This window comes from Nocardioides flavescens, assembly GCF_009823805.1.
Classification (GTDB): Bacteria; Actinomycetota; Actinomycetes; order Propionibacteriales; family Nocardioidaceae; genus Nocardioides; species Nocardioides flavescens.
This window is the reverse complement of record NZ_WUEK01000004.1, coordinates 1-114,470: the sequence shown is the minus strand read 5'-3', so window position 1 is coordinate 114,470 and position 114,470 is coordinate 1. Positions and strand designations below refer to the sequence as shown.

Genomic DNA, 114,470 nt, shown 5'->3' with positions numbered 1-114,470 from the left:
GGGCCGAAGGCACGGGTGCAGGCACCGCCCAACCTCGTCGACTCCTCCGAGGGCTCAGCCGAGTGCCGCGCCCTGCTCGACGCCGGCATCGACGACTGGGGCGGTGTCTCGCCGCTCACCCCCGACCACGTCAACCCCGAGCGCCCCTGGCCCTCCCTCGACCGGCTGCGCGAGATCACCGCCGACGCCGGCTTCGAGCTCACTCCCCGGCTCACCGTGCACCCGGAGTACGTCCGTCAGGGCGAGCCGTGGCTCGACCCCCGGGTCTCGGGTCACGTCGCCGCGCTCGCGACTCCCGACGGGCTCGCGCGGCCCGGCGTACGCCCCGAGGGCCGGCCGTGGCAGGAGCCCGACGGCGGCTTCGCCAGCGTGGGTCGCACCGACCTGTTCGAGGCGGTCGACAGCGAGGGCAGGTCGGAGGACCGGCGCTCGGACTTCAGCGAGGTCTACGGCGACTGGGACGCCGTGCGCGACGCGGCCAGGGACACCGCTGGTGGTTTCGAGACAGGCGCTGGCGCGCCTTCCTCAACCAGCGAACACGCTGGTTCGGTGGTTGAGGAGGTTGCGCAGCAACCGTCTCGAAACCACGCCCCGACCGTCCTGCACAGCGAGGGCCGCGAGGCACTGGCCGCGGCCGAGCGCGACCCCGGCGGGCTGTCGGATGAGCACGCCCTGACGCTGATGACCGCCGAGGGCCCGCTGCTCGAGCAGGTCTGCCGCCTCGCCGACGACCTGCGCCGCGAGGTGGTGGGCGAGGAGGTCACCTACGTCGTCAACCGCAACATCAACTTCACCAACGTCTGCTATGTCGGCTGCCGGTTCTGCGCCTTCGCCCAGCGCCGCACCGACGCCGACGCCTACTCCCTCTCCCTCGACGAGGTCGCCGACCGCGCCGAGGAGGCATGGGGACTCGGCGCCACCGAGGTCTGCATGCAGGGCGGCATCGACCCCGAGCTGCCCTCCTCGGCGTACTTCGACCTGGTCACCGCGGTCACGCAGCGCGTCCCCGAGATGCACGTGCACGCCTTCTCCCCCATGGAGGTCGTCAACGGCACCGCCCGCACCGGGCTCAGCATCGAGGACTTCCTCATCAAGGCGCGCGAGGCGGGCCTCGGCTCGCTGCCCGGCACGGCCGCGGAGATCCTCGACGACGAGGTCCGCTGGATCCTCACCAAGGGCAAGCTCCCGACCAGCACCTGGGTCGAGATCGTCTCCACCGCCCACCGCGTCGGCGTCCCCACGACGAGCACGATGATGTACGGCCACGTCGACAACCCGCGCCACTGGGTCAGCCACCTGCGCGTGCTCTCCGGCATCCAGGACCGGGCCCGCGAGGGCGGCTACGGCGGGTTCACCGAGTTCGTTCCCCTGCCGTTCGTGCACACCAGCGCCCCGATCTACCTCGCCGGGGTGGCCCGCCCCGGACCCACCCTGCGCGACAACCTCGCCGTCCACGCCATGGCGCGGATCCTGCTCCACGGCCGCATCGACCACATCCAGACGAGCTGGGTCAAGCTGGGCGTCGACGGCACCCGCGCCATGCTGCAGGCCGGGGCCGACGACCTCGGCGGCACCCTCATGGAGGAGACCATCTCCCGCATGGCCGGCTCCGAGCACGGCTCCGCCAAGACCGTCGCGGAGCTCGTCGAGATCGGCGCCGGCATCGGTCGGCCGGTCGTCGAGCGACTGACGACGTACGCCCGTCGCTGAGGTTCACGGGGCTGACGGCGGGTCGTTCGCATGGCCCGTTCGGGTCAGCCCGCCTGGCGTGAGCGTGGTCACGCCGGGTCATGCGCAGGCCACGGAACGGTAACGATCTCGAAATCTGTCCGAGACCTCTTTACGTGACCGCCCTCACTTCATATGTTGTGGCGCGCAACAAAAGCGTACGGCCGCCGAGGGGGCGGAAGGCGCATCTCACACAAGGACGGTTGCACGTGAGGCGAAAGCACAGCTTGCTCGTCGTCGGTGCGCTGGGCATGGCCCTGGCGCTGACGGCTTGCGGTGACGACTCGAGCGACAACACCGGCTCGAGCTCCAGCAGCGGCAGCTCCGAGGGCGGCAGCGCCGACGGCAAGATCGGCGTCATCCTCCCCGACACCGAGTCCTCGGTGCGCTGGGAGTCCGCGGACCGCCCGGCTCTCGAGGCCGCCTTCAAGGAGGCCGGCGTCCAGTACAGCATCCAGAACGCCGAGGGCGACGCCGAGAAGATGACGACCATCGCCGACGGCATGATCGCCGACGGCGTCACGGTCCTCGCGATCGTCAACCTCGACTCCGAGTCGGGTGCCGCGATCGAGGAGAAGGCCGCCTCGCAGGGCGTCAAGACCATCGACTACGACCGCCTCACCCTCGGTGGGTCGGCCGACTACTACGTCTCGTTCGACAACACCAAGGTCGGCGAGCTCCAGGGCGAGGGTCTCGCGACCTGCCTGGGCGACAAGGACGCCAACATCGTCTACCTCAACGGTTCGCCCACCGACAACAACGCGACCCTGTTCTCCGAGGGCGCGCACTCGGTCCTCGACGAGATGTCGAACTACAAGGTCGTCGGCGAGCAGGCCGTCCCCGACTGGGACAACGAGCAGGCCGTCACCATCTTCGAGCAGCTCTACACCGCCGCCGACGGCGCCGTGGACGGCGTCCTCGCCGCCAACGACGGTCTCGGTGGCTCGGCCATCTCGGTCCTGCAGAAGAACGGCAAGGCCGGCTCCGTCCCGGTCACCGGTCAGGACGCCACCGTCGAGGGTCTGCAGAACATCCTCGCCGGCACCCAGTGCATGACGGTCTACAAGTCCGCCAAGCTCGAGGCCGGCGCGCTGGCCGACACCGCCATCGCCCTGGTCAACGGCGAGGAGGCCGACACCACCGGCACCACCGAGGACTCCGAGGGCGGCCGCGACGTCCCCTCGATCCTCCTCGACCCGGTGTCGATCACCAAGGACAACGTCGGCGACGTGATCAGCGACGGCGGCCAGTCCTACGCCGACGTCTGCACCGGCGAGTTCGAGCAGCTCTGCACCGACGCCGGCATCACCGGCTGACGCAGCATCACAGCACCACCTCCGCGGGAGCGCCCGGGCCGTCGGCCCGGGCGCTTCCGCAGGCCCCGGTCCGGACGGGTCGCGTCGCGGACTGGTCGATCCAGACAACAAACTCCAGTTCCACTGATCCTGGGAGCCACAGATGAGCGAACCGCTGCTCGAGCTGCGCGGTGTCAACAAGAGCTTCGGTGTCGTCCACGTCCTCCACGACGTCGACTTCGCCGTGTACCCCGGCCAGGTCACCGCCCTGGTCGGCGACAACGGCGCGGGCAAGTCGACCCTCGTCAAGATCATCGCGGGCATCTACGGCCGCGACAACGGTGACTACCTCTTCGAAGGCAAGCCGGTCGACATCAACGGCCCGCGCGACGTCGCGGCCCTCGGCGTCGAGGTCGTCTACCAGGACCTCGCGCTGTGCGACAACCTCGACATCGTCCAGAACATGTACCTGGGCCGCGAGGAGATCAAGGGCGGCACGCTCGACGAGCCGACCATGGAGGCCCGCGCCCGCGACACCCTCGGCTCGCTCTCGGTGCGCACGGTGAAGTCGGTGCGCCAGAGCGTCGCCAGCCTCTCGGGCGGCCAGCGCCAGACGGTCGCGATCGCCAAGGCCGTGCTGTGGAACTCCAAGGTCGTGCTCCTCGACGAGCCGACCGCCGCCCTCGGTGTGGCCCAGACCCGCCAGGTGCTCGACCTCGTGCGTCGCCTCGCCGACCGTGGCCTCGGCGTCGTGCTGATCTCGCACAACATGGGCGACGTCTTCGAGGTCGCCGACCGCATCGTCCCGCTCTACCTCGGCCGCGTCGCCGCCGACGTCGCCACCAAGGACGTCACCAACCGCCAGATCGTCGAGCTCATCACCATGGGTCGCTCCGGCGACCTGGGCATCGCCGAGAACCCCACCACCGCCACGGTCTGAGAGGCACCGAGAACATGAGCGTCGACACCTCCAGCACCGCTCCGGGCGGGGCCCCCGAGCCGACCAACGCCGCCGACCGCGCCTTCGCGCGGGACGACGTCCACGCCACCACCCTGGGTGGCTCCTTCCAGGAGTACCTCAACCGGGTCCGGGGCGGTGACCTGGGCTCGCTTCCGGCACTGTCCGGCCTCGTCGTGCTGTTCGTCATCTTCAGCTTCGCCAGCGAGGCCTTCACGACCAAGCTGAACCTCGCCAACCTCGTCACCCAGGCCGGCCCGATCAGTGTCCTGGCCATGGGCCTGGTCCTCATCCTGCTGCTGGGTGAGATCGACCTCGGCGCCGGCGTCGCCGGCTCGACCGGCGCGGCCGTCACGGCGCTGCTGATCGTCGATCGGGGCTGGTACTGGCTCCTGGCTGCGCTGGCCGGTCTCGCGGTCGGGGCCTTCATCGGCGTGGTCGTCGGCTTGCTGGTGGCTCGCCTCGGCATCCCGTCGTTCGTGGTCACCCTGGCCACGTTCCTGGGCCTCCAGGGCGTCCTGCTGGTGCTGATCGGCGAGGGCGGCTCGGTCCGCTTCGCCGACGACTTCCTGCGCGGCCTGGCCATCAAGACCGTCGACCCGACCGTCGGCTGGATCGCGGCGGTCGTCATCATTGCGCTCTTCGCCGCTCTGTCGATCCGCAAGCACCGCACCCAGGTCAGCGAGGGCCTGGCCCACCCGCCGTTCAGCCTCGTCGTCGTCCGCATCGCCGCCCTGGCCGTCGTGCTGCTCGGCTTCGTCGCCTTCATGAACGCCGACCGCAGCCGCAACCCCAACTTCCCGATCGAGGGCGTGCCGCGCATGTTCGTGGTGGTCGTGGGCCTGCTGATCCTGTGGACCTTCGTGCTCAACCGCACGCGCTACGGCCGCCACCTCTACGCGGTCGGCGGCAATGCCGAGGCCGCACGCCGCGCTGGCATCAACGTGCTGAAGATCCGCGTCACCGCGTTCGTCTTCTCCACGATGATGGCGGTCGTCAGCGGGCTCCTGCTGGCCGCCAACACCGGCAAGGTCTCCCCCGGCTCGGGTGGCAGCAACACGTTGCTCTACGCCGTGGGGGCGGCCGTCATCGGTGGCACGAGCCTCTTCGGCGGCAAGGGCCGCGCGATCGACGCCGTGATCGGTGGCTTCGTGATCGCGACGATCATCAACGGCCTCGGGCTGCTCAACAACGCCAGCTGGATCAACTTCGTCGTGACCGGCGCGGTCCTGCTGCTCGCCGCCAGCGTCGACGCGATCTCCCGGCGCCGCCGGTCCGCCGCAGGGGTCTGACCCCGTGAGTCCGCAGCCGCGGACCGGCCTGGGCACCAACCAGGAGGCGGTCCGCCGCCACAACCTCGGCACGCTGCTGCGCCACGTCCACCGACGCGGGCAGAGCACGCGGGCCGACCTGACCCGCGGGATGGGGCTCAACCGCAGCACCATCGCGGGTCTGGTCACCGAGCTCGAGTCGCTCTGCGTGGTCGAGTCCACCGACACGGTGGGCTCGCCACGCGGGGCGGGTCGGCCCTCGGTCGTCGTCCGGCTCGCGCCGAGCGGCCCCTACGTCGTGGCCGTCGAGGTGGGCGTCGACCGCATGGTCGTCGCCCGGGTCGGTCTCGGCGGCGTCGTCCACCAGCGCGCCACGGCGATCTCCTCGGGCACCGAGGCCTGGCAGGTCGGCTCGACCGTCGCCAGCCTCGTGCGCGAGGTCGTCGACCAGGCGCCGTCCGACGCCGCGATGGTCGGCATCGGCATCGCCGTCCCCGGCCTCGTGCGTCGTTCTGACGGGCTCGTGCGCCTGGCTCCCAACCTCGAGTGGGCCGACGTCTCCTTCGGCAGCATCGTGCTCGCCGCCCTCGGCGTCGAGGTGCCGGTCTCGCTCGCCAACGACGCCGACCTCGGCGCGCTGGCCGAGCACGAGCGCGGGGTCGCCGTCGGGGTCGGCGACCTGATCTACGTCTCCGGCAACGTCGGCGTCGGTGCCGGCATCATCACGGGCGGGATCAGCCTGGCCGGTGCGGGCGGGTACGCCGGCGAGATCGGCCACCTCCAGTTCAAGCCCGGCGGCCGCCCCTGCCACTGCGGCAACCGGGGCTGCTGGGAGACCGAGGTCGGCGCCCACGCGATCGCCCAGGCGATCTCGCTGCCCACCGACCAGGTCCCACGCCTCGACGAGGTGCTCGCGGGCTACTCCCGCCCGACACGCGAGCTCCGCGCGATCGGCACGATGATCGGTCACGGCCTGGCCAGCGTCATCAACGCGGTCAACCCCGAGATGATCGTGCTCGGCGGCTACTTCAGCGCGCTGCACAGCCTGGTCCGCGACGAGATCGAGGCCGGGGTCTCCGACCGCACCCTCTCCTCGCCGTTCGAGACGGTCTCGCTCGAGCTCCCCGCCCTCGGCGCGGACTCGGTGCTGATGGGCGCCGCCGAGATGGCCTTCGAGCCGCTCTTCACCGACCCCGTCTCCGCCCTCGGCAGCGCGATCCAGGACGTCCGCACCCGCGTCGCCGGCTGAGGCCCGTCCGGCTCACGAACGCCGACCCGGCGCAGATTGCTGCTGCCCGTACGCCGACCCGGCGGGAAGTGTCGCTCGAGGAGTCTCGACCCGGCGCAAAGTGTCGCTCAAGGAACCTCGACCCGGCGCAGAGTGCTGAGGCTTGCTCAGCACTTCGCGCCGGCTCGGCGAACATCCGACAGCACTTCGCGCCGGTTCGGCGTACGTCTGAGTGCACTTCGCGCCGGGTCGGCGTACATCCGACAGCACTTCGCGCCGGTTCGGCGTACACCCGACAGCACTTCGCGCCGGGTCGGCGTACGTCTGAGTGCACTTCGCGCCGGGTCGGCGTACGTCTGAGTGCACTTCGCGCCGGGTCGGCGTACGTCTGAGTGCACTTCGCGCCGGGTCGGCGGTCAGACGGGGAGCTCGACCTCGCCGGCGAGGATCGGGGCGAAGGCACGCTCGGCGGCGCCGAGGGCGGCGGCCTCGATGCCGAGGGCGCCGACGCGGAGCTCGGGGCGGGTGAGCGGGTCGACGAGGCGCTCGTCGAGGACGGCCCGGGCGCGGTCGAGGACGAGCTCGCCGAGGGGCACGAAGTAGCCACCGAGCACCACGACCGACGGGTCGAGGACGGCGGCGAGCACCGCCAGGCCGAGGCCGACGTCGTGACCGAGGTGGTCGAGACCCGCCCGGACGTCCGCGTCGACGGCGGCCCGCTCGGCGACCGCCTGGGCGGTGGCGACGGGGGTGCCCAGCTCGGGCAGGCCGACGGCGCGCAGCATCGCGTGCAGGCCGATCGAGGCCTCCCAGCATCCCCGGCGTCCGCAGCCGCAGGGGGCCTGCGGCTCCCCGATCGGCACGTGGCCCACCTCGCCGGCGAAGCCGGTCCCGCCGCGCACCAGCTCCCCCGCGCTGACGATGCCGGCACCGATGCCGACGGTGCCGGTGAGGTAGAGCAGCGAGTCGGTGTCGGTGGCGGCCCCGTGGTGGGCCTCGGCGTACGCCGCGCAGTCGGCGTCGTTGGCGATCCGGACCGGGCAGTCCGGACCGAGCAGCGCGGCGATCCGCTCGGCGAGCCCGGCGCCGTCCACGTCGAGGTTGGGGGCCCACGCGACCGTGCGGTCGTCGCCACCGACGAGGCCCGGCACCGCCAGCACCGCCCCCACGAGACGCGGAGCGGCCTCGGGCGGCACGACCTCGGTCACGAGGGCGGACAGCACCTCGACCGGGTCGCCGCCGTCGACCGGGCGGGTCTCGTGGCGCAGCACGTCGCCGGACACGTCGAGCAGCACCGCAGCGACGTAGTCGACGTTGAGCTCGAGCCCGAGGCCGACCAGGCTGCCGCCCAGCAGGACGACGGGGCGCGACGGTCGCCCGCGAGCCGGCCGCTCGGGGGCCGGGGCGGAGTCGTCCTCGGAGACCACTCCCCCGGCGGTGAGGTCGGCGACGATCGCACCGACCGTGGCCTTGGCCAGGCCGGTGCGGCTCGCGAGCTCGGCCCGCGAACCGGCACCGCCCTGGCGCAGCTCTCGCAGCACCAGGGCGGTGTTGCGGCGTCGCACCCACTCGGTGCTGGCGCCGCCGGTCACGGTCATGCTCAGCGCACGCCGTACAGGTGCTCGAGCGCGAGCTGGTCGAGCTTCTCGGTGTGGGCACCGAGCTGGGCCAGCGCCTCGGGGTCGGGCAGCTGCCAGTCGAGCAGGCCGCTCCAGCCCTCGCCCTCGTCGAGGGTCGGCTGGGCGAGCTCGGGCAGACGGGCCGCCTCGAGCGCCTCCTGCACCTCCGGGTCGGCGCGGAACGCCTGGACCTTCTCGCGCAGGATGAGGTAGTTGCGCATGCACGCCTCGGCGCTCACCCACACGCCGCTCTCGTCCTCGATGCGCGAGGGCTTGTAGTCGAAGTGGACCGGGCCGTCGTAGCCGCCGGCCAGCAGGGTGTCGACGATCCAGAAGGCGCCGCGCACGTTGCCGGCGCCGAAGCGCAGGTCCTGGTCGTACTTCGGACCGTTCTGGCCGTTGAGGTCGATGTGGTAGAGCTTGCCGGACCACAGCGCCTGGGCGTAGCCCGCGGCGGCGTTCATGCCGGCCATCTCCTCGTGCCCGATCTCCGGGTTGACCCCGACCAGCTCGGGGCGCTCGAGCTCGTTGATGAAGGCGAGCGCGTGGCCGATGGTCGGGAGCAGGATGTCGCCGCGGGGCTCGTTGGGCTTGGGCTCGATGGCGAAGCGCATGTCGTAGCCCTTCTCGGTGACGTAGTCGCCGAGCAGGTCGAAGGCCTCCTTCATGCGGTCCAGCGCGACGGCGGTGTCCTGCGAGGCGCCGTACTCCGCGCCCTCACGACCGCCCCAGGCGACGTAGACCTTGGCGCCGAGCTCGGCGGCGAGGTCGATGTTGCGCATGACCTTGCGCAGCGCGAAGCGGCGGATCTCGCGGTTGTTGTTGGTGAAGCCGCCGGCCTTGAAGACGGGGTGGCTGAAGAGGTTGGTCGTCGAGGTGGTGACGACCAGGCCGGTGTCGTCCAGCCCCTTCTTGAACCGGTCGATGATCTGCTGACGGGTCGCGTCGTCGGAGCCGAACGGGATCACGTCGTCGTCGTGGAAGTTGACGCCATAGGCGCCGAGCTCGGCGAGCTTCTCCAGGGCGTGGACGGTGTCCATCGGCGGGCGGGTGGCCCCGCCGAACGGGTCGACGCCCTGCCAGCCGACGGTCCAGAGACCGAAGGAGAACTTGTCGGCGGGGGTCGGGGTGGGGACGTTCATCTCAGTTCCAATCACTGGTGCGGTCACGGAGCTCGGTGTAGCGCGCGCGGACGTCGGGAGTCGGGTCGGCCTCGAGGAGGTCGGTGGGCGGAGCGGGCCAGGCGGGCGGTGTCTCGGCCCCGGAGAGCGCCCAGGCGGCCTGGCGGGCGGCGCCGAGCGCGACGTACTCCGCGCTCGGCGGGACCTCGACCGGGCGGCCGAGGACAGCGGGGGCGAGCGCGCGGACGGCCGCGCTGCGGGCGGCGCCGCCGACCAGCAGGATGCGCCCGACCTGCTCCGGCACCGCCCCGCCGATCAGGTCGACCGCGTCGGCGAGCGAGCACAGGAGCGCCTCGTACGCCGCGCGCGCGAGGTCGGCGCGGGTGGTGGAGGGGCGCAGGCCGGTCCAGGTGCCGGTGGCGTCAGGCCGGTTGGGGGTGCGCTCGCCGCCGTAGTAGGGCAGCAAGGTCACCCCGTTGGCGCCGGCCGGAGCGGAGAGCGCGAGCTCGGCCAGCTCGTCGTGGTCGACGCCGAGCAGCGCGGCCTGCAGGTCGAGGATGCGCGCGGCGTTCATCGTCGTGGCCATGGGGAGGTAGCCGCCCGTCGCGTCGGCGAAGCCGGTGACCGCGCCGGTGCCGTCGACGACCGCGGAGCGGCTGACGGTCGAGGCGACCCCGGAGGTGCCGATCGAGACGAGCACGTCGCCGGGGCGCAGGTCCATGCCGAGGGCGGCGGCCATGTTGTCCCCGGTGCCGGCGCCGAGCACCTGGCCGGCCACGGTGCGGCCGGCGACCGCGCCCGGGTCGACGACCTCGGGCAGCGCGACCTCGCGGCCCAGCGCGGCGGCGGCGAGGTCGGGGCGCCACCGGCCCTCGTGGGCGGCGTAGTAGCCGGTGCCGGAGGCGTCACCACGGTCGGTGAACGGCGCGGTGCCGGGCGCGGCGAGGTGGGCCGAGACGTAGTCGTGGGGCAGCAGGACCCGCTCGACCCGGGCAGCCGCCTCGGGCTCGTGGTCGCGCAGCCAGCGCAGCTTGGTCACGGTGAACGACGCGACGAGGACGCTGCCGACGGCCTCGGCGCAGGCCTGCGGGCCGCCGTGCTCCTCGATCAGGTCGCGGGCGGCACCGGCGGAGCGGGTGTCGTTCCACAGCAGGGCGTCGCGGACCGGCTCACCGTCGGCGTCGAGCGCGACCATGCCGTGCTGCTGCCCGCCGACCGCGACCGCCTCGGCCCGCTCGAGCAGGCCCGGGGTCACGGTGTCGAGGGCGGCCGTCCAGGCGCGCGGGTCGACCTCGGTGCCGTCGGGGTGCTTGGCGGAGGCCTGGTCGACGACCGTGCCGTCGTCGCCGTCGACGAGCAGGGCCTTCACGGACTGGGTGGAGGAGTCGATCCCCATGACGAGCGTCACAGGGTCTATTTAGTACGACAGTCGAACTAAAGTCAACTCCCCCGCCGCATGCACGGGGGTGGAGGCGGGTACCCGCTCACCCGTGACAGAGCGAGACTTCGAAGGCGGAGACCAGGAGATCTACAACGGCTCCAGCATCGACGACGAGGACCAGCCCTCGAACGTCGACAGCCTGGGCGACCCCGACGTCGAGGACGAGCTCGACCGCGGCTACTCGCCGCCCGAGAAGTGGTCGGCGGCGCAGGGGTTCGGCAACACGCCGTACGAGGAGGCCACCGGCGAGTCGCTCGACCAGCGGGTCGCGCAGGAGGAGCCCGAGCCCGATCCCTACGAGGAGGCCGAGAAGGCCGGCACGCCCGGCGACTCGGAGGACCTCGAGGACGGTGAGGTCGGCGGCGAGCGCGCCGGTCGTCTGGTCGACCCCGACGAGGGGTTCGGCACCGACACCGAGAAGGACCTCGTCGGCGACGACGTCGGCATCGACGGCGCGGCCGCCTCGGCCGAGGAGGCCGCCGTGCACATCGTGGAGGACGTCCCGGACGACAGCCTCTGAGGACGCGCACAGCTTCAGCTTGGCCCGGACGATCCGGGTCCGTCGGGGGACGGTTCACCTGCTGCGGCGGGTGGGGAGAGAGGGAGTCAGATGGAGTTCATCCTGTGGATCCTGGCGGTGATCCTGGTCGTGTCCGGGATCGTGCAGCTGTTCCGGGGCGCGATCCTGTGGGGCGTCGTGCTGATCGTCGTGGGGCTGCTCGTCGGCCCCGGCGGCGTCAGCATCTTCACCTGATGCGCTGACCCACCACTGGTCCGAGGCCGGCACCCCCTCCCGGGGAGGTGCCGGCCTCGTCTGTCTTCTGCTTCGCGGACCCCTCAGGCGGCGAGCGCCTGCGCGGCGATGCGCAGGTCCGCCACCAGCCCGTCGTACGCCGCGTCGCGGTCGTCGGCGCGCAGCACCGCCGACGGGTGCAGCGTCGGCAGCACCCACTGCGGCGGCGCCGGCACCGGCATCCGCTCGCCGGGCCAGGCGGTCATGGTGCCGCGCGACTCCCCCACCCGGAACGACGTGCCGTAGAGCGCCTTGCCGGCCGTGCCGCCGAGCAGCACGACACCGACCGGGCGCAGCAGCGCCATCTCGGCGGCCAGCCACGGCGTGCACGCCGCGACGTGGGCCTGCGCCGGGCTCTGGTGGATGCGCTGCTTGCCGCGCGCCTGCCAGCGGAAGTGCTTGACGACGTTGGTGCGGTAGACGCCGCCCCGGTCGATGCCTGCGTCGTCGAGGGCGCTCACCAGCACCCGCCCCGCCGGGCCGACGAACGGCTCGCCGCGCTTGTCCTCCTGGTCGCCCGGCTGCTCGCCGAGGAGGACGAGCCGGGCGTCCGGCGCGCCGCGGCCCATCACGGTCTGCGTCGCGTCGGCGTACAGCTCGCACCCGTGGCAGCCCTGCGCCGCCTCCTGGAGCGTCTCGAGGCTGGGGTGCTCGGGCACCCACTGCTGCGCGCCGGGGCGATCGGGGGTGGCGGCGGGACTCGTCATGCCGGTCGGGTACCCGCCCGGACGCGACCGGACCCGCACCTGCCGAGGCGGGCGCGGGTCCGGTGGAGAGCCCTGGTGCAGCGGCGGCTCAGAGCGCGCCGGGCAGGAACCGCCCGATCGTCGGGTACGACGCCACGGTCGGCGGGGTCTTCTTGTAGGAGGCGTAGATCGAGTCGAACTCGGCCTGGCTGATGAAGACCGGCGGCGGGCAGTAGTTGACGTGGTCGAGCTTGGCGAACTTCGGGTTGGTGGCCGGCAGGTCCAAGTCGGTCGTGCCGTCCGCCCGCTTGACGAAGACGAGCTTGTCGCCGGGGTCGCCCTGGTTGGGGGGCATGTTGTTGTCGGCGCAGTAGATCTCGTCCTGCTGGCCGTCGGGGATGACGTAGATGGTGTCGGCACCGGGCTCGCCGTAGACGTCCTCCTTGCCCTCCAGCACGAACAGCACGTCGTCGCCCTCGTCGGCAGAGAGGTGGTCGTCGCCGGGGCCGTCCATGAGGACGTCGTTGCCGGAGCCGCCGTCGAGGTCGTCGCGGCCCTCGCCGCCCTCGACGTAGTCGTTGCCGTCGCCGCCCTGCAGCTGCCTGTCGTCGCCGGCACCACCGAAGATCACGTCGTTGCCGCCGATCGCCTTGAGCACGTCGTTGCCGTCGCCGCCGACGATCAGGTCGTCACCCACGCCGGAGTTGACGTTGTCGTCGCCGGGCCCGGCGTCGATCTGGTCGTTGCCGTCGCCGGTGCTGATCGTGTCGTTGCCGTCGCCGCCGAGGGCGACGTCGTCACCGGCGTTGAGGACAATCGTGTCGTTGCCGGTGCCGCCGTCGGCGAAGTCGTTGCCGCCGCCTCCGGCGATCTGGTCGTCGCCGTCGTCACCCCAGGCCTTGTCGTTGCCGGGACCCATGACGAGCTTGTCCTTGCCGCCGCCGCCGGACGCCTTGTCGTTGCCGGCGAGGCCGTGGAAGGTGTCGTTGCCACCCTTGCCCTTGAACTTGTCGTTCTTGGTGGTGCCCTGGACCTTGTCGGCCTTGTTGGTGCCCGGGTAGTTCTTCGCCTCGGCGGCGACCGGCGGCACGAGCGCGAGCGCCACGAGGGACGCGAAGACAGGGAGGGAGCGCTGGAGTCGGATCACCGCGCGACCGTAACTCTGGAGTGGCCCCGGGTGTCAGCGAACGGCCCGCACGGAGGTCCATACCACCCTTCGGGGCGGTACGCCGGGCGATCGGCACCCCCCCGGAGGGGCCATGTCGGTCTGGTCCGGACCAGTCCAGTCAGTCTTGACGTTTCGCTCAGGCAGGCCAGGCGAACGAGTCGAGCCCGGCGAGGAGGCGGTCGACGTCGGCGTCGTCGTTGTAGGGCGCCAGCCCGATCCGCAGGCCCCCCTCGTCGCCCAGCCCGAGGTGGCGGACGGTCTCGTAGGCGTAGAAGCTGCCCGCCGGGGCGTTGACCCCGCTCTCGGCGAGGTGGCCGCGCAGCTGCTGAGGGTCGACGCCCGAGAACGTCGCCAGCAGGGTCGGCGTGCGCCGCGCGGCGCGGGACCACAGCGTCACCCCGGGCAGCCCGGCGAGGTGCTCCTCGATGCGGGTGCGCAGCCGCTCCTCGTGCTCGTGCACCGCGTCCCAGGAGGCGGCGAGCCGTTCGCGCCGGGTCCCGGGCGCCTGGGCCAGCCCGGCCAGGAACTCGACGGCGGCGGTGGTGCCGGCCATCAGCTCGTAGGGCAGGGTGCCGAGCTCGAAGCGCTCGGGCACGGCGTCGGTGCTGGGTGCGAGCTTGTCGGGGTGCAGCCCCTCCCACAGCTCGGGTCGCGCGTGCAGCACGCCGCAGTGCGGGCCGAGGAACTTGTAGGGCGAGCAGGCCCAGACGTCGACGCCCAGCGCCGCCACGTCGACCAGGGCGTGCGCCGTGTGGTGCACCCCGTCGACGAACAGCAGCGCGCCGGCCGCGTGGACCACCTCGGCGATGGCCGCGATGTCGGGCTGGGTGCCGATCAGGTTGGAGGCGGCGGTCACCGCGACGAGTCGCGTGCGCTCGCTCAGCACGGCCGCGATCGCGGCCACGGGCAGCTCGCCGGTCTCGGGGTCGAACTCCGCGAACCGCACGCTCGCCCCCGCCCGCTCCGCCGCGATCACCCACGGCCGCACGTCGGCGTCGTGGTCGAGTCTGGTCACCACGACCTCGTCGCCGGGGCCCCAGCCCTGCGCCATCGTGCGGGCGAGGTCCATCGTCAGCTGGGTCATGCTCCGGCCGAACACCACACCGCCGGGCTCGCCGCCGAGCAGGTCGGCCATCGCCCGACGGCACTCGCCCACGACCGCCTCGGCGTTGCGCTCGGCGAGCGTCACCGTGCCGCGGTTGGCCAGCGGGCCCGTGAGCACGTCGTAGACCGCCTGCCCGACGACGTCGGGCGTCTGCGTGCCGCCGGGGGCGTCGAAGTGCGCCGCGGCGTCGGGACCCTGCAGGGACGGGAAGTGCGCGCGGACCCGCGCGACGTCGTACGTCGTCACGTCGGCGAGCGTAGCCACCAGCGGGGGTGCCGCGGCCGGCGCGCCCGGGCCTACGGTCGGAGCATGCGCATCGACCTCACCGGCAGGACCGCCCTCGTCACGGGCTCCACCCAGGGCATCGGGCTCGCGATCGCCCGTGACCTCGCCGGGGCAGGCGCGCGCGTCGGCGTCAACGGACGGTCGGTGGAGTCGGTCGGCCGCGCCGTGGCCGAGCTCCGCGCCGACCTGCCCGACGCCGAGCTGGCCGAGGTCGTGGCCGACGTCGCCACGGAGGGGGGCGCCGACGCAGCGCTCGCCGCCCTCCCCGACGTCGACGTGCTGGTCAACAATCTCGGCATCTTCGAGTCGCGCCCGCCGCTCGAGATCACCGACGAGGAGTGGCGCCGCTTCTTCGAGGTCAACGTGCTGGCCGGGGTGCGCCTGACCCGCGCGCTGCTGCCGCGGATGACCGCGCAGGGGTGGGGCCGGGTGCTGTTCGTGGCGAGCGACTCGGCCGTGGTGGTGCCGGCCGAGATGATCCACTACGGGATGTCCAAGACGGCCCTGCTCGCCGTCTCCCGCGGCTTCGCGAAGGCGGCCGCCGGCACCGGGGTCACGGTCAACTCCGTCATCGCCGGGCCGACGCACACCGGCGGGGTCGAGGAGTTCGTGCACAGCCTGGTCGGTGACGAACTGCCGTGGGACGAGGCGCAGCGTGCCTTCATGCGCGAGCACCGCCCGCAGTCGCTGCTCCAGCGGCTCATCGAGCCCGAGGAGATCGCCCACATGGTGGCCTATCTCAGCTCGCCCCTCGCCTCGGCGACCACCGGCGGGGCCGTGCGCGTCGACGGCGGGTACGTCGACGCGATCCTGCCCTGATCCGGACCGTCGCCGACGGGTACCCCGCCTCCGTGTACGACGACGTGAGGCCCTGTGCCGTCTGCGGATCGCCCGTCCGCCTCGAGCCGCGCGAGGTCGATGAGGCCCCCACCGATGCCCCGGTGGGCCCGACCGACGGCGTGATCGGCACCGCCGACCCGACCGTCGACGCGCGGGTGTGCACGAACCCCGACTGCCCCTCGCACCGCGACGGCGGCGCCTGAGACCGGTGTCGTACGCCGGGCACCGGTTACCCGAGGGGCGTGACCACCACCCCGGACGACCCCGGCCAGCAGCCCGAGCACGACCAGGACTCCGAGCCGCCGACGCCGTTCGGCGAGGAGCCTGATCCCACCCAGCTCGAGCCCGGCTCCGAGCCGGCGAGCGACCCCGACCCGGAGCCGGGCACCGCGGACTGAGCGGAGCCGGGAGCCGCTGTCGGCGGGGTCGGCCATGATGGGCGGACCATGCCCCGCTGGAACGTCGCCTCGGTCGAGAAGGCCGCTCCAGACGCCGCCTCGCTCGCCGCGGCCCGGCGGCTCGCGACACCGGGGCCGTGGTCGGAGACCGGCAGCACCGAGACCCTGGTGTGGGGCAAGTGCCAGGGCTCGGGCCGCACGCCCTACCAGGTCAGCATCGACCTCAGCGGTCCGTCGTACCGGTGCAGCTGCCCGAGCCGGAAGTTCCCCTGCAAGCACGCGCTCGCGCTGCTGCTGCGCTGGGTGCAGGGCTCGGGCGAGATCACCGAGGTCTCAGCGCCGGTCGACGAGGTGCAGGAGTGGGCGGCACGCCGCGACGAGCGCCGCGCGGCCACGCGGGCGCCGGTCGACCCCGAGACCCGGGCGAGGCGACAGGCCGAGCGCCGCGAGGTGATGTCGGCGGGGCTCGTCGACTTCGACCTGTGGCTGGGCGACCTGGTGCGCGCCGGGACCGCCCAGGCCCGTCGGCAGCCGTGGGGCTGGTGGGACACCGCCGCCGCGCGCCTGGTCGACGCCCAGCTCCCCGGCCTGGCCGAGCGGCTGCGCGCGATGGGCTCGGAGGTCAGCCGCCGCGACGACTGGGCCGACCACCTGCTCACCGAGCTCGGCACCTGGTGGTCGGTGTCGCGCGCCTGGTCGGCCTGGGACGCCCTCGACGAGCGCACCCGGGCCGACGTGCGCGCCTACCTCGGCTGGCCCGTCCCGACCGGCGAGGTGCGCGCCGGCGAGACCGTCGACGACACCTGGCTCGTCCTGGGCGCTCACCGCACCGAGGACGGCCGGCTGCACCAGCAGCGCACCTGGCTGCACGGCGAGGCCACCGGGCACGTCGTCCAGCTGCTCGACTTCGCCGCCGGCGGGGCACCGCTGCCCCTCGCCCACCTTGCCGGCTCCCGACTGACGGCGACCCTCGGGCTCTACCCCGGCAGCGCGCCGCGCCGGGCCCTGGTCGTCGACGACCCCGAGGTCTCCCCCGACCCCGGCACCCCGCCGGCCCCCGTCTCGCTCACCACCGCCTCCGCCGCGCTGGTGCGGGCGTGGGCCGACAACCCGTGGACGGTGCGGGTGCCGGTCGTCGTGCGGGCCGCCCTGCGCCCGGCCGCGGGTCGGGAGGCCGCGAGCGTCGTGGACGCCGACGGGCTCGCCGTGCCGCTGCTCGACGGCGACGAGCTGTGGACCGCGCTCGCCCTCACCGGCGGTGGCCTGACCAGCCTGGTGGGCGAGCTGGAGAGCGGCGGGTTCCGGCTGCTGAGCGTGCTGGGCGACCGGGGACTGGTGACCGCGTGAGCAGCCCCTCTCCCTCGCTCCCCTCGGCGCCCTCGACCTCGTCCTGGTGGGCCGAGCTGCGGGCCGCCGCGCTCGTCGGCACCGCCCGCCGGCCGGCACCCGCTCCGCCGGACCGCCTCGGGTCCCTGCTCGCCACAGCCGACCGCGAGACGGCCCTGCTCGACGCGGCCGCCCTGGTCGCGGCCGTGCGCCGGTGCGCGCCACCGCGCCCGGGTGACGCGGCCTCGGGCCCCGCCGGCCCCGACCACCGACCGGTCGCTCCCGACCGGGCCGTCCAGCTGGTCGACCTGCTCCTGCACCAGCCGCCCGCCGGTCCCCGCCTGACCACGGTGCTGCTGACCCACTGGCTGCGCACCGCCGACGAGCGGGGCGCGCGGGCGCCGCACCACCTCCTGCCCGACCTGCTCGCCCTCGCCACCCGCGACGCCTCGCTGCGCCCCCTCGTGGCGCGGGTCGGCGACGCCCGGGGGCGCTGGCTCGCCGCCGCCAACCCGGCCTGGGCGTGGATGGACGCCGACGCCGCGCCGGTCGACGTCGACCCGGCCCGGTGGGGCCTGATGACCACCGACGAGCGCGAGCTCGCCCTGCTCGCCCTTCGTGCGAGCGATCCGGAGACGGCGCGGGAGCTCCTCGAGTCGACCTGGTCCACCGACCCCGCGGCGGCGCGGGCGACCCTGCTGGCGACCCTGCGCCGCGGGCTCGGTCCCGACGACGTGGCGCTGCTCGAGCGGGCACTGGACGACCGGTCCGCCAAGGTGCGCGAGACCGCCCTGGGGCTGCTCGACCGGCTCCCGACCTCCGCCCGCGGTGATCGGATGGCGGCCCGGCTGCGCGGCCTCCTGAGCACGAGCGGGCGCGTGCGCCGCACCCTGCAGGTCGAGCTGCCGCTCGAGCCGGACCCCGCCGGGGTGCGCGACGGGCTCGGCGCGCCCCGGGCCGGCGGCTCGCAGCGCGACCACTGGCTGGCCACGATCATCCGGGCGGCTCCCCTCGACGTCTGGACCGAGGTGAGCGGCACCGACCCCGCCGGCACCTGGCGGATGCTGCGCGACGATCGGGTGCGCAGCCTGCTCGTCGACACGGTGGTGCTGCGGCGCGACGCCCGCTGGGCGGCCGCCGTGCTGGCCGACACCTGGGCGCCCCGGCTGCTGGCCCTGCTCCCACCCGGCGAGGTCGCCCCGCTCGTCGCCCCGCGCGTGGCGCGCGCCCAGCTCCACGAGCTCCCCGCCCTGCTCGGCCACCTGGCCACCCCCTGGGACCCCGCGACCAGCCGCGCCGTCTCCCGCCGGCTCACCGGCGATCCAGACCACGAGCGCACGAGCCTGGCGGCGGCCTCGCTGGCCGAGCAGCTGGCCCGCGGCCTGCACCCCGACGTGCGCGGCGAGCTGCGGGCGTGGGGCGAGCGGCTCGCCCCCGAGCAGCGGCGCCGGATCGCGCCCGTGCTGTCCTACCTCACCCTCGTCCCCGACATCACGGAGGCCTTCTCGTGACCGCCACACCGCTGCGCGCCCATGCCGAGGAGGCCTGCGCCGACGAGCTCGCCGCCCTGGCCGCCGTCGACGACCGACCGCGTCCGCCCCGGTGGCGGCTCTCCCCGTGGGCGGTCGCGACGTACCTCCTCGGCGGCGAGCTCGACGACGGCACGACGATCTCGGCCAAGTACGTCGGCTCGCGGCGGCTCGTCGAGATCGCGGTCGCCTCGCTGGCCACCGACCGGGCGCTGCTGCTGCTGGGGGTGCCGGGCACGGCCAAGACCTGGGTGAGCGAGCACCTCGCCGCGGCGATCAGCGGTGACTCCACCCTGGTCGTCCAGGGCACGGCCGGCACGCCGGAGGAGTCGCTGCGCTACGGCTGGAACTACGCCCGTCTGCTCGCCGAGGGACCCTCCCGCGACGCCGTGGTGCCGAGCCCGGTGATGCGGGCCATGGAGCGCGGCTCGATCGCACGGATCGAAGAGCTCACCCGCATCCCGGCCGACGTCCAGGACGCGCTCATCTCGATCCTGTCCGAGAAGGCGATGGGCGTGCCCGAGCTCGACGACGAGGTGCAGGCCCAGCAGGGGTTCAACGTCATCGCGACCGCCAACAACCGCGACAAGGGCGTCAACGAGCTGTCTTCCGCGCTGCGCCGCCGGTTCAACACCGTGGTGCTGCCGCTGCCCGACACGCTGGAGCAGGAGGTCGAGATCGTCCACAGCCGCGTCTCGGCGACCGGCCGCTCCCTGGAGCTGCCCGCGGAGATCGAGGCGCTCTCGCAGATCGAGCGGGTCGTGACGATCTTCCGCGAGCTGCGCTCGGGCACGACCCTCGACCGGCGTACGACGATCAAGTCGCCCAGCGCGACGCTGTCGACGGCCGAGGCCATCTCGGTGATGACCAACGGGGTCGCGCTCGCCGCCCACTTCGGCGACGGCGTGCTCCGCGCCGACGACGTCGCGGCCTCGCTCACCGGCGCGGTCGTGAAGGACCCGGTGCAGGACCGGATCGTGTGGCAGGAATACCTCGAGACCGTCGTCAAGGACCGGCCCGAGTGGGCCGACCTCTACCGCGCCTGCCGCGAGCTGGGCTGACCCGGGTGGCATCCGTCGGCGCGCTGGTCGAGGTGCTGGGCGTGCGCCACCACGGCCCGGGCTCGGCGCGCTCGGTCGCCGAGGCGCTCGACGAGCTCGACCCCGACCTGGTCGTCATCGAGGGCCCGCCCGAGCTCGACGGGCTGCTCGAGCTCGGCGGTCGCCGCGACCTGGTGCCTCCGGTGGCGGGGCTGGTCTACGCCGTCGACGCTCCGCGGCGCGCGTCGTTCTACCCGCTCGCGGAGTTCTCCCCCGAGTGGGTCGCGATGCGCTGGGCGCTGCGGCGCGGGGTGGCGGTGCGGTTCGCCGACCTGCCGGCGGTGCACGCGCTCGCTGAGACCCCTGCGTCGCCCGACGACTCCGAGGACGTCGAGCACACGGGCGACGCCGAGCACGGTCCTCCCGACGCGATCGGCACGCTCGCCCGCGTCGCGGGCTACGACGACCCGGAGCGCTGGTGGGAGGACGCTGTCGAGCAGCGGGCGAGCTCCGCCCTGGCGCGGTTCGCCGCGATCCGCGAGGCGATGTCCGCCGTACGCGCGGCCGACGGGTGGGGCGACCGCGACCCGGAGAACCAGCGCCGCGAGGCCGCCATGCGACGGGTGCTGCGCGCGGCGGTCAAGGAGGGCCGGGAGCGCATCGCGGTGGTGTGCGGGGCCTACCACGCCCCGGCGCTCGACCCCGCCGCCTGGCCTGCCGCCGCCCACGACACCCGCCTGCTGACCCGGCTGCCGCGCACCAAGGTCGCGGTGACGTGGGCGCCGTGGACCGCCGACCGGCTGGCCGTGGCCAGCGGCTACGGCGCGGGCGTGACGGCCCCGGGGTGGTACCAGCACCTGTTCGTCTCCTGGTCGCGCAACCAGGACGACGAGGTGGTCTCGCGCTGGCTCACCCGGGTCGCGCGGGCGCTGCGCGAGGAGGGGCTGCCCGCCGCGCCCGCGACCGTCGTCGAGGCCGCCCGGCTCGCCGAGGCGCTCGCCACGGTCCGCGGCCGGCCGTCGGTCGGGCTGCCCGAGCTCGACGACGCCACCGAGGCGGTCCTCTGCGAGGGCTCGCCCCTGCCGCTCGGGCTGATCCACCGGCGCATCACGGTCGGTGAGTCGCTCGGGCGGGTCCCGGCCGGGACGCCGATGGTGCCGCTCGCTCGCGACGTCGACCGCACCCAGCGCGCGCTGCGCATGCGCCCCTCGGCGACGGAGACGACGCTCGTGCTCGACCTGCGCAAGCCGAGCCAGCGCGAACGCTCCGTGCTGCTGCACCGGTTGCGTCTCCTCGGTGTGCCGTGGGGCCAGCCCGCGGACGCCGGTCGCACCACCGGCACCTTCAAGGAGGCCTGGACGCTGCAGTGGCACCCGGAGTACGCCGTCTCGCTCGTCGAGGCCGGCCTGCACGGCACCACCGTGGTCGGCGCCGCGAGCTCGCTGGTCGCCGAACGCTCCGCGCAGGCCGACCTCGACGCCCTCGCCGCCCTGGTCGAGCAGTGCCTGATCTGCGAGCTCCCCGACGCCCTCGACGACGTCGTCCGCGCGCTCGCCGCCCGCACCGCGACGCAGGCCGACGTCGTCTCGCTGCTCCTGGCCATCGAGCCGCTGGCCCGCACCCGCCGCTACGGCGACGTCCGCGAGGCCGACACCACGCTGGTCGCCGAGGTGCTCGACACCGTCGTGGCCCGCGCCTCGGTCGACCTGCGGCCCGGCTGCGCCTCCCTCGACGACGACGCGGCGGCCCGGATGCGGGACGCGGTCGACGCCGCCCAGCGTGGCGTCAGCCTGGTCGCCGGCGACGGCCCGCCGGCCGTGTGGCGCGCCGCCCTGCTCGCCGTGGCGTCGGACCGCCAGGTGCACGGTCTCGTGTCGGGACGGGTCCACCGCATCCTGCTCGACGGCGGCGTCCTCGACACGAGCGCGATCGCCGAGCGGCTGAGCCAGCGGCTCTCGGTCGGCTCGTCCGCCCTGGCCGGGGCCGCGTGGCTCGACGGCTTCCTCGACGGCGACGCCGTCCTCCTGCTGCACGACCCCGCCCTGCTCGGCATCGTGGACGACTGGGTCAGCGGCGTCGCCGAGGAGACCTTCGACGACCTGGTGCCGCTGCTGCGCCGCACCTTCGCGCGCTACCAGCCCGCCGAGCGGCGCCAGATCGGCACGCGTCTGCAGCACCGCGACACCTCCGGGCCGTCGTACGACGGGAGCGAGGGCGGCCCCACCGACGACGAGCTGTGGGAACGCGCCGCACCCGTCGTGAGCCGGGTCGCCGAGCTGCTCGGCCTCGGCCCGGTCGGGAGCAGCCGGTGAGCGGCGAGACCACCCCCGGGGCCACCCCCGAGGCCCCCCGCGACCGGCTGACCCGCTGGCGGCTCGTGCTCGGCGGCGAGGAGGCCGACGGCACGGACGTCGAGCTCTCCGGCGACGACGTCCAGCGCGACCAGGCGCTGAGCGAGCTCTACGACGCCCGGCGCGGGTCGGGGTCGGGGCGCTCCGCGCCGCGGGTAGCGCGCTGGCTCGGCGACATCCGCACCTACTTCCCGTCCTCGGTCGTGCAGGTCATGCAGGCCGACGCGATGCAGCGCCTCGGGCTGCACGAGCTGCTGCTCGAGCCCGAGCTGATGGAGGCCGTGCAGCCCGACGTCGGTCTGGTCTCGACCCTCGTCGGCCTCAACCGGGTGATCCCCGAGCGGAGCCGCGCGACGGCGCGTGCCGTCGTGCGCACGGTCACCGACCAGCTCGAGGAGCGGCTGCGCGCCGAGACCGTCCAGGCCGTCACGGGCGCCCTCGACCGCGCCGCCCGCACCCGCCGTCCGAGACCCAGCGACATCGACTGGGGCCGCACGATCGCCGCCAACCTCGAGCACTACCTGCCCGAGCACCGCACCGTCATCCCCGAGCGCCTCGTCGGCCACGCCCGCCGCACGACCCGGGTGCAGCGCCACGTGGTGCTCTGCATCGACCAGTCGGGCTCGATGGCCGAGTCGATCGTCTACTCCAGCGTCTTCGGCGCCGTCCTCGCCTCGCTGCGCTCGGTGGCCACGAGCCTGGTCGTCTTCGACACCGAGGTCGTCGACCTCACCGCGGAGATGACCGACCCGGTCGACGTGCTCTTCGGGGTGCAGCTCGGCGGCGGCACCGACATCAACCGGGCCATCGCCTACTGTCAGGGCCTGATCGCCACCCCGGCCGAGACGATCTTCGTGCTGATCAGCGACCTCTACGAGGGCGGCATCGCCGAGGAGATGCTACGCCGCTCCGCCGAGATCGTCGGCTCGGGCGCCACCATGGTCGCCCTCCTGGCCCTCAGCGACTCCGGCGCGCCGTCGTACGACGCCGAGCACGCCGCGGCGCTGGCCGAGATCGGGGTGCCGGCGTTCGCGTGCACGCCTGACCTGTTCCCCGACCTGATGGCCGCGGCGATCGACCGCCGCGACCTGTCGCAGTGGGCCGCCTCCCACGACATCGTGACGGCGCACAGCACCGCCACCGACTGAGGAGCGGACGCACCGGATGATCCGACGGTGGCCCGTTGTGACCATGGCGCCTTGACCTCGGCCGGTGTCGGATGGTCGACAACCCTCGACCCACGAGGGCGTCTCCACGGAGGTCTCGTATGCGTCCCACATGCTCCGCACTGGCAGCAGCCTGCCTGCTAGCCGTCGGACTGTCCGTCCCCGTCCTGGTCCCGTCCACCGCCAACGCGGCTGTGACTCGATGCAGCGGGACGCCTGACTACCTCGGTGTCCAGAACGTGACATGCAAGCAGGCTCAGAAGATCGTCAACGAGTTCCTGGACGAGTACGACGAGAACCGCACCTACCGCATTCGCGGCTTCCGTTGCCATTCCGATGGCCCCGACCTCAGCTACGGGTTCACCTGCCTCAAGACGAGCCAGGGCAAGAAGCGCATCGTCAAGTGGGCGGGCGACTGAGAAGCGACGCTCGTCGCCGAGATCGGCCTACTCCCACTCGATGGTGCCCGGCGGCTTGCTGGTGACGTCGAGGGTGACCCGGTTGACCTCGGCGACCTCGTTGGTGATGCGGGTCGAGATGCGCTCGAGCACGTCGTAGGGCAGCCGCGCCCAGTCGGCGGTCATGGCGTCCTCGGAGGTGACGGGGCGGATCACGACGGGGTGGCCGTAGGTGCGGCCGTCGCCCTGCACGCCGACCGAGCGGACGTCGGCGAGCAGCACCACCGGCATCTGCCAGATGTCGCGGTCGAGACCGGCGCGGGTGAGCTCCTCGCGGGCGATGGCATCGGCCTGGCGCAGGATGTCGAGGCGCTCGCGGGTGACCTCGCCGATGATGCGGATGCCGAGCCCGGGCCCGGGAAACGGCTGGCGCCACACCATCGTGCTCGGCAGCCCGAGCTGCTCGCCGACGAGGCGCACCTCGTCCTTGAACAGCGTGCGCAGGGGCTCGACGAGCTCGAAGGCCAGGTCGTCGGGCAGGCCACCGACGTTGTGGTGCGACTTGATGTTGGAGGTGCCGGCGCCGCCGCCCGACTCGACGACATCGGGGTAGAGCGTGCCCTGGACGAGGTACGCCGTGGCTTGAGCACCCGAGTCGAGGTCGCCGAAGACGCGCACCTCGGCGGCCTCGAAGGTGCGGATGAACTCGCGGCCGATGACCTTGCGCTTCTCCTCGGGGTCGACGACCCCCTCCAGCGCACCGAGGAACTGATCGGCGGCGTCGACGACGTCGAGCGTGTCGAAGACGGCCTCGAAGTCGGAGCGCACCTGCTCGGTCTCGCCGAGGCGCATCATCCCGTGGTCGACGTAGACGCAGGTCAGCCGGTCGCCGATCGCACGCTGCACGATCGCGGCGGCGACGGCGGAGTCCACACCGCCGGACAGCGCGCAGATCGCGCGGCCCTCACCGATCTGCTCGCGGATCGCCTCGACCTGCTCCTCGACGATGTTGAGCATCGTCCAGGTCTGGCGGCAGCCCGCGATGTCGTGGAGGAAGTGCTCGAGCACCTGCTGGCCGTGCTCGCTGTGCAGCACCTCGGGGTGCCACTGCACGCCGGCGAGCCCGCGGTCGACGTCCTCGAACGCCGCCACCGGGGTCGTGGCGGTCGACGCCAGCACCGTGAAGCCGTCCGGCGCCTGCGAGACGGAGTCGCCGTGCGACATCCAGACGTTGTGCTGCGCCGGGAGGTCGGCGAGCAGGGTGCCGGGCTCGGAGACCTCGACCGGGGTGCGGCCGTACTCTCGCGCGCCCGTGTGGGCGACCGTGCCGCCGAGGCCCTGCGCCATCAGCTGGAAGCCGTAGCACATGCCGAACACCGCGGTGCCCTGCGTGAACAGCGACGGGTCGATCGAGGGCGCACCGTCGGCGTAGACCGAGGACGGCCCGCCGGACAGGATGATCGCCTTGGGCTCGCGGGCGAGCATCTCGGCGACCGGCATCGTGTGCGGGACGATCTCGGAGTAGACCCGCGCCTCGCGGACGCGTCGAGCGATCAGCTGCGCGTACTGCGCGCCGAAGTCGACGACGAGGACCAGGTCGTGGTCGGAGTGCGGACCGGCAGCCGTCATGGGGCCGAGCCTAGAGCGTGTCGCTCAGGTCTCCAGAACTGCGAGGGAGGTGTTGATCAATGGGGGTGGATGTCGGCGTCGTCCCGGTGCGTGCACGAGTGGTGCCGACGAGGGAGCCGTGCCGGAGGCACGGCGACCGAGGAGAAGCCGCTCGGGTGCGTGCTGGGGCGGGGCTGACGCCGCCCTTGCCATTGATCAACGCCTCCCCAGGTCCCGCACCGCGTAGCGGTGGTGCTCCCACTCCTCCTCGAGGATCGTCTGCAGGCACGACAGCACGGTCTCGGCGTGGCCGGGCGCCCACGGGTTCTCCCTGGTCTCGGCGAGGAGCTCCGGGGTGACCGTCCCGATGAACCCCCGCACGATCGACATCCGGTCGGCGCGCGCCGCCAGCACGTCGGCGTACGCCGGCACGCCGGGCGCGAAGACCGAGACGTCGAAGCCGTCGGTGACGTACTCCGCGTGCGGCTGCCCGAGCGGGTGGAACGGCTCCTCGACGCCCAGCACGGCCCGGCGGAGCCAGACGTCGGTGGCCATGACCAGGTGGCGCAGCGTCTGGCTGAACGACCACTCCCCCGCGACCGACTCGTCCACCGCGCCGGGCGGGAGCGCCGCCGCCCGCTCGCACGTCGCCCGCCAGGCGCGCTCCACGGCCGTCCACGCCTCGCGCAACGCATCCGGATCGGCGGCCCGGCGCAGCGCTCGGCCGGGGAAGCGCCGGTCGAGCTCGGCGTCGACGTAGGCCACGACGTCGACGCCGTTGACGACCAGGGTGCCGCCGGGCTCGGTGAGCCACGGGGAGTCGATCTCCATCCCGCCGACGTCGACCCCGCGCAGCACCGCCCCGGAGAGCAGGCAACGGTCGAACCGCGCGCCACGCAGGTCCTCGTCGACGAACCGTCGTCCGCTCACCGTCGCTTCTTCCGCTTCACCTCGAACCTCACCGTCGCGGGCGTGGGGTCGGCGACGCCGGCGAGGACCGCTCGCACCGCGAAGGTGTGTCGCCCCTTGCCGACCTTCAGCTTCGTCGGCGAGGTGCAGGAGGCGAACGCCTTCGCATCGAGGCTGCACTCGTACGTCGCGCCGGGGCTCGGCGAGGAGAAGGTGACCTTGACCTTGGTCTTCTTCCGCACCGTCCGGACCTTGGCGCCCGGTGCCTTGCCGATGGTCGTCTCAGGTGGGGCGGGAGCGTCCGGCGGGGTCCAGGTGATGGTCACCGAGGCTGGTCCGACGGCCGTCCCGATCGAGAGACCGGTGGCGCCGACGGCGAACCCGCTCGAGCCACCGCCGCCGCCGGCAGCCGCGAGGCCGCCACCGCCCCCGCCACCGCCGCCGAACAGACCGCCGCCGCCTCCACCGCCGGTGTCGGCCGCTCCGGCCGTGCCCGAGCCGTCGCCGCCCAGACCCAGCTGACCGGCCGTCCCGGGCACACCGTTGTTGATACTCGCGCCACCCGTGCCGCCCGCGGTCTGACTCGCACCCCCGCCGGCGCCGACGCCCGCGCGGACGGTGGAGCCGTCGGCTCCCGCGCCGTCGCCGTTCCGGTTGCCGCTACCTCCTGCACCCCCGGCCGCACCTTCACTGTTGCCACCGGCACCGCCACCGCCACCAGCGGTCACCAGGCGCGAGGGCAACGAGGCCCCACCTTGCAGCCGCGGTACGGTCCGGACGTCGGAGGCGCCACCTCCGCCACCGCCCTGCGCATAGTTGGTGAACAGCGCCCGGCCGCCGCCGTTGAAGCCCCCGGCCGCGGGCGACGGGCCCGGCCGGGTGCCGTCCGCCCCGCGACCCCCCACCTCGACGTAGAGGACCTGACCGGGGGTCACCGGCACGGTCCCCGTCGCTATAGCCCCGGCGCCGCCGTAAGCGCCGCCGTTGCCCCCTCCCCCGCTGGCCCCGGTCGCGGTGATCCGGATCGAGGTGACGCCGGCGGGCACCACCCACTGCTGCTCCGCGCCGGTGTAGGCGAAGCTCACCGTCTGCGGGGTCGCGGCCACGGTCTGGGAGGGCAGTGCGACGACGCCTGCGACGACCAGCGCCCCCGCCCCGACGGCCCCCAGCACTCCCGCCCTCATCGACGCTTCTTCCGCTTCACCTCGAACCGCACCGCCGCGGGCGTCGGGTCGACGACGCCGGCGAGCCCCGCTCGCACCGCGAAGGTGTGCCGGCCCCTGCCCACCTTCAGCTTCGCCGGCGACGTGCACGGTGCGAACGCCTTCGCGTCCAGGCTGCACTCGTACGTCGCGCCGGGGCTCGGCGAGGAGAACGTGACCTTGACCTTCGTCTTCTTGCGCGCGGCCCGGACCTTGGCGGCGGGCGCCTTGCCGATCACGGTCTCGGGCGCGGTCGCCGGGGCTGCCGGGGCCGTCGCCGGGTCCGCGGGGGTCCAGGTGATCGTCACCGAGGCGGGTCCGGTCGCCGTGGCGATGGACAGGTTCGTCGCACCGACCGCGAAGCCGCTCGATCCGCCACCGCCGCCGGCGGTCGAGCCGCCGCCTCCGCCGCCGTAGAGTCCGCCGCCGCCTCCACCGCCGCTGTCACCGCGAGGCGCTCCGCCGCCGGATCCACCGAGCCCGAGCTGGCCGGCCCGCCCGGGACTCGACGCCGTGCCTCCCGCTCCCGGTGCGGTCTGAGTGGCACCGGCACCACCGGCTCCGTAGGGACCCGCTCCGCCGGCCGCCCCGGGTCCGGTGCCGTCGAGGTTGCCGGACCCACCGCCGCCGGGACTGCCCTGGGCGACGCTCTGGCCGGTGCCGCCACCGCCTCCCGCCACCACCAGACGCGACGGGAGCGAGGCCCCGCCCTGCAGCCGGGGGACGGTGCGGACGTCGCTGGCCCCGCCGCCGGAGCCGCCCTGGCCGTAGGCCGGCGGCACCGAGCCGCCGCCGTTGAACCCGCCCGGGAGCGTCTCGGTGTTGCTGAACTTCCCGTTCAACCCGTCGCCGCCCACCTCGACGTAGAGCACCGCACCCGGCGTGACCGGAACGGTCGCCGAGGCCCGGGCGCCGGGGGCGCGGCCGATGCCGCCGCGGGCACCGTTCGCCACGATCTGCACGGAGGTGACACCAGCCGGCACCACCCACTGCTGCTCACCACCGGTGAAGGCGAAGCTCACCGTCTGCGGCGGGGCGGCGGGCGCCGAGGGAGCCAGCCCCACCGTCCCCGCGACCACCAGGGCCGCGACCGCGGCCGACCCGACTCTGCGCACGACTCGTCCTCCCGAGGGTTGGGCTCTCACTGAACCCCGGGACGGCGAACGCCGGAATGGCCCGGACGGGCCATTGCCCGCAGGCTCACGTGGTTCCAGACAGGACTTCGTCCTTCCTCAACCACCGACCCGGTGGTTGATGAAGCCGGCTACGGCCGTCTCGAAACCACTCACCGCGAGACGTGGTTTCGAGACAGGACTTCGTCCTTCCTCAACCACCGAGAAAAACCTCGACACACAGCAGAGCCCGGCCGGGGAGGGAGGGTGGCCGGGCTCTGCGTCGTGTGTCCACTCGCCTGTTGGACCAGCAATTGGACGGTGGGCGCCGGCCGGGAGGGAGGGAGCGTGGTGGCCGGTGTCCGACCCTTCAACGACGGCTGCGGAAGGGGGTTACGCACCCGTCGGAGAAGTTTTCAGGAGACCCCGACGATGGGCAGCCGCAGGGCGCCGTAGGCGCCCGCGGGCACGACCGGATGCTGCGGCTCGACCGGCGCGATCCGCTCGTACGCCGCGTCGAGGGGCGGGCGCGGGTCCTCCTCGCCCTTGTTGGGCCAGAAGGCCATGGCGCGCTCGGCCTGAGCGGTGATCGTCAGCGACGGGTTGACCCCGAGGTTGGCGGTGATCGCCGAGCCGTCGGCCACGTGCAGACCGGGGTGGCCGTAGACGCGCTGGTAGGGGTCGACGACGCCGGTCTCCGCCGAGTCGCCGATGGGGCAACCGCCGATGAAGTGGGCGGTCAGCGGCATCCCGAAGGGCTCGCCGATGTTGCCACCGGCGATGCCGCCGAGCAGCTCGGCGATGCGGCGCACGGCCTGGTTGGCCAGCGGGATCCAGGTCGGGTTGGGGGCGCCGTGGCCCTGGCGCGAGGTCATCCGCCACACGCCGAGGGTCTTGGTGCCGTAGGTCGTGATCGAGTTGTCGAGGCTCTGCATCACCAGCGCGATGACCGTGCGCTCCGACCAGTGCTGGAAGTCGTAGAGCTCGCGGATGGAGCGCCGCTGATTCCACATCTCCTTGGCCCAGGTCTTGACCCGGTGCTCCTCGCCGTCGCCGTCGGTCAGCACGGTCTGGAGCATCGCCATCGTGTTGAACCCCTTGCCGTAGCGGCAGGGCTCGATGTGGGTGTTGTCGTCGGGGTGGAACGACGAGGTGATGGCCACGCCGTAGCTGTAGTCGGTCGTGTCACCGGCGGGCGCGATCGCGCCCAGGATCGACTCGGAGTTGGTGCGCGAGAGGTAGCCGAGCCGCTTCGACAGGCGCGGCAGGAAGCCCTCGTCCTTCATCCGGTGCAGCAGCTTCTGGGTGCCGAGCGACGCGGCCGCCATGACGACGTGCTCGGCGGTCAGCACCTTCTCGTGGCGCCGGGTGCGGGCCTTGGTGAACTTCACGCGCACGTCGTAGCCGCGCTCCACTCCGCCCCGGCGGCGCGGGGAGATGCGGGTGACCGTGGTCAGCGGGAGCACCTCGGCGCCGTTCTGCTCGGCGAGGTAGAGGTAGTTCTTGACCAGGGTGTTCTTGGCGTTGTGGCGGCACCCGCTCATGCACTCGCCGCAGTTGAGGCAGGCGTTGCGCGCCGGCCCGGCGCCGCCGAAGAACGGGTCCTCGACCCGCTCGCCGGGCCGCGCGTCCGGGCCGCCGAAGAAGACGCCGACCGGCGTGGGGTGGAAGGTCTCGGCCACGCCCATGTCGGTCGCGACCTTCTCCATGACGTCGTCGGCGGGGGTGCGGACGGGGTTCTCGACGACGCCCAGCATCCGCTTGGCCTGGTCGTAGAACGGCGCGAGCTCGCTGCGCCAGTCGGTGATGTGGGCCCACTGCGGGTCGTTGAAGAACGGCGAGAGCGGCTCGTAGAGCGTGTTGGCGTAGACCAGCGACCCGCCGCCGACGCCCGCACCCGCCACGATCATCGTGTCGCGGACGGCGTCGATGCGCTGGATGCCGTACATGCCGAGCGCCGGCGCCCACAGGTAGCGCTTGAGGTCGAACGTGCCGGTGGCGAAGTCGTCGTCCTCGAAGCGCGGGCCGGCCTCGATGACGCCGACGCGGTAGCCCTTCTCGGTCAGGCGGAGCGCAGTGACGGAGCCGCCGAAGCCGGAGCCGATCACCAGCACGTCGAAGTCGAACTCCGGGCGCTCCTCGCCCTGCTCCGCAGGGGTGTCGGTGCGTGCGTGTCGTCCGGGCATCAGGCCCTCCCCAGCTTCTTCATCAGGCGCAGGTTGGCGGTCATGACCTTGGCGTAGGTGTCGTCGGACATCCCCAGCACCGGCCCGAACCGCAGCAGCCGCTGCGTCGCGACCGACTGGGTCTCGGTGAAGCGGGCGATGCCCTCGGCGCCCTGGCGGCGACCGAGCCCGGAGGCCCGCATGCCGCCCATCGGGGCGTCGAGGGAGGCGAACGTCGCGGCGAAGGCCTCGTTGACGTTGACGGTGCCGCACTTCACCTGGCGGGCGAGGTCGCGCGCGCGGGCGGTGTCGCGGCTGTAGATCGAGGCGTTGAGGCCGTAGTCGCCGGCGTTGGCGCGGGCGACCGCGTCGGCCTCGTCGTGGAAGCGGTAGAGGCTGACGACCGGTCCGAAGGTCTCCTCGCCGAAGCAGGTCATCTCGGGCGTGACGTCCTCGAGGACCGTCGGCTCGTAGAAAAACGGCCCGAGGTCCGGTCGGGCGCGCCCGCCGGTGAGCACCCGGGCGCCCTTGGCCACCGCGTCGTCCACGTGGGCGGTCACGGTGTCGAGCTGCTGCTGGGAGATCAGCGAGCCCATGTCGTTGCCCCAGTCGAGCGTGGCCCCGAGGGTCATCGACTCGGTGCGCGAGACGAACCGCTCGACGAACCGGTCGTAGACCTGGTCGGCCACGAACATCCGCTCCGAGGAGACGCACAGCTGGCCGGCGTTGGAGAACACCGCACGGACGGCGCCCTCCGCGGCGCGCTCGACGTCGGCGTCGCGCAGCACGAGGAAGGGGTTCTTGCCGCCGAGCTCGAGCGAGCAGCCGATCAGCCGATCGGCGCAGCCCTGGGCGACTCGGCGACCGGTCGCGGTCGAGCCGGTGAAGCAGACGTAGTCGGCGCGCGCGACCAGCTCGGGACCGATCTCGGAGCCGGGGCCGGCGACGACGCTCCACAGGTCGGCCGGGAAGCCGGCCTCCTCGAGCAGCTGCGCGGCGTACAGCGCCGAGAGCATGGTTTGGGCGTCGGGCTTGGCGACGACCGCGTTGCCGGCGAGCAGGGCGGGGAGGCCGTCGCACAGGGCCATCGTGAAGGGGTAGTTCCACGGCGAGATGACGCCGACGACTCCCTTGGGCACGCGGTTGACGTCGATGCGCGTCAGCCCGGGGACGACGCCCTGGCCGCGGCGGGTGTCGAGGTGCTGGTGGGCCGTGCGGGCGTAGTAGCGCGCGGTGAGCGCCACGTGCAGGGGCTCGTCGAAGGCGTGCTTGCGGGCCTTGCCGGACTCCCAGACGATCAGGTCGATGATCTCGTCCTGCCGGTCGAGGATCAGGTCGTGCAGGCGCAGCAGCGCGGCGGCCCGCTCGCCGACGCTGGTGCGGGCCCAGGCCTCCTGGGCGCGTCGGGCGCGGGCGAAGGCCTGCTCGACGTCCTCGGCGCTCGACTGCGGGACGTGGGCCAGCGGGGCGCCGGTCAGCGGGGTGCGCACCTCGACGGTGCGACCCGTCGTCGCCACGAGGCGGCGCGTCAGGCTCGCGACGTGCTCCGGCTCGAGGGCGTACGACGCGGCCACGTCGTGCTCAGGGTCGAGGGGACCGTCGACGAGCGGACCGCCGGCAGAGGTCGGGTTCCGGTCACTGTTCCGGTCGCTCATGCCTCGAGCCTAGGTCGGTCTCGGCCCGTTCGCTACCGGTGAGTATCGAACTGTGCCGATTTACACACTGCTCCCAGGTGTCAAGCGCGCCCATTGCCGATCCAGCCCGGTCCGCCGTTGTCAGGCCGGTCCGGACCCGCCCTGGTTACCGTGGGCGGATGCTGGCCTCCCTCCGCGTCTTCGTGGGCGCGCTGCTCGCCGCCCCGGTGTTCATCGTGATCGCGATGGGGTTCGTCCTCGCGCCGACCGACGGGGCGCTGGACGCCACCCCGCTGCTCGCCGTACCGCTGGTCGCCGGGCTCGTGGCGTTCGGGATCTGCGAGGCCGTGGGCTACCGCGCGCCCGCGATCACTCCCGGCACCGACCCCGAGCAGGCCCGGGCGCAGAGCGTGGCGGCCTACCGCGCCGGCACGACCACCCGCTTCGCCTTCAGCGAGGCGGTGCTGTTCGTCTGCCTCGCGCTCGGCTTCGTGGTCACCTCGGGAGGCTTCCTGCTCGTCGTGCTCGCCGCGGTCGTCGCCATGGCGCTCGTGTGGTTCGAGTGCTGGCCGCGCGAGCGTCCCGTCGCCCGCACCCAGGCCTCGCTGGAGCGCAACGGCGCGCCGTCGTACCTCCGCGAGGCGCTGGGCCTCCCGGGCACGGCAGGCGTGTCGGACGTCTCCGGCCCCGTGGTCCGCGAGCTCTGAGCGTGATCGGTCTCGAGCTCGCGCGGGCGCTGCAGGCCGCCGGGCTGCGCTGGGACCCGGCGCCGGGCGACGCCTTCGCCGTGCCCGACCGCGACCTCGACGAGCAGGTCTTCGTGCTCAGCGACATGGTCATCCAGACCGTCGACGTCCCCGACGGCCCACCGGTCCTGGCCTTCAACGGCACCACCGAGTGGGCCCTGGACAGCCTCGAGGCGCACGAGGCGGTCTGGCTGCCGCGCGAGGACCAGCTGCGCGCCGTCCTCGGGCGCTCGTTCGTCTCCCTCGAGCGCGTCCCCGGCCCGCCGGAGGGCTACGCCGTCACCGTCGAGACCTCCCGCTGGGTCGACGTCACCCCCGAGGCGGCGTACGCCCGGGCGGTGCTGGGAGTCCTGACGGCCGGTCTCCCGTAGTGGTTCTGAGACGGCCGTAGCCGGCCTCCTCGACCACCGGCGTCGGTGGTTGAGGAAGGACGAAGTCCTGTCTCGAAACCACCCGCTCCGACCAGCTCAGACGACGACGACCTCGACGCGCTGGAACTCCTTGAGCTCGGTGTAGCCGGTGGTGGCCATGGAGCGCTTGAGGGCGCCGATGAGGTTCATCGTGCCGTCGGCGGTGCGGGAGGGGCCGAAGAGGATCTCCTCCAGGGTGCCGACGGTCTCGAACTCCACCCGCTGGCCGCGCGGGAGCGAGCCGTGGTGGGCCTCGGCGCCCCAGTGGAAGCCGCGGCCGGGGGCGTCGGAGGCGCGGGCGAACGGCGAGCCGACCATGACGGCGTCGGCGCCGCAGGCGATGGCCTTGGCGATGTCGCCGGACTTGCCGATGGAGCCGTCGGCGATGACGTGGACGTAGCGCCCGCCCGACTCGTCGAGGTAGTCGCGGCGGGCCGCGGCGACGTCGGCGACGGCGCTGGCCATCGGCACGGCGACGCCCAGGACGGTGCGGGTGGTGTGGGCGGCGCCGCCGCCGAAGCCGACGAGGACGCCGGCGGCACCGGTGCGCATCAGGTGGAGCGCGGCCTGGTGGGTGGCGCAGCCGCCGACGACGACGGGCACGTCGAGCTCGTAGATGAACTCCTTGAGGTTCAGCGGCTCGGCCTGGCTCGAGACGTGCTCGGCGCTCACGGTGGTGCCGCGGATGACGAACATGTCGACGCCGGCGTCGACCACGGTCTTGGCGAACTCCCGGGTGCGCTGCGGCGAGAGCGAGCCGGCCACGGTCACGCCCGCGTCGCGGATCTCGCGCAGCCGCTCGGTGATGAGCTCGGCCTTGATCGGCTCGGCGTAGATCTCCTGCAGCCGCGCGGTGGCCCGCTCACCGCGGAGGCCGGCGACCTCCTCGAGCAGGGTCGAGGGGTCCTCGTAGCGGGTCCAGAGCCCCTCGAGGTTGAGCACCCCGAGCCCGCCCCAGCGGCCGAGCGCGATCGCGGTCGACGGCGACATCACCGAGTCCATCGGCGCCGCCAGCACCGGCAGCTCGAAGCGGTAGGCGTCGATCTGCCAGTCGACGCTGACCTCCTCGGGGTCGCGCGTGCGCCGCGAGGGCACGATCGCCACGTCGTCGAAGGAGTACGCGCGGCGCGCCCGCTTGGCCCGGCCGATCTCGATCTCGGTCACCGGGTCATCCTCGCATCCGGCGGGCACGGCACCATGGACAGGTGAGCCAGCCCGTCGACCAGGCCGCGAGCCGACCCGTGAGCCAGCCTGTGAGCCAGCCTGTGACCGTCTCCATCACGCGTCACCTCGCGCCGGGCCACGACGACGAGATGCTGGCGTGGATCCGCGCGGGGTCCGCGCTCGCGTCGCGCTTCGAGGGGTTCCTCGGCTCGGGCTGGGTCCGCCCCGCGGTCGGCTCGGACCAGTGGCACATGCTCTACCGCTTCGCCGACGCCGAGGCGCTCGAGCGCTGGGAGTCCTCCCCGCAGCGGGAGTGGTGGCTCGGCGCGGCCCAGGGGCTGGTGGGGCACGCCAAGGTGGAGCGGTTCACCGGCATCGAGGGCTGGTTCGACCCGCCGTCGTCGTACGACGCCGAGGACCTGCGCCCGGCGGCCGCTCCTCCGCCGCGGTGGAAGCAGATGGTGGTGATCTTCCTGGTCTTCGCGCCGCTCAGCCTGGTCGTCAACTACCTGTTCCACTGGCTGCTGCCCGACCTGGCGCTGCCGCTGCGGGTGCTCACCTCGGTGCTGGTGATGACCCCGACGATGACCTACCTCGCCCTGCCGTGGATGACCAGGCGGATGGAGTGGTTCCTCCAGGGCCAGCCGCCGCCGTGGCGCCGGCGCGTCAGCGCCTGAACGGCCCGCTGAGCGCGGCCCACTGCAGCAGGGCGACGGTCTTGCCGTCGGCGATCCGGCCGTCGCCCACCATCGCCAGCGCCTCGTCGAAGGCGAGCTCGAGGACCTCGATGTCCTCGCCCTCCTCCACCACTCCCCCGCCCGCGCCGATGCGGTCGCCGGCGGCGTACGCCGCGGCGTAGCAGTGCAGCCGCTCGGTCACCGAGCCCGGACTCATCCACAGGTCGAACACAGGGACGAGCTCGCGGACGCGCACCCCGAGCTCCTCGGCCGCCTCGCGCCGGATGGCGGTCTCGGGGTCGTCCTCGTCGAGCAGCCCCGCCGCGACCTCGACGAGCATCCCGTCGGGGTGGTCGTTGACGTAGACCGGGTAGCGGAACTGCCGGGTCAGCAGCACCGTGCCGCGCGCGGCGTCGTACGGCAGCAGGGCGGCGCCGTTGCCGCGGTCGTAGGTCTCGCGCTGCTCGGTGACCCACCCGCCGTCGCGGCGCCGGCGGTCGTACGTCGTGCGCCGCAGCACGTGCCAGCCCTGCGAGGTGAGCTCGACGTCGCGCACGACGACATCGGGGTTGCGGGCGAGTTCGCGGCCGACGAGGTCGAGACCGGTGCGCCCCCGGTGGTCGGGGACGTCCACCCCGGGCGTCACGACGTCGCCCCGGCGCCCACGACCGGCACGTCCTCGAGACGGAAGAAGACGGGCAGCCCGCGCTCGCGGGCCGTGGCGACGTCCTGGTCGGCGCCGACGGAGTCGCCGGGCAGCCGCAGCACTGCGTCGCAGCGGGCCAGCAGCCGCCGCGCGGTGGGGTAGAGCACCTCGTCGGCCAGCGGGTCGGTCTCGTCGGCCCCGGCGGAGTGCAGCACCGGCAGCGCCACCCACTCGCCGATCACCGGCAGGTGCCCGGCGGCGAAGAGCGGCCAGGCGGCCTCCTCGAGCCGGGCGAGGTTGGCGGCCATCGCGGCGGGGTCGCCGCCGGTGCCGGAGCGGTAGGGGCCGGCGATCAGGATGAGCATCGGGGTCGTCATGCGGCGTACACTACGACCAAACGTGCAACAACGTGCAACATCAGGAAGGAACGCCGTGCTGGCAGCCGAACGACGCGACTTGCTCCTCACCCGTCTGCGCACCGACGGCAAGGTCGTCGCCAAGGACCTCGCCGCCGAGCTCGGCCTGTCCGAGGACAGCATCCGGCGCGACCTGCGCGACCTCGCCGCCCAGGGCCTGTGCCAGAAGGTGTACGGCGGAGCCGTACCCGCCTCCCCCGCCGTCGTCGACTACGCCGGCCGCCGCGCCCTCGCCCCCGAGAGCAAGCAGGAGGTGGCCCGCCGCGCCGCACGCCTGGTCCACCCCGGCGCCGTCGTCGTGCTCGACGGCGGCACGACCGCGCTCGCGGTCGCCGGCGCCCTGCCCGCCGACCTGACCTGCACCGTCGTCACCCACAGCCCGACCGTGGCGGTCGCGCTGCTCGAGCACCCCGGTGTGGAGACCATCCTCATCGGCGGGCGGATCTTCAAGCACTCGGCGGTCGCCTGCGGCGCCGCCGCCGTCGAGGCGGCGGGATCCGTCTCGGCCGACCTGTTCTTGCTGGGGGTCACCGGTGTCCACCTCGAGCACGGGCTGACGACCGGCGACGCCGACGAGGCCGCGATGAAGCGGGCCCTGTCGCGTCGCGCCGCCGAGACCTGGGTGCTGGCGAGCGCCGAGAAGCTCGGCACTGCCTCCGCCTTCGACGTGCTCGGCCTCGACGACGTCGCCGGGATCGTCACCGACGGCGGCGACCACGAGGTCAGCCGCGGCCTGGCCGCCCGCGGCATCGCCGTGCTCTGAGGGCGTCAGTCGTCGTCGCGGATGCGGCCCGTCGCCGTGCCCGAGCCCTGCAGCACCGCGCCCGAGACTCCACTGACGACGACCCTGAACCGCTCGTCGCGCTCGGGCCGTCGGTCGCCACGCACCCTCACCACGAGCCGCACCGAGGTCGTGCCGGCCGGGACCGTCACCGTGCCGCGGCCGGCGCGGTAGTCGGACGGCGCCCTGGCCGTGCCGTTCCGCGTCCGCCACGCGAAGGTGACCGGCGACGACGAGGGAGCGCTGAGCGAGACCGTGAACGCCAACCTCCGCGTGCCGCGGTCGCCCTCCCTGACCTTGGCGCCGGCCACGGACAGGGACGGCTGGGTCGTCACGGGACTGGGTGTGTCGACAGGCGTCACGACCTGGGGCACGCCGACGTTGCCGGCGGTCAGCGCGAAGTCCTGGTCCAGCGGCGTCGCGTTGCCCGGGACACCGTCACCGGCGATGTTGGTGCCGCGCACCCGCAGCGTCACCGGCCCGGTGGTGCCGGGCGGGAGGAAGACGCTCTCGACGTTGTTGCGCGGGTCGGCACTGCCGCCGGTGACCGAGGTGGCGCCCGAGAAGACGTTGCCGCGGTAGGTCTGCCCGCCCGCCAGGACCTCCAGGTCGAGGTCGTTGACGTAGGCACTGCCCACCGTCGAGCCGGGAGCGTCGGTCCAGGCCAGCGTGACCCGCACTGGCTCCGTCGGGTCGGTGACCGCGAGGTCGCGGGTCCAGGTCTGTCCCGAGGCGGTCAGCAGCGTCTGCTGGTCGGTCGCGAACCGGGCCGTGGTGGGGTCGAACAGCTCACCCAGGTCCGGTACGCCGTAGCCCTGGGCGCTGCTCGGCAGGCTGCCGCCGGCGCCCGTGCCGTCGAGGTAGCGCGGGGTGCTCAGCAGCAGCGCCTTGAGCATCGCGGGGCTCGCCGTCGCGCCGGGAGCCAGCACGCGGCCGTACCAGCTCTGCACGAGCGAGGCGGCTCCGGCGATCGCCGGCGTCGAGTGCGAGGTGCCGGACGACCAGGTGTAGCGGGTCTGTCCGGCCGGGTAGTAGCGCTGGTCACCGCTCGCCGCGCCGCAGACCCCGTCCCCGACGTAGCCCGACACCTGCGACGCGGGCCCCTGGACGTGGGTGCCGGCCGCCACCAGGTCGGGCTTGACCCGCAGGTCGGCGGTCGGGCCGCGGCTGGAGAAGTCGGCGATGTCGGAGTCGCTGTCGCCGTTCACCTCCCCGCAGCCGTCGAGCGTGTCCTGGTCGCGGACGTTCTCGGTGGCGCCGACCGTGAGCACGTTCTTGGCGCTCGCGGGCGAGGAGATGGTGCCCGCGTCGGCCCCGGCGTTGCCCGCCGCGAAGACGTGCAGCATCTCCTGGTTGCCCGCGACGGCCGAGCTGGCGTCGCGGGTCAGGACGTCGTACGCGCGAGCCTGCGCATCGTAGGCGCCGTTCACCGCGCTGCCCCACGAGTTGGAGGTGAGACCGGCGCCGGCCAGGTAGGCCCGTCTCACCATCGCGGAGACCGTCCCGCCGCAGACGGTCAGGTCGAAGTCGCCGTTGTTGCGGAACACCTTGAGCGACCCCACCCGGCCCCACGGCGAGACCCCGAGGCCGTAGTGGAAGCCGTTCGCGTCGACGTTCGCCGCGCCCGTGCCGTCGTTGTAGCCGCCGACGATCCCGACGTTGATCGTCCCGTGGCCGGCGAGGCCGTCGGCCTGGGAGTCCCTGGTGCAGTTGACGTTGGACGCGACGCGCGAGGCGTTGGTGCGGCGGCCCTGCAGGTAGAGGTCGTCGACGCCGGTCGAGACCGACCCGTTGTCGAGGCCGTCGTCGACGACCACGACCTGGGGGTACGCCGACGGGTCGTGCGGGAACCCGAGCCGGTCGAGCCAGGCGAGGTAGCCGGGCCCGGAGGGGCGGGTCCGACCACCCACCCGGACGACCGCGTCGCCGGCGAGCAGCTGGCCCTGCACCTCGTCGAGGGGCTCGGGCGCGGCGACCGGCTCGACGTCGACGACCGGTGCGAGCGCGGCGAGGCCCTCGACGTCGGCCGCGGGCACCCGCACCGACACGGTGGTGAGCCCGGCCAGGTCGTAGGGCTCGCCGAGGACCGTCGCGCTCGCTTCGAGGGACGCGACCGCCGCGGCCCCGGCAGGGTTGTCGACGACCTGCAGGGTGATGTCGACGGTGCCGCTGGTGTCGTCCGGCGGGTCGCGCAGCTCGGGCGCCAGGCGGTACGCCGGGTCGAGGGGGCCCGACCAGACCACGGCGCCGTCGCCGTCGGCCGCCTCCGCGGCGAGCGCCTCGGCGTCCGCCTGCGTCACCCAGACGAGGTAGGCGTGGTCGGGGACGTAGGACACGACCCGGGCGCGAGCCTCGAGCGCGGCGTACCACCGCGGCTGGATCGGGCCGGCGTACTGCACGAGGCGCAGCTGTCGGCCCGGCACGGGGGCGGTGCCGTCGACCGCGGCGCGCGCCCGGGCCGCGAGCCCCTGGGGCGGGGCCGAGGTGTCGAGGTCGACCCCCCGCAGGTGGATCGACGTGCTGTCCGGCTGCACCGAGGCACGGGGGACGGCCTCGGCCGCCCGCCCGGGCACCGCGGCCCCGGCCGCCGCGAGCGCCAGGACGGCGACCACGGGGACCGCCGCCGGGTGAAGACGCGTGCGGGTCATGCGGCCTCCTGGTGCGAGCCGCGGGAGAGGGTGTCCGCCTGCGGCGGCGGCATCGTCGCACGCCCGGCTGTGTGCGGCGCCGGCTGACCGGACCAGCGCCCCCGGGTGGTCGGCGGAGGCTCAGCGCTCGCGGGCGAGGCGGCGCAGGTCGGTGCGGGTGGGCTCCTCGCGCACCCGCGCGACGACGGTGTCGACGTCGTCGTGGAGGAGGTACTCCAGGTGCGCGGTCAGCGGACGGCGTTCGGGCAGCAGGGAGGTCGCCGGGTCGGTCTCGACGAAGTCGCGCGGACCTTCACCGAGCACCGCCACGACCCGGCCCTCGACGCGCAGCGCCCACGTCGAGCCGCCGGCGACCGAGGCGATCGGGCGCGCGCTGCGCACCCAGCCGCAGAGGTCGCCGGTCGTGCTGGCGTCGGGCAGGTCGACGATCGACAGGTGCGGCGCACCGACGTCGTCGCCGGCGGCCACGCTGTCGCGGGTGAGTCGCAGGCGCATCGTCGCGCTCTCGTCCAGCCGGTCTCAGCCGGCGTAGTTGGGCGCCTCGACGGTCATCTGGACGTCGTGCGGGTGGCTCTCCTTCAGCGAGGCGGAGGTGATCCGCACGAAGCGACCCTTCTCCTGCAGCTCGGGCACGGTGCGCGCGCCGACGTAGAACATCGACTGGGTGAGCCCGCCGACCAGCTGGTGGGCCACGGCGGCGAGCGGGCCGCGGTAGGCCACCTGGCCCTCGATGCCCTCCGGCACGATCTTGTCGTCGCTGGCGACCTCGGCCTGGAAGTAGCGGTCCTTGGAGTAGGACTTCTTGCCGCGCGAGCTCATCGCGCCCAGCGAGCCCATGCCGCGGTAGGACTTGTACTGCTTGCCGTTGACGAACACCAGGTCGCCCGGCGACTCCTCGCACCCGGCGAGCAGGCTGCCGACCATGACCGACTCGGCGCCGGCGACGAGGGCCTTGGCGATCTCGCCGGAGTACTTCAGCCCGCCGTCGGCGATGACGGGCACGCCGGCCGGCTGGCAGGCGAGCGAGGCCTCGTAGACCGCGCTGACCTGCGGCACGCCGACGCCGGTGACGACGCGCGTGGTGCAGATCGAGCCCGGGCCGACGCCGACCTTGACCGCATCCGAGCCCGCGTCGACGAACGCCTGGGCGCCCTCGCGGGTGGCGACGTTGCCGCCGATGACCTGGACGTGGCGGGTGGCGGGGTCGGTCTTGAGCCGCTTCACCATGTCGAGCAGCAGGCGCACGTTGCCGTGGGCGGTGTCGGCCACGAGGACGTCGACCCCGGCCTCGACCAGCGTGGTCGCGCGCTCCCAGGCGTCGCCGAAGTAGCCGATGGCAGCACCGACGAGCAGGCGCCCGTGCGCGTCGTTGGAGGCGAGGGGGAACTGCTCGGACTTCACGAAGTCCTTGACCGTGATCAGTCCGGCGAGGCGGCCCTGGTCGTCGACGAGCGGCAGGCGCTCGCGCTTGTGCTTGCGGAGCAGGGTGGTGGCGTCCTCACGCGAGATGCCGACCGGTCCGGTCACCAGCGGCATCGGGGTCATCACCTCGTCGACCTTGGTGGTGGCCCACTCCGCGACCGGGGTGAAGCGCAGGTCGCGGTTGGTGCAGATGCCCAGCAGCCGGTTGTCGACGTCGACGACGGGCAGGCCCGAGACGCGGTACTCACCGCAGATCGCGTCGAGCTGCTCGAGCGTCGCGTCGGGACCGATGGTGACGGGGTTGGAGATGATGCCGGTCTGGGTGCGCTTCACGAGGTCGACCTGGTAGGCCTGGTCCTCGATCGACAGGTTGCGGTGCAGCACGCCGAGACCGCCCTGGCGGGCCATCGCGATGGCCATCCGCGACTCGGTCACGGTGTCCATCGCAGCGCTGACGAGCGGCACCTTCAGCGAGATCTCGCGGGTGAGGCGGGAGGTGGTGTCGATGTCGGACGGCGCGAGGTCCGAGTGCCCCGGGAGCAGCAGCACGTCGTCGTAGGTGAGGCCGAGGCTGGCGAACTTCTCCGGGATCTCCACCTGCCCGATCCTATCGCTCGGCCCGCCTCCTCCCGACCTCGGCGAGGGTGACGTCGGCGTCACCGACGGCTCCGCGGGGCCGCTCCGCGTCAGCGTGCGAGCGGCCGCAGCTCGCGCACGGGCACCCGGACGCTCAGCTCGTCGCCCGCGAGCCGGATGCGCCCGCGCAACCCGGCCGCGAGCACCATCGGCAGCACGGCCTGGTTGCCCGCCGAGGTGCGCAGCACGACCTCGCTCGCCCCGGCGCTCTGGGCCAGCCGGGACACCTCGACGAGCAGCCGGGTGCCGACCCCGCGCCGGCGCCACGCGGGCTCGACCCGCAACGAGATCGCGGGCACCCCCTCCTCGACCTCCTCACCGAGCATCGCGCGGCCGATCTCGGCACCGTCGACCACGGCGCGCACGACGGGCGGCTGGACGGCGTACGCCGGCATGGCCCCGACGTGCGCGGCCGGGGCCGCCGGCGCGGCGTGGGCCAGGGCGTCGGCGACGAGGTCGGCCAGGGCCGCGCCCCGGGCGAGCTCGGTGGCCGTGAACGGCATCGAGCGGTGCAGCAGCACCTGGACCTCGCCGATCGCGAGCTCCATGACCTGCGCGGGGTCGGCGACGCCGGTCTCCACCTCCGGGGGCTCCGCCGCGGCGTCGAAGAGCCGGGCCACCACCTCGGGGAAGCGGTGCGGCTCCTCCAGCACCTGCTGCGCCGCGCGCACGTAGCGCGTCGGCTGGTCGGCCAGCGCGGCCTCGGTGCACCGCAGCGCGCGGACGCCGAGCCCGCCCGCGCCCTCCACGAGCGCGACCAGGCGCGCGGCGTCCCACTCCTCCGGGGTGCGCAGCACGAGCTCGTCGGTCACCGCGCCGATGCCGGGGAAGATCTGCAGGCCGAGGATGTTGATGTCGGCCAGCCCGCACTGCTCGGCGAGCAGGGCCAGGGCACCGGGCCGGTCGGGCAGGGTCGTGCGGACGCGCCAGAGCATGGGGCCAGGGTGACCTCACGACGTTGCGGGACGGCGACACCCGTGTTTCGGCAGGGGTCCGCGACACTGACTGTCGTGCCGCGCCGTCCCCCGTCCCTGGTCGCCGGGCTCGCGGCGGCGGCGTTCGTGGTGCGGCTGGTGGGGCTGACCCGCCCGGTCCGCGCCGACGAGGCGGGCTTCACCCTCGTGGCGCGGGCATGGGACCCGTCTCCCGGCAGCGTCTTCGGCCCCTACTTCGTCGACCGACCGCCGTCCCTCGTCGCGCTCTTCGGCACCGCCGACGCCCTGGCCGGCCCGCTGGCCGTGCGGGTGCTGGGCGCCGTGGCGTGCGCGGTCGTCGTGCTCCTCGCCTGGCGGCTCGCGGTCGAGTTGGATCGCCCCGGCGCGGCGCCGTGGGTCGCCGCCGCGGCGGCCGCTCTCGTCGTCACGCCCGCGATCGACGTGGTCGCGGTCAAGGGCGAGGTGCTGGCCCTGCCGTTCGTGCTCGCTGCGGCGGTGCTGGCGGTCCGACTCGCTCGCGAGCGCACCCGCCACCCGTGGCCGGTCGCGGTGCTCACCGGGCTGCTCGCGGCCGCGCCGCTCGGGCTGAAGCAGAACCTCGCTGGGGCGCTCGTCCTCGTCGGCGTGCTGCTCCTCGCCACCCCCCGCACCCGGCGGCTGCTGCCCGCGGTCGCCCTCGGAGCCGCCGTGCCGGTGCTGGCGACGATCGCCTGGGCGCTCGTCGCCGGGGTGCGGCTGTCGGTGCTCTGGTACGCCGTCTACGGCTTCCGCGCCGACGCCTCCGCCGCGCTGGCAGAGGGCTCGGCCGCCGCACCCGCCCGCCGGGCCCTGGTGCTGCTGCTCATCGTCGTGGTCACCGGGCTCGGCGCCGCCCTCGCGGCGTACGCCGTCACGCTGCGCGGGCAGTGGCGTCACGACGCCCCGCTCACCGGGGCCGTCGTCGCCATGGTCATCTTCGACGTCGCCTCGCTGGTCGCGGGCGGGAGCTTCTGGCAGGACTACGCGTTCGGGCTGGTGCCCGGAGCGCTGCTGGCCCTCGTGCTGGTCGGCGCCCGGGCGCGCCGTGCGGTGGCGAGCCTGGCCGTCGCGTCGTCGCTGGTGTGCCTGGCCGGCTGGGGCGTCTGGAACCTCGCCGGGCGCCAGGAGTTCTCCGAGCGCGACACCGGCGTCGCCCTGGCGGCCGTCGCCGAGCCGGGCGACACCCTCGTCGTCTTCGGCGGCCGCGCCGACGTGCAGCTCGAGAGCGGCCTGGCCTCGCCCTACCCCTATCTCTGGAGCCTGCCGATGCGGGCCCTCGACCCCGACCTGGTCGAGCTGCGCACCCTCGTCGCTGGCCCCGACGCCCCGACCTGGCTCGTCGAGTGGTGGGACTTCGACACCTGGGACCACGCCGCCGGCGACGCCCTGCGCGCCGATGTCGAGCGCCGCTACGTCCGGGCCGGCACCGCCTGCGACGGCCGCCCCGTCTGGCTCCTGCGCGGCGAGGACCGCGCCACCCCCGAGCCGGCCTGCACGAGCTGACCACCGCTACTGGTGAGGGTGGTTCCGAGACAGGACTTCGTCCTTCCCGACCACCGGGCGCGGTGGTTGAGGAGGCCGGCTGCGGCCGTCTCGACACCACGCTGACCGACCGTGGTTTCGAGACAGGACTTCGTCCTTCCCCAACCACCGGGCGCGGTGGTTGAGGAGGCCGGCTACGGCCGTCTCGAAACCACCCCCCGGGACGCCGACGACCCCGGCAGCCAGGGGCTGCCGGGGTCGCGGGGTGGAGCAGGTGGTGCTGGGTCGAGCGGAGGAGGTCAGTGACCGTGCCCGTGGCCGTGACCGGCCGCGGCGGGCTCCTCCTCCTCGGGCTTGTCGACGATCAGCGTCTCGGTCGTGAGCAGCATGGCCGCGATCGAGGTGGCGTTGATCAGCGCGGAGCGGGTGACCTTGACCGGGTCGAGGACGCCCTGGGCGACCAGGTCGCCGTACTCCTCGGTGGCCGCGTTGTAGCCCTGGCCGATGCCGAGCTCGCGGACCTTGGAGGTGACGACGTAGCCGTTGACTCCGCCGTTCTCGGCGATCCAGCGCAGCGGCTCGTCGGCGGCCTTGCGCACGACGCGCACGCCGACGGCCTCGTCGCCCGACAGGCCGAGGTCCTTGTCGAGGACGGAGACCGCGTGGATCAGCGCCGAGCCACCGCCGGGGACGATGCCCTCCTCGATGGCCGCGCGGGTCGCCGAGACGGCGTCCTCGATGCGGTGCTTCTTCTCCTTGAGCTCGACCTCGGTGGCCGCGCCGACCTTGATGACGCAGACGCCGCCGGCCAGCTTGGCCAGGCGCTCCTGCAGCTTCTCGCGGTCCCAGTCGGAGTCGCTGGCCTCGATCTCGGCCTTGATCTGGTTGACGCGACCCTCGACCTCGGCGGCGTCACCGGCGCCGTCGACGATCGTGGTGTTGTCCTTGGTGATCACGACGCGACGGGCCTGACCGAGCACCTCGAGGCCGACCTGGTCGAGCTTGAGCCCGATCTCGGGGGCCACGACCTGACCGCCGGTCAGGGTCGCGATGTCCTGCATCATCGCCTTGCGGCGGTCGCCGAAGGCCGGGCTCTTGACCGCGGCGGCGTTGAAGGTGCCACGGATCTTGTTGACGACCAGGGTCGACAGCGCCTCGCCGTCGACGTCCTCGGCCAGGATGAACAGCGGCTTGCCGCTCTGCATGACCTTCTCGAGCAGCGGGAGCAGCTCGGAGACCGAGGAGATCTTGCCCTGGTGCAGGAGGATGTAGGGGTCGTCGAGGACCGTCTCCATGCGCTCGGTGTCGGTCACGAAGTACGCCGAGATGTAGCCCTTGTCGAACTGCATGCCCTCGGTGAACTCGAGCTCGGTGCCCATGGTGTTGGACTCCTCGACCGTGATCACGCCGTCCTTGCCGACCTTGTCGAAGGCCTCGGCGAGCAGCTCGCCGATGTGGGCGTCGCGGCTGGAGATCGTGGCGACAGAGGACATGTCCTCCTTCGACTCGACCTCGCGGGCCGACTCGAGCAGCGCGTCGGACACGGCCTGTGCGGCCTGGTCCATGCCGCGCTTGAGGCCCATCGGGTTCACGCCGGCGGCGACGGCCTTGAGGCCCTCGTGGACCATGGCCTGCGCCAGCACGGTCGCGGTGGTGGTGCCGTCACCCGCGACGTCGTTGGTCTTGGTGGCGACCTCCTTCGTCAGCTGGGCGCCGAGGTTCTCGAACGGGTCGTCGAGCTCGACCTCACGGGCGACGGTCACACCGTCGTTGGTGATGGTCGGCGCGCCCCACTTCTTGTCGAGGACGACGTAGCGGCCCTTGGGGCCGAGGGTCACCTTGACGGTGTTCGCGAGGACGTCGACCCCGCGCTCGAGCGCACGACGAGCGTTCTCGTCGAACTGGAGGATCTTGGGCATTGCTCTCCTTCAGGAAGGCACATCAGGTGTTGCACATGGGTCTTGCACAGACGAGGTCTTGCGCAGAAAAGACCGCGGGCCGCACAGCCGTGGCGTTCGCACGCCGTCCGGCCGCGCGACCCGCGGGAAGGATCTGGTCGATCAGGAGACGACGGCGAGCACGTCGCGCGCCGAGAGGATGAGGAACTCCTCGCCGGAGTACTTGACCTCGGTGCCGCCGTACTTGCTGTAGATCACCTTGTCGCCGACGGCGACGTCGAGGGGGACGCGGTTGCCGTTGTCGTCGATGCGACCCGGACCGATCGCCACGACCTCGCCCTCCTGGGGCTTCTCCTTGGCGGTGTCCGGGATGACCAGGCCGGAAGCCGTGGTCTGCTCGGCCTCGAGGGGCTTGACGACGAGGCGGTCCTCGAGGGGCTTGATGTTGACCGACACGATGTCGACCTCCACTTTCGTGCTGCGTAGTCAGCTGATCTGGCGGGTGGTGGAACTGAAGTCCATTGGCACACTCACACCGAGAGTGCCAACCACGAAACTAGCACTCCCCGGCGACGAGTGCCAGAGCGGGTGGCGGGCTGACAGGATCGGCGGGTGGACGTCGACGCGGTGCTCTGGCTGCAGACCGACGCGGGACGTCGGGTGCTCGCGGTCGCGACCGAGGTGGGCGCCGAGGAGCCCGACCCCCTGCGAGCGCACGCGCGGCTGTCCCGGGCGGCCGGGGACGTGTCCGCGGCCCACCTCTCGGCCGCGCTCACCCAGGCGACGCTGCGCGCCAGGGCGGTCGAGAAGTTCGGTGACGACGCGGCGCTGATGCTGTTCACGCCCGACGGTCTGGAGCAGGCGACGCGGGCGCCGGTGGCGGCCCACCGCGCGGCCCGCCTGGCGGCGTTCTCGGCGCAGACCGTGGTCGACCTCGGCTGCGGCGTCGGCGGCGACCTCGTGGCCTTCGCCCGTGCGGGACTGACCGCGGCCGGCGTCGACCTCGACCCGGTCCGCGTGGAGGTCGCCCGCGCCAACCTCGCCGCTCTCGGCCTGCCCGGCGCGGTCTCGGTGGCCGACGCGACCGCGGTGGACGCGTCGCCGTTCGACGTGGCGTTCGCCGACCCGGCCCGGCGTACGGCGCGCGGACGGACGTTCTCGCCCGACGACTGGACGCCGCCCTGGCCCTTCGTCCTCGGACTGCTCGCCCGCGACGCCTGCGTCAAGACCGCCCCCGGCATCCCGCACGACGTCGTGCCCGAGGGGGTCGAGGCCGAGTGGGTCAGCGACCGCGGCGACGTCAAGGAGGCCGTGCTGTGGGGCGGACGGCTCGCGACCACCGCGCGCCGCGCCACCGTCATCGGGGACGGTGGCCTCGCGACGCTGACCGACGAGGACGACCCCGGCGCTGACGCGGTCGGGGTGGTCCCGCTCGGACGCTGCCTCTACGAGCCCGACGGCGCGGTGATCCGCGCGGGCCTCGTGACCGCGGTGGCCGCCGGCGTCGCCGGCGGGCTGGTCGACCCCAAGATCGCCTACGTGACGAGCGACCAGGCGTTCCGCACTCCCTTCGCCCGCGGCTACGAGGTGCTCGAGGTGCTCCCCCACCGCGAGAAGCAGCTGCGCGCCGCACTCCACGAGCGCGGCGTCGGTCGCCTGACGATCAAGAAGCGCGGCGTCGACGTCGTCCCCGAGCAGCTGCGCAAGCGGCTCGCCCTGTCGGGTGACCAGGAGGCGACGATCGTGCTGACCCGCCTCGACGGCCGCGGCACCTGCCTGCTCGTCCGCCCGTTCTGACGCCGACCCGGCGCAGAGTGCTGCTGCCCGTACGCCGACCCGGCGCAGATTGCCGTTCGCACGCCGCCGACCCGGCGCACTCTGCTACTCGAACAACGCCGACCCAGCGCACTCTGCTACTCGAACAACGCCGGCCCAGCGCACTCTGCTACTCGAACGACGCCGACCCAGCGCGAGGTGACAGCCTTCGCGCCGGGTCGGCGTACCTCCGACAGCACTACGCGCCGGGTCGGCGTACCTCCGACAGCACTACGCGCCGGGTCGGCGTACCTCTGACAGCACTTCACGCCGGGTCGGCGTACATTTGACAGCACTTCGCGCCGGGTCGGCGGTCACCAGTCGGCGGAGGCCGCCTTCTCCGCGCCGATGGTGGTGTCGTCACCGTGGCCGGTGTGGACGACGGTCTCCTCGGGCAGCACGAACAGCCGCTCCCGGATCGACGCCTCGAGCAGCGGACGGTCGGAGTACGAGCGCCCGGTCGCCCCGGGCCCACCGTTGAACAACGTGTCGCCGGTGAAGACGCAGCCGAGCTCGGAGGAGTGGAAGCAGGTGCTGCCCGGCGCGTGGCCGGGGGTGTGCAGCGCGGTCAGCGAGACGGCCTCGTCCCCCTCCCCCACGGTGATCGACCAGCCGTCGGGCAGGTCGAGGTCCCAGAGGTTGCCGTCCTCGTCCTGCGGGTGGGCGTACTCCCACAGCGGCCGGTCGGCCGGGTTGAGGAAGATCGGCGCCACGACCGCCTCGCGCAGCGCCGGCGCGATCTTGCAGTGGTCGTCGTGGGCGTGGGTCAGGAGGATCGCCTTGACCTTCCGCTCGCCGACGACCGAGGAGATGGCCTCCACCGAGTGCGGCGCGTCGATGACGACGCACTCGGTGTCGTCGCCGACGACCCAGATGTTGTTCTCGACCTCGTGGACCTCGCCGTCGAGCGAGAACGTGCCCGACGCGGTCGCGTGGTCGACGCGTACGGCGCCGCTCACAGCACGACGACCGAGCGGAGCACGTCGCCCTGGTGCATCTTGTCGAACGCCGCCTCGACGTCCTCGATGCCGATCTCCTCGGTCACGAAGGCGTCGAGGTCGAGGCGACCCTGGCGGTAGAGGTCGACGAGCATCGGGAAGTCGCGGTCGGGCAGGCAGTCGCCGTACCAGCTGGACTTGAGCGCGCCGCCGCGGCCGAAGACGTCGATGAGCGGGAGCTCGGGGACCTTCATGTCCGGCGTCGGGACACCGACCAGGACGACGGTGCCGGCGAGGTCGCGGGCGTAGAACGCCTGCTTCCAGGTCTCGGGGCGACCGACGGCCTCGACCACCACGTCGGCGCCGTCGGCGCCCTCGTAGGTCTCGGCGCAGATGCGCTTGATCTCCTCGACCGGGTCGGCCTGCGAGGAGTCGACCGTGTGCGTCGCGCCGAGGGCCTTGGCGGCCTCGAGCTTCTTGGGGTCGATGTCCACGGCGATGATCGGCGAGGCGCCCGCCAGGGCCGAGCCCGCGACCGCGGCGACGCCGACACCCCCGCAGCCGATGACGGCGACGGACTTGCCGCGGCCGACGGCGCCGGTGTTGATCGCTGCGCCGATGCCGGCCATCACGCCGCAGCCGAGCAGGCCGACGGCGGCCGGGCGGGCCGCGGGGTCGACCTTGGTGCACTGGCCCGCGGCGACGAGGGTCTTCTCGGCGAAGGCGCCGATGCCGAGCGCCGGGGAGAGCTCGGTGCCGTCCTCGAGCGTCATCTTCTGCGTGGCGTTGTGGGTGTTGAAGCAGTACTGCAGGTCACCGCGCTTGCAGGCGCGGCACTCGCCGCACACGGCGCGCCAGTTGAGGATCACGAAGTCACCGGGGGCCACCGCGGTCACGTCGGGGCCGACTGCCTCGACGACGCCAGCGGCCTCGTGACCGAGCAGGAAGGGGAACTCGTCGTTGATCCCACCCTCGCGGTAGTGAAGGTCGGTGTGGCAGACCCCGCAGGCCTGCACCTGCACGACGGCCTCGCCCGGACCGGGGTCGGGCACGTTGATCGTGACGAGCTCGACGGGCTCGCCCTTGGCCTTCGCGACGACTGCTTTGACCTGCTGCACGGTGGATCCCTCTTCCTGGTGCGGTGCGGACTGCGGGGCGGACTGCTCACCCGAACCTACCGAGCGACGCCGACGCGCCTCAGACCAGGACGTCGGTGACCGGCAGGCTGCTGTCGGCGGGGATGTCGAGCCCCGAGGCGGGTCGCCCGCGGCGCACCATCTCGGAGCCGAGCGCGGCGACCATCGCGCCGTTGTCGGTGCACAGGCCGGGGCGCGGCACCCGCACCCGGATGCCCAGGTCGCCGGCCCGCTGCTCGGCCATCGCCCGCAGCCGGGAGTTGGCGGCGACGCCGCCGCCGATGAGCAGGTGGTCGATGCCCTCGCTGGCCGCCGCATCGAGCGCCTTGCGCACCAGGACGTCGCAGACCGCCTCCTGGAAGCTCGCCGCGACGTCGGCGACCGGCACCGGCTCACCGGCAGCCTCGCGCGCCTCGACCCAGCGGGCGACCGCGGTCTTGAGTCCGGAGAAGGAGAAGTCGAAGCGGTGGCGCTCGAGGTCGCGGCGGCTGGTGAGCCCGCGCGGGAAGTCGATGCTGACGCTGCTGCCGGACGCCGCCGCGCGGTCGATGTGGGGTCCGCCGGGGAACGGCAGCCCGAGCAGGCGCGCGACCTTGTCGAAGGCCTCGCCGGCGGCGTCGTCGATGGTGGCGCCGAGCGGCGTCACGTCGCCGGTGACGTCGCCGACCCGCAGCAGCGAGGAGTGGCCGCCCGAGACGAGCAGCGCCAGGCACGGGTCGGGCAGCGCGCCGTGCTCGAGCTGGTCGACCGCGACGTGGGCCGCGAGGTGGTTGACGCCGTAGAGCGGCTTGCCCAGGCCGATCGCGAGCGCCTTGGCCGCGGCGACGCCGACGAGCAGCGCCCCGGCCAGTCCGGGGCCGCTCGTGACCGCGATCGCGTCGACGTCGCGCAGCGCGATCCCGGCGGTGTCGCAGGCGCGCTCGACCGTCGGCACCATCGCCTCGAGGTGGGCCCGGCTGGCGACCTCCGGCACGACGCCGCCGAAGCGGGCGTGCTCCTCGACGCTGCTCGCGACGGCGTCCGCGAGCAGGGTGTGCCCGCGCACGATCCCGACGCCGGTCTCGTCGCAGGAGGTCTCGATGCCGAGCACGAGGGGCTCGTCGGTCACAGTCACGTCAGCTCCATCACGATCGCGGTCGATCCGTCACGGTAGTAGCGCGGCCGGCGCGCGAGCTCGACGAACCCGCGGGCGGCGTAGAAGGCTCGGGCGCCGTCGTTGTCCTCGCGCACCTCGAGCAGCACCCGCTCGCCCGGCAATGCCAGCACCGCCTCGAGCAGCGCGCTCGCGACGCCCGTACGCCGGTGCGAGGGCGCCACCGCGATCCGCTGCAGCTCCACCAGGTCGTCGACGACGCTGGCGACCGCGTGCCCGACGACCGTGGTCTCTCCACGGCTGTCTCCCTGGCTGTCGTCTTCGGCGACGAGGTAGTGCACGGTCGGCAGGGCGCCGCGCACCCCCTCGGCGACGAGGCCGGCCGACCACGCGTCGGCCCCGAGGTTGTGCAGCTCGGAGTCGGCGATCGCGTCGACGTCGGCCTCGGTCGCGGGGCGGACGACGGCGGAGCGGAGGGTCACGACACCTTCTTCGGCGTGCCGGGGGCCACCGCGTCGGGACGGCGGAGGTAGAGCGGCTCGGGATCGCGCAGCTCGGCGCGCTCCTCGGCGATCACCCGGGCGAGCCACCCTGCGCTCGGCCGGGTCGGCCCGACCGCGTCGGGGAACGCCTCGGGGTAGAGCACCGCCCCTTCCCCCACGACCGGCAGCCCGGCCGCGAGCCCGGCGGCCAGCTCGGCGGGCCGGTCGACCACGGGGCCGTCGAGGCGCACGCCGTCCGCGTCGTACGTCGCGAGGTAGACCTCCTTGCGCCGCGCGTCGGTCGCGACCGCGAACGGCCCGGCCACCGCACCGGAGTCGGCGGCCTCGACGGCGAGGACGTCGAGCGTGCAGACGCCGTAGACCGGGATCTCGAGCGCGTAGGCCAGGGTGCGGGCGGTGACCAGACCGACCCGCAGGCCGGTGAACGGCCCCGGGCCGACGCCGACACCGATCGCGGTGAGGTCCTGGCGCACCAGCCCCTGCTCGCGCAGCGCGGTGTCGACGAGCGGCGCGAGCTGCTCGCCGTGGCGCATGGGCAGCTCGGAGACCAGCTCGCGCACGACCTCGTCGCCGTCGTGCAGGGCCACGGTCACCAGCGGCGTGGCGGTGTCGAAGGTCAGCAGCACGGGTCCTCCATCTCGGCGTCCAACTCAGCCCAGCCCGTCGAACGAGAACGCGTGCCAGCGCGGCCCGACGGGGGTCAGCTCGACGCGGCGCGGGTCGAGCTCGTCGTCCTCGCCGACCTCCTCGGAGCGCACGATCCGCACCTCGAGGCGCGAGTCGGCGAGCCCCTCGGCCAGTCCTTCGCCCCACTCCACGACGGTGACGGCCTGGTCGAGGGAGGTGTCGAGATCGAGGTCGTCGAGCTCGGCGACGCCACCGATGCGGTAGGCGTCGACGTGCACGAGCGGCGGGCCGCCGATCTCGCTGGGGTGCACCCGAGCGATGACGAACGTCGGCGAGGTGACGGCACCGCGCACCCCGAGCCCGGCGCCGAGTCCCTGGGTGAACGTCGTCTTGCCGGCGCCCAGCGAGCCGGTCAGCACGAGCAGGTCGCCGGCCGCGAGCTGGCCGGCGATCGAGCGGCCGAGGCCGCGCATGGCCTCGGCGTCGGGGGCCTGGAAGACCGCGGTGCGCAGGGGCCGGCGCAGCTCGACGTGGGGGTGGCGCCGGTCGATCTCGCGGAACCCCTGGTGCTGCCAGAACCGCAGCGACCCGGGCAGCTCGGCGCGCGCCACGACCGTCAGGTCGTCGAACCCCTGCTCGGCGGTCCGGGTGACCTCGACGGCGGCGTCGATGAGCGCGGTGGAGATGCCGTGGCCCTGGTGGCCCGGCACGACCCCGAAGCGCCGCAGGTACATCGTGCTGCCGACCGGGTCGAGGACCAGGGCGCCGACGGGGGCGCCGTCGAGCCGCGCCAGCAGCCCGCCGTACGCCGCGAGCCGGGCGGCCAGGGCCTCGCGCGTCTCGCTGAGCGCGTCGGCCGGCGGGTCGAGCGGCGGGCGCGCCTCGAACGCCGCGTGCACGACGGCGTGGACCTCGTCGACGGCCTCCGGGCCGACCCGGGTGACCTCGACGCTGCGATCGGTGCTCATGCGACCACCCGCTCGCGGGCGGCGTCGAGCAGCGCCTCGAGCGCCGCGTCGACGTCGGCGTGGCGCTCGAGGAGCACCATGTGCCCGGCGCCTTCGCACTCGAGGAGCTCGGAGCCGTGGATGCGGGCGTGGAGCTTGCGGCTGTGACCGATCGAGGTGAGCCGGTCGTCGGTGCCGCAGATGATCGTGGTCGGCACCCGCGAGAGCACCTCGACGGCGTCGAACTTGTCGAGGCTCTCGAAGCTCGGGAAGAACGCCGCGACCGTCTCGAACGAGGTTGCAGAGAGCATCTCGTCGACGAACTCGACGTAGCCCGCGGGCACGTCGTCGCCGAAGGCGAAGAGGTCGGTGGCCACCATGGCGACGGACCGGCCGGCGCGGCGCACGCCGTCGACCACCCTGTGGCCGCGCGCCAGGGCGCGGATGGCACGTCCGGTCAGCTCGCCGCCGAGGCGTGCGGGCACGAGCGGCAGCAGCACCCGGCTGGGGTCGAGCCCGCCCGCCGTGGTCGAGAGCAGGCCGACGCCGACGATGCGCTCGCCGACCAGCTCGGGGTGCTGCTCGGTGAACGCGATGATCGTCATGCCGCCCATCGAGTGGCCGACCAGCACCACGGGGCCCTCGGGCACGACCGCGTCGAGCACGGCGAGCAGGTCGCGGCCGAGCTGGTCGATGGTGGCGTGCTCGGAGTCGGTGCGCCCGGAGCGGCCGTGGGAGCGCTGGTCCCAGAACACCGTGCGCACCCGGCCACGCAGGGCGGCCCGCTGGAAGTGCCAGCAGTCGAGGTCGAGCGCGTAGCCGTGGCAGAAGACGACGGTCAGGTCGCCGGGCTGCTGCGCGCGATCGGGCTCGTCGACCTCGACGTGCAGCGGCACCCCGTCGTCGGCGACGACCGTCAGGGGCTCGGCGCGCAGCGAGCCGAACGGCGTGCTGTCACCGGGGCGACCGCTGATCGCGCGGCGCTGGCGGCGCACGCCGACCACGGCGGCGCCGGCGGCCAGACCGGTCGCGCCTGCCGCGGCGCCGATGATGCGGCCTCGCAGGCTCATGCGGGGTCCTCCGTCTGCGAGCTGGTGGGCTTGTCGGGTGGGGCGTGGACGTCGGAGTCGACGTGGCGGCGCACCATGCGTCCGCCGATGCGGCTCACGATCTCGTAGCTGATCGTCTCGCACGCCTCGGCCCAGTCCTGCGCGGTGGGCTCGCCTCGGTCGCCCGGACCGAACAGCACCGCCTCGGCGCCAGCGCTGAGGTCGTCGTCGAGGTCTTCATCGAGGTCGCCGAGGTCGCCGAGGTCGACCACGAGCTGGTCCATGCAGACCCGGCCGCGCACGGGGCGTCGCGCGCCGGCGACCCACACCTCGGCCCGGTTGCCGGCGATCCGCGGCACTCCGTCGGCGTACCCCACCGGCACGAGGCCGAGGGTGGTGGCCCGCTCGGCGGTCCAGGTGTGGCCGTAGGAGACCGACGCGCCCGCCTCGACCCGCTTGGTGAGCGCGAGGGAGGCGCGTGCGGTCATGGCGGGGCGGAGCCCGAGCGGCGGGGTCACGCCGGGGGCGGGGTCGAGACCGTAGGACGCGATGCCGCAGCGGACGAGGTCGTAGCGCGCCTGCGGGCGCAGCAGCGCGGCCGCGGAGTTGGCGAGGTGGCGCACCTCGGGCCGCAGTCCGGCGGCCTCGACCACGGCGAGGGCCTCGTCGAAGACCCGCTGCTGCTCGTCGTTGGCCGCCTCGTCGGGCTCGTCGCTGCGTGCGAGGTGCGACCAGACCCCGGTGACGGTGAGCTCACCGGCCTCCTGCCCGCGACGCGCCCGCTCGACCAGTGCGGGCCAGTCGGCGGGCAGCGCGCCGCCGCGGGACAGACCGGTGTCGACCTTGAGCTGCACCCGGGCGCCGGGCACCCGGGCGGCGGCGATGCGGTCGAGCTCCTCGGTCGTGTACGCCGTCACGTCGACCCCCGCGGCCAGCGCCGGACCCGGATCGTCGGAGGGCACCGTGAGCCAGCAGAGCAGCGGACCCGTGTCACCGCCGGCGCGGAGGGCGAGCGCCTCGTCGAGGGTCGCGACGCCGAGCCACGCGGCCCCGCCCTCACGGGCGGCGCGGGCCGACTCGAGCAGACCGTGGCCGTAGCCGTCGGCCTTCACGACCGTCATGACCGGCGTGCCCGTGACCTCGCCGAGCCGGCGGACGTTGTGCCGGATGGCCGCGACGTCGACGACGATCTCGGCCCGCACGGAGGGTGATTCTTCCATCCGTCAGTGCGCGGCGAGCAGGCGCCGCACGACTCCCGGGACCGCGGGTCCGACCTGGCCCGCCACGAGCGGGCCCCCGCTGGACGCCTCGGTCGCCGCGGCGCCGTGGAGCCAGGCACCCACCGAGGCGGCGTCGTACGCCGGCAGCCCGGCCGCGAGCAACGACCCGATCAGCCCGCCGAGCACGTCGCCTGCGCCCGCGGTCGCGAGCCACGGCGTGCCGGTGGTGTTGACGCGCACGGCTCCGTCGGGGCGGGCCACCAGCGTGCGGCGGCCCTTGAGCAGCACGACGCAGTCGTAGCGGCGAGCGGCCAGGCGGGCGAAGTGCAGCGGCCGCGCCTCGACGTCCGCCCGCTCCTCGTCGAGCATCGCGGCGAGCTCGCCCGCGTGCGGGGTGAGCACGGCGAGCTCCTGCCCCTCGTGGACGTGCTTCAGCGCGTCGGCGTCGGCCAGCACCGGCACGCCGTCCTCGAGCGCGGCGGCGAGCTCGTCGCCGGCGCGTTCCCCGCCTCCGGAGCCGACGACCCACGCCTGGACGCGACCGGCGCCGACGACCTCGGGGTGCTGGGCCCGGACCGTCGTGGCGACCTCGTCCTCCCCGACGTAGCGCACCATCCCGGCCAGGCCGCTGCTCGCCCCGGAGACGGAGAGGAGGGCGGCGCCGGGGTACTCCGCGCTCCCGGCCCGCACCCCCACCACCCCGCGCGCGTACTTCTGGCTCTCCCCCGCCGGCCGTGGCAGCCGGGCCGCGACGTCGGCCGGCTGCAGCGCCTCGACCGCGGCGTCCGGGAGCTCGAGGCCGATGTCGACCAGGTGCACCGCGCCAGCCGCCGCGGCCACGGGGTCGACGAGGTGGCAGACCTTGTGGGCGCCGAAGGTGACCGTCAGGTCGGCCTCCACGTGCGGCTCGGAGGCCTCGCCGGTGTCGACGTCGACCCCGCTCGGGGTGTCGACCGCGACGAGCGGGATGCCGTGCAGCAGCGCGAGCGCCGCGCGCGCCTCGTCGCGCAGGCCGGGGCGGCCCCCGATGCCGACGATCGCGTCGAGCACCACCTCGGGTCGCCTCCGCGGTCCGTCGACGAACACGCCACCGGCCTCCCGCAGCGCCCGGGCTCCCGCCTCGTGCGCGTGCGTCCCCAGCACCCACGCCTCGACGTGCGCCCCGCGCCGCACGAGCCGCGCCCCGGCGTACAACGCGTCGCCGCCGTTGTCGCCCGAGCCGACGAGCAGCAGCACCCGGCGGCCGTACGTCGACCCGAGCAGCTCGGCCACCGCTCCCGCCAGCCCGGCCGCCGCCCGCTGCATCAGCGTCCCCTCCGGCAGCCGCGCCATCAGCGCCGCCTCCGCCGCTCGGACCTGCTCCACGCTGTGCGCTCGGATCACGCCCTCCACGCTAGGCCGTCGTCCTCGCTGCCCACGCCGACAGGCCCCACCGCGCGTCAACCCCACCCAGACCGTTCTCCACAGATCTCGGTACGCCGTTGCCGGGGCGGGACACCCGGACGAGGCTCGTGGCGCTCGACGCACACCACTCGGGAGGTCACGATGCGAGGACGGGTCCGCGCTGCTCTGGCGGCGCTCATCACGGCGGCGACACTGACGGCGACGGCGTGCGGTCAGGACGGCGAGCAGACCGTACGGGCGCCGAGCCCGACGGCCGAGGCGCCCGCGGCGGCGCGCGCGGTCGAGGCCGAGCAGCCGGCCGCGGCGCCACCCGTCGACGCCGACTACGACGACCTCGTCGCGGCCTTGCCCGACGTCGCAGAGCTCGCGCCCTGGCACCTCCACACCCGGTGCGTGGTCCGCACGTTCGACTGCGCACGAGGGCAGGACGAGAGGAGCGCCTCCGTGACCTTCGAGGGGCGCGACTCCGTCGACATCCCCGAGAGCGTGTGGATCCGCGCGCGGAGGTTCGAGTCCGAGCGTGCCGCGCGGCGGTGGCTGCACGAGTTCCAGAGCGACCTGACGAGCGATGTCCGGGGCCGCATCAGCTTCGAGCCGAGTGAGCCCGATGACCGCGGCGACTACCGCCCGGGCATCCGCGGGCGAGGAGGGATCGTCGAGAGCCGAGTCGACGGCTGGACCGGTCTCCGAGCCAGCGCCCGGATCCGGTACGAGCGCCGCGACCAACGGGTCACTGCGCCCGTCCGCTACGTCGAGATCGTGCTCCGGCGAGGCCGCTACGTCGCACAGGTCAACGTCAAGATGCTGACCCCACCGCTCGAGGAGCCGGCGTCGGCGCTCGCCCAGCGGCTGGTGACCGAGGTCGTCGACCACCTCGAAGGTCGCAGCACCACGTGAGCGCTCGAGGACACGGACTAGCCCTCGACGACCACCATCGCCGAGGCGATGCCGGCGTCGTGCGACAGCGACAGGTGCACGTGGGTGACCCCGAGCTCGTCGGCCCGGGCCCGCACGGTGCCGCGCAGCTCGAGCAGCGGGCGACCGGACGACTCGTTCACCACCTCGGCGTCGTGCCAGAGCAGGCCACCGGGGGCGCCGAGCGCCTTGGCGATCGCCTCCTTGGCCGCGAAGCGGGCCGCCAGCGACGCCAGAGGCCGCGAGGCCTCGGCCGCGGTGAAGAGCCGCGCCGACAGTCCGGGCGTCCGCTCGAGGGACACGCCGAAGCGGTCGATGTCGACCACGTCGATGCCGATGCCGAGGACGGGCACCTACTCGACCGTGACCGACTTGGCGAGGTTGCGCGGCTGGTCGACGTCGTGACCGAGCACGGTCGCGAGCTCGCAGGCGAACAGCTGCAGCGGCACCACCGCGAGCAGCGGCTGGAGCAGCACCGGCACCCGCGGCAGCCGCACCACGTGGTCGGCGTACGGCGCCACGCGCTCGTCGCCCTCCTCCGCGAGGCAGATCGCCTTGGCGCCGCGGGCGCGCACCTCCTGGATGCCGCTCAGCATCTTGTCGTGCAGCTGGTCGCGCCCCTGCGGAGGCACGACGCACAGCACCGGCAGGCCCTCCTCGATCAGCGCGATCGGACCGTGCTTGAGCTCGCCGGCGGCGAACCCCTCGGCGTGCAGGTAGGCGAGCTCCTTGAGCTTGAGCGCGCCCTCCAGCGCGACCGGGTAGCCCGCGTGGCGCCCGAGGAAGAGGATCGAGCGGGCCCCGGTGTGCTGACGGGCCAGCTCGTAGATCGCGGGCGCGTCGTCGAGCACCTGCTGCAGCTGGGCCGGGACCGCCTCGAGCTGGTTGACGATCTGGGTGATCTCGTCGCCGTAGCGGGTGCCCTTGACCTGGGCGAGGTAGAGCGCGAGGAGGTAGCAGGCCACCAGCTGCGTCACGAAGCCCTTGGTCGAGGCGACGGCGATCTCGGGACCGGCGTGGGTGTAGATGACGGCGTCGGACTCGCGCGGGATGGTCGAGCCGTTGGTGTTGCAGATCGCCAGCACCTTGGAGCGCTGCCCGCGGGCGTGGCGGATGGCCTGGAGGGTGTCGGCGGTCTCGCCGGACTGGCTGATCGCGACGACGAGGGTGGAGTAGTCGAGGATCGGGTCGCGGTAGCGGAACTCCGAGGCCAGCTCGACCTCGACGGGCACGCGCGTCCAGTGCTCGATGGCGTACTTCGCGACCATGCCGGCGTAGAACGACGTCCCGGCCGCGATGATGATGATCTTGTCGATGTCGCGCAGCTCCTGGTCCGAGAGGCGCATCTCGTCGAGCATCAGCCGGCCGGTCGCGTCGCGACGACCGAGCAGGGCGTCGGCGACGGCGCGGGGCTGCTCGAAGATCTCCTTGCGCATGAACCAGTCGTGGCCCTCCTTCTCCGCCGCGGAGAGGTCCCAGTCGACGTGGTAGGCCTTGCCCTCGGACGGCGCGCCGGAGAAGTCGGAGACCTCGACGGCGTCGCGGGTGATGGTCACGACCTGGTCTTGGCCGAGCTCGAGCGCGTCGCGGGTGTGCTCGATGAACGCCGCGACGTCGGAGCCGAGGAAGTTCTCACCGTCGCCCAGCCCGACGACCAGCGGGCTGTTGCGACGTGCCGCGACGACCCGCTCGGGGTCGTGCGCGTCGACGGCGACGAGAGTGAAGGCACCCTCGAGCTGACGACAGGTGCGCTGCATCGCCTCGGTGAGGGTGCCGGGACCGGCGGCGAGCTCGCGCTCGAGCACGTGGCTGACGACTTCGGTGTCGGTCTCGGAGGCGAGCACCAGCCCGTCGGCCTCGAGCACTGCGCGCAGCTCGGCGAAGTTCTCGATGATGCCGTTGTGCACGAGCGCGACCCGCCCCTCGGTGCCGAGGTGGGGGTGGGCGTTGACGTCGTTGGGCGCGCCGTGGGTGGCCCAGCGGGTGTGGCCGACCCCCGTGGTCGCTGGCGGCAGCGGGCTCTCGGCGAGCACCTTCTCGAGATTGGCGAGCTTGCCGGACTTCTTCGCCCAGGCGATCCGTCCGCTGTCACCCGCACCGCCCGCGGTGTCGACCAGGCCGATCCCGGCCGAGTCGTAGCCGCGGTACTCCATGCGCCGGAGCCCGGCGAGCACGACCTGCTCGGCCTGCTTCGGACCGACGTATCCCACGATGCCGCACATGGGGCCCGACTCTACCGACGCGCCGGCCCGTGACGGGGTCACGCGGCGCCCGGGTGAGGCGTCCGGCACAATCGCGCCCATGTCCAGCGGCCGGGTCGACGCTGCCCACTCGCACGACCACCCCGGGCAGCACGGCCACCAGACCCACGGCCACCACCCCCACGACCACCGCGAGAGCTCGCCCTACATCGAGCTCGACCGCAGCGCCTGGGCGGCTCTGGCCAGCGAGGTGGACGACGACCCGCTGACCGAGGGCGAGATCAGGGCCCTGCGCGGTCTGGGCGAGCAGCTGGACCTGCAGGAGGTGCGCGAGGTCTACCTCCCGCTCAGCCGCCTGCTCAGCCTGTACGTCGAGTCCGCGGGTCGCCTGCACCGCGACCAGGAGTCGTTCCTCCACCAGAGCACGCCGCCGCGCACGCCGTTCGTCATCGGCCTGGCCGGCTCCGTGGCGGTGGGCAAGTCGACCACGGCCCGCGTGCTGCAGCAGATGCTCGCCCACTGGCCCGAGCACCCCAACGTCGCGCTGGTCACCACGGACGGCTTCCTCTACCCCAACGCCGAGCTGCAGCGGCGCGGCCTGCTGCAGCGCAAGGGGTTCCCGGAGTCCTACGACCGCCGGGCGCTGCTGCGCTTCGTGGTCGACATCAAGTCCGGCAAGGACGAGGTCGAGGCGCCGGTCTACGACCACCTGACCTACGACGTCGTGCCTGACGAGAAGGTGCGCGTCGAGCACCCCGACATCGTCATCATCGAGGGCCTCAACGTGCTGCAGCCCGCGCGGACCCGCGAGGACGGGCGCACCGGCCTCGCGGTCAGCGACTTCTTCGACTTCTCGGTCTTCGTCGACGCCGGCACCAGCCACATCCGCGACTGGTACGTCTCGCGGTTCCTGCGGCTGCGCGAGACGGCGTTCCGCGACCCGCAGTCCTACTTCGCGCGCTACGCCTCGCTCTCGCGCGAGGAGGCCGTCGACGAGGCGGTGCGGATCTGGGACTCCATCAACGGCCCCAACCTCACCCAGAACGTCCTGCCCACCCGCTCGCGCGCCAACCTCGTGCTGCGCAAGGACCGCGACCACTCGGTGCGCTACGTCCGGCTCCGCAAGCTGTGACGGAGCGCTCGTGACGATCTGAGCGTTCCGGCCCGCGCAGGGCGCCCAGACGGGACGATGGCAGGTGTGTCCGGGCACCTCCACCACCCACCGGTCCGTGAGCCCGGGCCGCGGCACCCGCACTGGCTGGGCAGGCGGCTGCTGACCGTCGCGGTGGTGCTCGCGGTCGTGGGGACCGCCGCCGTGGCCACCGTGCGCCACTTCCAGGCCGGTCCGTTCGTGGACCCGCAGAGCGTCAACCAGCTCGAGCGGCACTCGCAGTTCAACGGCGACGACCCGGGCCTGGTCGCGGCGTCCAAGCAGGCCGCCGCCGACGGTGACACGAAGGCCAGCCAGGTGCTCGAGCGCATCGACGGTGTCGCCACCGGCCTGTGGCTGACCCCCGAGCGCTACCCGACCCCGGCCGACGTCCGCGCCTACGTCGTCTCGGTGGTCGCCGACGCCGACCCGGCCGGCACCGTGCCCGTCTTCGTGGTCTACGGCATCCCCGACCGCGACTGCACGGGCCAGCTCTCCGCCGGCGGCCTGAGCGCCGACGCCTACCTGCCGTGGGTGGACGCGATCGCCGACTCGGTGGCCCGCGCCGACCAGGCCGTCGTCGTGCTCGAGCCCGACGCCCTGCCGAGCGCCATCCAGTGCAACGTCGTCGACCAGCGCGTGCAGCTGATGGCCTCGGCCGTCGACGCGCTGCGCGACGCGGGCGTGACGACGTACGTCGACGCCGGTCACTCCGACTGGGTGTCGCCCGACCAGCTGGCACCGCTGCTCGAGCGGGTCGGCGTCGGCTCGGTGCGGGGCTTCACCACCAACGTCTCCAACTACCAGCCGACCTCCGCCGAGACGGCGTACGCCGAGCAGCTGAGCGGGCTGCTCGACGGAGCGCACTACCTCATCGACACCGGTCGCAACGGCGCGGGTGCCGGCGCGGTGACCGACTGGTGCAACCCGTCCGGCCAGGCGCTCGGCCGTGAGCCGGGCTATCTCGACGACGGCAGCGCGCTCGACGCCTACGTGTGGATCAAACCCGTCGGCGAGAGCGACGGCACCTGCAACGGCGGCCCGGCCGCCGGACAGCTGTGGGTCCAGCGGGCCGTCGAGCTGGCCGAGGCGGCGGGCTGGTGAACGGGCCGGTGAACACGTCGCCGAACGCCACCGCGCGTCGGCCAAAAGGCCTCCGGTGCCCCGCCCCGACACCTAGGCTGGAGCAGTGAGCGAGACGCGCGTAGCCGTGGTGATCGAGGACGACGTCGACGCCCGCGAACTGACCCAGCTCGTGCTGACGCAGTCCGGCTTCACGGTGCACACGGCCGCCGACGGGCCGAGCGGGATCGAGGCCGTGCGCCGCTACGAGCCGATCCTCACCACCCTCGACGTGCAGATGCCCGGGATGGACGGCTTCGCCGTCGCCAAGCAGCTGCGGGCCTTCTCGCTCACCTACCTGATCATGATCACGTCCATGGACTCCGAGATCGACCTGATCCAGGGGTTCGAGGCCGGCGCCGACGACTACCTCGTCAAGCCGTTCCGCCCCCGCGAGCTGCGGGCCCGTGCCGACTCGATGCTGCGCCGTCCGCGCGACCGCGCCGGGGTGCCCGACTCGGCGCCGGTCGAGCTCTCCTGGGCCGCCCAGCTCGCCCAGGAGATCACCCAGCACCCGCTGATGCCGCTGCCGACCGAGACTCCGCTCGGCAAGCGCGCAGCGCCCGTGCCGGTCGACTCCACCCCGACGGCGCCACAGCCGTCGTACGCCCCGCCCGTCCCGGTGTCGACTCCGCAGCCGACCCCCCAGCCCACCGCCCAGCCCACCGCCCAGCCCGAGCCCGAGCCCGCCGCTCAGCCGGCGCCGCGTCCCGCGCCGCAGCCCACCGTGGTGCCGACACTCGCCGAGCCGGCGGTCGCGACCGCCCCCACCGACCCGATCCCGGGCGGAGTGCTCACCCTCGGTGACATCACCCTCGACAGCACGACCGGTCGCGCGACCTACCAGGGCCAGCTGCTCGACCTGACGAGCGCGGAGTTCGACCTGCTCAGCACGCTGATGCGCACCGGCCGTCGGGTGCGCAGCAAGGCCGACCTGGTGCTCGCGCTCCGCGGGCACAGCACGTCGACGCACTTCGTCAACGAGGCCGACAAGCGCACCGTCGACCACCACGTCGCGGCGCTCAAGCTCAAGCTCCGAGACGAGGGACGGCTCATCGAGACCGTCCGCGGCGTCGGCTACCGCCTCGCGGGCTGACGTACGCCACGGCCCGACCCGCACCACACAGCAGAGCCCGGCACCTCCCGCGGGAGGTGCCGGGCTCTGCTCGTGCTGGCGGTCGTGCTGGCGGTCGTGCTGGTGCGGTGTCAGTTGGCGTTGACCGGGATCGACTGCGCCTGGGTGGGCGACTCCGAGGCGAAGATGGCGATCGGCACGTCCTGGACGACCTTGCCCTTCGTGAACCGACCGGAGCCGGCCTTCGTCTCGATGGCGACCACCGCGGTGAAGGTGAGCGTCAGACCGACGGTGTCGGCCGAGACGTCACCGATCTCCTGGTTGCGCAGCTCGAAGGCACCCTTGGGCGAGGTGATGAGCATGCCCTGCGCCGTGGTGACCGGCTGCGGGTCGAAGGTGATCTTGGCGGCCTTCGCGTTCAGCTTGTACGGCGACTGCGTGGCGCCGCCCGCGCTCGTGGTGGTCGCCGAGCGCACGGCGATCCGGCTGAGGTAGACCTTGCGCTTGGTCGCGAACGGGTCGCGCAGGTCGCGGTCGAGGTCGTAGGCCTGGAGCGTGAAGGAGAAGTACTTCCCGCCCGACGGGTACCACTCGTTGGTCCGCGGCGTCGACTTCGTCGGGTAGAGCGTGTACACGAAGTCGACACCCGGCGCGGTCGCGAGCTGGATGTGGGACTGGAACGTGCCGTCGCGGGTGAACTGCGAGTCGAACGTCGGCGCGGCGGAGGTCGCCGCCGACGGAGCCGGCGCGGGGTCGCCACCCTCGCCGTCGTCGAGCAGGCCGCACCCGGCCCCGGTGAGGACGAGCGCGGTCGCGACGGCCGTGGCGGCCAGGCGCCGACCCCGTCGTAGGGTCGAGCGAGGGCGGTCGAGCGGTGTGTGCGTGCGGCTCATGCCTTGTACCCCCGGTAGCGGCGCAGGCTCTTGAGAGCCATCCACGCCGTCTGGATCACCGTCAGCGCACCGAGGACCGGCCAGCAGGCCGCCAGGATGTCCGACTGCAGGTTGATGGGCAGCTGGACCCAGATGGCCGCGGCTGCGATGAAGAAGACGATGAGGCTCAGGAACGGGTAGAGGTACGCCGAGCCCTTGCCGCGCTCGGCCTTCGCCTGCGCCGCCCAGTTGTCGGTCTGGGCGCGGCTGAAGAACTTCAGCCACGCGCGCACGAAGTGCCCCATCCGGATCCACATGTAGAGCTCGGCCGGGAACATCAGCAGGGCGAAGAGGTAGTCGCGCCGGTTGGCGAAGGCCATCGACCGCGCGACCCGCAGGTTCAGCAGGACGGCGACCGCCGGTGGGATCAGCCACCAGGCGCGGAAGACGAACGCCGAGATCGACAGCGAGGCGCAGAGCAGCATGATGAACATCAGCCGGGTCGCGATGTTGAGCACCATCGAGAGGTGCTCGAACCACCGCAGCCGCAGGTTGGGGTGGAACGGTTGCCCTCGCGTGTCGCCGCGCTGGCCGGGCCACATCAGGTCGATGGCGCCGTAGTTCCACTTCACCTGCTGGCCGTCGAGGCCGCGCAGCGTGGTCATGCCGCCGACGTGGGCGTAGGCCCGCGCGCTGATCTTGGTGAGGTAGCCGGCGCTCTTGATCTGCAGCGAGAGCAGGGAGTCCTCCACCTCGCTGTCGTTGACCCAGGGCGTCCGCTGGTGGGTCTCGGCGATGACCTGCTTGAGCGCGCGCGTCGAGAAGATGGAGAACTGCCCGCCGAGGACGGCCATGTTGCGACCCTTGAGCAGGTTCTGCATGTTGAACGCCGAGAACTGAGCGCGCTGGCCCGCGATGAGGAACTTCGCCATCACCCCGTCGAGCGCACTGTCGTCGATCGAGTAGATCGCCGAGATGCCGCCGATGCGGTCGTCGCTGGCGATCTCCTCGACCAGCGCCTCGAGCGCGTTGGGCTCCGGGGTCGTGTCGCCGTCGACCCCCAGCAGGAAGTCCATGTCCTTGACGAGCGAGTAGCCGTAGTTGAGCGCCCCGACCTTCTTGTCGGGGTTCTTGCCGATGTCGTGGACGTAGACGACGGTGCTCTGCGGCCCGTGGATGGTCATCCGGGTGTGCGGACCGGCGTAGTGGCCGGCGACCTCCACCGAGTCGTCGGTGGAGTTGTTGACGATGACGTGGATGACGTCGGGCATCCGGGTCTGCATCAGCAGCGAGTCGAGGACCCCGGCGATGGTCTCGGCCTCGTTGTAGGCCGGGATGATGCACCCGATCGTCGGGCGTCGCTTCATCGTCGTGCCGCCCAGCTCGGGCGTCGGCTCGGGCTCGTCGGCATCGGGGACGCGCACGACGTAGGCGTCGCGGGGCAGCGTCGAAGGGGCGGACGCTCCCCCGTCCGGCCACGTGTCGAGCGTGTCGGACCTCGTCCCGTCGTAGGTCACGGCACCAGTCTGAGAGGTGCCGCTGCCCTTGGCAGGGCTTTGGCGAAACCTCGTCCGGTCGGCCAGGTGCGGTCGCTCACAGGGTGCCTGCGCGACTGGCGAAGACTCAGCAGCCGGCGTCGAGGCGGGGCAGCGCGATCGGGCCGAGCGTCGTCGTGGTGCCGGCCGTGACGGCCACACCGCCCACTGTCACGGCGCCGAAGCGGCAGTAGCCGCTCGACTGGAGGTACGGCGGGTTCACGCCGCCCGGCTGGGCCACCACGCTGAGCCCGGAGCCGCTGGGCAGCGCCCCACCCACGCGGAAGGTGCCGTCGGAGGCCGTGGTGGTCTGGGCCAGCTGCGCCCCCGTGCCGTCGTACAGCGTGACCGTGACGGGGCTCAGCGTCCGGCCGGGGTCGCTACCGTCGACGACGGAGCCGCCGACCGCGCCGCCGCGCTCGGTCAGTCGGGCGGTGCCGAAGCTGGCCCGACCAGCCTTCACCCGCCCCGTCACCGGCACGGTCGCGCCGAGGTAGTCACCGGCGTAGGGCAGCACGAGGTCGTAGGAGCCGGGGAAGAGCCCGCGGAAGGTGACGGTGCCGCCGGAGGCCTTCTCGGTCCAGAACTGGCCGGTCTTGCGGCTCACCGCGGTGACGAAGGCGGTGCCGGGGTAGGGGCTGGTCCCGGCGTACAGGTCGACGACGAAGCGGCCCGCCCGCACCGGGAGGTCGATGCGCACCGGGCGGTAGCGACCGGCCTTGAGGCGCGGGAGGAAGGAGGACTTGCCGACCCACGTCTTGCGGCGGTCGTAGGTGAAGACCGAGTAGTCGCCGGGCGGCAGCCCGCCGAGGGCGAAGGCGCCGGTCTTGTCGGCTGTGGTCTCGAAGGAGTTGCGGTCGGTGTTGGCCGCGACGATGCGCGCGCCCGGTGCGGGCCTGCCGCGCACCTTCGCGGTCCCACCGATCGAGGCTCCGGTGCGCATGCGCACGTTCTTCAGCGCCGTGGCGCCGTCGGTGACCGTGACCGTGACGTCGCTCGGGGAGTACTTGTCGGTGTCGTAGGCCGGACGCTGGTCGGTGAACTGCAGCCGGTAGGTGCCCGCCGGCAGCTCGATCGAGTAGGCGCCGCCCTTGAACTTCGTGGCGCCGAGGTAGGTCCAGTCCGTGGTGAACCAGGTGACCTGCATCTTCGGCGTCGTCCCCGGGCCGACGACCGTGCCGCGCACCCGCCCGGAGGCCGCGGCCGCCGGCCCCGCGACGAGGGCCGGGGCGAGCAGCCCGAGCAGAGCCGCGACCACGACGAGGAGACCCCAGGGACGACGAGCACGCATGGCTCCGAGCCTAGGGACTCGGCCCTCCGCGCACCGGCGTATCGGCGTACTCGACGCGGGAGGGCCGCCACCCCGGTGGTCGAGGAGGTCGCCGTCCCGGTGGTCGAGGTCGTGCAACGACCGTCTCGAGACCACGTCACCGCAGCAGTGGTTTCGAGACAGGACTCCGTCCTTCCTCAACCACCGTTGTCGATGGTCGAGGAGGTCGTGCAACGACCGTTTCGAAACCACCTCCGCGGAGCCCAGCCCTCAGTACGTGAGGATCTTGCCGTCGACCGCCTCGGCGATCTCGGGCGTGACCTCCTCGATGCCGTGGTCGGCGCGGGCGTGCGCGGCGACCTGCTGCATCAGCTCGTCCTTGCTGCTGGACTCGAACCGCATCGCGCAGCCGGGCATCACGTCTCCACAGGCGAGCGTGAACGTCATGGTGTCTCCAAGGGGGGTGGGGGTGGGGACGGGTCGGGGGTGGTGCGGACCGGCACGCGGACCCAGAGCGCGGCGCGGTGGTCGTCCTGCTCGAGACCGACGGAGCCGCCGTGGGCGACGCTGAGGGCGCGAGCGAGGTAGAGGCCCAGTGTGACCCCGGTGCCGTCGTCGTTGGCGTCGAACGGCTCGAAGAGGGCTCGCAGGACGTCGGGGTCGATCGGGTCGGCCTCGCGCACGACGCTCACCTCGACCCACGGAGCCACGACAGCGACCTCGACGCGACGCGACCGTGGCGCGGGCGACAGGCCGGCCGCCTCCCACAGGTCTCGTACGACGCGCCGCAGCTTCTCGACGTCGACGACCACCTCCACGTCGCCGCCGCTGACGCAGTCGGGCGGAACGACGCCGTCGAGCAGCTCACGAGCGGTGAGCAGCTCGGCGTCGATGGTCAGGCGGCCGAGGGAGGCCGCGGCCATCAGCTCCACGTCGCGCGAGCGCTCGGCGAGCCGGTCGAGGGCCTGGTCGAGACGACGCATCGAGTGCGCGACCTGGGCGGGCGGCACGTGCCCCTCGCTCAGCATGGTGACCCACCCCCGAGCCACCGTGAGCGGCGAGCGGACCTCGTGGGCGAAGGCCGCGAGGAACCGGTCGCGTTGCCGGGCGCTGTCGTCGGAGGGCCGGTTGGTCACCTGGGCGGTGCCGGCGCGGACGAAGTCGCGGACCCAGCGCCCGAGGACGTCGGGGTCGACCTGCGACGCTCGAGCGGCTTCGTCGAGGGAGGCCCCGCCGAGCACGGCGAGGACGGCGGCGACACGGGGGTCCTCGGCCGCGTCGTGCGGCGTCGTCGCCGCCTGATGGCCCCCTTCCACCGCCACGACGCTACCGGGGCCGGAGCCCCGTCGTGGGCGGACGCGGAACTTGTGCACACGCGTCCACCCGGGCGGGTGGAGCAGCGCTCCATCGAGGGTCAGGGGGCCCTTTCCGTGAGGTCAGGGCCATCCTTCCCTCAGGTCAGGGCGAGCCTTTCGCGGACCACCGTGGCCAGCCGGTCGGCGACCTCGCGGGCGGTCTCGTCGGTCGGCGCCTCGACCATGACCCGCACGAGCGGCTCGGTGCCGGACGGGCGCAGCAGGACGCGCCCCTCCCCCGCCAGCGCAGCGACCTCGCGGTCGACGGCGGCGGTGAGCTCGGCGTCGTCGGTGCGGTCCTTGTCGACGCCGGCGACGTTGACCAGCACCTGCGGCAGGCGGGTGACCACGGAGGCGAGGCTGCGCAGGTCCTGTCCGGTCTGCACCATGCGCTGCAGCAGGTGCAGGCCGGTGAGCAGGCCGTCGCCGGTGGTGGCGTGACGGCTCATGATGACGTGGCCGGACTGCTCACCGCCCAGCGTCCAGCCGCCGGTGCGCATCGCCTCGAGGACGTAGCGGTCCCCGACGGCGGTCTGCACGACCTTCAGCCCGGCGCGCTCCACGGCCTGGACGAAGCCGAGGTTGCTCATCACGGTGGCGACGACGGTGTCGTCGGCGAGCTCGCCCCGCTCGGCCAGGGCGATGGCGAGCACCGCGAGGATCTGGTCGCCGTCGACGTCGTGGCCGAGGTGGTCGACGGCGAGACAGCGGTCGGCGTCGCCGTCGAGGGCGAGCCCTGCGTCGGCCCCGTGCTCGACGACGGCGGCGCGCAGCGGGCCGAGGTGGGTCGAGCCGAAGCCGTCGTTGATGTTCAGCCCGTCGGGCTCGGCGCCGATCACCACGACCTCGGCGCCGGCCGCGCGCAGGGCGGCGGGAGCGGCCTCGGTGGCCGCGCCGTGGGCGCAGTCGACGACGACCTTCAGCCCACTGAGCGAGCCGGGCCCCGCCTCCAGGGTGGCGAGCAGGTGCTCGACGTACTCCTCGACGGGACGTTCGTAGGGCCGGACCCGGCCCACGTCGGCGCCGGTCGGTCGCTCCCACTCGCCGCCGAGCAGGTCCTCGATCTCCGCCTCGAGGGCGTCGTCGAGCTTGACCCCGCCGCGGGCGAGGAACTTGATGCCGTTGTCGGGCATCGGGTTGTGCGAGGCGCTGATGACGACGCCGAGGTCGGCGTCGAGCGCCTGGGTGAGGAAGGCGACGCCGGGCGTGGGGAGGACCCTCAGCCGCAGGACGTCGACGCCGGCGGCGGCGAGACCCGCCACCACCGCGTGCTCGAGGAACTGCCCCGAGATCCGCGGGTCTCGACCGACGACCGCGAGCGGACGCTCGCGGGTGCGGTCGTAGGCCCCGTGGGAGACGATGACGCGCGCCGCCGCCACCGACAGGTCCAGGGCCAGCTCCGCCGTGATGACACGGTTGGCCAGACCCCGGACCCCGTCGGTGCCGAAGACGCGCGGCATCGTTCTGCTGCTGTTCGCCGCTGCGATCAGCGCTTGCTGTACTGCGGAGCCTTGCGGGCCTTCTTGAGACCGGCCTTCTTGCGCTCGATGACGCGGGCGTCACGCGTGAGCAGCCCGGCCTTCTTGAGCGAGGGGCGGTTGGCCTCGACGTCGATGGCGTTGAGGCAGCGGGCCACGCCGAGGCGCAAGGCGCCGGCCTGACCGGTGATGCCACCACCGTGGATGCGGGCGATCACGTCGAAGCGGCCCTCGAGCTGCAGCTCGGCGAACGGCTCGTTGACGACCTGCTGGTGCAGCTTGTTGGGGAAGTAGGAGTCCAGGGTGCGGCCGTTGATGGTCCACACGCCGGTGCCCGGCACGATGCGCACGCGGGCGACGGCCTCCTTGCGGCGACCGGTGGCCGCGGCGGGAGCGATGGTCGCCGGACGCGCGGGGCTGTCGGCCGACGGGGAGCTCTCGGAGCTGTAGGCGATGCCCTGCTCGTCGGCGACGTAGGTCTCCTCGCCCTCGGTCTGCGAGTCCTCGGAAATCTGGGAAGTCACTGTTGTTCCTCTGCTGGCTCTGGGTCGACGACTACTGGGAGATCTGGGTGATCTCGAAGGGGGTGGCCTGCTGGGCCTGGTGCGGGTGCGTGGGACCCGTGTAGACCTTCAGCTTCTTCAGGATCTGCCGACCCAGCTTGTTCTTGGGCAGCATCCCCCACACGGCGTTCTCGATGACCTTGCGAGCGTCCTTCTCGAGGAGCTGGCCCACGGGGATCGAGCTGAGGCCGCCCGGGTAGCCGGAGTGGCGGTAGACCATCTTGGTGGTCTTCTTGTCGCCAGCGAGGGCGACCTTCTCGGCGTTGACGACGATGACGAAGTCACCAGTGTCGACGTGCGGCGCGTAGATCGGCTTGTGCTTGCCGCGCAGCAGGGTCGCGGCCTGCACCGCGAGACGGCCGAGGACGATGTCCTCTGCGTCGATCACGTGCCAGGCGCGCGTGATGTCGCCAGGCTTGGGGCTGTAGGTGCGCACGAGGGTTCTCTCTCGTTCGTCGGGACCGCCCCGGGGACCCGGGACGGCGGGTGTCACCGCGCCCTCTGACGAACACTGCCCGGCTCGGGATCGTCCGGGTCTGCACGGACCGTCGTGCGACGGCATCCGCGCGGCAGGGGGCGCGACGTTCCAGGGTAGGTGGCGGCGCGCGAGAGGGTCAAAACGACCGGGGCGACGACGGGGGCCGAGGTCCGAGCGGTCCCGTCGTACGGCACCCGGTGTCGGGCTCTCAGGCTAGCCGTCTAGGTTGGGAGCGTGACCCAGCAGTCAGCAGAGACCCTGACCGTCCGGGACAACCGGACCGGCAAGGAGTACGACGTACCCATCACCGACGGCACGATCAAGGCCGCGGACCTCGGTCAGATCAAGGCGGGTGACGACGCACCCGGCCTCGCCGTCTACGACCCCGGCTTCGTCAACACCGCCTCGTGCCGCAGTGCCGTCACCTACATCGACGGCGACAAGGGCATCCTCGAGTACCGCGGCTACCCGATCGAGCAGCTGGCGGAGAAGTCGAACTTCCTCGAGGTGGCGTACCTGCTGGTGCACGGCGCGCTGCCGACCAAGGCGGAGTACGACGCCTGGGTGCACGAGATCACCTTCCACACGTTCGTGCACGAGAACGTCAAGGAGTTCATGCAGGGCTTCCGCTACGACGCGCACCCCATGGGGATGCTGATGGCGTCGGTCGGGGCCCTGTCGACGTTCTACCCCGACGCACGCAACATCTCCGACTCCGAGAACCGGCACATGCAGATCGTCCGCATGATCGCCAAGATGCCGACGCTGGGCGCCTGGTCCTTCCGCCACGCGCAGGGCAAGCCGTGGGTCTACCCCGACAACGAGCTGTCCTACACCGCCAACTTCCTCTCGATGCTGTTCAAGATGAGCGAGCAGAAGTTCGACGCCGACGAGCGCCTGGTCAAGGCCCTCGACGTGCTGTTCATCCTGCACGCCGACCACGAGCAGAACGCCTCGACCAACGCCGTGCGCAGCGTGGGCTCGACCCAGGTCGACCCCTACTCCGCGGTCGCCGCCGGCGTCGGCGCGCTCTTCGGCCCGCTGCACGGCGGCGCCAACGAGGCCGTGCTGCGCATGCTGAAGCGGATCGGGTCGAAGGAGAACATCCCCGACTTCATCAAGGGCGTGAAGGACGGCAACGAGCGCCTGATGGGCTTCGGCCACCGCGTCTACAAGAACTACGACCCGCGGGCCAAGATCATCAAGAAGTCCGCCGAGGACGTCTTCGAGGTCACCGGCACCAACCCGCTGCTCGACATCGCGCTGGAGCTGGAGAAGATCGCGCTCGAGGACGAGTACTTCGTCAAGCGCAAGCTCTACCCCAACGTCGACTTCTACTCCGGCCTGATCTACGAGGCCTTCCAGTTCCCGCCGGAGATGTTCACCGTCCTGTTCGCGATCGGCCGCACCCCGGGCTGGCTGGCCCAGTGGCTCGAGCTGGTCCAGGACAAGGAGCAGAAGATCGCCCGCCCCAAGCAGATCTACACGGGCGACCGCACCCTCGACTTCGTCCCCGCCTCCGAGCGCTGGGCCTGAGACCGTCCTGGGTTGAGACCGTTGTCTGGGAGTTTCACCGGGTACCCGGTGGAACTCACGCTCCCCGCACGAAACTTCGTGCGGGGAGTTCCAGTTTCACCGGGTACCCGGTGAAACTGGCGGCGGGTCCGGCCACACCCCGGGGCGTGGTCTGGGACCTCGGCAACGTCCTCATCGACTGGCAGCCGGGGCGGGCGGTCGCCACGGGGGTCGGCGAGGACGAGGCGGCGCGGTTCCTCGCCGCCGACGACTTCGACTTCATGGCGTGGAACCACGTCCAGGACGCCGGCGGCACCTGGGCCGACGCGCTCGCGGCGGTGGCCGAGAGCCACCCGCACTGGCGCGACCACGCGGCGGCGTACCACCGTCACTTCGTCGACTCGCTGGTCGGCGAGGTCCCCGGCAGCGCCGACCTCGTGCGCGACCTGCGGGCGGCCGGCGTGCCGCAGTGGGGGCTGACCAACTGGTCGGCCGAGCTCTACCCCCACGCCCCCGAGCGGTACGCCGTGCTCGCCGAGCTCGAGGACGTCGTGGTCTCCGGGCGCGAGGGTCTCGCCAAGCCGGACCCGCGCATCTTCGACCTCACGGTCGCGCGGACCGGGCTCCCGGCGTCGGCGCTGGTGTTCGTCGACGACCGCGCCGACAACGTCGAGGCGGCCGTCGCGGCCGGGCTGCAGGGCGTGGTGTTCCGCGACGCTGTGCAGGTCCGCTCTGAGCTGCGGAAGCGCGGCCTGCCCGTCTGACGGTGCGAGGTCAGCCCACCTCGGAGCCGAGCTCGACCTGGAAGGTCTGCTCGTCGCCGTCGCGCAGGACGGTGAACTCCACCGTCTCCCCCGGCTGGTGGGTGCGGATCGAGACGATGAGCGCGATCCCGTCGGTGACGCGGTCACCGTCGACCCCGACGACGACGTCGCCGGCCTCGAGGCCCGCCGCCGCAGCCGGGCTGCCGCTGTTGACCTCCTCGATCTCGGCCCCGTCTCCCCCGGTCTCGCCGGTCTGCACCTGGGCTCCGATGACGGGGTAGCGCGCCTCACCGGTGCGCAGGATCTGGTCGGCGGTCACCTTGACCTGCTCGATCGGGATCGCGAACCCGACGCCGATGTTGCCCGACTCACCGCCGCCGAGACCGCCGCCGGTGGTGGCGATGGCGGAGTTCACGCCGACGACCTGCCCCGCGAGGTTGACCAGCGGGCCTCCGGAGTTGCCGGGGTTAATCGCGGCGTCGGTCTGCACGGCGTTGATGTAGGACGACTCGCTGGCCGAGTCGCCGGTCGTCACCGGTCGGTTGAGGGCACTCACGATGCCCGCGGTGACGGTCGAGGAGAGCCCCAGCGGGGAGCCGATCGCGACGACGTCGTCGCCGACGCGCAGTGCCTGCGACTCCCCCAGGGCGGCGGGACGCAGGTCGCGGGCCTGCTCGGAGTAGAGGACGGCCAGGTCGTAGACCGGGCTGCGGCCGACGACCTCCGCGTCGTAGCGGTTGCCGTCCTGGTCGACGATCTGGATGGGGCCGTCGTCCTCGGCCGCCTGCTGCACGACGTGGTTGTTGGTGACGACGTGACCCTCGGTGTCGAGGACGAACCCGGAGCCCGTCGCCCCGCCGGCCTCGCCGTCGTACTCGGCGGAGATCTGCACCGTGCTCGGGAGCAGCTCCTGAGCGACCGCGGCGACCGACGCGGAGCCCTCGCGGATCGGCGGCGCCGAGCGGGTGGTGTCGGTGGTCAGGCCCCCGCTGCGTCCGCCGGAGCTGCGCGACTGGTCGTAGATCGCGCTGCCGGCGACGCCGCCGCCGAGACCGAGCACGAGCGCGAGGACGGCGACAGCGGGCCAGACCCAGCCACTGGGCCGCGCCCGGGTCGGGCGGGCGCCGGACGGCGACCACGCGGGCGGGCCGACGGGCATCGGGCGGGTGAAGAGCGGGCCGTCGGGCCCGAACGGGCTGCTCGACTGTGCACCGGGCTCGGCGCCTGCCGGCGCGCCGATCGGCGGGCCGCTCGGGGGACCGAAGGTCCCGAGGTCGACGGGCGCAGGCTGCGGCGTCTGCGGCGCGACCGGCTGAGGGGCGACCGGCTCGGGTGCGGGGGGCTCGCTCACGGCCTGCGGCTGGTCGGGGTGCTGGACCCCTGGCGGTGTCCAGGACGGACGCGGCCCCATCGGCTGGATCGGCTGCGTCGGCTCGGTGGGCTCGGCCCGCCGCTCGCCGTACTGCTCGCCGTACTGCTCGCCGTACTGATCGCCGCGGCCGTCGGACGTGTCGCTCACCTTGTCATTGTTCCCGAGGCGCGGTCATCGCACACGCAGCAGGCACCCAGCAGGCACCCAGCAGATTCAGGGCTGCGGGGCCGTACGCCGGCTCGCCGGGCTGAAGCCCAGCGGCGAGGTCTGCCCGACCGTGGCGACGGGCGCACGCCGGTCGAGGGTCGGCGCGTCGGCGGGAGCCGCACCGAGCGCGAGCACGCCCATGACGGCCGCACCGGCGGCACCACCGCCGAGGGCGACGAGCCCGAGCCGGCGGGGCCGGTGGGCGTGGTCGACGAGGTAGGCGTCGCCCGCGGGCAGGCTCGGACCGGCGGCCGCCATCCCGGCCAGGGCGCCTTTGAGGTGACCGGCCAGGTCGCCGGCCGGGTCGGTCGTCGCGAACGACAGACCGGCGAGGCGGGTCTTGACCCACCCCTCGTGCTCGACGAGGTCGCGGCACTGGTGGCAGGCGTGCACGTGCGCCCAGGCGCGCTCGGTCTCCTCGGCGGAGAGCTGCCCGTCGAGCAGGGCGCTGACGCGCTGTCCGAGGTGGCCGATCACGAGCGCTCCCCCGCCCGGGAGGTCACCGAGGCGGGGGTGGCCTCGGGGCCGGAGTAGCGGGCGCGACCCGAGGCCGGCGCGCGGTGGGCCAGGGCGCTGCGCAGCAGGGTGCGGCCGCGGTGGATGCGCGAGCGGACGGTGCCGAGCTTGGCGCCGAGGATCTCGGCGATCTCCTCGTAGGACAGTCCCTCGACGTCGCACAGCACGACGGCGGCGCGGAAGTCGGGCGGCAGCGTGGCCAGGGCGCGCTCCACGTCGTCGTCGAAGCGCTGGTCGGCGTACGCCGCGTCGGGGGTCGGCGCGTCGGAGGTGAGCCGCTCGGTGCGGTCGTCGGTGAGGCCGTCGAAGCGGATGCGCTGCTTGCGGCGGGCCTGGTCGAGGAAGAGGTTGGTGGTGATGCGGTGCAGCCAGCCCTCGAAGGTGCCGGGGGTGTACGTCGACAGCGAGCGGAAGACCCGGACGAAGACCTCCTGGGTGAGGTCCTCGGCGTCGTGGCGGTTGCCGGTCAGGCGGTAGGCGAGGCGGAAGACGCGAGCGGAGTGCTGGTCGACGATCTCGTCCCAGGTGGGGACCACTGCTGACGCACTGCCTGCCGGACGGTCGTCCATGGGTGAGGCTCTCCTCGGGCTCGGGGTCCTGACGCTAGGGGGTGCGTCTGAGAGGACCCTGTGAGTGGGAGAACGCTGCGGAGGCCGGATCGGTTCCCGCGCCGCCGGTCGGGTCGCCGCGTCCGGGCGGGCCGGCCACGGTACTTTCACCGGGTGACCGAACCGATCAGTGCCGCCAGCTGGTCCTACGCCGACGCCTACGTGGCCGAGGACGACGTCCTGCGCCACGCCCGCGAGCGCGCGACGGAGGTGGGGGTCGTCCCCATCGGCCCCGGCGGCGGGGCGGCCCTGCAGTTCCTCGCGGCCGTGCTCGAGGCCCGCGCGGTGGTCGAGGTCGGCACCGGCACCGGCGTCTCCGGGCTCTGGCTGCTGCGCGGCATGCGCAGCGACGGCGTGCTCACCACGGTCGACATCGAGACCGAGCACCAGCGGCTGGCGCGCGAGACGTTCACCGAGGCCGGCATCGCCAACCAGCGGGCGCGCACCATCGCCGGCGCCGCGCTCGACGTCCTCCCCCGCCTCACCGACGGCCACTACGACGTGGTGTTCCTCGACGGCGAGAAGACGGAGTACTCCGCCTACCTGCGCGAGGCGCTGCGGCTGCTGCGCCCCGGCGGGGTCGTCGCGATCGACAACGTGCTGTGGCACGACCGGGTCGCCGACGCGTCGGTGCGCGACGAGGAGACCCTCGCGATCCGCGACCTGCTGCGCGAGGTCGAGGAGCACGAGGGGCTCGTGCCGCTCCTGCTGCCCGTCGGCGACGGCCTGCTGATGGCCAAGAAGGAGAGTTGAGCGCTCCCTCCGAGGCTCAGCCGCTCAGGCCCGGGTGCGTACGCCGGCCAGCGGGTCGCGCTGGCCGAGCCAGTCGAGCAGCAGCCGCACGCCGAAGCCGGTCGGGCCCTTGGTCCACTCGAAGGAGTCCTCGGGGGCGTCGCCCGTCGAGGCGATGTCGAGGTGGGCCCACGGCACGCCGCCGGTGAAGTGCTGCAGGAACAGCGCGGCGACGATCGCCGGCGGCCCGCCGGGGGCGTTGTCCGCGTCGGCGACCTTGGACGCGAGCTTGTCCTCGTAGGCCGAGGCCAGCGGGAAGCGCCACAGCGGCTCACCGGCCCGCTCGCCGGAGGCGAGGAGAGAGGCAGCGAGGGCGTCGTCGTCGGCGAACAGCCCGCCGACCTGCTGACCGAGCGCGACCTTGATGCCGCCGGTCAGCGTCGCGACGTCGACGAGCGCGGCCGGCTCGAGCTGCGCGACGGCGTACGCCATCGCGTCGGCGAGCACGACCCGCCCCTCGGCGTCGGTGTTGGTGACCTCGGTGGTGCGCCCGCCGTAGTGGGTGACCACGTCGCCCGGTCGCAGCGAGTTGCCCGAGACGGCGTTCTCGGCGGCCGGCACGAGGCCGACGACCTTGACGGGGCAGTCGACGGCGGCGAGCGCGGCCATGGTCGAGAGCACGACGGCGCCGCCGGTCATGTCCCGCTTCATGGTCGTCATCGCCTCGCCGGGCTTGATGGACAGCCCGCCGGTGTCGAAGGTGATGCCCTTGCCGACGAGCACGACGGTGGGCGTGCGCCGGCCGGCCTTGCGCGGGGTGTAGTCGAGGCGGATCAGCCGCGGCGGGGTGGCCGAGGCCTGCCCGATGCCGATGATGCCGCCGAAGCCGTCGGCGGCGAGCCGCTGCTCGTCCCAGACGGTCGCCTCGAGACCGGCCTCGCGGGCGAGGTCGAGCGCCGTCTCAGCGAGCCAGGGCGGGTTCTTGAGGTTGGACGGCACCCAGGCCAGGGTGCGGGCCCGCCAGCTCGCGCCGGCCACCTCGACGGCCCGGTCGACGGCCGGCCGGTCGGCGTCGGTGAGCCCGGCGAGCACGACCCGGGTGACGGGGCGGTGCTCGGCCGGGCGCGAGCGCCAGGCGAAGCCGAAGGAGCCGAGCACCGCGCCGGTCACGACCGGCTCGATCGCCACCTCTGGATCCAGCGCGGCCAGGGTCGTCGCGACCGCCTGACGGTCCCGGGCGGCCCGGGCCACGGCGGCAGCGGCGCGACGCAGTGACGTGCGGTCGCCAGCTCCGACGCCGACCAGCAGCACGAGCCGCAGCTCGGCGTTGTCGGGCGCCCCGAGCGGCACCGGCAACCGCGTGACCTCGCCCGCCTTGCCGGTCGCCCGCTCGGCCTCGAGCACGCCGACCAGGTCGACGTCGAGCACCTCTCCGAGCTCGGCCGCGCCGGGTCCGAGGACGACGGCGTCGCCGTCGGTGGCGTCGGGGCCGTCACCCGGCAGGACCGGGATCGCGACGACGTCGACACCGACGAGCGAGTGCGGCAGCCCCGCCGTGACGGCGAACTCGGGCGGGGAGACCTGGGTGGGCAGCGTGGGAGGCACGGACCCGTCAGCCGACGACGTCGTTGAGGGCACTGCCGAGCGCACCCGCCTCCTCGGCGTTCAGCTCCACCACGAGGCGGCCACCGCCCTCGAGAGGCACGCGCATCACGATGCCGCGACCTTCCTTGGTGACCTCCAGCGGACCGTCACCGGTCCGGGGCTTCATCGCCGCCATGCGTCACTCTGCCTTTCGCTCGCGACCTGCTCGCAGCGCTCGGGCCGGATCACCCGAGCGGACGCCGTACGGCGCGGGTCCATTATCCCCCATCCCGCGTGGTGCAAGGCACACTGCCTCCATGAGCGACTCCTCGAGCCCCGTCGTCTACGACCTCACCGAGGGTGTGGCGACCATCCGGCTCGACCGGCCGGAGGCGATGAACAGCCTCGACCTCGCCACCAAGGAGCTGCTGCGCGACACCGTGCGGGAGGCCGCCGAGGACCCCGCGGCGCGCTGCGTCGTGCTGACCGGCACCGGCCGGGCGTTCTGCACCGGCCAGGACCTCAAGGAGCACGTCGAGCTGCTGCAGAGCGGCTCGAGCGAGGAGCTCTTCACCACCGTCGCGCGCCACTACAACCCGACCGTCGCAGCGCTGGCGGCGATGGAGAAGCCGGTCATCGCCGCCGTGAACGGCGTCGCCGCGGGCGCGGGCGCCTCGCTGGCCTTCGCCTGCGACGTGCGGGTGCTGGCCGACACGGCGGGGTTCAACCTCGCCTTCGCCAACGTCGCGCTCTCCTGCGACACCGGGTCGTCCTGGACCCTGCAGCGCCTCGTCGGCCCGGCGCGGGCGCTCGACCTCCTCTACTTCCCCCGCACCGTGGGCGCCGAGGAGGCGCTCGAGCTCGGCCTCGCCTCGCGGGTCGTGCCCGCCGCCGAGCTCGACGGCGTCGTCGGCGAGCTCGCCGCCCGGCTCGCGGCCGGCCCGACCGTCGCCTACGCCTCCATCCGGCGCTCGGTGGCCTACGCCGCGGCCCACGACCTCGAGGACTCCCTGGCCTTCGAGGAGACGATGATGGACCGCACCGGCGCCACCGCCGACCACCGCGCCGCGGTCGACGCGTTCCTGGCCAAGCAGCGCCCGGTGTTCGAGGGTCGCTGAGGGCAACGGCCCCGGGGCGTTTCCCCGGTCAGCCGGGGATGAGTGCGCCTGGGGGTCAGAATTCCGCCCCCCAGGTGCACCTTTCCCCGGCCAGCCGGGGAAACGTCCAGGGCCTCAGCGCCCGGCGGCCGCGCCGAAGACGCGCAGCACCTGGCGCGGGGCGGTGACAGCCATGAGCCGCTGCGGAGGGCGCGCGCCGTACTCCACGGTGAGGGCGAAGCCGTCGAAGTGGTGGTTGAACCACTGCGTCATCGTGCCGTGGCAGAGCCCGCCGCAGTCCAGGTTCGTCGTCGGCAGGCCGAGCGTGCGCGCCACGTGACGGGCGAACGCCGGGCGCTCGACGGCCACGTCGACGCCGTGCAGGGGCTGGTGGAAGCTCAGGACGTAGTCGGGGTCGACCTGGCGCAGGAACCGCATGACCGCCTGCGTCTCGGGCTCGGAGCCGGGGCGCGGGCCCGACTCGTAGTTGCCGTCGAGGTCGACCCAGTCGTAGGGGAAGTTGCGGTTGAGGTCGACGCCGTGCGCGTTGCGGCGCTGACCGTTGGCGAGGCCGTCGGGGTTGACGACGGGCAGCACCCACAGGTCCACCCCGCGGATCGCTCCCCCGTCGCGCAGGGAGTGGAGGATCCGGCGCGTCGCCGGCTCGTTGCCGTGCATCGTCGAGACCAGCACGACGGTCGGCGTACGCCGGCCGGGGTCGCGGTCGGCGAGGTGCCAGGCCGTCAGGGGGCGGCCGCGGACGGACTCACCCAGGACGCGCTTCTCGAGGACGTTCGGGTTCGGGCCGGCGGCACCGGCCCGGGCCGCCGGGGCGACGGGCGCCCACAGCAGCAGCGCGACGGCGAGGCCCACCCAGAGCCGTCGCACTCAGATGCCACCGCTCACGTAGGCCACCACGAACACGACGAAGGCGGCGAGCATGCCGACGTGCGCGAGCACCGACAGCCCCGGACCCTCGGACCAGCGGTCGCCTGCACCGCCGGTCGAGTGGCGACCGCGGCTCGGGAGCCAGCGCACGAGCATGAGCAGACCGGCGATGGTGACCACCAGCCACAGCGCCAGGCCGACGACCCCCGCCGCGGCACCGCCGAGCAGGCTCTTGTCGGGGGCGACCAGGAACACCACCCACACCACCAGCGCGAGCACCCCGGCTCCGGTGTGGACGTCGAGGAGCCGCTTGCCGACGAACACGCGTCCGGCGCCCTGTCCGCCGCGCAGCCGCAGCCGCGTCAGCACCACGACCACGGCCGCGAGCGCGGTGAGGACGTAGACGACGACGGGCTCTGACACGGGCCGCAGTGTGCCTTACTCGACGTGGCCGTCGCCACGTGACGGCTCGGGCGACGGCTCGGGCACCGGCTCGGACGTCGGCGCCGACGTCGCACCATCGAGCTGGCTCGCGAGCCGGTCGAGCAGTGCGTCCACCTCGGACATGCGGTAGCCGCGCAGCGCCAGCGGGAACCGCACCCGGCGCAGGTCGGCGGCCCGCAGCGGACCGTCGGCGGGCACGAGCGCGTCGGGACGGTCGTCGTGCTCCTCGCTCATCGGCGCACCGCGTCCCGCGGCGACCGCGGCGACCCCGCCCATGACGAGCACGACGAGCACGGCGAAGAACCAGGTCATCACGCGTCGTCCCGAGCGGCGGTCATCAGCGCGACCGCCTCGTCGACGTCGTCGGTCACGACCATCATGTCGAGGTCGGCCTGCGAGATCTTGCCGTCCGCGAGCGCCGTGTCGCGCAGCCAGCCGATCAGCCCCGACCAGTAGTCGACGCCGATCAGCGCGATCGGGAACCGAGTGACCTTCTGCGTCTGCACCAGGGTCAGCGCCTCGAACAGCTCGTCGAGCGTGCCGAGGCCGCCGGGCATCACGACGTAGCCCTGGGAGTACTTCACGAACATCGTCTTGCGGGCGAAGAAGTAGCGGAAGTTGATGCCGATGTCGGCCCAGTCGTTGAGGCCGGACTCGAAGGGCAGCTCGATGCCGAGCCCGACGCTCATCCCGCCGGCCTCGCTCGCGCCCTTGTTGGCCGCCTCCATCGCCCCGGGCCCACCACCGGTGATGACCGCGAACCCGGCCGCGACCAGCTTGGCGCCCAGCTGCTCGGCGACGGCGTACGTCGGGTGGTCGGCCGGCGTGCGCGCCGAGCCGAACACCGCGATCGCGGGTCCGAGCTCGGCCAGCGCGCCGAACCCCTCGACGAACTCCGCCTGGATGCGCAGCACGCGCCAAGGATCCGTGTGCACCCAGTCGGTCGGCCCGCGGCTGTCGAGCAGCCGCTGGTCGGTGGTGGAGCCGTCGACCTGGTGGCGACGCTGGATCACCGGTCCCTTGAACTTGCTGCGCACGCGCCTAGCCTGCCAGCCCGGTGGGGCCGGACGGCCTCAGCCCACGCTGACGACGTCGATGACGAACCAGAGCGTGGAGTTGCCCGGGATCGAGTCGCCGCTGCCCTGGGTGCCGTAGCCGTAGGCCGGCGGGATCTGGAGCAGCACGCGGCTGCCGACCTTGACGCCCTCGAGGCCGATGGACCAGCCCTGGATCAGACCGCTGAGCGCGGAGGTCAGCGGCTGGCCGCTGTAGCTCTCGTCGAACGGCTGGTCGGCGTCGTACGTCGCGCCGAGGTAGTTGACGGTCACGGTGTCGGAGGCCTTCACCGCAGCGCCGTCGCCCTCCTTGAGGACGACCCGCTGGACGGGGGTGTCGAGGGCGGGCTCGTCGATGCCGCTGAAGTCGAGACCGGTGGGCTTGCCGTCCGTCTCGACGACCTTCGGCTGGGAGTCGGCCGGGGCGTCCTCGGCGGTGTCGCTGGTCGGAGTGGGGGCCTCCTCGACCTTGCTCACGATGTCGGCGACGACGACGAGGCTGTCGGTGGAGTCGACGCCGAGCTGGTTGCTGTCGGCGTTGGGCCCGAAGAGCTCGGCCGGAGTCGTCACGGCGACGACGCGCGAGCCGTAGGTCTGGCCCTGGAAGAGCTGAGTGAAGACGTCGCCGAGCGAGCCGTCGTTGGGCAGCGACTCGGGCGCGCCGTTGGTGTAGTCGCTGAAGGCCTCGGACTTCTTGGTGCCGTTGCCGAGCCAGAGGTAGACGCTGACGGTGTCGCCCTCGCCGACCGCGTCGCCGTCGCCCTTGACCAGGGTCGTGACGGTGGTCGAGTCGGGGGTCGGCACCTCGGCGTTCCAGGTGGCGTCGAGGCTGTCGCCGACATCGCCGGAGAAGCTGACCTCGTCGAGCTCGCCCTCGGGGGCGGCGTCGCCGGAGGCGGACGCGGAGGCGGACTCCGAGGCGGACTCCGAGGCGGACTCCGAGGCCGACGACGACTCGGAGGCCTGCGACGAGGTCTCGTCACCGTCCGAGCTGTCGCCGCAGGCGACGAGGGACGGGATGAGCAGCGCCGCGCCGATGGCAGCGGCGGCGGGACGGCGGAACCTTGCGCGCACGGGGAGGGACTCTCTGGTGGAGGACGTCGGGCCCCGCCACGCTAGCCGCCGTCCCTGAGGGCGACCTGTGCGGCACCATGCAGGGGTGAGCTCAGAGGTGAACGTCGCCACGCCCGAGGAGCAGGACCCCTACCCGGTCTCCTACGAGCGCTGCGACCACGTGCGGGGACCGTTCCTGCACGGGACACGCGCGGAGCTCGCGGTCGGCGACGAGCTGGTCACCGGCCACGCCACGCACTTCCAGGCCGGTCGGGTGCTGCACCACGTCTACTTCACGACGCTGGTGCCGACGGCCGCCTGGGGCGCCCAGCTCGCGTGCGCGCTGAGCGGCGTGCCGGGGCCGGGTCACATCTACGTCGTGGAACCGGCGGGCCCGTTCGAGGACGACCCCAACGTCACCGACAAGCGGTTCCCGGGCAACCCGACGCGGTCCTACCGCACCCGCGAGCCGCTGCGGGTGGTCAGCGAGCTCGACGACTGGGAGCAGCACCCGCCCGAGGCCGTGCAGACGATGCTCGACGGGCTGGTGCGGCTGCGGGCCGAGGGCCGCGACGTCATCTACGACTGAGCCGCGCCCGAGCCCCGTACACCTAGGACGTGAGCCAGGTCCGCAGCTGCCGCTCGCAGCGCTCGATGTGCTCGACGGGCACGAACTCCTCCTGCTTGTGCGCGAGCATCGGGTCACCGGGGCCGTAGTTGACCGCCGGGATGCCGAGGGCGGTGAACCGGGCGACGTCGGTCCAGCCGAACTTCGGCGCCACCTCGCCGCCGACCGCCTCGACGAACGCCTTGGCCGCGGGCCGGTCGAGGCCCGGCAGGGCCCCGGGCGCGCTGTCGGTGACCCGGACGTCGAAGCCGTCGAAGAACTCCCGCACGTACGCCGCCGCCTCGTCCTCGCTGCGGTCGGGCGCGAAGCGGAAGTTGACCTCGACGACGCACTCGTCGGGGATGACGTTGCCGGCGACGCCGCCGCGGATGAACACCGCGTTGAGGCCCTCGTGGTACTCCAGCCCGTCGATCACCGGCCGCCGTGCCTCGTAGGCGTTGAGCCGCGCCAGCACCTCGGCGGCGCCGTGGATCGCGTTGACCCCGCGCCAGCTGCGCGCGGAGTGCGACCGCTCCCCCGTCGTGCGCACGTCGACGCGCAGCGTGCCCTGGCAGCCCGCCTCGACGGCGGCGTTGGACGGCTCCATCAGGATCGCGAAGTCGCCGGCGAGCAGCTCCGGGTGGCTCTGGCTGAGCAGGTTGAGGCCGTTGAACTCCGAGTCGATCTCCTCGGCCTCGTAGAGCACGTAGGTCACGTCGCGCACCGGCTCGGGCACGGTCGCGGCCAGGCGCAGGATGACCGCGTCGCCACCCTTCATGTCGCACGTCCCGAGCCCGTGGATGAGGTCGCCGTCGCGGCGGGCCGGGAGGTTGTCGTTGAGCGGCACCGTGTCGAGGTGACCCGCGATCACGACCCGCTCGCCGCGACCGAGGTCGGTGCGCGCCACGACGGTGTTGCCGTGCCGGCTGACCGTCAGGTGCGCCAGCGGCTCGAGCGCCGACTGCACCGCGTCGGCGATGGCCTGCTCCCCACGGCTCACCGACTCGATGTCGACGAGCTGGACGGTCAGGTCCGTGGCGGTGGCGGTCAGGTCGAGCGGAGCGGCGTTCTCGGGCACGGGCTCCAGTCAACCAGTCCGGCGAGAGTGGTCTCGAGACAGGACTTCGTCCTTCCTCGACCACCGGTGCCGGTGGTTGAGGAGGCCGGCTACGGCCGTCTCGAAATCACTCGCGGCCTCAGTGCGCGAGCTTGAGCCCGACGACGCACCCGATCAGCCCGAGGATGAGCAGCACCTTCACCAGGCTGACCGCCTCCTCGCCCGTGGCCATCCCGTGGGCGACGGTGAGCGCAGCCCCGATGCCCACCCACACGGCGTACGACGTGCCGACGGGCAGGGTCCGCATCGCGTAGGCCAGCCCCGCCATGCTCAGCGCGAGCCCGCCCGCGAACACCAGTGACGGCACCAGCCGCGAGAACCCCTCCGAGCGGCCGAGCGCCACGGCCCAGACGGCCTCGAGCACTCCCGACACGACCAGCACGACCCATGCCATGACGACCTCCTGCGAGGCCGTCTTGTCGCTGTCCGGGTACGGCTCCCTCGTCCGGCGGCCGCTATGCGGTCCGTGGGTCCAGGGTCTCACATCTCGCGCAGTCGACCGCTGGTTGAGGAGGTTGCGCAGCAACCGTCTCGAAACCACGTCTCGGACGAGTGGTTTCGAGACAGGCCTAGCGGCCTTCCTCAACCAGCGGTGGTGGAGCAGGTCAGGCCTTGGCCACGCTCACCTGCGGCTCGCCGTCGGCGCCCGCCACCACGTCGTACGACGTCGCGAGGGTCTCGCGAGCGACCATCTCCTCGTGGGCGCGGGCGGCGGCCTGCACCTCGGCGGAGCCGGCGACGGTGAGCGCGATCCGGTCGGAGACGTCGAGGCCGGCGTCGCGACGGGCCTGCTGCACCGCGCGCACGATGTCGCGGGCCAACCCCTCCTCGGCGAGCTCGGGCGTGACCTCGGTGTCGAGCACGACGAAGCCGCCCGAGGGCAGCACGCCGACCGCGCTGGACTCGTCGGCGGAGCCGGCGACGGTCTCGAGGGTGTACTCCCCCTCGACCAGGGCCAGACCGCCCGAGACGACCTCGCCGGACTCCGAGACGGACCAGTCGCCGGACTTGGAGCCCTTGATCGCCTGCTGCACGTCCTTGCCGAGCCGTGGACCGGCGGCGCGGGCGTTGACGGTGAGCTTCTGCGAGACGCCGTACGCCGCCGCCTCGGGGTCCTCCGCGGAGAGGTAGCGCACCTGCTTGACGTTGACCTCGTCGCGGATCGTGTCGTCGGAGACGCCGAAGACGCTCGGGTCGTCGACGACCACGGTGAGGGTGGCGAGCGGCAGCCGGTTGCGCAGCGAGCGGGCCTTGCGCAGCGCCGAGACGACGGAGCAGACCTCGCGGGCGGCGTCCATGCCGACCAGCGCGGCCTCGTCGGAGGCGAGGTCGTCGGGCAGCGGCCAGTCGGCGAGGTGCACCGAGCGCCCGCCGGTGAGCCCGCGCCAGACCTCCTCGGTGGTCAGCGGCAGCAGCGGCGCGTTGACCCGGCACACCACCTCGAGCACGGTGTAGAGGGTGTCGAACGCGTCGGCGTCGCCCTCCCAGAACCGGTCGCGCGAGCGGCGGATGTACCAGTTCGTGAGCACGTCGAGGAAGCCGCGCGTCGTCTCGCACGCGTCGGCGATGGCGTAGGAGTCGAGCTCGGCGGTGAGCCGCTCGACGTACTCCCGGCACTTGGAGAGCAGGTAGCGGTCGAGCACGTGCGTCGAGTCGGTGCGCCACTGCGCGTCGTGGCCGGAGGCGTTGGCGTAGAGCTGGAAGAAGTACCAGCTGTTCCACAGCGGGATCATCACCACGCGCACGGCGTCGCGGATGCCCTGCTCGGTGACGACGAGGTTGCCGCCGCGCAGGATCGGGCTGGCCATGAGGAACCAGCGCATCGCGTCGGCCCCGTCGCGGTCGAAGACCTCGCTCACGTCGGGGTAGTTGCGCAGCGACTTGCTCATCTTGTTGCCGTCGGAGCCGAGCACGATGCCGTGGCTGATGCACGCCTCGAACGCCGGCCGGTCGAAGATCGCCGTCGCCAGGATGTGCAGGGTGTAGAACCAGCCGCGGGTCTGGCCGATGTACTCGACGATGAAGTCGGCCGGGAAGTGGTGCTGGAACCACTCCGCGTTGTCGAACGGCACGTGGTTCTGGGCGAACGACATCGACCCGGAGTCGAACCACACGTCGAGCACGTCCGCGACGCGGCGCATCGTCGACTTCCCGGTGGGGTCGTCGGGGTTGGGCCGGGTCAGCTCGTCGACGAACGGCCGGTGCAGGTCGGGGTGGCCGTCACGGTCGCGCGGCAGGTCGCCGAAGTCGCGCTCCATCTCCTCGAAGGAGCCGTAGACGTCGGTGCGGGGGTACGCCGGGTCGTCGCTCTGCCACACCGGCACCGGGGAGCCCCAGAACCGGTTGCGGGTGATCGACCAGTCGCGGGCGTTCTCGAGCCACTTGCCGAACTGGCCGTCGCGGATGTGCTCGGGCACCCAGGTGATCTCCTGGTTGAGCTCGCTCATCCGCTGCTTGAACGCCGTCACCTCGACGAACCACGACGAGACGCCTTTGTAGATCAGGGGCTCGCGGCAGCGCCAGCAGTGCGGGTAACTGTGGTCGTAGGTCTCGCGGCGCAGCAGCACCGTGCCCGGGGTGACCGAGCCGACCGCCTCGCCGGCCTTGCCGCGGGTGGCGGCGCGCAGGTGGTCGATGACGTGCGGGTTGGCGTCGAAGACCAGCATCCCGGCGTACTCCTCGACCGGCGCGGTGAACCGGCCGTCCTTGCCGACCGGCATGACCGCCTCGATGCCCTCGCGGTCGGTCACCTCCTTGTCGACCTCACCGAACGCGCCGGCGGTGTGGACGAGCCCGACACCGCTGTCGGTGGTGACGGCCTCGTCGGCGGCCACGACGCGGAAGGCGCGCTCGCGGCCGAGGTAGTAGGAGAACGGCGGCACGTAGGTGCTGTCGACCAGCTCGGAGCCCTTGAACCGGGCGACGACCTGCGGCTCACCGTCGGCCGCGAGCTCGCGGGCGTACGCCGAGAGCCGGGCCTCGGCGATGACGTAGCGCGCGGTCTCCTCACGTCCCGGGACGGGCGCATCGACGACGACGTAGTCGATGTCGGAGCCGACCATGATCGCGAGGTTGCTGGGCAGGGTCCACGGCGTCGTCGTCCACACCAGCGCGAGCGCGCCCTCGGCGGGGCCGCTGGTCAGCCGCAGGCCGACGGTGACCGCCGGGTCCTGGCGGTTCTGGTAGACGTCGTCGTCCATCCGCAGCTCGTGGTTGGACAGCGGGGTCTCGTCGTTCCAGCAGTAGGGCAGCACGCGGAAGCCCTCGTAGACCCAGCCCTTGTCGTAGAGCTGCTTGAACGCCCAGATGACCGACTCCATGTAGTCGGCGTTCATGGTGCGGTAGTCGTGGTCGAAGTCGACCCAGCGCGCCTGGCGGGTGACGTAGTCGCGCCACTCGCCGGTGTACTTCATGACCGAGGCGCGGCAGGCGTCGTTGAACTTCTCGATGCCCAGCTCGAGGATCTCGTCGGTGGTCTTGATGCCGTTGAGGCGCATCGCCTCGAGCTCGGCGGGCAGGCCGTGGGTGTCCCAGCCGAAGCGGCGCTCGACCTTGCGCCCGCGCATGGTCTGGTAGCGCGGGACGATGTCCTTGACGTAGCCGGTGAGCAGGTGGCCGTAGTGCGGCAGGCCGTTGGCGAACGGCGGGCCGTCGTAGAAGACGAACTCGTTGGCGCCGTTCTCGCCCGCGTCACGCGCGTCGATGCTCGCCTGGAACGTGCCGTCGGCGGCCCAGTAGGCCAGCACCCGCTCCTCGACGTCGGGGAAGCGCGGGTTGGAGGGGACGGGACCGTCGCCGGTCTTGGGGTACGTCACGGGTGCTCGCTCCTGCTGTCGTCGTTCTCGTGTCGCTCGTGTGCTGTGCGTCTGCACGAGGACGACAGGGCTGCCGCGGTACCACCTCGCTTGCCCCGCCGGAACGGGACCGCTTCGTTCACGGCTGTGACGGGCCTACCCGCCGGGGTCTACTTGCCGAGGCTTTCTTCCCGGGGCTCGCCGCTGATGACGGCTCGAACGCCTGTGGCTCCAGCCTACGGCGACCCGGGCTGCGGACGTTAACCACTTCTTGAGGTCGGCTTCGCGCTGCTTTGTCGTGGGTGCGGGGACCGTGGTCTCGACGATGCACCACCCCCACCGATCCGAGGAGATCCGATCCCCGTGAACCGCCCGCTCCGCACCCGCCTCGCCGTCGCCGCCGTGTCCGCACCCCTGGCCCTGGCCCTGGTCGCCTGCGGCAGCGACGACGACTCCGACGACGGCGCCGTCTCCGCGCCCGCCACGACCTCGGCTCCGAGCTCGGCGTCCACCGACTCCTCCGACGACGGTGTGACCGCTCCGTCGGCCGACACCTCCTCACCCGTCGACACGGTGGCCCCGAGCACCGGGGTCTCCGCGCTCACCGCGGCCGCCACCGGCCAGGGCGCCGTCGACGGCAGCACCGTGTTCGCCGTCGACCGCGACGACTCCGGCAGCTGGGAGGTCTCCGTCGTCGACGCCGACGGCACGGAGTACGACGTCCGCGTCTCCGCCGACGGCGCCTCGGTCGAGGGCGACCCGGTCGAGGACACCGACGACGGCGACGACGCCGACCGCGACCTCGAGGAGCGCCAGCGCCTGCTCGACGTACCCGTCGACTACGAGGCCGCCGCCCAGGCCGCCTCCTCCGCCGGCGGCACCGGGGAGCCCACGGGCCTCGAGCTCGATGAGGACAACGGCACCGCCACCTGGGAGGTGCAGTACGGCGAGGACACCGGCACCGAGACCACCGTCCGCGTCGACGCCCAGTCCGGCGAGGTCACCGGCACCGAGAACGACGACTGAGGCCTGGTCGGACATTTCCCCGGTTGACCGGGGAAAGGTGCACCTGGGGGGCGAAATGTCGGCCCCCAGGTGCACCCATCGCTGGGTGGCCGGGGAAATGTCCACCCTGACCCCGGCGCCCTCGCGCGCTGTCGGTGCTGAGGGGTAGAACCAGCACATGAGCGAACTGGACGGCACCCGCCGCTGGATCGGGCGCTTCCGCGAGACCGTGGAGCGCAAGACCGCCGGGCTCGACCCGGAGCAGCTGGCGCAGCGCTCGGCCCCGCCGAGCACGCTGAGCCCGCTGGGGCTGGTGCGTCACCTCGCCCAGCTGGAGCACCACTGGTTCGTCCGAGTGCTGCAGCGCAGCGACGAGCCGCAGCTGTTCGTGGTCGACGGCGACTGGGACGCCCAGTTCGACGGTGCCGTCGGCACGCAGGAGTGCGTCGACGAGGCGTTCGCGACCTGGCGCGATGCCTGCGCCCGCGCGGACGCCCTCCTCGACGAGCTGCCCGCCGAAGCGCTCGACGTGCAGATCGGTCCTCCCGAGGAGCCGGTCAGCACCATCCGCGACGTGCTGCTCCAGGTGCTCCAGGAGTACGCGCGGCACTGCGGTCACCTCGACCTGCTCCGGGAGGCGATCGACGGCCAGACCGGCGAGTAGCCCTCACCCGACCCGCATCACGTCGGGGCCAAGCCGAGGTGAGCTCCAGGACCATCCACCGATCATGGCGGCGAGCACCGACGCCTGTCGCGCGCCCTATCCTCGGGGCGTGAGCGAGACAGCAGCCAGCACGGGACCAGCCTGGGGCCACGGCCTCCTGACCACCGACGACGCCAGCGGCGCCGTGCTCGACGCGTGGTTCCCGGCGCCGGCGCTGGGCGAGGCCGACGGCGGCTCCGCCCCGGCGTACCTCTCCGAGCTGGCCGGCACCGACGAGACCCGCCGCGTCACTCGCGAGGTCCGCACCGTCGTCGTCGACGACCTGCAGACGGCACCCGCCTCGACCGAGGACGCCTGGCTGCGCCTGCACCTGCTCAGCCACCGCCTGGTCGCCCCCCGCACGATCGCGATGGACGGCATCTTCGGCCTCCTCACCAACGTCGTGTGGACCTCCGCCGGCCCCTGCGCCGTCGCGGGCTTCGAGGAGACCCGCGGCCGGCTCATGGCCAGCGGCCACCAGGTCGCGGTCTACGGCGTCGACAAGTTCCCCCGCATGGTCGACTACGTGCTGCCGAGCGGCGTGCGCATCGCCGACGCCGACCGGGTGCGCCTCGGCGCCCACCTGGCCGAGGGCACGACGGTCATGCACGAGGGGTTCGTGAACTTCAACGCCGGCACCCTCGGCGCCTCCATGGTCGAGGGCCGCATCTCGGCCGGCGTGGTCGTGGGCGACGGCTCCGACGTCGGCGGCGGCGCCTCCATCATGGGCACGCTCTCGGGCGGCGGCACCCAGGTGATCTCGGTCGGCGAGCGCTGCCTCATCGGCGCCAACGCCGGCATCGGCATCTCGCTCGGTGACGACTGCGTCGTCGAGGCCGGCTGCTACGTCACCGCCGGCACCAAGGTCACCGTCCTCGACGTCGAGGGCAAGCCCAAGGTCGTCAAGGCGCTCACCCTGTCCGGCGCCGACCACGTCCTCTTCCGCCGCAACTCCGTCTCCGGCGCGATCGAGGCCGTGCCGTGGAAGAGCGACGGCGTCGCCCTCAACGCCGCCCTCCACGCCAACTGATCGCCGACCCGTCTCTTCGTGCACACCTGAGAACGCCGAGCCGTCTCTTCGTGCACGCTGACCCGGCTCGTCGCGTGCACGAAGAGCCGGGTCGGCGCCGTACGACGTGCACGAAGAGCCGGGTCGGCGCCGTACGACGTGCACGAAGAGCCGGGTCGGCTCAGGCGGTGGGGAGCCAGCCCACGTGGCCGGCGAGGACGGCGTAACCGACGAAGGCGCCGACGTCGAGCAGGGTGTGCGTCACGACCAACGGGGTGACGCGGCCCCAGCGGCGGTAGAGCCAGCCGAAGAGCAGCCCCATCACGAGGTTGCCGACGAAGCCGCCGAACCCCTGGTAGAGGTGGTAGCTGCCCCGCACCACGGCCGCGACACCGATGGCGGTGCCGTCGCGCAGACCGAGCTGGCGCAGCCGCACCAGCACGAAGCCGATGACGACGCACTCCTCGAGCACGGCGTTCTCGAGCGCGGAGAGCACCAGCACCGGCACCTTCCACCAGACCTCGGGCAGCGACTCGGGCACCACGGTGAGGTCGACGCCGAGGGCGTGGGTGACCAGGTAGAACGCCAGCCCGACGGCCCCGACGCCCGCGGCCAGCGCCGCCCCGCGCAGCACGTCGCTCCCGCGGAACCGCCCGCCCAGCCAGGTACGACGCACGCCATCGCCCGAGCGGACCAGGAAGTACGCCGCCAGCGCGACCGGCACGACGGCGAAGCCGATCGAGAGCAGTTGCAGCGTGAGGTCGAGCCACGGCCGGTCGGGCGCGAGGCTGCCGTTGAGCGTGGCCGCGTGGGAGGACAGCGGGCCCGGGGCCGTGGCGGCCGCGACCAGGCTGACCACGGCGTAGACGCCGGAGCGTCCCAGCGAGAGGGCGAGCAGGATCACCACCTCGGCCAGGAGCAGCGCCCGGGCGGGGCGCTGCTCCTGGGGCCTCCCCTGAGACTCCGGGCGCTCGACGAGCGCCTTCACGGGGTCACGTGGTGGTCTGGTCGGTGCCGAGGACCACGTCGACGGTCTGGGTCTGACCGGCACGCACCCAGGTCAGCTGGACCTTGGTGCCGGGGGCCTGGGTGCGGATGGCCGCGACGAGCCCGTCGGCGCTGTCGACCGGCTGGTCGCCGACCTTGGTGACGACGTCGCCGGACTGCAGTCCGGCCTTGGCGGCCGCCGACGTCGGGTCGACGTCGCCGATCTTGGCGCCGGCCGGGTCGGCCGAGTCGCTCACGCTCACCCCCAGCTGAGCGTGAGCGACCGGGGTCCCGTCGGCGATGTCGCCGGCCACGCGCATCGCCTCGTCGATCGGGATCGCGAACCCGAGACCGATCGAGCCGGACTGTGCTCCCTCCGACGCGCCGAGGCTGGCGATGGAGGAGGTGATGCCGACGACCTGGCCCTGGGCGTCGACGAGCGGGCCACCGGAGTTGCCAGGGTTGACCGCGGCGTCGGTCTGGATCGCGTCGGTGACGGAGGTCTGACCGTCCTCGCCGCTGGCGGCGACCGGCCGGTTCAGGGCGCTCACGATGCCGGTGGTGACGGTGCCCTGCAGGCCGAGCGGCGCGCCGATCGCGACGACCGGCTGGCCGACGACGAGCGAGGAGGAGTCGCCGATCGAGGCCGGGGTCAGTCCGCTGGCGCCCTGCGCCTGGACGACCGCCAGGTCGGTGACCGGGTCGCGGCCGACGATCGAGGCGTCGTACGTCGTGCCGTCGCTCGTGACGACCTGGATCTTGCCGGCGGGCGCGCCGCCCTCGCCGGCCGCCGCCTCGACGACGTGGTTGTTGGTGAGGATGCGACCGTCCGAGGTCAGCACCACGCCGCTGCCCTCGTCGGCGCCCTGCGGGCCCTGGACCTTGAGCAGCACGACGCTGGGGGTGACGGCCTTGGCGACGGCCTCGGTGTCCGTCGCGCCGCTGGAGGTGGACGCGGCCTGGACGGGCGTCACGTGGGTGGAGACCGGGCCGTCCGCCGAGGTGGTGCCCTCGAGCGAGACGGCGGCCGTGGCTGCGGCGCCACCGCCGATCAGCCCTGCTCCCAGGGCGACCGCGGCGACGATGGTCATGCGGACGGGCCGGCGCTGCGGTCGGTCCGAGGAGGTGGACTCGTTCATGACCTCAGGCTGTGCCTGTTCCCTGAGTCTGCTGTGAGAGCCGGGTAGGGCGGTGCGAAAGGGTTGCTGAGCGTTGGCTTGGACCGGTCCGGACACTGGGCCTGTGGTGAGGGGGCACGTGCAGAGGCGTGGTGCGACAGTGGGCCTGACAGGCCTGGTCGTGCTCACGCTGCTCGGCGCCGTCGGCTGGTGGGTGGTGCGCAGCGGCCTCGGGGGCGGCGTGGTCCCGTTCCTGGCCTCCGACCAGTGCGAGGCGACCGTCGAGGGTCGCACAGTGGTCCTGGACCCCGAGCAGGCGCAGAACGCCGGCCTCATCACCGCCATCGCCGTGCAGCGCGGGATGCCCGCCCGGGCGGCGTCGATCGCCCTCGCCACGGCGTACCAGGAGAGCGACCTGCGCAACCTCGACCACGGCGACCGCGACTCGCTCGGGCTGTTCCAGCAGCGGCCCTCCCAGGGCTGGGGCACGCCGGAGCAGGTGCAGGACCCGACCTACGCCACCAACGCGTTCTACGACGAGCTCGCCGAGGTCGCGGACTACCGCCAGCTCGAGATCACCGTCGCCGCCCAGCTCGTGCAGCGCTCGGCCTACCCCGACGCCTACGCCGACCACGAGGCCGACGCCCGAGTGCTGGCCTCGGCGCTGACCGGCAACTCGAAGGCGTCGTTCTCGTGCCGTGTCGGGGGCGACTGGCCCGAGACCTCGGCCCGGCTCGAGCCCTCCGGGCTCACCGAGCGCGCCGACCGGGTGCGCACCGAGCTGGCCGAGCTCTTCCCCGACCAGCCCCAGGGCGGCTTCGCCCCCGGTGGGGTCTCGACCGGCCACATCCCCGGCTCGGCGCACTACGAGGGCCGCGCGGTCGACGTCTTCGTGCGCCCGGTCAACGCCGTCAACAAGACGCGCGGCTGGGCGATCGCGGCGTACGCCGTGAGCCAGGCCGAGCGGTGGGGCGTGCGCACCGTGATCTTCGACGGGCGGATCTGGACCGCCGGCGTCCGGTCCGGGCAGGGGTGGCGCGACTACCAGGCGCCCGACCGCCCCGGGGACCGGGCGATCCTGGAGCACCGCGACCACGTGCACGTCGACGTCGCTCCCTGACGCGCCGAGGCCGGCGATCCGGACCGGGGAATCGTCCGTTCGGTCGGTTTGGCGGGGAGTTGGACGCAACCCGCGGACACCGCGCGCTCCGAGGGCGTGCAATGAGATCCGGATCACTCACGAGCCGCTCGGGGGCTCGACCCACGGAAGGGAAACGAGCCATGTGCCACCACACCCCCGCCTGTCCCGACGTACGCACGTCGGACGCCTACCGCGCGCACGTCGTCGCCGACCACAGCGAGCAGGGCTGGACCCGCCTGTGCAACGGGATCATCCTGTTCGACGACGGGCACTACCTCACGCCGGACGGTCACGACGAGCTGGTGCTCGCCGCGGCGTCCTGAGCCGACATGAGCCGCCGGGAGCCAGCGACGTCAGAGTGAGGCGAGCCGCTCGGCCGCCGCGGCGACCCGCTTGTCGGTGGCGGTGAAGGCCACCCGCACGTGCTGGCGCCCGCCGGCGCCGTAGAACTCGCCCGGGGCGACGAGGATGCCGACCTCGGCGAGCCGCGCGACCGTCGTCCAGCAGTCCTCCCCCGCGGTCGACCAGAGGTAGAGCGACGCCTCGGAGTGGTCGATCTGGAATCCCGCCCCCTCGAGCGCCTCGCGCAGCACCGTCCGGCGGGCGGCGTAGCGGGCGTGCTGCTCGCGCGCGTGCTCGGTGTCGCGCAGCGCGGCGACCATGGCGACCTGCTGCGGCTCGGGCATCTGCAGGCCGAGGTTCTTGCGGACGGCGAGCAGCTCGCCGATCACGCCGGCGTCGCCGGCGACGAAGGCACAGCGGTAGCCCGCGAGGTTGGACCGCTTCGACAGCGAGTGCACCACGAGGATGCCGTCGGCGCTGTCACCGCAGATCGAGGGGTGCAGGACGCTGACCGGCTCGGCCTCCCACGCGCACTCGACGTAGCACTCGTCGGAGACCAGCAGCGTGCCGCGCTCGCGGCACCACTCGACCACCTTGCGCAGGTGCTCGGGCGGCAGCACCCGCCCCGTCGGGTTCGACGGGCTGTTGAGCCACAGCAGCGCGGGGCGCTCGGGCCCGAGCGCGGTCAGCGAGTCGGCGGCCAGGTGGCGCGCGCCGGCCAGCGCCGCGCCGACCTCGTACGTCGGGTAGGCGAGCTCGGGGTAGACGACCAGGTCGCCCGCCCCCAGCCCCAGGTGCACGGCCAGCGAGCCGATGAGCTCCTTCGAGCCGATGACCGGCAGCACCTGGTCGAGCCCCAGCCCGGTCACGCCGTGCGAGCCGGCCAGCCAGTCGAGGCAGGCCTGGCGGGTCTCGACGCGTCCGATCGTGACCGGGTAGCCCGGGGCGTCGGCGGCGGTGCGCAACGCGTCCTGGACGACCGTGGGAGTCGGGTCGACCGGCGTGCCGACCGAGAGGTCGACGATGCCGTCAGGGTGCGAGCGCGCCGTCGCGGCGTACGCCGTCAGCTTGTCCCAGGGGAAGTCCGGGAGGCGGGAGGAGACGCCCTCCCGTCCGGCGAGGGGCATTACTCGTCGTGCTCCTGCGGGGGCAGCGCGGCGACGAGCTCGTGGTCGTGGTCGATCTCGCCCATCTTGGCGGCACCGCCGGGTGAGCCGAGGTCGTCGAAGAACTTCACGTTGGCGTCGTAGAAGCCCTTCCACTGCTCGGGGACGTCGTCCTCGTAGAAGATCGCCTCGACCGGGCAGACCGGCTCGCACGCACCGCAGTCGACGCACTCGTCGGGGTGGATGTAGAGCATCCGCTTGCCCTCGTAGATGCAGTCGACCGGACACTCGTCGACGCAGGCCCGATCCTTGAGGTCGACGCACGGCTGCGAGATGACGTAGGTCATCGAGGGTTCCTCCTGGATCTCGGGATGCGCACGCGGGTCCTCAGCGGCGCGGACACCAACCCTAGTATCCCAACGTGCCCGCCCACACGCTCGGTCCGCATGTCGTGGGCACTCGGATCGTCGTACGCCGCGTCGTGCGCGGCGAGACCGGCCCCTCGGGCGGCCCGGCGCTGACCGACCTGCTCGGCACCTGCCTGGCGTGGGAGGACGACGCGTGCGTCGTGCAGCCCGACCGTGGCGGCGAGCCGGTGCGGGTCGCGCTGGCCGACGTCGTGTCCGGCAAGCCCGTGCCCCCGCGCGCCTCGACCCGGCTGCGGGTGTCGGCCGCCGAGGCGCAGCGCCGCGCGATGGCCCTGTGGACCGACCTCAAGACCGAGCCGCTCGGCGACTGGGTGCTGCGCCGCTCCGCCGGCTCGGCCAACCGTCGGGCCAACTCCGTGCTGGCCGCGGGACCGTCCGGCCTGCCCGACGCGGAGGCCTACGACGCCGTCGTCGACTTCTACGCCGGTCACGGCCAGCGACCGGTCGCCGCGGTGCTGCCGGACTCCGCCGAGGACGCGCTCTTCCGCGCCCACGGCTGGGGACTCGAGAGCCACGACGCCGACACGGTCTTCGAGCTGGCCGGGATCGCGGCCGTGCAGCGGCGGCTCCCCCGCTCGTCCGGGCCGCACGCCTCGCTCGAGGGCGACGACCGGCTGGTCACCGCCACGCTGCTCGACGGCGCCGCGACCGGCGTGGCGGCGTACGACGACGACTGGGTGGGGTTCCGCAGCATCGAGGTCGACCCCGCCCATCGCCGCCGCGGCCTCGGCGTCGCGGTCATGGCCGCGCTCGTCGAGTGGGGCGCCGAGCGCGGCGCGACCACGGCGTACCTCCAGGTGCTCGGCGACAACGAGCCCGCCCTGGCGCTCTACGACCGGCTGGGGTTCGTCGAGCACCACCGCTACCGCTACCTCGCCCCTGTGGGCTGAGGTGGTTTCGAGACAGGACTTCGTCCTTCCTCAACCACCGACTGGTGGTCTACCGATCGGTGGTTGAGGAGGCCGGCTACGGCCGTCTCGAAACCACTTTCGCGACGGATCAGCGCTCGGTGAGCACCGCGATCCGCCCGAGGTCGCCGGAGCCCCAGCAGGCGTCGGCGGAGCAGTCGATGGTGTCGAGGCTCTTGTTGTCGACCTTGCGCCAGGTCAGGCCACCGTCGCGGCTGACGTCGCTGCCGGTGAGGCCGACGGCGATGAAGGTGCCCTCGGTGCCGGGGACGAGCGCGACGCTGGAGCGGTAGCCGCGCAGGTCGCCGGCGGCGGTCCAGGTGGTGCCGCCGTCGTTGGAGTACGCCGCGGTGTCGGCGCCGGCCTCGGGGTCGCTGAAGTCGCCGCCGACGGCCATCACGTGACGGCGGTCGAGGGCGAGGAGGCCGTTGATGCCGCCGGTCTCGCCGGAGGCGAGCGGGGTCGCGCTGACGCTCCAGGTGCGACCGCGGTCTTCGGTGTGGAAGACGCGGGCGGCCGGGCCGCCCCCGCCGAACCACGCGTCGCTCTTGCCGGCCGTGACCGTGCACTGGCCGCTGGCGGCGAAGCCTGCCTCGCCCTTCAGCGCCGCCGGGCCCGGGCGCTTGTCCCAGCTGCGGCCTCCGTCGTTGGTGACGAGCACCGCCAACCTGCCGTTGACCGGGTCACCGATGGTGATGCCGTGACGGCGGTCCCAGAAGGACATGCAGTCGTAGAACGCCTTGGGGTTGCGGTTCTGGTAGCCGCGCTTCCAGGTCTGGCCGCCGTCGGAGGTGCGGTAGATGCGCGAGTCGGTGCCCTCGCCGACGGCGAGCGCGACGGCGTTGCGCGAGTCCCACGCCTCGATGTCGCGGAACTGCAGCGCCTCGGTGCCGGGGAGGCCGGGCGAGACGTCCTTCCAGGTGCGCCCGCCGTCGGCGGTGCGCACGATCGTGCCGTCGTACCCACCGGCCCAGGCGACCTTGGCGCTCACGGCGGCGAGGCCGCGGAAGTGCGACTCGCTGCTCGTGTCGGTGTCGCGCCAGCGGTAGCCGCCGGCGGCGTCGGCCGCGGGCGAGACCGCCACGACGGCCGGGACGGTGACGAGCACCGCCGCGACGGAGCCGAGCAGGGAGAGGAGACGACGACGAGGTGAGCGACCCGGGATCATGCTCGGCAACCTACTGCGCGGCGGGCTGGCAGACCACGGCAGCCACCGGCGCGTACGTCGTGGTGACGGTGTCGCTGCGGACGGGGGTCGGATCGCCGACGCGGGAGACCGTGCGGACCAGGTCGACGCTGAAGCCGTCCTCGCCCGCCTGGGCCACGCAGGTCGGGTTCGCGTCGGCGACGGTGGCCCGCGCGACGCCGGCGTAGCGCGCGCCGACGGTCAGGGCGACGTCGAACTCCTTGGTCGACCAGACGTCGACCGTGACCGCGCCGTCGGCCACCCGGGCCGACAGCAGCACGGCGGCGGTGCCGTCGTCGCGCAGCTGCAGGTCGGGCCCGCCGACGGCGTACGCCGCGTCGCGGCCCTCGGGCAGGCCGGCGCTCCAGGACGTCGGCGCGGTGCGCGAGACGTCGACGAGACCGGCGAGCGAGCCGGCGTTCCAGACCGCAGTGGCGAGCCGGTCGCCCTCGCCGCGGGCGTCGCCGATGCGACCGGCGAGCGAGAAGGTCTCCCCCGGTCGCACGACCGCCCCGTCGAGGCGCCCGACGGCGTCGGTGAGGGTCGCGCCGGCGGTGGCGGGCACCGGCACGCCGAAGGTCGAGACGAGCTCGCGGACCCCGAGCGCCTCGATGTCGGCGGCCTGCACCGTGGCCGGGGCGACGGCGCTGGGGACGGTGACGGTGCGGGCGTCGCCGGTCGCCACGACGGCCTGCTGCAGGGCGGTGGCGACCGCCGCGGCGTCGTAGGTCTGCCCGTCGACGGCCGGCACGACCGTGGGCGCGCCGGTGGCGAGCGAGAGGGAGGCGTCGACCGGCGCGACGGCGTACGCCGCGGGGTCGACGAGCGAGGTCACGAGCGTCGGGTCGACCTGCAGGGCGAGCGCGCCGTCGCGGGGCACGATCTGCAGCACGTCGGCGTAGTCCTGCGGCCCGAGCGTGACCTGGCCGGTCGCGAAGACGAGCGTCACGGGCGCGGCCAGCGCCGGGTTGGCGAGGGTGGCGACCGCCTGGTCCACGTCGGCCTGGTCGATCTCGGGCACGGTGTAGAGCAGCGGGAGGGAGAGCTCGTGACGACCGGCGGAGAACGCCGCCACCACGGCCGCGCTCGCCTGCGCGCGGTCGAGCGTCGCACCCTCGCGGGGCGCCTTCAGCTCGATGCGCCCGCTCGTCACGTCGACGCCGCCGTCGCGGGCGGGCTCACCGGCGAGGCCCTCGACCTTCGTCAGCAGCGCGTCCATCGCGGCCGCGTCGACCGAGACGACGGGCTCGAGGTCGGAGCCGCCAGAGTAGTAGCCCCACAGCTGCTCGGGGTCCCAGCTGCGGGGGCCGAGGGCCTGCGCCACCGAGGCGACCGCGTCGACCGAGAGCCCAGCCTCGGCGGGCGTGACCTGGGTCGTGGTCGTGCCGACCTGCAGGGTCAGCGGGGCGTCGAGCTCGGACTGCACGCCCGCGGCGAGGGTGCGTGCGGCCTGGTAGCGGTCCTGCCCGCCGACGGCGACCCCCGCGATGGTGGTGCCGCGCGGCAGGTTGCCGCTCGCCCCGGCGTACGCCGCGACCCAGCCGCCGCCCGCGAGCAGCAGCAGCGCCAGCACGATCACCAGCACGGCACGGCCGCCCTCGGCCTCGTGACCGACACCGCGCCGCTTCACCCGGCGTCTCAGGAGTCCCACGTGGTCACTCTAGGAACTCTGGTCACTCGGATCGGGGAGATTCACCGGGTACCCGGTGAAACTCACGCTGCCCGCACGAAACTCGCGAGGGAAGCGTGAGTTCCGTGGGGCCAGTCCGCTCGCGCGAGGACTGCCCGCACGGAACTCATGCTGGTGGGCCGAAACTTCGTGCGGGAAGCACCAGTTTCACCGGGTACCCGGTGAAACTGGCGTGTCGGGCTCAGAAGCACCGCGCCCCGGGCGCGGGAGCGTGGCGACGCAGAGCAGGAGGACGACGAGGCCGAGCCCGAGGACGACGTAGCCCGTGGCGGTGGAGCCGACGAGGAAGTCGCCCTCGCCGCGGGTCGTCGAGACCAGCGCCGTGACCCCGGCGTACGCCGCACCGAAGGGCAGCCGGGTCGCCCAGCCGGCGGGGGTGCAGAGCACCACCGCGAGGACGGCGACGACGGCCAGGACCGCGCCCCACCACCACTGGTGGACGGCGACGGCCGCGACGGCCGCGGCCGCTCCGGCGAGGACCGAGAGCGGCAGCAGGCGCACGGACACCGGTGCGCGCCCGCTCAGACGTCCAGCCCCGCGAAGAGGTCGGTCTCGAGGCCGTCTCCGCCCACGGGGCCGGGCTCGCCCGCCACGATGCGGAAGAACTCCTCACCCCAGACCGAGTCGCCCTTGTTGTTGGACAGCGCGAAGAACGGTCCGTCGAGGGTGATCTGGGTCGGGTAGGCGCGCATCGCGGCCATCTTCTGCTCGGCGTGGGCGGTGCCGTCGACGACCGCGGTCAGGTGCTCGTCGGCGGTCACGAAGTGCGGCAGCGGACCGTCGGGGTCCATCCCCTCGAACGACGTCGTGTCGCCCGCGTCGCGCAGGGCCCGCAGCCCCTCGCGCATCCGCGACTCCGACATCGCGCTCCAGTAGATCTTCGCGATCCGCCACGGCTCGCCGAGGTCGGGACGGTACGACGGCACGGCGGCGAGCTGGGCGGCGTACATCGCGACCCGGTGGGCCTGGATGTGGTCGGGGTGACCGTAGCCCCCGAACTCGTCGTAGGTGACCAGGACCTGCGGGCGCACCTCGCGCACGACCTGCACGAGGTCGTTGGCGGCCTTGGTCAGGTCGGCGGCGGAGAAGGCGTTGTCGTGGACGGTGTCGGCGGCGATGGCGTAGCCGTCGGCGTGCCACTGCATGCCGGAGTCGCGGTAGGTCCCGAAGCCCCCCAGCCAGCGGTGGTCGGTGACCCCGAGGGCGGCCATCGCGTCGGCGATCTCGCCGCGGCGGTGCTCGCCGAGCTTGTCCTCGCGGTCGGCAGCGAGGTGCTCGAGCTCGGGCACCAGGATCTCGCCCATCTCGCCGGCGGTGCAGGTCACCAGCGTGACCCCGGCGCCCTCCTCGACGTAGCGCGCCATCGTCGCCCCGGTGCCGATCGTCTCGTCGTCGGGGTGGGCGTGCACGAGCAGCAGGCGGCGGTCCGGAGCGGTCATGGGTCCAGCGTAGGAGCGAGCGCCGACAGCTCGTCGAGGAAGGGCCGGTCGCCGTCGAGCCAGTCCACCTCGTCGAGCCGGGCGGGGTCGAGCCAGCGCAGCCGGTCGTGCTCGGTGGCCTCCGGCTCGCCCGCCTCCAGCCGCACCACGGCGACCCGCAGCCGGTAGCGGCCGCCGGGTCCCACGGACTGCTCTCCGGCGAGCCAGCGCACGACCCGCACGCGGACGCCGAGCTCCTCGGCCAGCTCGCGCACCAGCGCGGCGTCGTCACTCTCGCCCTCGTCGACCTTGCCGCCCGGGAACTCCCAGCGCCCCGCCGCCTCGGGCGGGGTCGTACGACGGGCCGCGAGCACCCGGCCGTCGCGGACGACGGCGGCGCCGACGACGACCTGTGGGGAGACGTCGGTGGCCATGCCTACATTGTCGAGGTGAGCGACACCCCGCCCCCGGTCGACCTCCACCTGCGGCGCACCGCCGAGAACGTCGCCGAGATCGACGCGCTCGCCGAGCGGCTCGGCGGGCGGGTCCCGCTGTCGGCGTTCGTCGGCGACCTCGACCGCCGGGCCCGGCGCACCTGGGCCCCGGGGCGCGCCGTACGACGGGCCTGGACGTGGGACGCCGCCGACCGCCGCGACCCGGTCTGGTGGCCGCAGGGCGTCTCGACGGCGACCGACGCCGACGTCGCGGACCTCGGCGGCTCGCGCGACCTGGTCGTCGTGTCGTGGTACTCCACGCAGGGCGGCTCGCGGTTGACCTTCCTCGACACGCGGCGCCGCCGCTACCGCCACGTGCTGCTCGTGCGCCCGACGCTGCGCGACGGCGTGGCCGGCGTCGAGCCGCTCAAGGTGCACGCGGGCGGACTGGTCTGGCACGGGCCCTACGTGCACATCGCGGCCACCGCCCGCGGGATCGTCACGTGCCGCGTCGACGACCTGCTGCGCCTGCCGACGCCGGGGGCGCTGGGCGAGGTGACCGGCGACCACCGCTACGTGCTGCCCGTCCGCTTCGCCTACCGCGCCGAGACCGGCGACGGCGTCGAACGGCTGCGCTACTCCTTCCTCTCCCTCGACCGCGAGGCCGATCCTCCGGCGCTGGTCGTCGGCGAGTACGGCGGCCCGAAGCAGACGCGGCGGCTCGCGCGGTTCCCCGTCGACCCGACCACGAAGTTCCTGACCGAGGAGGAGGGGCTCGCGCGCCCGCTCGACCTCGACGACGGCGGCGTGGCCCGCGCGCAGGGCGCGGTGATCGCGGCGGGACGGTGGTACGTCACCACCTCCCACGGCCCCCGCGTCCCCGGTTCGGTGCACGTCGGGCGCCCCGGCGCGTTCCGCCGCCACCGCTGGGCCGCGCCGATGGGCCCCGAGGACATCGCCTGGGACCCCGACTCCGACCTGCTCTGGTCCGTCACCGAGCACCCCCGTCGCCGCTGGGTCTACGCCATGCCGCGCACCTGGTTCGACCGGCGCTGAACGGCCCCCTCCCCCGCCGTACCGCCCAGCTGTAACGCGGAGTTGGTGACGGTTCCGACCCGTTGCAACGGGTCGGAACCGTCACCAACTCCGCGTTACAAGCGGTAGGGGCGGCGCAGGGTCAGGAGGGCATCGGGCGGGGCACGAGGGCGAGCTGACGGCTCTGGGCGACGAGCCGGTCGGCGGAGTCCCAGACCTCGCAGTCCTCCTCGAACAGCCCGCCGGCGAGCTGCTTGGTGGCGTGGCGGATGCGGAGCCAGCCGGGGGCGGGGCGGGCGCGGACGTACGCCGTGAGCTCGATCGTGGGCGCCCAGCCCGGCAGGCCGAGGTCGAAGGTGACCGGCGGCAGCACGTCGACGGCGGTCAGCAGCGAGACGACGTCGGGCTCGCGACCGTCGTCGAGCCGCCACCAGCTCTGCACGACGCCCGTGCCGCCGGGGGTGCCGCCGCCCCAGCCGGCGTGGGCCGGGTCGAGGCGCAGGTCGAAGCGGCCGAGCATGGCGACGAACGCCTTGACCTCGTCGGGTGCGTCCGCCGAAGCGAAGCACTCCTCGATCGGCGGCAGCGCGAGCGGCTCGGCGAGGCTGCGGTCGGACGCCGAGCCGCGGGCGGCGAAGCGGTCGAGGTCGCCGCAGGTGACCGTCGCGGCGATCCGGGTGACCCCGCCCTGCACGAGCTCGACGTCGGCGGTGGCGACCGACCCGCCCTCGCGGCGTACGCCGACCACGACCTGCGCCGGGCCCGGCACGGACGCGGAGAGGAAGTGCGCGCTGGTCGCGAGCGGATCGGGCATCGCCGGCAGCGCGTCGCGCAGCGCGTTGACCATCAGCGACAGCAGGAACCCGCCGTTGATGCCACCGCCGACGGCCCACCCCGCGGGCACCTCGACGTCGTAGCGGCCCTCGCCTGCAGGCGTGGCGGCGAGGTGTCGGTCGTACTCGGCGATCACCCGACGAGGCTAGGTCCTTGCTGCCAGGCTGGTGGGGTGAGCCTCGACGACCGCACCGACACCGCGTCCGAGAAGGGGCTCGCCGAGTTCTGGAACGCCTACGTCGACGCGGGCCGCCCCGGGCTGCGCTGGGCGCTCGCCCACCCGCGCGAGGTGCGCGACGCCGTGCGCGCGATCCGCGCGCTGCCGGTCGTCGAGGCGCGCCCGAGCGACACCCCGGCCGGTCGCGCGGTGTGCGACGTGATCGCGACCCGGGTGAGCTACGGCGTGCCCGCGCGACTGCTCGGCACCGCCGTCCTCGAGGTGCCGGCCGACCCCGACGAGCACCTCGTCGGCAAGCGCGCGGCGACGCTGCGCCGCAAGATCCGCGCCGCGGAGAAGCACGGCACGAAGGTCCGCCCCGTCGACGACGAGTCCGAACGCCGCGCGCTCGTGGCGGCCGCCGACGAGGCCGAGCAGGAGCACGTCGACCCCGGCTACCGCGTCGCGCACCCCGACAACGACGACCTGCTCACCTACGACCTGTGGCTCGTCGCCGAGGACGGCGACGGCACCCCGCTCCTGCTCGCCGTGGCGCCGTACGACGGACCGCTGGCCGTGCTGCGCTACTTCCGCACCCTCGGGCGCAGCGACGCCCACAGCGACGCGCGCTACCTCGCGACCAGCGCGCTGGTGACGGCGCTGGCCCAGCGCGGCGTGCGCTACCTCCTCGACACCGCGACCCCGCCCGAGCAGACCAACGGTCTGCGGCACTTCCAGCGGATGGTCGGGTTCCGCTACGCGCGGGTGCGGCTGCGGCGCTGAGCCAGCCGGTGGTCGAGCAGCGGTCGTCGTACGCCGGTGGTCGGGAGGTCGCGCTGCCGACCGTCTCGAGACCGCCCGGGCTGCAGCAGTGGTTTCGAGACAGGACTTCGTCCTTCCCGACCACCGGGAACGAGAGGACTTCGTCCTTCCCGACCACCGGGAACGACAGGACTTCGTCCTTCCTCGGCCGCCGGTAGCTACTGGTAGACCCGCACGTAGTCGACGACCAGCTCCTGCGGGTAGGCGAGGTCCTCGGGCACCTCGCCGCCGAGCACCCCGCCGATGGCGAGGTTGAGGATGAGGTGGAAGGGCCGGTCGAACTCCCAGACGCCGCGCTCCTCGGCCTCGTCGCGGGTGATCCGGCCGTACTCCTGACCGTCGAGGTACCAGATCACGCGGTCGGCGTCCCAGTCGACGGCGTAGGTGTGCATGGCCTCCGAGAGCGGCTCGGGGGCGTCGGTCTCGGCCTGGAGGAACCACCGCTCGCCGGAGTCGGTGGCGCCGTGGATGGTGCCGATGAGGTGCGTCGGGTCGCGCCCGACGTACTCCATCGCGTCGATCTCACCGAGCTCGGGCCACTCCACCGACGGGTCGGGGTCCTCGCCGATCGCCCAGAACGCCGGCCAGGTGCCGACGCCGCTGGGCATCTTGGCGCGCATCTCGAAGCGGCCGTACTTCCAGCTGTCGATGCCCTCGGTGGTGATGCGCCCGGAGGTGACGAAGCGGTACCACCCGTCGGCGCAGTTGCCGGCCTGCTCGAGCGCGGAGATGACGAGGTAGCCCTGGCCGTCGGTGTGGAGGTTGTCGGTGGAGTTGGTGTAGCACTGCTTCTCGGTGTCGGTGGCGTCGGCGTACTGCTCGATCTTCCACTTGGACGCGTCGGGCAGCGCGCCGTTGGCGCCCTCGAACTCGTCGGACCACACCAGCGTGCGGTCCTCGGGCGCGCGGGACGAGGTCTCGTCGTCGCCGCTCCCGCAGCCGACCAGCACCCCCGTGCAGGCCAGCAGAGCGACTGCGACCGTCGTACGCCGCACGCGTCGTCCCCTCGCACCCCGACGAGGCCCGGCCGGGCCCCGCGCCCAGGGTAGAGGCCGGCGACAAGCCGCGGAGGCGCTTCAGGCGCGGGGTACGTCGACCCGGCGCCGCACGGTGCGGACGTTGCCGTCGCGGTCGGCGAGCGTCAGCACGACCCTGGCCGGGCCGGCGGCCACGTCGCGCGGCACCCGCAGCCGCAGCGTGTGGGCGCCCTTGGTCAGCCAGCCCCAGCGCCGGTGCGCGAGCACGTCGTCGTGGCGCACGAGTCGCACCCGGCCGGTGAGCCGCTCGCGGGTCCGCAGCCGCACCTGGAGCACCCGCCCGCGGCCGGTGGCGGCGACCGTCGTGCCGGCGAGCTCCGCCCGCACGAGCGCGGTGCCGCCGGAACCGGAGTCGCTCGAGCCGCTCGTGCCCGTCGAGGAGTCCGTCGTCCCGGAGGAGCCGGCCGTCCCGTCGCCGAAGTCGAGCAGGGCGGTGAAGGTGGCGGTGTAGCCGGCGGCGACGCTGCCGACGGGCGTGACCTGGTTGACCGCGTCGTAGATGCCGTCGGAGGCGTTGCGGGTGCGGGTGCCGCTCTTGCGGTAGGCCGTGCTCGCCATGACGGTGTCGTTGACGGTGTCGTCGAAGTAGATCTGCGAGGTGAAGTCCACCGCGGAGGAGTCCAGCGACGAGCGGATCCGCAGGTGGATGTGGACGGTGCGACCGGTGTACCAGCCCGGGTAGACCGTCGTGAACGTGACGGCCCCGTCGGCGTCGCTGACCTGGTAGCCGCGCAGCCAGTCCTGGCCGACGGTGCCGTTGGCGGAGACGTCGGAGTAGGTGCCCTGGGCGCTGCAGTGCCAGATGTCGACGTAGGCCCCCGTCTGCGGCGCGCAGCCGGCGCCGGCGTCCTGCAGCCTGATCGTCAGGGTGAGGGGCACCCCGCCCTGGACGGCACCGGTCTCGGAGTCGGCGCGGATGTCGCTGCGACGCAGCCGCTCGTCGATCCAGTAGGGGCCCTGGGTCTCCTCGGGCGTGAGGGTCGCGCAGCCCGTGGTCGCGGCCAGCGCGAGGCGCGAGCTCGCGGTCGGCACGCCGGCGACGGCGCTGCCGGCGAGGCCGCGTACGGCGACGACCGCCGCGGCGGCGGCGGCGCCCGTGACGGCGGAGGCGCGCAGCACGGCGCGCCGGGTGCGGGGGTGGTGTGTCGTCATGCCCCGCAGCCTGGCGGCGCCGTCTGTGACGGGCCTGTGCGTGCCGTAGGACGAGACCTAGGCGTCGGCCGAGCCCTCGCGCTCCTCGAGGGCCTGGGTGAGCAGCGCGACCAGGGCCTCGAGCTGGATGTCGACGCTCGAGCCGACCTCCTCGTCGGTGCCGTCGAGGGCCCGGGCGGCGAGCCCGGCCTTGGAGTCGATGAGTTCGGCGATCTTGGTGTCGATGGTCTGCGAGGCGATGATGCGCCACGCGGTGACCGGCTCGGCCTGGCCGATGCGGTGCACGCGGTCGATCGCCTGTGTCTGCTCGGCGTCGGTCCACGAGAGCTCGGCGAGCACGACGTTGGAGGCGATCTGCAGGTTGAGCCCGACGCCCGCCGCCATCAGCGAGCAGACGATGACCTGGGTGTCGGGGTCCTCGTCGAAGGCCTTGATCGCGGCCTCGCGCTGCTTGGGCGTCTGGTCGCCGCGGATCTCGGAGTAGCGGATGCCGCGCTTGGTGAACGTCTCGCCCGCGAGGTCCATGACGTCGACGTGCTTGGCGAAGAAGACCACCTTGCCGACCGAGCGCGCGAGCTGCGCGGCGTAGTCGGCCGCGAGTCCGGCCTTGGCCTGGCCGATGCGGCGCAGCATCTGGAAGACGTTCTCGGAGTCGGACGTCGTGCTCGAGCTCGAGGTGTCCTCGCGCTCCCAGGTCGCGACGCGGCGTACGAGCTCGTGGTCGATGCCGTCGACGACCGCGCCCGAACGCCGGGTCGCGATGGCCATGTCGTAGCGCTCGAGCAGGTGCAGCGCGAGCTTGCGCTCGGCCTCGCGGATGGTGCGCCCGATCTCGTCGTCGAGCTCGACCGGCAGGTCGGCGATGCGGCGGGCCGGGATGTCGGCGGCGACGTCGACCTTGCGGCGGCGCACGATGCCCATCTCGACCACGGCGCTGCGAGCCGCGGGGTAGAAGCCTGCGTCGGCCGGGGTCAGCCCGATGTCCTCGAGCTTGTCCATCAGCTTGGCGAGCGGCATCTTGTCGTCGATCCAGCCCAGGAACTCCCAGATCGCGTGGAAGTCCTCGATGTCGTTGATCAGCGGCGTGCCGGTCAGCGCCATGAGCAGCGGGCGGGCGCAGCGGGCGCGGATGCGCTCGGAGAGGGCCAGGACGTTCTGGCTGCGCTGCGACTGCTTGTTCTTGATGAAGTGGGCCTCGTCGACGACCATCCCGCGGAAGCCGAAGTCGCCGAGCCAGCCGACGTGGCGGTCGAGGATCTCGTAGTTGACCACGACGATGTCGGCGAAGCCGTCGATGTCGTAGCCGTCGCCGTGGATGACCGTCACCGGGCGGTTGGGCGTCCAGATGCCGGCCTCGCGGCCCCAGTTGGTCTTGACGACGTTGGGCACGACCGCGAGCAGCGGGAAGGCGTTGGCGGCCTGCGCGGCCATCAGGGCCTGCGCGGTCTTGCCGAGGCCGGGCTCGTCGGCGAGCAGGTAGGTGCGATGACCGTCGGCGGCGGACTGCACGAGCTGGGCCTGGTGGCGCATCAGCTCCTGACCGGCGGGCACCTTGATCCGGCCCGGCTCGGGCAGCGGCATCACGGCCGCGGCGCCGCCGTACTCGAAGGAGCGGAAGAGCGGGCCGAGCAGCTCCCACGTCGCCAGGCGACGGGCGCGGGGGCGGTGCTCCTCGGCGGCGGAGAAGTCGGGGACGAGGAACGGGTTGGCCAGGCGGCGCGAGATCACCGACTGGGGCGTGACGCGGCGCTCGTGTCCGGGGGTGGCGACCGTGTGCGTCGGCTCGGGCTCCTCCTCGGGCACCTCCATGCCGGCGGCCGCGATCATCTCGCGGCGCAGCTCCTTGGCGGCCTCCGAGATCTTGGCGTCGTCGGCGAGCAGGGAGAACAGAGAGGTGTCGGCCGCGGTCGTCTTGGCGAGGATGGTGGCGACGCCGTCGAGGCGCTTGAGCTGGTCGGCCTTCTTGGCCTCGCTGGCCTCGGTGTCGGCCTTGATGCGGGCGCGCTCCTCGCGCACCAGCAGCGCCACGACCTGGAACTTCGTGCGCGCGGACGGCGACACGGGGCCGCGCTGGGCGCGGGCCTCGACCTCGCGGACGGCGCGCGCGAGGACCGGGATGATGCCCTCGTTGTCACCGTGGCGGCGCTGGCGGTTGCCCCCGTTGCCGTGGTTGCCGTGGTTGTTGCCGTTGTTCTGGTTGCCCTGGGCGGTCCGCTGGCCGGACTGCCGCTGGCCTCGTCTGGCCAAGAAGCTCCCTCTCCAGGGCTGCGCACGTCTGGACGCAGCCGTCTGCCGAGCGACGGGGTCGTCGTCCGCCGACTCGGACCAGGCGGGGTCCGGTGGCCGTCGTACGCACGGGCCCGGGCTGGGCCCCCGACGCGAGCGGCGCCTGATCGGCGCCTGATCCCGAACGCTCGGAGCAGCGCGCGGCGCGGCGTCGGGCGAGGGGATCGGGTCGATCGTACCCCTCGTCCGCGTCAGACGCGCTTCGGCGGGTCAGCGCGTGGCGGCCTCGACGGTCGCCGGGGTGGCCGCGACGTCCGAGTCCTGGGCCCGGCGCGGGATGAGCCCGGTGATCGCGACGCCCACGAACGCCGCGAGCGCGCCCAGCCCGAAGCACCAGCGGAACGCCGCCTCGGAGGGCAGGTCGAACCCGCCCGCGCTCACCGTGACGCTGGTCAGCACGGTGGCCATGATCGCGGCGGCGACGGTGGTGCCGACCGAGCGCATCAGGGCGTTGACGCCGACCGCGGAGCCGGCCTCGCGCATCGGCACCGAGTCGAGGATGAGGGTGGGCATGGCGGCGTAGCCGATGCCGACGCCGGCCGAGGCGACGCAGGTGGCGATGAGCAGCTTCCACGGCGCGTCCATGAGGAAGAGGGCGACGAGGTAGCCGACGCCGAGGACGCTGGCGCCGATCATCAGCGTGACCTTGGCGCCGAGGCGGCGGATGAGCGTGCTCGAGACGGGCGCGAAGAGCAGCATCATCAGCCCGGACGGGGCCATCCACAGACCGGTCGCGAGCAGCGACTGGCCGAGGCCGTAGCCGGTGGCCTCCGGCAGCTGGAGCAGCTGCGGCACGACGATGGCCTGCGCCATCATCCCGAAGCCGACCGCCACGGCGGCGACGTTGGTCATCAGCACCGGCAGCTGGGCGGTGGTGCGCAGGTCGACGAGCGGGTCGGTGCGACGGATCTCGAACGCCGCCCACGCGACCAGCACCACGATGCCCGCGACGATCGCACCGAGGGTGCGGGCGTCGCCCCAGCCCCAGGTGGTGGCCTTGGAGATGCCGACCAGGAACGACACGAGGCCGATCGCGAGGCCGACCGCGCCGATGCCGTCGAAGCGGCCGCGGCCGCCGTCGGCGACGTGCGGCACGCAGGTCCACACGGCCACGAGCACGACCAGCGCCATGCCGGTCGCGACCCAGAACAGCGTGTGCCAGTCGCTCACGTCGACGATCCACGCCGACAGCGGCAGCCCGATCGCGCCGCCGACGCCGAGGGTCGCGCTCATCGCCGCGATCGCCGTACCGGACAGGTGCGGCGGGGTGATCTCGCGCATCAGCGAGATGCCGACCGGGATGAAGCCCATCGCGAGGCCCTGCCCCGCGCGACCGACGAGCATCGGGACGAGCGAGTCCGACAGCGCGCAGATCGCCGAGGAGACCACGAGCAGTGCCGCGCTCACCGTGATGACGCGCTGCTTGCCGAACAGGTCGGCCAGCCGGCCCGCCGTCGGCATCGCGACAGCGCCCGCGAGCAGCGTGATCGTGATGACCCACGCGGCGTTGGGCCCCGACGTGTCGAGCAGCTGGGGCAGCTCGCTCTGGATCGGGATGAGCAGGGTCTGGGTCAGCGAGGCGGTCAGGCCGCCGAAGCACAGGACGACGACGGGGAGCATCGGGTGGCCCGCGCTCTGGGTGCTCGGCTGACCCTGCGCGGTCGACGTGGTGGTCACGTCGTCCGACGTTAGCGGTGGTTGATCCTGGCAACCAATCTGACGGCATCGTCACCCCTCGGGGTTGACGCGTCCCGGTCACGGCAACCACCGGCGGCGTCCACCCCACCTGGTCACTTCGGGCCCTTTGGCTACCGGAACGGCGACAACCGACCCCTGACGCCGCCAGGCTCGCGCCGACCGCCCGCCGGGCGGACCACACGGGAGACCACATGATGCTCAGGACCGCCGTCGCGGCCGCCACCCTCGCCCTCGCCGGCCTCGCCGGGCCCGTCGCGTTCGTCGCCGGCCCCGCCCAGGCCGTCTCCGCGCCCGCCTCCGCGGTCGTCGGCCACCCCTGCACCCACACCTCGAGCGGCTCGTGCATCCGGGGCGGCCAGTTCTGCCCCCAGGCTTCGTACGGCAAGTCCGGCTGGGACGCCAAGGGCCGCCACTACGTGTGCAAGGGCGACCACACCCACCCGCACTGGATGAAGCCCTGACGCTGACCGCTCCGGCCCACTGCCGCCTGGGGGGCGGCGGTGGGCTGCCGGCGAAGCGGCCCGGCCACCACCGCGACGCTACGGTTCCAGCGTGGCCGCCACCTCGACGACCCCGTACGCCGCGTCCAGCGACGCCGAAGGTCTGGTGGGCTTCGTCCTCAGCCTGATGGAGACGCTCGGCGAGGTCGGGGTGGGCGTGGCGGTGTTCCTCGAGACATTCTTCCCGCCGATCCCCTCCGAGGCGGTGCTGCCGGTCGCGGGGTTCCTGGCCTACGAGGGCCGGATGAACCCGTGGCTCGCGATCCTCGCCGCCACCGTCGGCGCGGTGACGAGCGCGTGGGGCTGGTGGTGGGCCGGGCGTGCGCTGGGTCGCCACCGCACGCGGGCCCTCATCGAGCGGCTGCCGCTGCTCGACGGCGAGGACTTCGACCGCGCCGAGCGGTTCTTCCAGCGCTGGGGCGCGGCCGCCGTGCTCGTCGGCCGGTGCGTGCCGCTCGTGCGCAGCTTCGTCTCGATCCCGGCCGGCATCGACCACATGCCGTTCTGGCGGTTCACGCTCTACACGACCATCGGCTCCGGCGTCTGGAACGCCCTGTGGATCGGTCTCGGCTTCGCCCTCGGCCCCGCCCTCGAGCCCGCCCTGACCCGCTGGTCCGGACTGCTCTCCAACGTCGTCGTGGTGGTCGTCGCCGCGCTCGTGCTGCTCTTCGTCACCCTGCGCGTACGCCGCCGCGTCCGCGAGTCGCGCGCCGACGCGAACGCCTGAGCCCTAGGGTCGAGCGGTGCCTTCGAGGACCCGCGCGGCGACGTACGCCCGGCGCCGGGCGAAGCGGATGGCGAAGGTCGAGCACGACCTCAGCGACGAGCAGTGGCACGCACTGATGGAGGCGTGGGGAGGCTGCGCCTACTGCACCGGTCGGGGCGCGGCGCTGCAGAAGGACTGCGTGCTGCCGATCTCGCGCGGCGGGCGCTACACCCTGCTCAACGTCGTGCCGGCGTGCGGCTCGTGCAACGCCAGCAAGTGCAACGACGAGGTCACCGGTTGGCTGCGTCGCAAGAAGCTCGACGAGCGGGCGTTCCTGGTGCGCTGGGCCGAGATCAGCCGCGCCCTCGCCGCCACCGCGACCGCCTGACGCACCCTGTCCTCGACGCCGGGTCGGTGCCATGATGGACGGCGACTCTGCCAGTTGTAGCGACTGGCCCGCCGACCCAGGAGCCGCCCCGTGACCGAGCTGACCGAACGGACCCAGAGCCCCGAGGCCACGTCGTTCAGCGACCGCATCGCCTCCGCGCACAGCCTCGCCGACCTCCTCCGCGCGACCGCCGCGAGTCAGCCCGACGAGCCGGTCGTGGTCGGCGACGGGCGCTCGCTGACCCACGGCGAGCTCGACGCCCGCTCGAGCGCGCTGGCCTCCGGCCTCGTCGCCGCCGGGCTCGCGCCGGGTGACCGGGTCGCCTACCTCGCGCGCAACGCGACGGAGTACTGGGAGCTGTTCTTCGCCGCCTCCAAGGCCGGCCTGGTGATCGTCCCGCTCAACTTCCGCCTCGCTCCCCCGGAGGTCGAGTGGATCCTGGGCGACGCCGCCCCGGCCGCGATCCTGGTCGAGCAGCACCTCGTCGAGCTCGTGCCCGACGCGGCGGTCGCCGCCCTGTCCGGCCCTGCGCTCGTCTTCGCCCAGGACGCCGCCCTGGAGACGCCGCGTCCCGGGTGGACGGCGTACGCCGACTTCGTGGCGAGCGGGCCCGCCGAGGACCCGCACCGCGACAGCACCGGCGACGACGTGGCGTGCCTGATGTACTCCTCCGGCACCACCGGTCGCCCCAAGGGCGTGGTCACGACGGTCGCTTCGTTCCTGTGGTCGGTGGCGGCGTTCGGCGCGCAGTTCGACGTCTCGCCGCGCTCGGTGAGCCTCGTCCCGACGCCGTACTACCACATCGCCGCGGGCGGCTGGTCGCTCATCGCGATCGCCGCGGGTGGGCGGATCGTGCAGTTCACCGAGGTCACGCCGCAGGGGCTGCTGGCGCACCTCGTCGGCCACCGCGCGACCCACGTGATCATGGTGCCGACGGTCATCCAGCTGTTCATCTCGAGCCCGGAGGCCTCGCAGGCCGACTACTCCAGCGTCGAGTGGGTCGTCTACGGCGGCTCGCCGATCTCGGAGTCGGTCATGGTGCGCGCACAGGAGGTGTTCGGCGCCAGGCTCGCGCAGAGCTACGGCCTGACCGAGACCGTCGGCGTCACCACCGTGCTCGGCGCGGACGACCACGTCGTCAGCGAGCACAGCAAGCTGCGCTCGGCCGGGCGCCCCGTGACCGGCATCGAGGTCGAGATCCGCGACGCCGAGACCGGCGAGCCGTGCCCGGTCGGCGTGACCGGCGAGGTCTGCACGCGCGGCGGCTCGGTGACGGTCGGCTACTGGCGCAACCCCGAGGCGACGGCCGCGGCGTTCTGGCCGGACGGTTTCTTCCGCACCGGTGACGCGGGGTACGTCGACCAGGACGGCTACGTCTTCCTGCGCGACCGCATCAAGGACCTGCTCATGTCGGGCGGGGAGAACATCTACCCCGCCGAGGTCGAGAACGCGATCATGACCCACCCCGACGTCCTCGAGGTCGCCGTCGTCGGCATCCCCTCCGAGCGCTGGGGCGAGACCCCGCACGCCGTCGTCGTCGCTCGCCCGGGCCGCACGCTCACCGCCGACGAGGTCATCGCCCACACCCGCACGCAGATCGCGCACTACAAGTGCCCGACCTCCGTCGAGGTCGTCGAGGCCCTCCCCCGCAACCCGTCGGGCAAGGTGCTCAAGCGCGAGCTGCGCGCGCCGTACTGGGAAGGGCGCGAGCGCACCATCTCCTGAGCGTCACGGCGGGAAGGGGTCTCACTGTCGGTGGTCGAGGAGGTCGCGCAAGCGACCGTCGCTGCCGGTGGTTGAGGAGGTCCGCTAGGACCGTCGCCGCCGGTGGTTGAGGAGGTCCGCTAGCTGTTCCATCCACGGACGTTAGGTACGGCGTGCCGGCTGAACGATGACGAAGACCTCCGAGTGAGATGTGGAGCAACCACGCAACACACACCTCAACACTCGGAGGTCCTCGCTGATGCACGTTACTCACCCCAACGCGTCCCTGACCCCACCTGGCCGGCTGAAGATGGCGCGGCTG

Annotated in this window: 110 protein-coding genes and 1 riboswitch (1 of these 111 running past the window's edge); of the genes, 43 read left to right on the top strand and 67 right to left on the bottom strand. The window is 73.2% G+C overall.

Features of this window, described 5'->3' with window-relative positions; genetic code table 11:
- From GRQ65_RS07610 to GRQ65_RS07590, 5 genes are all read left to right on the top strand, one after another.
- A protein-coding gene (locus GRQ65_RS07610) for a bifunctional FO biosynthesis protein CofGH (RefSeq protein WP_160876852.1) crosses the window boundary here: on the top strand, positions 1-1,710 show its 3' portion. Its footprint begins 924 nt before the window's first position; the window shows 1,710 of its 2,634 coding nt (coding positions 925-2,634); the start codon falls outside the window, past its left edge; the stop codon is at positions 1,708-1,710.
- A gap of 227 nt (positions 1,711-1,937) precedes the next feature.
- On the top strand, positions 1,938-3,044 hold the full coding sequence (locus GRQ65_RS07605; RefSeq protein WP_160876850.1) for a substrate-binding domain-containing protein: 1,107 nt from the start codon (positions 1,938-1,940) through the stop codon (positions 3,042-3,044).
- A gap of 142 nt (positions 3,045-3,186) precedes the next feature.
- Positions 3,187-3,963, top strand: a complete 777-nt coding sequence (locus tag GRQ65_RS07600) for an ATP-binding cassette domain-containing protein (protein ID WP_160876848.1) — start codon at positions 3,187-3,189, stop codon at positions 3,961-3,963.
- A gap of 14 nt (positions 3,964-3,977) precedes the next feature.
- Complete coding sequence (locus tag GRQ65_RS07595; RefSeq protein ID WP_160876846.1) at positions 3,978-5,273, top strand: sugar ABC transporter permease; 1,296 nt, start codon at positions 3,978-3,980, stop codon at positions 5,271-5,273.
- 4 nt (positions 5,274-5,277) lie between these two features.
- Positions 5,278-6,501 (top strand): ROK family protein, encoded by a 1,224-nt coding sequence (locus GRQ65_RS07590; protein WP_160876844.1) that lies wholly within the window; start codon positions 5,278-5,280, stop codon positions 6,499-6,501.
- 395 nt (positions 6,502-6,896) lie between these two features.
- Here the strand turns inward: GRQ65_RS07590 and GRQ65_RS07585 are convergent, their stop codons facing one another.
- From GRQ65_RS07585 to xylB, 3 genes are read right to left on the bottom strand one after another with little or no spacing between them, the layout of a single operon-like run.
- Entirely contained in the window at positions 6,897-8,078 is a 1,182-nt protein-coding gene (locus GRQ65_RS07585; RefSeq protein ID WP_160876842.1) for an ROK family protein, read from the bottom strand.
- A gap of 2 nt (positions 8,079-8,080) precedes the next feature.
- Complete coding sequence (xylA, locus tag GRQ65_RS07580) at positions 8,081-9,241, bottom strand: xylose isomerase (RefSeq protein WP_160876840.1); 1,161 nt, start codon at positions 9,239-9,241, stop codon at positions 8,081-8,083.
- A 1-nt stretch (position 9,242) separates the two neighbouring features.
- A complete protein-coding gene (xylB, locus tag GRQ65_RS07575) occupies positions 9,243-10,628 on the bottom strand; it encodes a xylulokinase (RefSeq protein WP_160876838.1) in 1,386 nt (461 codons plus the stop codon).
- Between the two features lie 82 nt (positions 10,629-10,710).
- Here xylB and GRQ65_RS07570 point away from each other — a divergent pair, with 82 nt between their 5' ends.
- Together GRQ65_RS07570 and GRQ65_RS22135 are read left to right on the top strand one after the other, a co-directional pair.
- Entirely contained in the window at positions 10,711-11,181 is a 471-nt protein-coding gene (locus GRQ65_RS07570; protein WP_160876836.1) for a DUF5709 domain-containing protein, read from the top strand.
- 90 nt (positions 11,182-11,271) lie between these two features.
- The gene (locus GRQ65_RS22135) at positions 11,272-11,415 is read left to right on the top strand and encodes a GPGG-motif small membrane protein (RefSeq protein ID WP_202387779.1); all 144 of its coding nucleotides are present in this window, start codon (positions 11,272-11,274) and stop codon (positions 11,413-11,415) included.
- Positions 11,416-11,498: 83 nt separating this feature from the next.
- On the opposite strand, the gene GRQ65_RS07565 is transcribed toward GRQ65_RS22135, so the two are convergent.
- The 3 genes from GRQ65_RS07565 to GRQ65_RS07555 form a co-directional block, all read right to left on the bottom strand.
- Positions 11,499-12,161, bottom strand: a complete 663-nt coding sequence (locus tag GRQ65_RS07565; RefSeq protein ID WP_160876834.1) for a UdgX family uracil-DNA binding protein — start codon at positions 12,159-12,161, stop codon at positions 11,499-11,501.
- An 88-nt stretch (positions 12,162-12,249) separates the two neighbouring features.
- Positions 12,250-13,287: a calcium-binding protein gene (locus tag GRQ65_RS23905; RefSeq protein ID WP_160876832.1), complete on the bottom strand. Its 1,038-nt coding sequence runs from the start codon at positions 13,285-13,287 to the stop codon at positions 12,250-12,252.
- Between the two features lie 157 nt (positions 13,288-13,444).
- The gene (locus GRQ65_RS07555) at positions 13,445-14,659 is read right to left on the bottom strand and encodes a cysteine desulfurase-like protein (RefSeq protein ID WP_160876830.1); all 1,215 of its coding nucleotides are present in this window, start codon (positions 14,657-14,659) and stop codon (positions 13,445-13,447) included.
- Between the two features lie 63 nt (positions 14,660-14,722).
- Between GRQ65_RS07555 and GRQ65_RS07550 the strand changes: the two genes are divergently transcribed.
- The 9 genes from GRQ65_RS07550 (at position 14,723) to GRQ65_RS07510 (ending at position 23,767) form a co-directional block, all read left to right on the top strand.
- Positions 14,723-15,517 carry an SDR family NAD(P)-dependent oxidoreductase gene (locus GRQ65_RS07550; protein WP_160876828.1) on the top strand — a complete coding sequence of 265 codons (795 nt, stop codon included), beginning with the start codon at positions 14,723-14,725 and terminating at the stop codon, positions 15,515-15,517.
- A 32-nt stretch (positions 15,518-15,549) separates the two neighbouring features.
- The gene (locus tag GRQ65_RS07545) at positions 15,550-15,741 is read left to right on the top strand and encodes a hypothetical protein (protein ID WP_160876826.1); all 192 of its coding nucleotides are present in this window, start codon (positions 15,550-15,552) and stop codon (positions 15,739-15,741) included.
- A gap of 39 nt (positions 15,742-15,780) precedes the next feature.
- Positions 15,781-15,936, top strand: coding sequence for a hypothetical protein (locus GRQ65_RS07540; RefSeq protein ID WP_160876824.1), 156 nt, complete (start codon positions 15,781-15,783; stop codon positions 15,934-15,936).
- Between the two features lie 48 nt (positions 15,937-15,984).
- Positions 15,985-17,283 (top strand): SWIM zinc finger family protein, encoded by a 1,299-nt coding sequence (locus GRQ65_RS07535; RefSeq protein ID WP_160876822.1) that lies wholly within the window; start codon positions 15,985-15,987, stop codon positions 17,281-17,283.
- Positions 17,280-18,773: a DUF5691 domain-containing protein gene (locus tag GRQ65_RS07530; protein WP_160876820.1), complete on the top strand. Its 1,494-nt coding sequence runs from the start codon at positions 17,280-17,282 to the stop codon at positions 18,771-18,773. Before GRQ65_RS07535 ends, GRQ65_RS07530 begins: the two co-directional genes overlap by 4 nt.
- Positions 18,770-19,852 (top strand): AAA family ATPase, encoded by a 1,083-nt coding sequence (locus GRQ65_RS07525; RefSeq protein WP_160876818.1) that lies wholly within the window; start codon positions 18,770-18,772, stop codon positions 19,850-19,852. The genes GRQ65_RS07530 and GRQ65_RS07525 overlap by 4 nt, the downstream gene beginning before the upstream one ends.
- Positions 19,853-19,857: 5 nt before the next feature.
- The gene (locus GRQ65_RS07520) at positions 19,858-22,143 is read left to right on the top strand and encodes a DUF5682 family protein (protein ID WP_202387778.1); all 2,286 of its coding nucleotides are present in this window, start codon (positions 19,858-19,860) and stop codon (positions 22,141-22,143) included.
- Complete coding sequence (locus tag GRQ65_RS07515) at positions 22,140-23,330, top strand: VWA domain-containing protein (protein WP_337191552.1); 1,191 nt, start codon at positions 22,140-22,142, stop codon at positions 23,328-23,330. The genes GRQ65_RS07520 and GRQ65_RS07515 overlap by 4 nt, the downstream gene beginning before the upstream one ends.
- A 257-nt stretch (positions 23,331-23,587) precedes the next feature.
- Positions 23,588-23,767 carry a hypothetical protein gene (locus tag GRQ65_RS07510; protein WP_160876816.1) on the top strand — a complete coding sequence of 60 codons (180 nt, stop codon included), beginning with the start codon at positions 23,588-23,590 and terminating at the stop codon, positions 23,765-23,767.
- 27 nt (positions 23,768-23,794) lie between these two features.
- Here GRQ65_RS07510 and guaA read toward each other — a convergent pair whose 3' ends face one another.
- The 6 genes from guaA to GRQ65_RS07480 form a co-directional block, all read right to left on the bottom strand.
- Complete coding sequence (gene guaA, locus GRQ65_RS07505; RefSeq protein ID WP_160876814.1) at positions 23,795-25,375, bottom strand: glutamine-hydrolyzing GMP synthase; 1,581 nt, start codon at positions 25,373-25,375, stop codon at positions 23,795-23,797.
- 195 nt (positions 25,376-25,570) lie between these two features.
- On the bottom strand, positions 25,571-26,284 hold the full coding sequence (locus GRQ65_RS07500) for a DinB family protein (RefSeq protein WP_160876812.1): 714 nt from the start codon (positions 26,282-26,284) through the stop codon (positions 25,571-25,573).
- On the bottom strand, positions 26,281-27,447 hold the full coding sequence (locus tag GRQ65_RS07495) for a glycine-rich protein (RefSeq protein ID WP_160876810.1): 1,167 nt from the start codon (positions 27,445-27,447) through the stop codon (positions 26,281-26,283). Before GRQ65_RS07495 ends, GRQ65_RS07500 begins: the two co-directional genes overlap by 4 nt.
- A complete protein-coding gene (locus GRQ65_RS07490; RefSeq protein ID WP_202387777.1) occupies positions 27,444-28,580 on the bottom strand; it encodes a glycine-rich protein in 1,137 nt (378 codons plus the stop codon). The genes GRQ65_RS07495 and GRQ65_RS07490 overlap by 4 nt, the downstream gene beginning before the upstream one ends.
- Positions 28,581-28,993: 413 nt before the next feature.
- A complete protein-coding gene (locus GRQ65_RS07485; protein WP_160876808.1) occupies positions 28,994-30,763 on the bottom strand; it encodes a GMC family oxidoreductase in 1,770 nt (589 codons plus the stop codon).
- Positions 30,763-32,397, bottom strand: coding sequence for a succinic semialdehyde dehydrogenase (locus GRQ65_RS07480; protein ID WP_160876806.1), 1,635 nt, complete (start codon positions 32,395-32,397; stop codon positions 30,763-30,765). The genes GRQ65_RS07485 and GRQ65_RS07480 overlap by 1 nt, the downstream gene beginning before the upstream one ends.
- Before the next feature lie 158 nt (positions 32,398-32,555).
- Between GRQ65_RS07480 and GRQ65_RS07475 the strand changes: the two genes are divergently transcribed.
- Positions 32,556-33,083, top strand: coding sequence for a hypothetical protein (locus GRQ65_RS07475; RefSeq protein ID WP_160876804.1), 528 nt, complete (start codon positions 32,556-32,558; stop codon positions 33,081-33,083).
- A 2-nt stretch (positions 33,084-33,085) separates the two neighbouring features.
- Positions 33,086-33,493, top strand: coding sequence for a pilus assembly protein CpaE (locus GRQ65_RS07470; protein ID WP_160876802.1), 408 nt, complete (start codon positions 33,086-33,088; stop codon positions 33,491-33,493).
- Between the two features lie 96 nt (positions 33,494-33,589).
- Here the strand turns inward: GRQ65_RS07470 and GRQ65_RS07465 are convergent, their stop codons facing one another.
- Positions 33,590-34,696, bottom strand: coding sequence for a GuaB3 family IMP dehydrogenase-related protein (locus tag GRQ65_RS07465; protein WP_160876800.1), 1,107 nt, complete (start codon positions 34,694-34,696; stop codon positions 33,590-33,592).
- Positions 34,697-34,737: 41 nt separating this feature from the next.
- Here GRQ65_RS07465 and GRQ65_RS07460 point away from each other — a divergent pair, with 41 nt between their 5' ends.
- Positions 34,738-35,373: an antibiotic biosynthesis monooxygenase gene (locus tag GRQ65_RS07460; RefSeq protein ID WP_337191551.1), complete on the top strand. Its 636-nt coding sequence runs from the start codon at positions 34,738-34,740 to the stop codon at positions 35,371-35,373.
- Here the strand turns inward: GRQ65_RS07460 and GRQ65_RS07455 are convergent.
- Together GRQ65_RS07455 and GRQ65_RS07450 are read right to left on the bottom strand one after the other, a co-directional pair.
- On the bottom strand, positions 35,363-36,019 hold the full coding sequence (locus GRQ65_RS07455) for an NUDIX domain-containing protein (protein ID WP_160876798.1): 657 nt from the start codon (positions 36,017-36,019) through the stop codon (positions 35,363-35,365). The genes GRQ65_RS07460 and GRQ65_RS07455 overlap by 11 nt on opposite strands.
- Positions 36,016-36,396, bottom strand: a complete 381-nt coding sequence (locus GRQ65_RS07450) for a DUF4406 domain-containing protein (RefSeq protein WP_160876796.1) — start codon at positions 36,394-36,396, stop codon at positions 36,016-36,018. Before GRQ65_RS07450 ends, GRQ65_RS07455 begins: the two co-directional genes overlap by 4 nt.
- Before the next feature lie 79 nt (positions 36,397-36,475).
- Between GRQ65_RS07450 and GRQ65_RS07445 the strand changes: the two genes are divergently transcribed.
- Positions 36,476-37,198, top strand: a complete 723-nt coding sequence (locus tag GRQ65_RS07445) for a DeoR/GlpR family DNA-binding transcription regulator (RefSeq protein WP_237447928.1) — start codon at positions 36,476-36,478, stop codon at positions 37,196-37,198.
- Positions 37,199-37,203: 5 nt separating this feature from the next.
- On the opposite strand, the gene GRQ65_RS07440 is transcribed toward GRQ65_RS07445, so the two are convergent.
- The 4 genes from GRQ65_RS07440 to GRQ65_RS07425 all read right to left on the bottom strand — a co-directional run bounded on the left by GRQ65_RS07440 (position 37,204) and on the right by GRQ65_RS07425 (position 42,857).
- Positions 37,204-39,864: a S8 family serine peptidase gene (locus GRQ65_RS07440; RefSeq protein ID WP_160876792.1), complete on the bottom strand. Its 2,661-nt coding sequence runs from the start codon at positions 39,862-39,864 to the stop codon at positions 37,204-37,206.
- Positions 39,865-39,984: 120 nt separating this feature from the next.
- Complete coding sequence (locus GRQ65_RS07435; protein ID WP_160876790.1) at positions 39,985-40,359, bottom strand: hypothetical protein; 375 nt, start codon at positions 40,357-40,359, stop codon at positions 39,985-39,987.
- Positions 40,360-40,383: 24 nt separating this feature from the next.
- Positions 40,384-41,883, bottom strand: coding sequence for an IMP dehydrogenase (guaB, locus tag GRQ65_RS07430; RefSeq protein ID WP_160876788.1), 1,500 nt, complete (start codon positions 41,881-41,883; stop codon positions 40,384-40,386).
- A gap of 89 nt (positions 41,884-41,972) precedes the next feature.
- A complete protein-coding gene (locus GRQ65_RS07425) occupies positions 41,973-42,857 on the bottom strand; it encodes a GNAT family N-acetyltransferase (protein WP_160876786.1) in 885 nt (294 codons plus the stop codon).
- 75 nt (positions 42,858-42,932) lie between these two features.
- Here GRQ65_RS07425 and GRQ65_RS07420 point away from each other — a divergent pair, with 75 nt between their 5' ends.
- Positions 42,933-44,378, top strand: coding sequence for a hypothetical protein (locus GRQ65_RS07420; RefSeq protein WP_160876784.1), 1,446 nt, complete (start codon positions 42,933-42,935; stop codon positions 44,376-44,378).
- A 278-nt stretch (positions 44,379-44,656) separates the two neighbouring features.
- Here GRQ65_RS07420 and groL read toward each other — a convergent pair whose 3' ends face one another.
- Together groL and groES are read right to left on the bottom strand one after the other, a co-directional pair.
- Complete coding sequence (gene groL, locus GRQ65_RS07415) at positions 44,657-46,276, bottom strand: chaperonin GroEL (protein ID WP_160876782.1); 1,620 nt, start codon at positions 46,274-46,276, stop codon at positions 44,657-44,659.
- A 141-nt stretch (positions 46,277-46,417) separates the two neighbouring features.
- Positions 46,418-46,711: a co-chaperone GroES gene (groES, locus tag GRQ65_RS07410; RefSeq protein ID WP_160877309.1), complete on the bottom strand. Its 294-nt coding sequence runs from the start codon at positions 46,709-46,711 to the stop codon at positions 46,418-46,420.
- Between the two features lie 156 nt (positions 46,712-46,867).
- Between groES and GRQ65_RS07405 the strand changes: the two genes are divergently transcribed.
- Positions 46,868-48,052, top strand: coding sequence for a THUMP-like domain-containing protein (locus tag GRQ65_RS07405; RefSeq protein ID WP_160876780.1), 1,185 nt, complete (start codon positions 46,868-46,870; stop codon positions 48,050-48,052).
- A 332-nt stretch (positions 48,053-48,384) separates the two neighbouring features.
- Here the strand turns inward: GRQ65_RS07405 and GRQ65_RS07400 are convergent, their stop codons facing one another.
- The 9 genes from GRQ65_RS07400 to GRQ65_RS07360 form a co-directional block, all read right to left on the bottom strand.
- Positions 48,385-49,029 carry an MBL fold metallo-hydrolase gene (locus GRQ65_RS07400; protein WP_160876778.1) on the bottom strand — a complete coding sequence of 215 codons (645 nt, stop codon included), beginning with the start codon at positions 49,027-49,029 and terminating at the stop codon, positions 48,385-48,387.
- The gene (locus tag GRQ65_RS07395; protein WP_160876776.1) at positions 49,026-50,126 is read right to left on the bottom strand and encodes an S-(hydroxymethyl)mycothiol dehydrogenase; all 1,101 of its coding nucleotides are present in this window, start codon (positions 50,124-50,126) and stop codon (positions 49,026-49,028) included. The genes GRQ65_RS07400 and GRQ65_RS07395 overlap by 4 nt, the downstream gene beginning before the upstream one ends.
- Before the next feature lie 79 nt (positions 50,127-50,205).
- Positions 50,206-51,252, bottom strand: coding sequence for a tRNA (adenosine(37)-N6)-threonylcarbamoyltransferase complex transferase subunit TsaD (gene tsaD / locus GRQ65_RS07390; RefSeq protein ID WP_160877307.1), 1,047 nt, complete (start codon positions 51,250-51,252; stop codon positions 50,206-50,208).
- 2 nt (positions 51,253-51,254) lie between these two features.
- Positions 51,255-51,719 (bottom strand): GNAT family N-acetyltransferase, encoded by a 465-nt coding sequence (locus GRQ65_RS07385; protein ID WP_160876774.1) that lies wholly within the window; start codon positions 51,717-51,719, stop codon positions 51,255-51,257.
- Positions 51,716-52,366 (bottom strand): tRNA (adenosine(37)-N6)-threonylcarbamoyltransferase complex dimerization subunit type 1 TsaB, encoded by a 651-nt coding sequence (gene tsaB / locus GRQ65_RS07380; protein WP_160876772.1) that lies wholly within the window; start codon positions 52,364-52,366, stop codon positions 51,716-51,718. Before tsaB ends, GRQ65_RS07385 begins: the two co-directional genes overlap by 4 nt.
- A gap of 24 nt (positions 52,367-52,390) precedes the next feature.
- Positions 52,391-53,335 (bottom strand): tRNA (adenosine(37)-N6)-threonylcarbamoyltransferase complex ATPase subunit type 1 TsaE, encoded by a 945-nt coding sequence (gene tsaE / locus GRQ65_RS07375; protein ID WP_160876770.1) that lies wholly within the window; start codon positions 53,333-53,335, stop codon positions 52,391-52,393.
- A complete protein-coding gene (locus GRQ65_RS07370) occupies positions 53,332-54,384 on the bottom strand; it encodes an alpha/beta fold hydrolase (protein WP_160876768.1) in 1,053 nt (350 codons plus the stop codon). Before GRQ65_RS07370 ends, tsaE begins: the two co-directional genes overlap by 4 nt.
- Entirely contained in the window at positions 54,381-55,565 is a 1,185-nt protein-coding gene (gene alr, locus GRQ65_RS07365) for an alanine racemase (protein WP_439331849.1), read from the bottom strand. The genes GRQ65_RS07370 and alr overlap by 4 nt, the downstream gene beginning before the upstream one ends.
- Positions 55,566-55,586: 21 nt before the next feature.
- A complete protein-coding gene (locus tag GRQ65_RS07360) occupies positions 55,587-56,966 on the bottom strand; it encodes an NAD(P)H-hydrate dehydratase (protein ID WP_160876764.1) in 1,380 nt (459 codons plus the stop codon).
- A 162-nt stretch (positions 56,967-57,128) separates the two neighbouring features.
- Here GRQ65_RS07360 and GRQ65_RS07355 point away from each other — a divergent pair, with 162 nt between their 5' ends.
- Entirely contained in the window at positions 57,129-57,884 is a 756-nt protein-coding gene (locus GRQ65_RS07355; protein ID WP_160876762.1) for a hypothetical protein, read from the top strand.
- A 17-nt stretch (positions 57,885-57,901) separates the two neighbouring features.
- On the opposite strand, the gene GRQ65_RS07350 is transcribed toward GRQ65_RS07355, so the two are convergent.
- Complete coding sequence (locus GRQ65_RS07350) at positions 57,902-58,255, bottom strand: holo-ACP synthase (RefSeq protein WP_160876760.1); 354 nt, start codon at positions 58,253-58,255, stop codon at positions 57,902-57,904.
- A complete protein-coding gene (gene glmS, locus GRQ65_RS07345) occupies positions 58,256-60,124 on the bottom strand; it encodes a glutamine--fructose-6-phosphate transaminase (isomerizing) (protein WP_160876758.1) in 1,869 nt (622 codons plus the stop codon). It lies immediately after the preceding gene.
- A 79-nt stretch (positions 60,125-60,203) separates the two neighbouring features.
- Between glmS and coaA the strand changes: the two genes are divergently transcribed.
- The 3 genes from coaA (at position 60,204) to GRQ65_RS23900 (ending at position 63,471) form a co-directional block, all read left to right on the top strand.
- Positions 60,204-61,235 (top strand): type I pantothenate kinase, encoded by a 1,032-nt coding sequence (gene coaA, locus GRQ65_RS07340; protein WP_160876756.1) that lies wholly within the window; start codon positions 60,204-60,206, stop codon positions 61,233-61,235.
- A 66-nt stretch (positions 61,236-61,301) separates the two neighbouring features.
- Positions 61,302-62,357, top strand: a complete 1,056-nt coding sequence (locus tag GRQ65_RS07335; protein WP_160876754.1) for a glycoside hydrolase family 6 protein — start codon at positions 61,302-61,304, stop codon at positions 62,355-62,357.
- An 85-nt stretch (positions 62,358-62,442) separates the two neighbouring features.
- On the top strand, positions 62,443-63,471 hold the full coding sequence (locus GRQ65_RS23900; RefSeq protein WP_160876752.1) for a response regulator: 1,029 nt from the start codon (positions 62,443-62,445) through the stop codon (positions 63,469-63,471).
- A gap of 110 nt (positions 63,472-63,581) precedes the next feature.
- Here GRQ65_RS23900 and GRQ65_RS07325 read toward each other — a convergent pair whose 3' ends face one another.
- From GRQ65_RS07325 to rplM, 8 genes are all read right to left on the bottom strand, one after another.
- On the bottom strand, positions 63,582-64,343 hold the full coding sequence (locus tag GRQ65_RS07325; protein ID WP_160876750.1) for a hypothetical protein: 762 nt from the start codon (positions 64,341-64,343) through the stop codon (positions 63,582-63,584).
- Positions 64,340-65,839, bottom strand: coding sequence for a glycosyltransferase family 2 protein (locus GRQ65_RS07320; RefSeq protein WP_337191550.1), 1,500 nt, complete (start codon positions 65,837-65,839; stop codon positions 64,340-64,342). The genes GRQ65_RS07325 and GRQ65_RS07320 overlap by 4 nt, the downstream gene beginning before the upstream one ends.
- Before the next feature lie 106 nt (positions 65,840-65,945).
- Positions 65,946-67,148: an MSCRAMM family protein gene (locus GRQ65_RS07315; protein ID WP_160876748.1), complete on the bottom strand. Its 1,203-nt coding sequence runs from the start codon at positions 67,146-67,148 to the stop codon at positions 65,946-65,948.
- Between the two features lie 249 nt (positions 67,149-67,397).
- Entirely contained in the window at positions 67,398-67,574 is a 177-nt protein-coding gene (locus GRQ65_RS07310) for a DUF1059 domain-containing protein (protein ID WP_160876746.1), read from the bottom strand.
- Positions 67,571-68,443, bottom strand: coding sequence for an ATP-binding protein (locus GRQ65_RS07305; RefSeq protein ID WP_160876744.1), 873 nt, complete (start codon positions 68,441-68,443; stop codon positions 67,571-67,573). The genes GRQ65_RS07310 and GRQ65_RS07305 overlap by 4 nt, the downstream gene beginning before the upstream one ends.
- 137 nt (positions 68,444-68,580) lie before the next feature.
- Complete coding sequence (glmM, locus tag GRQ65_RS07300) at positions 68,581-69,942, bottom strand: phosphoglucosamine mutase (RefSeq protein WP_160876742.1); 1,362 nt, start codon at positions 69,940-69,942, stop codon at positions 68,581-68,583.
- Between the two features lie 26 nt (positions 69,943-69,968).
- Positions 69,969-70,472, bottom strand: a complete 504-nt coding sequence (gene rpsI / locus GRQ65_RS07295) for a 30S ribosomal protein S9 (RefSeq protein ID WP_160877303.1) — start codon at positions 70,470-70,472, stop codon at positions 69,969-69,971.
- A 43-nt stretch (positions 70,473-70,515) separates the two neighbouring features.
- Positions 70,516-70,959: a 50S ribosomal protein L13 gene (gene rplM / locus GRQ65_RS07290; RefSeq protein WP_160876740.1), complete on the bottom strand. Its 444-nt coding sequence runs from the start codon at positions 70,957-70,959 to the stop codon at positions 70,516-70,518.
- 276 nt (positions 70,960-71,235) lie between these two features.
- On the opposite strand from rplM, the gene GRQ65_RS07285 reads away from it, so the two are divergent.
- A complete protein-coding gene (locus GRQ65_RS07285; RefSeq protein WP_160876738.1) occupies positions 71,236-72,537 on the top strand; it encodes a citrate synthase in 1,302 nt (433 codons plus the stop codon).
- Between the two features lie 146 nt (positions 72,538-72,683).
- The gene (locus tag GRQ65_RS07280; protein WP_337191549.1) at positions 72,684-73,280 is read left to right on the top strand and encodes an HAD family hydrolase; all 597 of its coding nucleotides are present in this window, start codon (positions 72,684-72,686) and stop codon (positions 73,278-73,280) included.
- Positions 73,281-73,290: 10 nt separating this feature from the next.
- On the opposite strand, the gene GRQ65_RS07275 is transcribed toward GRQ65_RS07280, so the two are convergent.
- The 3 genes from GRQ65_RS07275 to sigE form a co-directional block, all read right to left on the bottom strand.
- A complete protein-coding gene (locus GRQ65_RS07275; RefSeq protein ID WP_160876736.1) occupies positions 73,291-74,799 on the bottom strand; it encodes a trypsin-like peptidase domain-containing protein in 1,509 nt (502 codons plus the stop codon).
- 66 nt (positions 74,800-74,865) lie between these two features.
- Complete coding sequence (locus tag GRQ65_RS07270; protein WP_160876734.1) at positions 74,866-75,336, bottom strand: zf-HC2 domain-containing protein; 471 nt, start codon at positions 75,334-75,336, stop codon at positions 74,866-74,868.
- Positions 75,333-75,944: an RNA polymerase sigma factor SigE gene (gene sigE / locus GRQ65_RS07265; protein WP_160876732.1), complete on the bottom strand. Its 612-nt coding sequence runs from the start codon at positions 75,942-75,944 to the stop codon at positions 75,333-75,335. Before sigE ends, GRQ65_RS07270 begins: the two co-directional genes overlap by 4 nt.
- Positions 75,945-76,097: 153 nt before the next feature.
- On the opposite strand from sigE, the gene GRQ65_RS07260 reads away from it, so the two are divergent.
- On the top strand, positions 76,098-76,736 hold the full coding sequence (locus GRQ65_RS07260; RefSeq protein ID WP_160876730.1) for a class I SAM-dependent methyltransferase: 639 nt from the start codon (positions 76,098-76,100) through the stop codon (positions 76,734-76,736).
- A 24-nt stretch (positions 76,737-76,760) separates the two neighbouring features.
- On the opposite strand, the gene GRQ65_RS07255 is transcribed toward GRQ65_RS07260, so the two are convergent.
- Both GRQ65_RS07255 and GRQ65_RS07250 read right to left on the bottom strand, forming a co-directional pair.
- Positions 76,761-78,320, bottom strand: coding sequence for a leucyl aminopeptidase family protein (locus tag GRQ65_RS07255; RefSeq protein WP_337191548.1), 1,560 nt, complete (start codon positions 78,318-78,320; stop codon positions 76,761-76,763).
- A 7-nt stretch (positions 78,321-78,327) separates the two neighbouring features.
- Positions 78,328-78,495 carry a DUF3117 domain-containing protein gene (locus GRQ65_RS07250; protein ID WP_160876728.1) on the bottom strand — a complete coding sequence of 56 codons (168 nt, stop codon included), beginning with the start codon at positions 78,493-78,495 and terminating at the stop codon, positions 78,328-78,330.
- 121 nt (positions 78,496-78,616) lie between these two features.
- Between GRQ65_RS07250 and GRQ65_RS07245 the strand changes: the two genes are divergently transcribed.
- Positions 78,617-79,417: an enoyl-CoA hydratase/isomerase family protein gene (locus GRQ65_RS07245; protein ID WP_160876726.1), complete on the top strand. Its 801-nt coding sequence runs from the start codon at positions 78,617-78,619 to the stop codon at positions 79,415-79,417.
- A gap of 114 nt (positions 79,418-79,531) precedes the next feature.
- Here GRQ65_RS07245 and GRQ65_RS07240 read toward each other — a convergent pair whose 3' ends face one another.
- From GRQ65_RS07240 to GRQ65_RS23895, 5 genes are read right to left on the bottom strand one after another with little or no spacing between them, the layout of a single operon-like run.
- On the bottom strand, positions 79,532-80,284 hold the full coding sequence (locus tag GRQ65_RS07240; RefSeq protein WP_160876724.1) for a M14 family zinc carboxypeptidase: 753 nt from the start codon (positions 80,282-80,284) through the stop codon (positions 79,532-79,534).
- On the bottom strand, positions 80,285-80,707 hold the full coding sequence (locus GRQ65_RS07235) for a hypothetical protein (protein ID WP_160876722.1): 423 nt from the start codon (positions 80,705-80,707) through the stop codon (positions 80,285-80,287). It lies immediately after the preceding gene.
- Positions 80,708-80,722: 15 nt separating this feature from the next.
- Positions 80,723-81,040 (bottom strand): DivIVA domain-containing protein, encoded by a 318-nt coding sequence (locus GRQ65_RS07230; RefSeq protein WP_160877297.1) that lies wholly within the window; start codon positions 81,038-81,040, stop codon positions 80,723-80,725.
- Positions 81,040-81,765, bottom strand: coding sequence for a TIGR00730 family Rossman fold protein (locus GRQ65_RS07225; protein WP_160876720.1), 726 nt, complete (start codon positions 81,763-81,765; stop codon positions 81,040-81,042). Before GRQ65_RS07225 ends, GRQ65_RS07230 begins: the two co-directional genes overlap by 1 nt.
- A gap of 36 nt (positions 81,766-81,801) precedes the next feature.
- A complete protein-coding gene (locus GRQ65_RS23895; protein ID WP_160876718.1) occupies positions 81,802-82,857 on the bottom strand; it encodes an FKBP-type peptidyl-prolyl cis-trans isomerase in 1,056 nt (351 codons plus the stop codon).
- Between the two features lie 160 nt (positions 82,858-83,017).
- Here GRQ65_RS23895 and arr point away from each other — a divergent pair, with 160 nt between their 5' ends.
- Complete coding sequence (gene arr / locus GRQ65_RS07215) at positions 83,018-83,425, top strand: NAD(+)--rifampin ADP-ribosyltransferase (RefSeq protein ID WP_439331852.1); 408 nt, start codon at positions 83,018-83,020, stop codon at positions 83,423-83,425.
- Positions 83,426-83,447: 22 nt separating this feature from the next.
- On the opposite strand, the gene dapE is transcribed toward arr, so the two are convergent.
- The 3 genes from dapE to ileS form a co-directional block, all read right to left on the bottom strand.
- Positions 83,448-84,521 carry a succinyl-diaminopimelate desuccinylase gene (dapE, locus tag GRQ65_RS07210; protein WP_160876716.1) on the bottom strand — a complete coding sequence of 358 codons (1,074 nt, stop codon included), beginning with the start codon at positions 84,519-84,521 and terminating at the stop codon, positions 83,448-83,450.
- Between the two features lie 118 nt (positions 84,522-84,639).
- A complete protein-coding gene (locus GRQ65_RS07205) occupies positions 84,640-84,954 on the bottom strand; it encodes a DMT family transporter (RefSeq protein ID WP_160876714.1) in 315 nt (104 codons plus the stop codon).
- 11 nt (positions 84,955-84,965) lie between these two features.
- Positions 84,966-85,029, bottom strand: a riboswitch (guanidine-III (ykkC-III) riboswitch).
- Between the two features lie 136 nt (positions 85,030-85,165).
- Positions 85,166-88,375: an isoleucine--tRNA ligase gene (gene ileS / locus GRQ65_RS07200; protein WP_160876712.1), complete on the bottom strand. Its 3,210-nt coding sequence runs from the start codon at positions 88,373-88,375 to the stop codon at positions 85,166-85,168.
- A 342-nt stretch (positions 88,376-88,717) separates the two neighbouring features.
- Between ileS and GRQ65_RS23890 the strand changes: the two genes are divergently transcribed.
- From GRQ65_RS23890 to dapD, 3 genes are all read left to right on the top strand, one after another.
- Positions 88,718-89,380 (top strand): PepSY domain-containing protein, encoded by a 663-nt coding sequence (locus GRQ65_RS23890; protein ID WP_160876710.1) that lies wholly within the window; start codon positions 88,718-88,720, stop codon positions 89,378-89,380.
- Between the two features lie 157 nt (positions 89,381-89,537).
- Entirely contained in the window at positions 89,538-90,023 is a 486-nt protein-coding gene (locus GRQ65_RS07190) for a DinB family protein (protein ID WP_160876708.1), read from the top strand.
- Positions 90,024-90,132: 109 nt separating this feature from the next.
- Positions 90,133-91,092, top strand: a complete 960-nt coding sequence (gene dapD / locus GRQ65_RS07185) for a 2,3,4,5-tetrahydropyridine-2,6-dicarboxylate N-succinyltransferase (RefSeq protein WP_337191547.1) — start codon at positions 90,133-90,135, stop codon at positions 91,090-91,092.
- A gap of 160 nt (positions 91,093-91,252) precedes the next feature.
- Here dapD and GRQ65_RS07180 read toward each other — a convergent pair whose 3' ends face one another.
- Together GRQ65_RS07180 and GRQ65_RS07175 are read right to left on the bottom strand one after the other, a co-directional pair.
- Complete coding sequence (locus GRQ65_RS07180) at positions 91,253-92,059, bottom strand: CPBP family intramembrane glutamic endopeptidase (RefSeq protein WP_337191546.1); 807 nt, start codon at positions 92,057-92,059, stop codon at positions 91,253-91,255.
- A 4-nt stretch (positions 92,060-92,063) separates the two neighbouring features.
- Complete coding sequence (locus GRQ65_RS07175; protein WP_160876704.1) at positions 92,064-93,197, bottom strand: S1C family serine protease; 1,134 nt, start codon at positions 93,195-93,197, stop codon at positions 92,064-92,066.
- A 139-nt stretch (positions 93,198-93,336) separates the two neighbouring features.
- Between GRQ65_RS07175 and GRQ65_RS07170 the strand changes: the two genes are divergently transcribed.
- Together GRQ65_RS07170 and GRQ65_RS07165 are read left to right on the top strand one after the other, a co-directional pair.
- Positions 93,337-94,296 (top strand): VldE C-terminal domain-containing protein, encoded by a 960-nt coding sequence (locus GRQ65_RS07170; protein WP_160876702.1) that lies wholly within the window; start codon positions 93,337-93,339, stop codon positions 94,294-94,296.
- A 161-nt stretch (positions 94,297-94,457) separates the two neighbouring features.
- Positions 94,458-94,640: a DUF5999 family protein gene (locus tag GRQ65_RS07165; RefSeq protein WP_160876700.1), complete on the top strand. Its 183-nt coding sequence runs from the start codon at positions 94,458-94,460 to the stop codon at positions 94,638-94,640.
- 30 nt (positions 94,641-94,670) lie between these two features.
- Here GRQ65_RS07165 and dapC read toward each other — a convergent pair whose 3' ends face one another.
- Positions 94,671-95,786 (bottom strand): succinyldiaminopimelate transaminase, encoded by a 1,116-nt coding sequence (gene dapC / locus GRQ65_RS07160; protein ID WP_160876698.1) that lies wholly within the window; start codon positions 95,784-95,786, stop codon positions 94,671-94,673.
- Complete coding sequence (fdxA, locus tag GRQ65_RS07155) at positions 95,786-96,112, bottom strand: ferredoxin (protein WP_160876696.1); 327 nt, start codon at positions 96,110-96,112, stop codon at positions 95,786-95,788. The genes dapC and fdxA overlap by 1 nt, the downstream gene beginning before the upstream one ends.
- 74 nt (positions 96,113-96,186) lie before the next feature.
- Here fdxA and GRQ65_RS22130 point away from each other — a divergent pair, with 74 nt between their 5' ends.
- Positions 96,187-97,083, top strand: a complete 897-nt coding sequence (locus GRQ65_RS22130; protein WP_160876694.1) for a GNAT family N-acetyltransferase — start codon at positions 96,187-96,189, stop codon at positions 97,081-97,083.
- A 109-nt stretch (positions 97,084-97,192) separates the two neighbouring features.
- On the opposite strand, the gene GRQ65_RS07145 is transcribed toward GRQ65_RS22130, so the two are convergent.
- The 5 genes from GRQ65_RS07145 to GRQ65_RS07125 form a co-directional block, all read right to left on the bottom strand.
- Complete coding sequence (locus GRQ65_RS07145; RefSeq protein WP_160876692.1) at positions 97,193-98,269, bottom strand: WD40/YVTN/BNR-like repeat-containing protein; 1,077 nt, start codon at positions 98,267-98,269, stop codon at positions 97,193-97,195.
- A gap of 10 nt (positions 98,270-98,279) precedes the next feature.
- On the bottom strand, positions 98,280-99,938 hold the full coding sequence (locus tag GRQ65_RS07140; RefSeq protein ID WP_160876690.1) for a VanW family protein: 1,659 nt from the start codon (positions 99,936-99,938) through the stop codon (positions 98,280-98,282).
- Between the two features lie 186 nt (positions 99,939-100,124).
- On the bottom strand, positions 100,125-100,484 hold the full coding sequence (locus tag GRQ65_RS07135; protein WP_160876688.1) for a hypothetical protein: 360 nt from the start codon (positions 100,482-100,484) through the stop codon (positions 100,125-100,127).
- A gap of 14 nt (positions 100,485-100,498) precedes the next feature.
- Positions 100,499-101,416: an N-acetyl-1-D-myo-inositol-2-amino-2-deoxy-alpha-D-glucopyranoside deacetylase gene (gene mshB, locus GRQ65_RS07130; RefSeq protein WP_160876686.1), complete on the bottom strand. Its 918-nt coding sequence runs from the start codon at positions 101,414-101,416 to the stop codon at positions 100,499-100,501.
- Positions 101,413-101,829: a (deoxy)nucleoside triphosphate pyrophosphohydrolase gene (locus tag GRQ65_RS07125; RefSeq protein ID WP_160876684.1), complete on the bottom strand. Its 417-nt coding sequence runs from the start codon at positions 101,827-101,829 to the stop codon at positions 101,413-101,415. The genes mshB and GRQ65_RS07125 overlap by 4 nt, the downstream gene beginning before the upstream one ends.
- A 15-nt stretch (positions 101,830-101,844) precedes the next feature.
- Here GRQ65_RS07125 and GRQ65_RS07120 point away from each other — a divergent pair, with 15 nt between their 5' ends.
- The gene (locus GRQ65_RS07120) at positions 101,845-102,885 is read left to right on the top strand and encodes a hypothetical protein (RefSeq protein WP_160876682.1); all 1,041 of its coding nucleotides are present in this window, start codon (positions 101,845-101,847) and stop codon (positions 102,883-102,885) included.
- A gap of 121 nt (positions 102,886-103,006) precedes the next feature.
- Here GRQ65_RS07120 and GRQ65_RS07115 read toward each other — a convergent pair whose 3' ends face one another.
- Positions 103,007-103,834: an acyl-CoA thioesterase domain-containing protein gene (locus GRQ65_RS07115; protein ID WP_160876680.1), complete on the bottom strand. Its 828-nt coding sequence runs from the start codon at positions 103,832-103,834 to the stop codon at positions 103,007-103,009.
- A 36-nt stretch (positions 103,835-103,870) separates the two neighbouring features.
- Here GRQ65_RS07115 and GRQ65_RS07110 point away from each other — a divergent pair, with 36 nt between their 5' ends.
- Positions 103,871-104,638: a hypothetical protein gene (locus GRQ65_RS07110; protein ID WP_160876678.1), complete on the top strand. Its 768-nt coding sequence runs from the start codon at positions 103,871-103,873 to the stop codon at positions 104,636-104,638.
- Positions 104,639-104,835: 197 nt separating this feature from the next.
- Here GRQ65_RS07110 and GRQ65_RS07105 read toward each other — a convergent pair whose 3' ends face one another.
- The 4 genes from GRQ65_RS07105 to GRQ65_RS07090 all read right to left on the bottom strand — a co-directional run bounded on the left by GRQ65_RS07105 (position 104,836) and on the right by GRQ65_RS07090 (position 110,829).
- Complete coding sequence (locus GRQ65_RS07105) at positions 104,836-105,672, bottom strand: family 16 glycosylhydrolase (RefSeq protein ID WP_160876676.1); 837 nt, start codon at positions 105,670-105,672, stop codon at positions 104,836-104,838.
- 81 nt (positions 105,673-105,753) lie between these two features.
- Positions 105,754-106,866 (bottom strand): dioxygenase family protein, encoded by a 1,113-nt coding sequence (locus tag GRQ65_RS07100; protein WP_160876674.1) that lies wholly within the window; start codon positions 106,864-106,866, stop codon positions 105,754-105,756.
- 57 nt (positions 106,867-106,923) lie between these two features.
- Entirely contained in the window at positions 106,924-109,113 is a 2,190-nt protein-coding gene (locus GRQ65_RS07095) for a DEAD/DEAH box helicase (protein ID WP_160876672.1), read from the bottom strand.
- A 249-nt stretch (positions 109,114-109,362) separates the two neighbouring features.
- The gene (locus tag GRQ65_RS07090; protein ID WP_202387775.1) at positions 109,363-110,829 is read right to left on the bottom strand and encodes an MFS transporter; all 1,467 of its coding nucleotides are present in this window, start codon (positions 110,827-110,829) and stop codon (positions 109,363-109,365) included.
- Between the two features lie 212 nt (positions 110,830-111,041).
- Between GRQ65_RS07090 and GRQ65_RS07085 the strand changes: the two genes are divergently transcribed.
- The 4 genes from GRQ65_RS07085 to GRQ65_RS07070 all read left to right on the top strand — a co-directional run bounded on the left by GRQ65_RS07085 (position 111,042) and on the right by GRQ65_RS07070 (position 114,169).
- Positions 111,042-111,311 carry a hypothetical protein gene (locus GRQ65_RS07085; RefSeq protein ID WP_160876670.1) on the top strand — a complete coding sequence of 90 codons (270 nt, stop codon included), beginning with the start codon at positions 111,042-111,044 and terminating at the stop codon, positions 111,309-111,311.
- A gap of 91 nt (positions 111,312-111,402) precedes the next feature.
- On the top strand, positions 111,403-112,077 hold the full coding sequence (locus tag GRQ65_RS07080; protein WP_202387774.1) for a VTT domain-containing protein: 675 nt from the start codon (positions 111,403-111,405) through the stop codon (positions 112,075-112,077).
- A 16-nt stretch (positions 112,078-112,093) separates the two neighbouring features.
- Positions 112,094-112,444, top strand: a complete 351-nt coding sequence (locus tag GRQ65_RS07075; RefSeq protein WP_337191545.1) for an HNH endonuclease — start codon at positions 112,094-112,096, stop codon at positions 112,442-112,444.
- Between the two features lie 90 nt (positions 112,445-112,534).
- Entirely contained in the window at positions 112,535-114,169 is a 1,635-nt protein-coding gene (locus GRQ65_RS07070) for a long-chain-fatty-acid--CoA ligase (RefSeq protein WP_160876668.1), read from the top strand.
- Positions 114,170-114,470: the final 301 nt, after the last annotated feature.

What these genes read in the sequence shown, in the direction of transcription:
- glmM (WP_160876742.1), bottom strand. Translation starts at nt 69,942, where the DNA reads ATGCCGCGCGTCTTCGGCACCGACGGGGTCCGGGGTCTGGCCAACCGT.
- mshB (WP_160876686.1), bottom strand. Translation starts at nt 101,416, where the DNA reads ATGACCGCTCCGGACCGCCGCCTGCTGCTCGTGCACGCCCACCCCGAC.
- GRQ65_RS07485 (WP_160876808.1), bottom strand. Translation starts at nt 30,763, where the DNA reads ATGCCCGGACGACACGCACGCACCGACACCCCTGCGGAGCAGGGCGAG.
- GRQ65_RS22135 (WP_202387779.1), top strand. Translation starts at nt 11,272, where the DNA reads ATGGAGTTCATCCTGTGGATCCTGGCGGTGATCCTGGTCGTGTCCGGG.
- GRQ65_RS07535 (WP_160876822.1), top strand. Translation starts at nt 15,985, where the DNA reads ATGCCCCGCTGGAACGTCGCCTCGGTCGAGAAGGCCGCTCCAGACGCC.
- GRQ65_RS07085 (WP_160876670.1), top strand. Translation starts at nt 111,042, where the DNA reads ATGATGCTCAGGACCGCCGTCGCGGCCGCCACCCTCGCCCTCGCCGGC.
- GRQ65_RS07565 (WP_160876834.1), bottom strand. Translation starts at nt 12,161, where the DNA reads ATGACGAGTCCCGCCGCCACCCCCGATCGCCCCGGCGCGCAGCAGTGG.
- GRQ65_RS07370 (WP_160876768.1), bottom strand. Translation starts at nt 54,384, where the DNA reads ATGAGCCTGCGAGGCCGCATCATCGGCGCCGCGGCAGGCGCGACCGGT.
- GRQ65_RS07125 (WP_160876684.1), bottom strand. Translation starts at nt 101,829, where the DNA reads ATGGCCACCGACGTCTCCCCACAGGTCGTCGTCGGCGCCGCCGTCGTC.
- GRQ65_RS07205 (WP_160876714.1), bottom strand. Translation starts at nt 84,954, where the DNA reads ATGGCATGGGTCGTGCTGGTCGTGTCGGGAGTGCTCGAGGCCGTCTGG.
- GRQ65_RS07250 (WP_160876728.1), bottom strand. Translation starts at nt 78,495, where the DNA reads ATGGCGGCGATGAAGCCCCGGACCGGTGACGGTCCGCTGGAGGTCACC.
- GRQ65_RS07190 (WP_160876708.1), top strand. Translation starts at nt 89,538, where the DNA reads ATGAGCGAACTGGACGGCACCCGCCGCTGGATCGGGCGCTTCCGCGAG.
- GRQ65_RS07100 (WP_160876674.1), bottom strand. Translation starts at nt 106,866, where the DNA reads ATGACGACACACCACCCCCGCACCCGGCGCGCCGTGCTGCGCGCCTCC.
- glmS (WP_160876758.1), bottom strand. Translation starts at nt 60,124, where the DNA reads ATGTGCGGCATCGTGGGATACGTCGGTCCGAAGCAGGCCGAGCAGGTC.
- dapC (WP_160876698.1), bottom strand. Translation starts at nt 95,786, where the DNA reads ATGCCCCTCGCCGGACGGGAGGGCGTCTCCTCCCGCCTCCCGGACTTC.
- GRQ65_RS07165 (WP_160876700.1), top strand. Translation starts at nt 94,458, where the DNA reads ATGTGCCACCACACCCCCGCCTGTCCCGACGTACGCACGTCGGACGCC.
- GRQ65_RS07440 (WP_160876792.1), bottom strand. Translation starts at nt 39,864, where the DNA reads ATGACCCGCACGCGTCTTCACCCGGCGGCGGTCCCCGTGGTCGCCGTC.
- GRQ65_RS07245 (WP_160876726.1), top strand. Translation starts at nt 78,617, where the DNA reads ATGAGCGACTCCTCGAGCCCCGTCGTCTACGACCTCACCGAGGGTGTG.
- GRQ65_RS07325 (WP_160876750.1), bottom strand. Translation starts at nt 64,343, where the DNA reads ATGAGCCGCACGCACACACCGCTCGACCGCCCTCGCTCGACCCTACGA.
- GRQ65_RS07550 (WP_160876828.1), top strand. Translation starts at nt 14,723, where the DNA reads ATGCGCATCGACCTCACCGGCAGGACCGCCCTCGTCACGGGCTCCACC.
- GRQ65_RS07175 (WP_160876704.1), bottom strand. Translation starts at nt 93,197, where the DNA reads ATGAACGAGTCCACCTCCTCGGACCGACCGCAGCGCCGGCCCGTCCGC.
- xylA (WP_160876840.1), bottom strand. Translation starts at nt 9,241, where the DNA reads ATGAACGTCCCCACCCCGACCCCCGCCGACAAGTTCTCCTTCGGTCTC.
- GRQ65_RS07450 (WP_160876796.1), bottom strand. Translation starts at nt 36,396, where the DNA reads ATGACGACCCCGATGCTCATCCTGATCGCCGGCCCCTACCGCTCCGGC.
- tsaE (WP_160876770.1), bottom strand. Translation starts at nt 53,335, where the DNA reads ATGAGCACCGATCGCAGCGTCGAGGTCACCCGGGTCGGCCCGGAGGCC.
- GRQ65_RS07480 (WP_160876806.1), bottom strand. Translation starts at nt 32,397, where the DNA reads ATGAGCGACCGGAACAGTGACCGGAACCCGACCTCTGCCGGCGGTCCG.
- fdxA (WP_160876696.1), bottom strand. Translation starts at nt 96,112, where the DNA reads ATGACCTACGTCATCTCGCAGCCGTGCGTCGACCTCAAGGATCGGGCC.
- groL (WP_160876782.1), bottom strand. Translation starts at nt 46,276, where the DNA reads ATGCCCAAGATCCTCCAGTTCGACGAGAACGCTCGTCGTGCGCTCGAG.
- GRQ65_RS07585 (WP_160876842.1), bottom strand. Translation starts at nt 8,078, where the DNA reads ATGACCGTGACCGGCGGCGCCAGCACCGAGTGGGTGCGACGCCGCAAC.
- sigE (WP_160876732.1), bottom strand. Translation starts at nt 75,944, where the DNA reads ATGGACGACCGTCCGGCAGGCAGTGCGTCAGCAGTGGTCCCCACCTGG.
- GRQ65_RS07435 (WP_160876790.1), bottom strand. Translation starts at nt 40,359, where the DNA reads ATGCGCCTGCGACTCACCCGCGACAGCGTGGCCGCCGGCGACGACGTC.
- GRQ65_RS07310 (WP_160876746.1), bottom strand. Translation starts at nt 67,574, where the DNA reads ATGACGTTCACGCTCGCCTGTGGAGACGTGATGCCCGGCTGCGCGATG.
- GRQ65_RS07315 (WP_160876748.1), bottom strand. Translation starts at nt 67,148, where the DNA reads ATGCGTGCTCGTCGTCCCTGGGGTCTCCTCGTCGTGGTCGCGGCTCTG.
- GRQ65_RS07495 (WP_160876810.1), bottom strand. Translation starts at nt 27,447, where the DNA reads ATGAGGGCGGGAGTGCTGGGGGCCGTCGGGGCGGGGGCGCTGGTCGTC.
- GRQ65_RS07600 (WP_160876848.1), top strand. Translation starts at nt 3,187, where the DNA reads ATGAGCGAACCGCTGCTCGAGCTGCGCGGTGTCAACAAGAGCTTCGGT.
- GRQ65_RS07595 (WP_160876846.1), top strand. Translation starts at nt 3,978, where the DNA reads ATGAGCGTCGACACCTCCAGCACCGCTCCGGGCGGGGCCCCCGAGCCG.
- coaA (WP_160876756.1), top strand. Translation starts at nt 60,204, where the DNA reads ATGTCCAGCGGCCGGGTCGACGCTGCCCACTCGCACGACCACCCCGGG.
- guaA (WP_160876814.1), bottom strand. Translation starts at nt 25,375, where the DNA reads ATGACGGCTGCCGGTCCGCACTCCGACCACGACCTGGTCCTCGTCGTC.
- GRQ65_RS07145 (WP_160876692.1), bottom strand. Translation starts at nt 98,269, where the DNA reads ATGATCCCGGGTCGCTCACCTCGTCGTCGTCTCCTCTCCCTGCTCGGC.
- GRQ65_RS07355 (WP_160876762.1), top strand. Translation starts at nt 57,129, where the DNA reads ATGCGAGGACGGGTCCGCGCTGCTCTGGCGGCGCTCATCACGGCGGCG.
- GRQ65_RS07425 (WP_160876786.1), bottom strand. Translation starts at nt 42,857, where the DNA reads ATGCTCTGGCGCGTCCGCACGACCCTGCCCGACCGGCCCGGTGCCCTG.
- GRQ65_RS07475 (WP_160876804.1), top strand. Translation starts at nt 32,556, where the DNA reads ATGCTGGCCTCCCTCCGCGTCTTCGTGGGCGCGCTGCTCGCCGCCCCG.
- GRQ65_RS07230 (WP_160877297.1), bottom strand. Translation starts at nt 81,040, where the DNA reads ATGACCTGGTTCTTCGCCGTGCTCGTCGTGCTCGTCATGGGCGGGGTC.